The following is a 115343-nucleotide window of genomic DNA, read 5'->3' as shown; positions in this document are numbered from 1 at the left end:
GGAATAGGTGATGTGAATGCCCTGGGCTTTGAGTGTGTCTATGGTTAAAGGTAATTGCAGCTTGTCCAGCAGCTGGTTCGGGAAGCCGCCATATTTATCTCCCGGCGGATAGGGAAGGTTCCGGTTCCGGTAAGCGTGCAGCTCGCCGCCGTCTATACTGGCTTTTTTGATGAAAAAGGCCTGCTGTAACAGGTCTTCCAGCCTGATGCCTTCTCCTTTTATATGATTGAGCGTCAGCTCGAAGCGGTCATTCTGTGTTACGATCTTTTTGTCAAAATCCGCTTTGTTATAACGGGGCTCCAGCTCCAGGCTTTCCACTTCCAGTGCCCTTTCCACGGCATTGTAGCTGATATTCTTCACATGCAGCCAGTACAGGCTGTCCGGCGTGCGGTAATCCCATTTCTGGAGGGTAATGTCAAAGTTCTGCGCATAAAGCACGCGGTTAAGATCTTTTTCAGTGAGGGAGTCGATCTGCAGATCGCGCAGCTGTACGTCGAGGTTTTCCAGCTTCGTGATCTTCCGGCTGCTGTCCTCCCTGATCTGTATGTAGGACAGCCGGGTGTTGGACAGGTCTATCCGCCCGATGCTGAAGTTGTGTATCTGTTCGTTTATGGAGGCGTAGAAGCTCCGTTTGGGCGTGGTATCGCGGCTGCGGAGGTCCTGTACGATGGTGATCTCGGGGTCTGTAAGCGTAAACGCGCCTGCATCCACCTCCTTGCCGATGAAGTACCGCCAGATCTTAAGCCCGGAAACCCTTACCCGGCGCGCATTGGTGTTGTAGATCACCTGCGGCGCCCGCTGTTCCGCCACAAGACGGGCGTATACCACGCTGTCCGGCAGCAGGGCCACATTTTCTATGCCCACGCTGCCCGTGAGCAGGTTGAGGCTGATCTTGCCATAGGCCAGGGTGTAGAGGCTGTCTGAGCCTTCGCTCACGTACCGCCGCAGTTCCTTGTCCATTAAGCCTTTCCAGTGAATGCTCAGGTACCACCCGGTACCCAGTACCACCGCGGCGAGAATAGCCGCTACCGTTAGTATGATCTTCCAGAACTTCTTCATGTGTTGTTACTGTTGCTAAAGTTATACCAATTCCCCTGTACCGGCCGGGATTTGTAACAGCTTTGTCAAACTGTAAGAATTATAACTACGATTCGTTAATTTTGTGTCGCAACATATGAAGGAAGTACAGGAAATACTAGCACTCGCCATCCCGCAGCCCGCCATGGGCGACCAACTGCAGCTTGCTGAGGCCGATAACGTATCGGTTCCTGACTGTCTGGATTATTCCCTTCAACGTTTCGTTTACGAGCGCCCGTTACCTGTGGAAGATGTGGCAATGGTGGTGTACCAGCCCGCAAAACGGGGAAAAAGTGCGGCTATCGAGCTACGGTACTGTGTAGCGGGAAACAAATACTGTCAGAAAACCAATTGTACGGACAAGGTGTGTATGGAAGGCCATAAACATGAGGATTGCAACACCAAGCTGCCTTCCGTGGATATGATCACCGTACGTTTCCAGCCTGCCTTTATACAATCCCTCCAGAAAGGGAACACTTCTTTTTCTCTTTTCGAGCTTCAATCCAAAAAACCTTTTGTAAAGACCATCCAGCCCTGCACCAAAAGCAAAGCGGTACTGGAGCAGATGGTACACCATAATTACGAAGGGATACTGAAAAATATCTTCCTGCAAAGCAAAGCCCTGGAGCTTTTGCTGTTCAGCTCGGACCAGTTCATCCAGAATGACACGGACGAGCGCTACGGTTGCCGCTTCCTGACGCACCTGGAAGACCGCGAGAAGATCGAAAAGGCGCGCAGCATCCTGCTGGAGCAGCTGGACGCGCCCATCACGATCCGCGACCTGGCGAGAAGGGTGGCCATGAACGAATGTTACCTCAAAAAAGGCTTCAAAGCCGTATTCGGTACCACCATTTACGATTATTTCCAGAAAGAAAGAATGGAAAAGGCCAAAGGCCTGTTGTATGAAAGAGGCTTGTCCGTTTCGGAGGTAGCCATCATGATGGGATACTCCTGCATTTCCCATTTCTCCACCGCATTCAAAAAACATACGGGCCTGAAACCGTGTGAGTTACTGCTGCGTTAAGCGGTTTTTCCTTTTACGATCATTACTTTTCCCGATTTGATAACGCGCTCACCGCGGATTGTACTTTCTTTGTGTTACGATCTTTGGATGTCTATCCGGCGGTCCTCATAAGCTTCCTTATCAGATTTGACCTAAGAGGAAAGCTTGCAGACGATAGTAAAGCCATTATAAAAAGCAGTGCAATATCAAACACCACAAGACCTAAGAATTTGCATCGCCAGTCCGTAAGTTTTTCCACCGTAATTTGCATAAAGCCGTTACTTTTCTGTGACGGCTTTTTTTATTTTTCTAATCGTCATTGCGGGGAGTAGCGGGGCTAAAGCGGGTGGGGCAACGAAGCAATCATTTAAGACAAAAGAAAAACCCCGCCCAAAAGAGCAGGGTCTGTCCTATTTATCCCTATACCTATGAAATACTTAATGAATGTCTTTGTTGGCAAATATCTTAATCAACAATAGTGCCAGCATCGTTTAACAGTACGGTTTTGGCAGTCCCGTTATCGTCGATATTTACTTTAAAATATGGTGCCACATCCGCTCTTTCAATTTTCCACCCTTCTTTAACAACTGCGGAGGGATATTTGTTCTTTAATGTTCCCAAAACAGTTTCGGGCAGATTGCCTGTCTCGAAAGTGCTGCGGGTAGCTACCCAGGTGCCTTCTGCATTGTATTCAACAGCGGTCTTCACGTTTTCCCTGTTGAATGAAGCGATCCAGTTGCCACCGGAGGTTTTAGCCCACTGTGCATCTGCTGCTCCTGCAAATTCGGCATTTTGTGTAAATGCGTCTTTAACAGGTGCCGGTGCTTCCACCTTTTTAGCTACTGTTTTGGTTTTTTTAGATGATTTCTGCTGTGAAAACGCTATGCCGGATGTGAAGATGGCAGCGCATATTAATAACGTTACTTTTTTCATAAAAGATATGGTTTATAATCGCGTTAGACTCTTCAGAATCCTAACCAAAACAATGCCAAAAACGCATTGTTTGCATAGTTTATTGCAAATTACTCAATTTTGCCGGCATTTTTTTCATAATTCTGTTATTTTTTATCACCGCCTGCCTTACTCTGAAACCTGCCCGTATTTTCGTAACTTCGCAGAATTTTAAATACCAAACTTAAGCACCCGGGTGGGAAATTGTTTATGTCCAGCAAATATCAGGAATACAATCAACTGAATTTACCGCAAATAGAACAGGATATACTGCAAGCGTGGGAAAAGCACCAGATTTTTGAAAAAAGCATCGCCAACCGCGATGGTGCGGCACCCTACGTATTTTACGAAGGCCCTCCCAGCGCCAACGGCCTCCCCGGTATCCACCACGTGATATCCCGCGCTTTGAAAGATCTCGTTTGCCGGTACAAAACCATGCAGGGCTTCCAGGTAAAAAGGAAGAGCGGCTGGGATACCCATGGCCTCCCTGTGGAGCTGGGTGTTGAAAAAGCCCTCGGTATCACCAAGGAAGATATCGGCAAAAAGATCTCCATCGCTGAATATAACGACACCTGCCGCAAAGAAGTATTGAAGTATAAAGATAAATGGGAAGACCTGACCCGTAAAATGGGCTATTGGGTTGATCTTGAACATCCTTATATCACTTTCGACAATTCTTATATCGAAAGCCTCTGGTGGTGCCTGCAACAACTGTATAAAAAAGGACTGTTATATAAAAGTGTCAGCATCCAGCCGTATTCTCCGGCTGCCGGCACCGGTCTCAGTTCCCATGAGCTGAACCAGCCGGGTACCTATAAGGATGTAAAAGACACGACCATTGTGGCCATGTTCAAGGCTGAAAAGTCTGAACGCTCACAATTCCTGTTCGACGCAGCCGGTTCCAATGAGGTGTTTTTCCTCGCCTGGACCACCACCCCCTGGACGCTGCCGAGCAACCTGGGCCTGACTGTTGGCGCCAATATCGATTACGTACTGGTAAAAACCTTCAACCCCTACACTCACCTGCCCGTCAATGTAATACTGGCGAAGGACCTGGCCGGCAAATATTTTAAGCCGGAAGGGGAGAACGCTGATTTTGAAGCATATAAGGCGGAGGATAAGATCCTCCCCTGGAAAATACTGGCCAATTTTAAAGGCGGCGAACTGGAGAACATCCGTTACGAACAGCTGCTGCCTTTTGCCAAACCCGAGGAAGGCGATCCTTTCCGCGTGCTGATCGGTGACTTCGTGACCACCGAAGATGGTACCGGCATCGTGCATACCGCTCCCGCCTTTGGCGCGGACGACAACCGCGTCGGTAAAAAGTACGGCATCGGCATCCTCACCCTGGTGGACCGCCAGGGTAAATTCACCGACAATGTGGGTGAATTCTCCGGCCGTTACGTAAAAGATTATAAGAACGACCCGGACTATAAGGACGTGGACGTGGATATAGCCGTTAAACTGAAAAAGGAGAACCGCGCCTTTAAAGTGGAAAAATACGAGCACACCTACCCGCATTGCTGGCGTACGGACAAACCCGTGCTGTATTACCCGCTGGATGCATGGTTCATCAAAACGACGGCCGTGAAGGACAGGATGGTGGAGCTGAACAAGACCATCAACTGGAAACCTGCCGTGACAGGCTCCGGCCGCTTCGGCAACTGGCTGGAGAACATGGTGGACTGGAACCTTTCCCGCAGCCGCTACTGGGGTACCCCGCTGCCCATCTGGCGCACGGAAGACGGCACCGAAGAGATCTGCATCGGCAGTATCGCTGAACTGAATGATGGCATCCGTCTTGCAAATGAAGTACTGGGCGGCGATGTGAACAAACATTACCTCCACGAAGGCATCCTGGACCTGCATAAACCTTACGTGGACGATATCATCCTGGTGAGCTCCACCGGCAAACCGATGCGCCGCGAGCCGGACCTGATAGACGTTTGGTTCGATTCAGGCGCCATGCCCGTGGCCCAATGGCATTATCCTTTTGAAAATAAAGAGATGCTGGAAAAAGGCCAGGCTTTCCCGGCGGACTTTATCGCGGAAGGTGTGGATCAGACCCGTGGATGGTTTTACACACTTCATGCCCTCGCCGTGATGCTTTTCGACAGCGTGGCGTATAAGACCGTCGTTTCCAACGGGCTGGTGCTGGATAAGAACGGCAACAAAATGAGTAAACGCGTGGGCAATGTGGTGGACCCGTTCACCACCATCCAGCAGTTTGGCGCCGATGCCACCCGCTGGTATATGATCACGAACGCCTCGCCCTGGGACAATATGAAATTTGACGTGGAGGGGATCAGGGAAGTACAGCGGAAACTGTTTGGTACATTATATAATACATATAACTTCTTCGCGATGTACGCGAACCTGGACAATTTCGGGTTCAAGGAAGCATACATCCCGCTGGAGCAGCGCCCGGAGATCGACCGCTGGATCATTTCCCTGCTGAACACCCTGGTGAAACAGGTGACCACCAGCCTGGAGGACTACGAGCCCACCCAGGCGGGCCGCGCGGTACAGGAATTTGTGGACGAGCACCTGAGCAACTGGTACGTTCGCCTCTGCCGCCGCCGGTTCTGGAAAGGGGAGTATGAGCATGATAAGATCAGCGCGTACCAGACGCTGTATGAATGCCTTGAGAAGATCGCGCAGCTGATGGCGCCGGTGAGCCCGTTCTTTACGGACTGGCTGTACCGCAACCTGAACAGCGTAAGCGGCCGTCAGCCGGAAGAAAGCGTACACCTCACGAGGTTCCCCGTTGCGGACGCCGCCGCGATAGACCCGGACCTGGAAGAAAGGATGCAGCTGGCGCAGGACGTTTCGTCGCTGGTGCTGAGCCTTAGGAAAAAGACAAATATCAGGGTAAGACAGCCTTTACAAAAGATACTGATCCCGGTTCTGAACCCTCATATGTTGGAGCAGTTGGAATTGATCGAACATTTGGTAAAAAGCGAAGTGAATGTAAAAAGTATTGAGTATCTTACGGAAACCGAAGGTTTTATCAAGAAAAAGATTAAGCCAAACTTTAAGACTCTGGGCAGCCGTATGGGAGCCAAAATGAAGGCAGTGGCGGGTGCGATCAGCGCATTTACGCAGCAGGAGATTTCCCAGTTGGAGAAGGACGGCAGTTTTGGCTTAATAATTGAGAATGAGCAAATTCCGATTCAGTTAACCGATGTTGAGATTATTTCGGAAGACATTCCCGGATGGACGGTGGCGAACAAAGGTTCGCTGACTGTAGCGCTTGATATCACCATCACCCCTGATTTATTGGACGAAGGCAATGCGCGTGAGCTGGTTAACCGGATTCAGAAGATACGGAAGGACAGTGATTTTGAATTGACTGACCGTATTGCTGTAAAAGTGGCTGACGTGGAAGCCCTGAAATCGGCGATAATTAACTTTAATGACTATATTTGCACGGAAATTTTGGCAGATAGTTTGGAAATAGTGCCGCAATTACAGGAGGGCATAGAAGTAGAAGTTAACGATCTTAAATTCAACGTATTAGTTAACAAAAAAAGCTAATCCCATGGCAACAAAGAAGAAGGTTGCTAGTAAAACTACCAAGAAGGCGGTTCCTGCCAAGAAGGCTGTAGCTAAGAAGGCTGCCGCTGCACCGAAAAAAGCGGCGTCCAAACCGGCGCCTGCTAAGAAGGTTGCGGCTGCGCCCAAAAAAGCTGCCGCAAAAAAGGCGGCGCCTAAAGCAGCGAAGCCCGCTCCAAAAAAAGCAGCGGTGAAGAAAGTAGCGGCAAAAGCAGCCCCTTCGAAAGCAGTTCCCGCCAAAAAGAAGGCGGAAGTAGCCAAAAAGCCCGTCAAAGCAGTGAAATCCGCGCCGGCGAAAGCACCGGCCGTTAAAGCTCCTGCGGCGAAAAAACCGGCTGTTGTTGTCAAAGCCCCTGTAAAGAAGGCGGCCCCGGCAGCTCCGGCGCCCAAGGCGAAGCCTGCTCCCGTAGTTGCCAGCAAACCAGCAGAAAGACAATCACCACCGCCCGAACCGTTTATTTCTAAACCCGTAGAAAAAGTAGATATAATGGCATCAAAGAGTAAACAGGATAAGTCAGACAAGGAACCAGTAAAAAAGACCAGGGTAGAAGAACCTGCCAGAAGGACTACTGAGAAACCGTCTTCCAGAACTCCTTCCAAAGCCTCCGGCAGCCGCCCGATGATGAAAACCGTGACTTACTCTCCGGAATTCACGAAATCAGTACTGGATCAGCCGGAAGCTCCTACCGGCCCGATATATCGTTACAGCGACCCCGAATTACAGGAATTCAGGGAGATCATCATGAAGAAGCTGGAAGCGGCCAAAAAAGAACTGGTATACCTCCAGGGCCTGATCACCCGCAAGGATGAAGCAGGTACAGACGATACTGAAAACAAATACATGAGCATGGAAGACGGCAGCGGCTCACAGGAACGTGAACAGCTGAACCAGATGGCCAGCCGCCAGATCCAGTTCATTGATCACCTGGAAAAAGCCCTGGTGCGTATCGAAAACAAAACTTACGGTATCTGCCGTGTAACCGGCAAGCTGATCGAAAAAGCCCGCCTGAAAGCGGTGCCGCATGCTACCCTCAGCATCGAAGCCAAACTCGCAAAAAGCAAATAATGCCCCGGCTCCGGTCAGGCATCTGCAAGAATAAAAATGAAGGGCTGTCCAAAAGGACGGCCCTTTTTCATACATCCATGTTAAATCCTGCATCAGTAAAAATGTTAATGCCGTAAAGCGCCTTATAGAACAGTTATGCTTATGAAGAACCAAATTCCCGAAATACGGCGCTGCATTAAATTCCTCCGGCAGGACTAACCCGATTAACCTCAAGAAATCAAGAGACCGGGAGAACCCGGTCTCCGTCATCGATCATGAATTGCAATCATCCACCGCGATTGCCATACGAAAGTAGGAGGAACGGACACCCGGGCACAGAAAAAAGGCCGGGACTTTCTCAAGCCCGGCCGATAATATCTCAGAAAAATGAAGGGAATTAAAAATTTGCAATAGGTCACGCAGGTTTTAATTGCGTATCCTCATCATGGTCCGGCTGAAACGCCTTACGCACCTGCCGCGCTGCCAGGTATATCAGTCCTGCCGTAGCCAGCGCCGCCAGGCTTCCCAGCCCGATGTTGCGCACCTGCTTTTTGGTCGGCCAGCGGATTATATTTTTTTCCTGGCTCGCCACTGCAATGTCCAGCAACGGCGCCATACAAACGTCTTCGATGATTTTATCCGCCACAGTTGCAGCCTCTACATATTGGGGATGGTACGCCACACCAATACCCGCTTCCTGCAACATCTTACTGTCGCTCTCGCCGTTGCCCACATATATCACGTTCTGCGGCTGGATGTGGTATTTCTCCGAAATGTATTTCAGGATATTGCTTTTGTCGTACACCGCCGCGGCGCCGCTCCCCCGCAGGAAATAATCGGGAATGCTCACTTCGCCGGTGGCTACGCTGTGCACCAGGTGAAGCCGGTTTGCAAACGCGAAATCCGCACCCAGCTTATTTTTCATATGATTAGCCACACACTCGAAACCGTCCGTGATAAAACCACAGATATATCCACGCCGCTTCAGTTCGCGGATCACATGCCGGATGTCCGGCGTTATGGGGATATCGTCCGCCACTTCCAGCAATTCCGCGAGGTTGCGCCCCTGGAACAGTGCGGCGGAGCGCCTGATGATGGACATCGGGTCCGGGTAATGCTGGAGCACCTGCACCAGCGATTCTTCCTGCTCAAAGGCCACTGCGGCCAGGTAGGTGTAATTCTGGGTGAACACGGTTTCGTCCAGGTTAAAGATCACCATCTTCTCCAGCTTGTCGATGGACTCGAGGATGGAATATTCCATCTGCTCGCGGATGATATTGATGTTACCCAGCGTTTCGAGGTTCTGTATAGGAATGCTCTCCGCTTTTTTGAGAATGGTGCGGGATACTTCGCGGCTCATTTTACTAAGCTGCTCCCAGGTCTGCATGGCATTTTCCAGCCTGCCGATGTTCACTTCCTTGATGCGCGCGCCGCTCAGGTGCATGTCTATCAGCAACCCGATGTCTACCCCATAATCATTTTCAAAATGAACTTTCTGTAAAAACGATTTACGCGCGGCGATCATGCCGCTCAACGGCTGGTTGAACCCGGCCAGATCCGGGAAAAGTATGCTCAGCAACGGTTTTGCGACAAGCTGCGTTACACGTCCGGCCTGTCTTTCAAAATATGATTTGACAAAATCCGCTTCCTCGTTTACGATCGCATCCGTCAGTAATTCCACGAGTTGATCGGGATAGGTAAGAATGTCGCCATCCACATACATGATAATGTCATGTTTCGCGGCCATCATGCCTTCCCGCATCGAAATGCCTTTGCCGCGCTGGCTGCTCGTGATCACGCGCACTTTTTCTTTAAGGGCTTCCTCAACCGTATGATCCGTTGAATTGTCATCTACCACAACAATTTCTATAGGCCTGGAGGTTTTCCTGATCGTCTTGATTACCTGGCGTATGGTAGCGCCTTCGTTGAGCACTGGTATAATTACGGAAATCATAGGTGTCAATTAGTTTGATGAACAAATAAGGTACCGTTTGGCACGCTCCTAAGCTCCAAAAATGATACCATAAAGTGCTGAGGCGGGAGATGCTGCGAACCGCTAAAATTGGTTATTTTTGAGCAATTCCCACAAGGGGAGGATTGAGAGTACAGCTTAATATAGAAAAAATGCAGGAAACAAAAAGGCAAAAACAGGTAGGGCAGCTGGTGCAAAAGGAACTCAGCGACATTTTTATGCGTATGGGATTCAATGTAACAGAAGGAGGGATGATCTCGATCTCTTCCGTTAAAATGACCCCCGACCTGCTGGAGGCGCGGGTTTATTTAAGTATGTTCCAGATCAAATCCCCCGAAGAGATGTTGGGCAGGATGAACGAGAAGATGAGCGAGATCCGCCGCGACCTCGGCAACCGCGTGGGCAAACAGCTCCGCCGCGTGCCCGAACTTACTTTCTTCCTGGACGATACGCTGGATCACGTGTTTAAGATGGAAGAGCTCTTTAAAAAGATCAATGAAGAGAAGAAATAAATGATCTGGCAATTCGCACTTCGTTACTTCCGCGCCCGTAAATCCACCAGTGCTATCAATATCATTGCGTGGGTAAGCGTTGGTGCTATTGCCGTAGGTACCGCCGCTCTCATCACGGTGCTGAGCGTATTCAATGGTTTTACCGGCCTGGTGAAATCGCTGTATTCTTCTTTTTACCCCACTTTAAAAGTTGTGCCCGTTACAGGCAAAACCATCCTTTTTACACCTGAACAGTTAAAAGCTGTGAGCCAGACCCGCGGCGTGGCAAACCTTTCCGCGAGCATCGAGGAAAAAGCGGTGCTGCGCAACGGGAACGAACAAACGATCGCGGTATTAAAAGGAGTGGACAGCGCTTTTTCGCATGTGGCCGGTGTGCAGGATAAGGTCATCCGCGGCGCGTATGATATTTCGCATGAGCAGGGCTACCAGGCGGTAGTGGGCCTGGGTATAGAAAGCGCGCTGGGTGTGGATGTGGAGCATAGCAGTGTACCCGTGAACGTTTATATGCCCAAAAGGGACGAAGCCGGTTTCAGCGCCGGTCTGCCTGAGCAGGCCGTCAATTCAGGCACCATCTATCCTGCCGGCACTTTCGCCATTCAGCAGGAATTCGACAGCAAATATGTGCTGGTGGATATCAGCTTCCTCCGTAACCTGCTGGATATGCAGCCCGGAGAAGTGACCTCCCTTGAAATATCCCTGCTGCCGGGCTTTTCGGAGAAAAAGACCAAACGCGCATTGCAGGAGCTGCTGGGCGAAAATGTAAAAGTGCAAACCCGCGTGGAGCAGAACGCAACCATTTACAACGTGATGCAGACGGAGAAGTGGGTGGTATACGTATTCCTCAGTTTTATACTGGTGATCGCGGCGTTTAATATGATCGGCTCCCTGTCTATGCTGGTGATCGAAAAACAAAAAGATATTACCATCCTCAAAGCCATGGGAGGGAGGAACAGCCTGATCCAGCGGATATTCCTCACGGAAGGCCTCATCATTGCGGGCGCGGGCAGCGTCATCGGGTTCAGCCTCGCCATTACCATCTGTTTATTGCAGCAGCATTTCGGGCTCATCAAGCTCGGGGGCGGCTCTTTCCTGATAGATGCTTTCCCGGTGGAAATGCATTATGAAGACTTCATCCTGGTAAGCGTAACCATCCTTGTGATCGGTATACTGGCCAGCTGGTACCCCGCCCAAAGGGCCGCCAGGCAAGAGATCACGCTCAAGGCTACCTGACAGCCCATCCATCCCTGCAGAATATTGCGGAACGCAAAGGCCTTCGCAGTTCTTTTTCATATAACCTGGCACGGCAGATACCCTGAAAGTGCCCATCGTCACTGCGCAGCGGGCGCAGCCATTAAAAAAGGGACCGCTTTTTCAACGGTATGCATAAAAAAAGCGTGCCTCACGGGCACGCTCTGTATTTTAATACGAATAAATGCGGATCAATAATCGCCCAGCGTTTCCGGCAACTGTGCCAGCGCTTTGGCCAGCTGTTCGTCGTTGGGGGCGATGCCGTGCCATTCGTGGGAACCTTCCATGAAGTCCACGCCTTTACCCATGGCTGTTTTCATGAGAATAACGATGGGCTGGCCTTTGCCGGTCAGGCTTTTTGCTTTTGCCAGGGTGGCAAGTACATCATCCATATCGTTACCATTCATCTGGAGCACTTTCCAGCCGAAGGAAAAGAACTTGGCATCCAGGTCGCCAAGGCTCATCACTTTGTCCGTGGGGCCGTCGATCTGCTGGCCGTTGTAGTCAACGGTGGAGATGAGGTTATCCACTTTGTGATGCGCGGCAAACATGATGGCTTCCCAGTTCTGGCCTTCCTGCAACTCGCCGTCGCCATGGAGTGAGTAGACGATCTTGGAATCTTTATTCAGCTTTTTGCTGAGGGCAGCGCCGAGAGCAACGCTCATACCCTGGCCCAGGGAGCCGCTTGCTACCCTTATACCGGGTAGGTGCTCATGGGTGGTGGGGTGGCCTTGCAGGCGGGAGTCAATTTTACGGAATGTAGCCAGTTCAGATATCGGGAAATAACCGGACCTGGCCAGGGCGCTGTAGAACACGGGGGAAATGTGTCCGTTTGACAGGAAAAACAGATCCTGGTCCTTACCATCCATATCGAAGGGTACGGGTGTGTGCTCCATCACCTTGAAATACAAGGCGGTAAAGAATTCCGTACAGCCCAGGGAACCACCGGGGTGCCCGCTTTGTACGGCATGTACCATCCGTACAATGTCCCGCCTGATCTGCGTGGCGATATCTTTCAGTTCTGGCATGATAATTGGCGTTTTATGAGCCGCAAAAGTAATAAGAAATTACCCAGATTCTCAGCGTATTGAGTGTTTTTTTCCGGGGATGGTATAATTCCTTGAGTTTTAAAATTTTTTGATACGCATTTCGCTGAAATTAATATCTTTGCACCACAACCCCCCGTATGGAGAATGTAATTATCGCGACTGTCCTGAGTTTCGTTATAACCTATTTTGCTATCCCGGTGCTGATCAGGGTGGCAGAGTTGAAACATCTTTATGACGAACCAGATGAGCGCAAATCGCATAAAATACGGATCCCCACTTTAGGTGGTCTAGGATTCTTTGCTGGTTTTGTGCTGGCCACCGCAGTTTGTGCCCCCGCGCAGCAAGCGTTTCCATTGCAATATCTTCTGGCGGCATTTTTCATCATTTTCATCGTTGGTATGAAAGATGATATCGTTGGCCTTTCTCCCGTTAAAAAATTGGTAGGCCAGCTGGTGGCAGCTTTCACCATCATCTACCTGGGCAACCTGCAGATACAGAACATGTACGGTGCATTCGGCATCGGGGAGCTGCCTTACCATTTCAGCCTGCTGCTGACCTACTTCACTTTCATCGTAGTGGTAAACGCATTCAATCTGATTGACGGTATAGATGGGCTGGCGGGTAGCGTCGGCCTCCTGGTTTCCGCCGTGCTGGGCGCTTACTTTTTGTATGTGAATGAAGTCCTCTACGCTGTAATGGGCTTTTCACTGGCTGCCGGCCTGGCGGCTTTCCTGATCTATAACATTACTCCCGCAAAGATATTCATGGGCGACACCGGCTCACTGCTCGTAGGATTGGTAAACGCCACCATGATCGTAAAATTTATTGAAGTGGCCGGCAATCCCGCCGGGACCTTACCGCTTCAGTCTGTGCCGGCTATCGCTTTCGCCATCCTTATCATTCCCCTGTTCGATACGCTCAGGGTGTTTGCCATCAGGATGAGCCGCGGGCGCTCTCCCTTTACAGCGGACCGCCACCACATTCATCACTACATGCTGGCGCTGGGCCTCAGCCACGGACAGGCTACCCTCATCGCTGTATTGTCAAATATCGGCTTTATTGTGATGGCGTGCAGCCTCCGGGACATAGGTACTACCAACCTGCTGCTGCTCACCGGCGGCCTGGCGTTTGGAGCCACTACCGTTCTGTTTTACCTGAAAAAACGGAAAGAAATGCCCAAGCCCGTTATGGTGCCTGCCACCGAAGCACTTGACAACAGGCCGAGTATCACGAAGCCTAAGATCCTGCGCGTCAACACCGAATCTGTACTGCAGGACAAATAAACCGCACCCGTACCGGCTATTCCAACTACGCTCATCCTTTGATGATTAAAAGATTTCATGTAGGTTTGCAAGCACTTTAAGTATTATTTCTTATGCAAGACGAACTTAATTTAATCCTGGATGACGCTAACGATTCCATGCAAAAGGCTATTTCGCACCTGGAAACCGAGCTGACCAAGATACGCGCCGGTAAAGCCAATGTCCAGATCCTGGACGGCATTTTCGTAGACTATTATGGTTCCCCCACCGCGCTGAACCAGGTGGCCAACGTGAGCGTGGCGGATGCCCGTACCCTCACCATACAGCCCTGGGAAAAAAACATGCTTCAGCCGATCGAAAGAGCCATTATTGCATCGAACATCGGGCTGAACCCGCAGAACGATGGTATCATCATCCGCTTATTCCTGCCCCCGCTTACAGAAGAACGCCGCAAAGAACTGGTGAAAAGAGTGAATGGTGAAGGAGAACACGCGAAAGTGGCCATCCGCAACATCCGCCGCGATGCTATTGAGGCCATCAAAAAATTACAGAAAGACGGATTAAGCGAAGATACCGCCAAAGATGCAGAAGCAGACGTACAGGTGCTGACGGACAAAAACATCGTCGGGATAGACAAACATTGCGCAGCAAAAGACAAAGAGATCATGGCTATCTAAAAAGCCAGGGTCTGGAAATATCCGGAAGAGACGGGCCGTACGCCCGTCTCTTCCTTATTTACGGTTTACAAGGTACACACCTCCCATGATCACCGCGAGGCAGATCACCTGCAGCGGATTGATATCTTCCCCCGCCAGCACCCCCCAGCCAATAGCCACCACGGGCAGGCCATAGGTGACCATAGACGCAAAGATGGCCCCCGCGGAACGGATCAGCTGGTAAAACAGGATAGACGCCACACCCGTGCCCATCAGCCCCAGCGTAACGCTTGCCGCAAGACTGGTATACGCACCCTCCGCCTGGCCGAACACCGTGAAGAAATCGCTGAAAAGCAATATAGGCAAGGCAAAAAGCGCCATAAAAAACAAAGAGATAGAAACCAGTTGCAATGAAGCGAACTCCTTGAGGTAATGATGTACCAGCGCAATATTAAGCCCGTAACAGGCCGTGGCCAATATCACAAAGAACCCGTAATACCAGTAAGCATTCGTACCGATCCCTTTTGCCAGGAACAGGCAGATGACCCCCACAAAACCGATAGCCAGCCCCGTTAGCTGCCTTTTGGCCACCGGTGCGTGAAAAAGAGATACCGTAAAGATCAGCGCGAACACCGGGGTGAAAGAATTGAGCATACCCGCCAGCGAACTGTCTATCCGCGTTTCGGCAATACAGAACAAATAAGCCGGAATTCCGTTACCTAATAAACCGGAGAGGATAATAACCGGGATCTTTTTGAGCGGCGTTTTGCCGATGTAGCTGAAAAATACAGGCAGCAACGCCAGACCTGCCGATATGAGCCGGATACTGGCCACCTGGTACGGGCTGAACGATTCCAGTCCCAGCTTCATTAAAATAAAAGAGCTGCCCCAGGTAAGCGACAGCAGCAGGAAGATCCCCCAGTTAAGCAAGCGTTGGTTCATAGGACCGTAAAGATACCGATTCCGTACATCCGGCAATTTGTTTAAATTTAAAAAACACTCGCTTATGCCTCAGATCAAACTCTCTGAAATTTCGACCACCGCACCTAAAAAAGCCGATAAGGAAAAGACCAAAGAAGCCCTTAAAGAGATACTGGACGAGCTGGATGACCTCCAAAATCTGCTGTATGCTGAACATAAACACAGTTTATTGGTTGTATTACAGGGAATGGATGCCAGTGGAAAAGATGGCGTGATCAGGGACGTGTTTGGCACCATGAACCCGATGGGTGTAATGGTACAGCCGTTCAAAGCTCCCACCACGCTGGAAATGGACCATGATTTCCTGTGGAGGATCCACCAGCATGCGCCCGCCAAAGGCATGATACAGGTCTTCAACCGTTCGCATTACGAAGACGTACTCGTGCAGCGCGTGCATAAATGGATAGACGATGACATGGCGAAGAAACGTTTCGCGGCGATTAACGGCTTTGAACAACTACTGCAAGAGCACAACAATACGCACATCCTGAAGTTTTACCTGCATGTATCCGCCGGCGCGCAACAGGCCCGCCTCGAAGAACGCACGCAGGACCCGCGAAAGATGTGGAAATACAATGAAAAGGATTTTACCGAAGCCAAACTGTTCAAGACCTATCAGAAGATGTATGAGGATGTATTCAGGAATTGCAATAAAGTGCCCTGGACCATCGTGCCAAGCGATCACAACTGGTACAAGGAATTCCTGATCGCGCAAACGGTGAGGGATACACTGAAATCACTGAAAATGAAGTTCCCGAAACTGCCGAAACCAAAAAATAATGCGGTTACAAAAGCATAAATTATTAATCTTGCAGGTGTTATACCACCATTTCTTAACCTTAAAACCTTAGCGTATGTCTTTTTTCAGTGAATTTAAAGCCTTTGCCATGAAGGGGAATGTGATCGACCTGGCGGTGGGTATCGTGATCGGTGCCGCTTTCGGGAAGATCGTGAATTCGCTCGTGGAAGCGATCATTATGCCGATTGTAGGCATCCTGATCGGTAAAGTGGATTTTAAAGGACTGCTGGTAAAAGTAGGAGATGCTGAAATAAAATACGGGCTGTTCATCCAGTCGGTTGTAGAGTTTATCATTGTTGCCTTTGCCATTTTCCTGGTGGTGAAAGCCATTAACAGGATGAAAAAAGAAGAACCCGCAGCACCCGCAGAACCCGTGCTCACTACGCAGGAAAAACTGCTCATGGAAATCCGCGACGAGCTCAAACAGAAATAATACATCGCTTTATTCATATGACGGTTGGCTGCTCAAACGGTCAACCGTTCACTATTTCAACTGTATAACCGAACGTATCATGAAGAAATTCAACTGGCTTTTGATGGTATGCTTGTCCGTAGGTTTCGCACTGAAGGCGCAGGACAACAGCATGAAAAAACTCCGCGAGGAGACCGCCGGAAAAATCAAAAATGCAGAAAAAGACACTACCGGCAGATTGTGGAAAAGAGGTGGCAACTTCGGCCTGATGTTCAACCAGGGATCGCTTACCAACTGGGCAGCGGGCGGTGACAAACTTTCCCTCTCCCTGCTCGCCACCTTCAACGGGTTCGCGAATTATAAAAAAGGACGACATAACTGGGATAACAATGTTGATCTCGCCTACGGCTATGTGAACACCACCAGCCTCGGTACCCGTAAGAGCGATGACCGTATAGACATGACTTCCAAATATGGTTACGAAATAGGCAAAAACTGGTATCTCAGCGGCCTGTTCAACCTTCGCACCCAATTCTCCGAAGGTTACCTATACCCGTCGGACACCACCCGGGAATTTGTATCCAAATTCTTCGCGCCGGCTTACATCATCCTGTCTCCCGGTATAGACTTCAAACCGAACGATGAATTCTCCCTGTTCATGTCTCCCTTCACCGGCCGCTGGGTGGTCGTGATGGACGATACCCTGTCTGCCAAAGGCTCCTACGGGGTAGATACCGGCAAACATGTGAAATCCGAGTTCGGCGCTTATATTTCCGCTACCTGGAACAAGGAGATCATGAAAAACGTGACCTACAAAACCAAGCTGGAACTGTTTTCCAACTATAAACACAACCCCGGCAATATTGACATTTTCTGGACGAATATCGTTGCTATGAAAGTCAATAAATGGCTTTCCGCCAATGTGAGCCTGGATATGATCTATGACGACGATGTGAGGGTGTTTGAGAACAAGGAAACGGGCGTCATGGGGCCACGGTTGCAGATCAAGGAGGTCATCGGCATCGGGCTGACGGCTAAATTCTGATTACCCCCGAAATTTCATTATTTTTGATAAACCTGTCGGCCTCTGCCGGCAGGTTTTATTGTTTAAAATATGAGTAATAACGATCCGGAAATATATAAAATAAAGCTCCCCCAGTTTGAAGGGCCCTTCGACCTGCTGCTGTTCTTCATCGAAAGGGACGAGCTGGATATTTACAATATACCCATCTTCAGCCTCACCAAGGACTTCCTCGATTACATCCACCACATGGAGCACCTGAACATCGAGCTGGCCAGCGAGTTTATCCTCTTCATTTCCACCCTTATGCGCATCAAGGCGAAAATGCTGTTGCCGCGCAAGGAGCTGGACGAAGCAGGGAACGAGATAGACCCCCGCCAGGAACTGGTGGACAAGATCCTGGAATACAAACGTTTCAAACAGGCAGCCGCCGAGCTGGCCGAGCAGGAAGCGGACCGTTTGCTGCAGGTGAAAAGAGGGAATATCGCGAAGGAACTGGCCGAGATAGGGGAAGCTACCAGCGAAGGCTCCGAAGTACAGACGCTGACGCTCTTCAAACTCACCAAAACCTTCGAAAAGGTGATGCAGCGTGTGAAAGAACGGTCGAACAAACCGCAGCACGTCGTGTACAAATACGATTATACCATGGAAGGCTCCAGGGAGTATATGATGGACCTTGCACGCTCAGAAAAGACCATGGCTTTCGAAAAGATCTTCGATCACTGTAAGGACCGCGTGCACGCTATCTTCCTGTTCCTCGGCATGCTGGAGCTGGTACAGGCGAAATACCTGAGCATTATGGTGGGCGAAGGCCGGAATAATTTCATCATCGACTACGTGGACCCTTCCGAAAGACCGGAAGATGTTCCCGTGGTATTTGAAGATTAAACATATGGCGGACAAAAAAGAACAGATAGAGATAGTTTCACTATCAGAATACGGCCACGTGGCCGATGAGCAGTATGAGTTCAGCGTGTCCACACTCTGCAACCTGGGCTGCGCTTTTTTTGAACATCAGAACGCCCCACACCGGCATAATTTCTATACTATTTACTGGATCAAAAAAGGGGAACTGACCCATACGATCGATATGGTCACCCATGTCGTGAAACGCAATACCCTCTTTTTCCTGGCGCCCGGCCAGGTGCACCAGCTGAAACTCTCCGAGAAAGTGGACGGTTATATGATCGCCTTTCACGACTCCCTGATGTGCCCCAGCGACCAGTCGGACATGGCAAGCGTGCGCAAAGGGCTCTTTGTGAACGACGCTTTCAGCTCCGTGATCGACCTGACCGAATCCGACGATGAAAAAGAGCTGGACTGGCTCGTGCAGCGCATGATGCGCGAGATTGAGAACAAAGCGCCCAATTACGGGGTGGCTTTCCAGAACCTGCTGCAGTATTTCCTCGTGGTGGCTTCCCGCAATACGACCATGCCGGTAGCAGTGATCCCGGAATACCAGGCAAAGCACAACAGTGCCCTTTTTATGAACTTTAAGACGCTGATAGAGCAAAAGTATAAGGAGCTGAAGAACGTGTCCGAATACGCCTCATTATTGCATATAAAGCCCGTTTTGCTGAACGAGATCAGCAAACAACTGTCCGGCATCACGGCGGGGGAGCATATCCGCAACCGCGTAATACTCGAGGCACAACGTTATCTCTACAATACGGACCTCACAGCCAAAGAGATCGCTTACAAGCTGGGTTTTGAAGACCCGCATTATTTTTCCCGCTTCTTTAAAAAGTACACCAGCCAATCCCCTTCAGAGTTCAAGGAACTGGCGAAGGTATAGAACGTATTGATTTTCAATTTAGTACAGGCTTCCATCGGGAGCCTGTACTTTTTAACCCCTGATCAAGTCCGCCTCATCTCCACCTCATGTCCGCCTTTCCTCCAGCTACGCTTCAACTTCCCTGTATCCTCCCGATAATGACCCTGGTGTTAATATACTACTACGGAGGTGTTTTCACTTTTGATTATCAGTCGTTTATAAAACCAGGCACGGCGAAATAAAAAAAGTACACCGTTTAACTCATTCTATCCATTTCTATTAGGTGTTGCAACATGTAATTTTGTGTTGTCTTTAAGGAGATACACAATATGAAACAAACCAAACAAGTAGCAAAAATTTATGAAGGCGCCCAGGAACATATGGTGGGCGACGGATTTAAGGTGCAGAACCTTTTCCCGAACGGCAACCGCATCGGCAACAGGCAGCTCAGCCCTTTTTTCCTTCTCGACTATGCTGCGCCTCATTATTTCCCCCCTTCAGACGCACCCCGTGGCGTGGACGAGCACCCGCACAGGGGCTTTGAAACAGTCACCATCGCCTACCAGGGCGCCCTGGAGCACAGGGATTCCGGCGGCAACTCCGGTAAAATAGGGCCTGGTGATGTACAATGGATGACGGCGGCTTCGGGCGTGGTACACGAAGAAAAACACGAAAGCGAATTCACCCGCAACGGCGGTACCCTGGAAATGGTGCAGCTGTGGGTAAACCTGCCCAAAGCCCATAAAATGGACCCTCCCCGCTACCAGGGCCTCGAAAAGAAAGACATTCCCGTTGCGGACCTGGGAGACGGAAGTTACCTCCGTGTCATTGCCGGGGAATTTGATGGACAAAAAGGGGCTGCAAAAACCTTTACACCGCTCAACTTGTTCGATGTACAACTTAAGGCAGGCAAAAACATAGAACTGCCGCTGCCCGACGGGTATAACACCGGCATCGTGGTGCTGAAAGGCGAAGCGCGTTTTAACGATACACATACCGCCAAAGGCGTGGAAATAGCAGTGTTTGAAACAAAAGGCGATGTGATCACCGTTACCGCCCTCACCGATGCCTCCCTGCTGGTGCTGAACGGCGAGCCGATCAACGAACCGGTATTCTCTTACGGTCCTTTTGTGATGAATACGAAAGAAGACATCATACAGGCCGTGGATGATTACAACAACGGCAAAATGGGACACCTGAATTAGATCCTGATAAACATTTCACAAAAAAAAATCAAAAAACTAAACACAATGGCAACCTGGAAAATTGATCCTTTACACAGCGAAATCGAATTTAAAGTGAAACACCTGATGATCACCAACGTGACAGGTCACTTTGCAGAATATGACGCCACCGTTGAAGCAGGCGCGGAAGATTTTTCCGATGCGAAAATTTCTTTCGAAGCCAACGTGGCAAGCGTGAGCACCAAAAACGCACAGAGAGACGAACACCTGAAAGGCGAAGACTTCTTTGACGCCGCCAATCACCCGAAAGTAACCTTCACCTCTACCGAAGTGAAGAAAAAAGATGCGGAGAACTTTGTGCTGAAAGGCGATCTCACCATCCGCGGCGTAACCAAACCCGTAGAGCTGAGCGTGGACTACAACGGCATCACCGTGGACCCCTGGGGCCAGACCAAAGCAGGCTTTGAGCTGACCGGCAAGATCAACCGTAAAGACTTCGGTCTTTCCTGGAGCGCCACCACAGAAGCGGGCGGCCTGGTAGTGAGCGATGAGGTACGTCTCATCCTCGGTGTGCAGATGGTAAAACAAGCTTAACAAAAAATTAAAACCCTTACCGCCAGCGCGGTGAAAGGAATTGACGTAAGCCCGGCAGAAAGGATTCAACGTGGCTGCTGATGAGAAAAATTATGAAGGCTAAAAGACAGGAGCCTGCGCACAGGGATGATTTGAGGCGGTTGATAACAGCGCGGACGGCAGCAAAACGCAGCAAACGGGGAAAAAGAAGAGAGGCCCCGGAAGAGTTTGTGAAATTAGTGTAGAAAGGTTGTCAGGGTTTTAGGTAAAACCGGGTGAAGCAATTCGCCCGGTTTTTTTGCTTTCAATTCATTAATTTTAAGACCTCTTATCGTTCACAATTCACCCAAATAAAAAATTTTGACTCATGAAAAGATCCGCAACCGCCAATTGGAAAGGCACCGGTAAAGAAGGGAATGGCACGGTTTCCACACAGACAGGCGTACTGAAAGATACCCAGTATTCTTTTTCCAGCCGTTTTGAAGACGGCATCGGCACCAATCCAGAAGAGCTGATCGCAGCTGCGCACGCGGGCTGTTTCAGCATGAAGCTCAGCTTCATCATTTCCGGCGCGGGCCTCACCCCCACCAGCATCGATACCAAAAGCATCGTTACTTTCGAAGCGGGCGCGATCCCGAACATTCACCTGGAAGTAACTGCCAGCGTACCCGGCCTGGATGCGGCCAAGTTTGCTGAAATGGCGGAAGACGCAAAGCTGAACTGCCCCATTTCCAAACTGCTCAACACCGAGATCACCATGGATGCGAAACTGGCGTAGACCATTTTCCGCATACAGCATACCAAAGGCCGGACAAGCGTAAAGCTGTATCCGGCCTTTGTTTTTTCCGCTCAGTCATGGCTGCCTGAAACCATTGACACCACTAGGTTTGAAAGGTTTTATAAAGCCCGCCCGGAACAACAATAATAGTCCACCTTTTTAACCGGAATGTCCATTGATCGGCGCCCGCATTATGCTGATCTTTGCAATAGAAAATACAGGAGGACATTATGAAAACAGTTATTCATCGCGGAAACACCCGCGGATTTGCAGATCACGGCTGGTTGCAGTCTTACCACACTTTCAGCTTCGCCGGTTATTACAACCCCGAACGCATTCACTTCGGCGCACTGCGCGTACTGAACGATGATGCGGTGAAAGGCGGCATGGGCTTTGGCGCGCACCCGCACGACAACATGGAGATCATCAGCATACCGCTGACGGGTGCGCTGGAACATAAGGACAATACCGGCCGCCACAAGATCATCAACCAGCACGATGTGCAGATCATGAGCGCAGGCACCGGCATTGAACACTCAGAGTTCAACGCGTCCAGGACTGAACCGGTGAAATTCCTGCAGATATGGCTTTTCCCCAAAAAACGCGACATCGCGCCCCGGTACGAACAAAAAACATTTGACCCCGCTGAGCGGCAGAACAAACTGCAGGTGGTCGTATCGCCTGAAGAGAACACCGATGCCCTCTGGATCAACCAGGATGCCTGGTTCAGCCTGGGCAAATTTGATAAAGACAAGAGCTTTGAATATTCACCGAAACTGGAAGGCAACGGCCTTTACCTGCTGGTACTTTCCGGCAGCCTGAAGGCGGGTAACGAAACGCTCCAGGCCCGGGATGCTATTGCCGTTTCCGGGCTCGAAAAATTGAATGTTACAACATTAGAGGATACCGAATTCCTGCTCATGGACTTGCCCATGGCCGTATAGAAACGCATCAGCCCGGTGGATAAATTCCACCGGGTTTCTTTTTCCCGTATTAAAAAGTGTCGTAAATTAGATTGAAGGGAATGGACATATTGACTTAAAAGAATGGATGTTATGATGCTACCGTTCGTCAACATTTAACTTAAATCAATATATCATGGAAGTACCAACACAGTCATCTGACCTGCAGGCACAGCTGAGCGCCTGGAAAGGCGAAGTAGATAATGTACGCGGCAGCCTGCGTACTATGCGCAGCAGGTTGGAAGAAATGGCCGGCTCCCGCCAGGCCAACCATGAAAGAATGGTGGAAATCGAGCACTTTCAAAACCAGTTCATCCGCCAGTTGGAAGTGGCCGATGAAATGTTCCACGATCTCAAACAATCCGCAAAGTTTATGGGTTACGGCCGCCCGGCAATTATCCATCACGACAGGCCTGTAGACGACTACGACCGGCTTAATGACCGGATGCAGGTATTTCACAAATTACACGAGGAGCTGAAAGGTGATTTTTCCCGGTTTGAATCATTCCGGTAGCCTGGCTTTTTTATTCTCTCATTTGCTGCAGTTTGTCCCGTATCCTGAAAAGGGTGGCATCCAGTTCTGCAGTGCTTTGCCGCAATAGCGCGCACAGCTGTGCGTTCAGGGCAGGTTCATTTTTTTCAAGGTCCAGCATAGCCATAATGCCGAGAATGTTGGACACAGGCCTGCGTATTTCATGTGAATTGATGCGGGCAATTTCCTTCAACATTTCATTCTGCTCCTGCAGCCGGCTGATGAACTGCCTGCGCTCTTTCTGGTGACGCATGGCGTCGTCCACATCCTGTATGGCGCCTATCACCCGCACGGCCTCGCCCTGCTCATTGTACAGGATATGCGCGCGGTCCAGCACGTATTTGTAACTCCCGTCCGCACAACGAAAACGGTATGCCGTATTCCAATGTATATCTTTGTTGCGCACCTTGTCTTCATAAGACGCCATCACTTCCGTGATATCTTCGGGATGAACATTTATTTTCCACCAATCCACATGTTCAATAATATCTTCTTCTTTAAACCCGAACATGGACATCGGCCCGTGGTTGCGCGTAACCCGACCTGAAGGCAGATCCTAGTAATAGATACAATCCTGCGTAACCTGCGCCAGCAGCTCATAACGCGTGCCGATGTCTTTCGCCCTGATGGTACTGCGTACTTCAGAATCAATGTCTATCGCCATCACGATACGCGCTTCTTTGCCATTGTAACGCGTGTAATGCGAATACAATTCCACGTAAAACAGTTCGCCGTTTTTCTTTTTATGCTGCCATATGCCGCGGTAGTCGATGTTTTTATTGGTCCTGTTCACATCCGCCAGCACAGCGGGAATGGAGGACGGGTCGCGGATGGAGAGGATGTCCATCTTTTCAAATTCTTTCCGGGTATAGCCGTATTTTTTTGCGGCGGCATCGTTCACCGCCAGGAATTTTAAAGTACCCCACTGGTAGATCCACATCGGGACGGGATGTTCATAAAACAAATGACGGTATTGGGAAAAGTAGGCATTGTTGCGTGAAAAATCATGACGGATCACCAGGTAGATCAGCACCGCGGAAACGGCAATAAATGCTGCGTTCATGAAGTACTGTAATAAACCCGGATGCGTGCGCGGGAAGAAAGTCGTAAGCCTCACCAGTAAGCGGTTGTAGCCGGCCAGCCATACAAGCCCGCAGATCAGGAAAAGACTGGCTGTTTTCAGCGCGGTATGGCTCATCTTTGTTGTTTGATTCACTGAATGTAGTGAAATTCGGAGAACTGGCCAAGTTCGCGTCTGGAAAGGGTTTCAGGACAAATTTGTTTGATGCCTGTTGCCGGGTAGATCACCATTCAAGCGTCACCTCATCGCTTTGCGCATACCCTGTGCAGGTGAGCACAAGCCCTTTGGCCAGCTCTTTTTCCGTAAGTACTTCGTTTACAGACATCCAGACCTTCCCGCCCGTGCAGGTGGCGATACAGGAGCCGCAAACGCCGCCCTTACAGCTGTACGGCAGTTGTACGTGTTGTCTTAAAGCGGCATGCAGGATACTTTCGTTGCCCGGTACGGCCAGTATCTGTATGTTCCCCTGGTGTTTTAAATGCACCTGTTTCAGCGTGGTATCCTGCGGGATCTGTACGCGCGCAATTTTTGCCTCGGTGTTCACGACGAAATTTTCTTTACGCAGCTGATCTTCGCGGAAGCCCATGAAAGTAAGTGTGAACTGTGCCATCCGCATATATTCCGCCGGCCCGCAGATGTAAAACCCGGCCAGCTCGCGTGGGTATTGCAGGTGTTTCGGCGCGATCATTTCCAGCAGGCTGTTGCTCATCCTGCGGTATACGCCCGTGGTATTCGCGGGGTCGCTGAACAGCCATACGATGGTGAAACGGTCCGGGAAGCGGGATTGCAGCGCAAGGATGCGCTCGCGGAAGATTGTGTTCTTTTCATCGCGGTTGCTGTAGATGAGCGTGATGTGGGCGGCTTTCTCCACATGTAATGCCTGCTGAAGGATGGAAAACAGTGGCGTGATGCCGCTGCCGGCGCCCAGCATCACGATGTCCCTTTGGGTATCCGGCGCACTGTCCAGCGTAAAACGGCCCGAGGGCAGGAGGGAAGTGATCTCGTCACCCACCATCCAGGTGCGGAGGATGTAGCGTGATATTTCCCCGTTGGCGATCCGTTTGACGGTCACCGCCAGGAAATCGTCTATCCCGGGTGTGGAGCTGAGGGAATAGGAGCGGCGGTATTCCGTGCCATGCAGCTGTACGAGAAAAGTGAGGAACTGCCCGGCCTGGTATTTTACCGGTTTTCCATCGGCGCTTTCAAGATGGTACGTGAAGGTATCCGGTGTTTCCGGAATGATGCGGGTAATGCGTAGTTGTATGTAGAGGTCGCGCATGGTAGATAGCGTCCCGGAACGAAAGCCCCGGGACGTATACGGCCTTTATAAGCTGGAGTGAACGGTTATTTTACTGCCGAGCATTTCGCGCACGGCTGAAGCGATGGCAGTGGCGTCGTAACCTGCTTCGCGTTGCAGCTCGGTGGGTTTGCCATGTTCGATCAGGCGGTCCGGGATGCCGAGGCGTTTGATCTCCGCTTTGTAATCATTGTCTGCCATAAATTCCAGCACCGCGCTGCCGAAGCCGCCCTGGAGCGCACCGTCTTCAACGGTGATCACACGGTCATAACGCTGGAAGACATCATGCAGCATTTCTGTATCGAGCGGTTTCACGAACCGCATGTCGTAATGCGCGGGTTGCAGGCCGTCCGTCATCAGTTCTTTCATGGCCTCGGTCACAAAGTTGCCCGGGTGGCCGATGGAAAGAATAGCAACGTCCCTGCCGTCCTGGATCTTGCGGCCGGTGCCCACTTTTATCTGGGCGAATGGCCTGCGCCAGTCGGGCATTACGCCTTCGCCGCGCGGGTAACGTATTACAAAAGGAGATTTGTTAGAGGGAAGCTGCGCGGAGTACATCAGGTTGCGGAGCTCTTCTTCGTTCATGGGCGCGCTGATGACCATGTTCGGAATACAGCGCATGTAAGGGATATCGTAAGCGCCGTGGTGGGTGGCGCCGTCTTCCCCTACCAGGCCCGCACGGTCCAGGCAGAATATCACGGGCAGGTTCTGGATGGCCACATCGTGCACCACCTGGTCGTAAGCCCGTTGCATAAAAGAAGAGTAAATGTTGCAGAATACGGTCATGCCCTGCGTGGCAAGCCCCGCGGAGAGTGTAACGGCGTGCTGCTCGCAGATGCCGACATCTATCGCGCGGTCCGGCATTTTCTCCATCATCCATTTGAGGGAGGAGCCGGAAGGCATGGCGGGCGTGATGCCCATGATGGTTTTATTCAGTTCGGCCAGCTCAATGATGGTATGGCCGAAAACGTCCTGGTATTTAGGCGGCTGAGGCGTTTCGATAACCTTTTTGAAGATCTCGCCGGTGATCTTGTCGAACAGGCCGGGAGCGTGCCATTTGGTCTGGTCCTTTTCAGCCAGCGCATATCCTTTGCCTTTGGTGGTGTTGATATGCAGCAGTTTGGGCCCGGGAATGTCCCGAAGGTCCTGGAGGGTGTCCACCAGTTTGGTGATATTATGACCGTCGATCGCGCCAAAGTAGCGCAGGTTGAGGCTTTCGAACAGGTTACTGGATTTGGACACCATGCCTTTTACGCTGGCTTCGAGTTTGGAAGCCATGTCCCTGGTGAAGTTTTTACCGACGGGCAGCTTCCCCAGCAGGTTCCATACGTCGTCGCGGAACTTGTTGTAGGTATGGGAAGTGGTGATGTCTGTCAGGTATTCTTTCAGGGCGCCCACGTTCGGGTCTATGGACATGCAGTTGTCGTTCAGGATGATCAGCAGGTTGGCATTGGACACGCCGGCGTGATTGAGCGCTTCAAAAGCCATCCCGGCGGTCATGGCGCCGTCTCCGATCACGGCAATGTGCTGCCGGTCGTGCTCGCCTTTATTTTTGGAGGCAATGGCCATGCCCAGCGCCGCGCCGATGGAGGTGCTGGAGTGGCCTACCCCGAAAGTGTCATATTCGCTTTCGCCGCGGTTGGGGAAACCGCTGATGCCTTTATATTTCCGGTTCGTATGGAACACGTTTTTCCTGCCGGTGAGGATCTTATGCCCGTAAGCCTGGTGGCCTACGTCCCACACCAGCTGGTCGTAAGGCGTATTAAATGCATAATGCAGCGCTACGGTAAGCTCCACCACACCCAGGCTGGCCCCAAAGTGGCCGCCATGCACGCTCACTACGTCAATAATGAACTGGCGCAACTCATCGCACACCTGGTGCAGTTGTTCCTTGCTCAATTTTCGCAGATCAGACGGGTATTCGATCTGGCTCAGTAATTGACCGGCCGTAATTTCCATATCAGCATTAGGGTTTAATGCCCAAAAATACAAGTTTTTACGCTTATTCCGAGGCCTCCCATTTAAACGCCTGTACAACCATTGATAAAAATTGGGTTCCCCGCCTGTTGGGCAGTCGGTATTTTTGAACTGATGCGGAGTTTATCGCAAGACTTTGCTAACTTTTCATGAATGTTTAAACGCATATCAAAATATTGGTGGTGCCAGATACTCGGGTGGGGAGCTAATGCCTTTCTTTTCTTGTTCTTCGGCTTTTTTTTCTACCAGATCGACGGCACGCAGGTGCTGTACATCCTTTCCTATTCAATATTGGGCATACTCGTAACACATGCTTTCAGAGCAGTTATCGTCAAATACAAATGGATCGAGAAGCCCTTTGAAAACGTGGCGATCTACTTTTTCTTCGGTATTCTCGTATGTTCGATCCTTGATTCGTTCCTCCTGGCCTGCATTTCACACTTTATCCTGCCGGCCCCGCCGGAGGGCGACTTTAAGGACAGCTGGCTGAGGGCTTTCTTTTCCCAGACGATGTTCATGGCCCTTTGGGCCGGGATCTATTTCCTCTGGCATTATGTGGAAGAGAGCCGCAACTCCCAGGTGGGCCAGCTGAAACTGGAAGCCACCGTGCGCACGCTGGAGCTGAAAACGATCAAAAGCCAGCTGAACCCGCACTTCATTTTCAATGCGTTGAACAGCATCCGGGCGCTGGTGGACGAAAATCCCCGCCGCGCGCGCACCGCCATCACAGAGCTCAGCAATATCCTGCGGAACTCCATGCAGGCGGACAAAGCCGAGACGGTGAGCCTGGAAAACGAACTGAGCATCGTAAAAGATTATCTTGCATTAGAGAATATCCGGTTTGAAGAGCGGCTGAAAGTGCAGTACGACATAGATCCGGAAACGCTGGAGCTGCCCGTACCGCCGCTGATGTTGCAGACCCTGGTGGAAAACGCCATCAAACACGGCATTTCAAGGGAAGTGAACGGGGGGCTGATACTGATAGGCTCGCATGTGCACGATATGCGCCACGAGATCACGATCCGGAACACGGGGCAGATCGTCGAAGATCTGAACGGCAACGGATTTGGCCTGGCAAGTACCCGGCAGCGCCTGGGCATCCTGTTTGGCAAAAGAGCATCTTTCGAGATCTATAACCTGGATAATGCAATGGTGGAGGCCAAAGTGCTGATGCCTATACTCTAACCATCTGAATTTCAGTATATTTAAGGCGTCTTTTGGACGAAAAACTCATCATCAACCGAAAAAGACAGACTGTATCATGAAAAAAGCATTGATCATAGACGATGAACGACTGGCCAGGAGCGAGCTCAAGAAGCTGCTGGCGGACCACCCGGAGATAGTGGTGGTTGGGGAAGCGGTGAATGCGAAAGACGGCATGGAAAAGATAGAATCGCTGCGGCCGGACCTCCTGTTCCTGGATATCCAGATGCCGGACAAGACCGGTTTTGACCTGCTGGCCGAGCTGGAAAGAACGCCCCAGGTGATCTTTACCACCGCGTACGATGAATATGCCCTCAAAGCATTCGAATATAACGCGCTGGATTACCTGCTGAAGCCCATAGAGCCCAAACGCCTGGCGGACGCGATCCACAAGCTGCACCAGGTGGACGAAAAAGAACGCCTTGCAGCCGCATCCGGTATCCGCAACATTCTCGGTGAAAACGACCAGGTGTTTGTAAAAGACGGGGACCGCTGCTGGTTTGTAAAACTGCAGGAGATCCGCCTGTTTGAAAGCGTGGGCAACTATGCCCGGGTGTATTTCGAAACAAACAAACCCCTGATCCTGAAATCGCTGAATGCGCTGGAGGAAAGGCTGGACGAACGGGTGTTTTTCCGGGCAAACCGCAAGCATATTGTGAACCTCCGTATGATAGAAAGGATAGACACCTACTTCAACGGCGGGCTGCTGCTGGAGATGCGTGGCGGTGAAAAGATAGAGGTGAGCCGCAGGCAGGCGGTGAAATTCAAGGAAATGATGAGCCTCTGAGCAAAGAGGCTGGATATACCTGTAAACCGGATTGACGGATACGGGAAAAGAAATATAAACGTACCTGGAAAAGGGGGGAGGCGGTGGTCTTTCCCCTTTTTATTTTAGCGGCGGGCTATGCGAAGAAGCTTTGCTGTGGCGGGGTTTCAACAAAAAAGAAGGGCTATCCTGAAAAGAACAGCCCGTTAAATTATGCTTATGAAAAAAGGCCATAATGGCCATAAAGACACACATGCCTTTATTGCCACCTGGCGGCGGATATAGATTACTAGCCCGATTATAAGATTTACTGGAATATGGAAGGTTGTGTAAACAAAAGGATGAAAATGCTGCTATATACCTGGGTTTCCCGTCTCTATTCACGATGCTCACCGCACGTTAGGGGGTGCCGGTAAAAAATACTGGTTGGTTTAAATCATGCACAAGATATGCAACCTCTGCAATTATTTTAGCACTTTCTTGCAGCCTGGCAATAAATTTTTTTGACAGGTATAACAGGCAGGGATAAGAAGCGGGAGGAGGTTAACGCGAGGCCTTAACCGGCGCGCTGTGTACGGCTTCCGCGATCTCGCGGATCAGTGATATATCTTTTTCGATGGCGTTGCCAACCACAATGATGTCTGCGCCGGCTTTACAATTAAGATAGGCTTTTTCCGCATCGCGGATGCCGCCACCTACGATCACAGGTACTTCCACCTGGCTGGCCACGCGGTGTATCATGGATTCGGTGATGGGCTTGCGCGCTCCGCTGCCGGCGTCCATATAGATCACCTTCAGGCCGAGCATATCGCCCGCCATGGCGGTACACATGGCAATATCGTCTTTGTCCGCGGGGATGGGCGTTGCGTTGCTGATGTAGGAAACAGTGGTAGGAGCGCCGCCGTCTATCACCATATAACCCGTGGAAATCACTTCCAGGCCGCTCTTTTTAACAGCGGCGGCTGAAACCACGTGCTGGCCGATGAGCATATCCGCATTACGGCCGGAGATCATGGAGAGATACAGCAAAGCATCGGCATACCGCGATACCTGCGACGGGCTGCCGGGGAATAATATCACCGGAATTGAGCAGGTAGCCTTGATCTGCTGAACCACCTCATCGAGATGGTTGGTGATCACAAGACTTCCTCCCAAGAAAATATAATCAACCTTTGCTTCAGTGCATTTGGCAGTCAGATCAGCTATCCCGGTAGGCGTAACCTTGTCAGGGTCTATCAGAACTGCGAATGACTTTATACCTTTTGCCTTTCTCTCGATAAAGGAACTGTATATTTTTCTGTACATTAATTTTGCATTGTTCCGGTTGAGGCAAATGTATAAATTTTTTTCTAATAAGGCACAGGGTGAAATAAATATGCATGGTATTGATTTTGCAACTGATTTGAGGTTAAATGGACCCTTTTAAGGAGCCTAACAGCAGTAGTTTGTTAATACGCCCTTATGCACAGGCTGTGGATAAGACTAATTGGCATAAAAAACATTTAAAATTATTTTAGTAATCCCACTCCAAAGTGATACTCGGAATCAATTTTGTTTAATCCTGTTAAAATCTCCAGGGCATGAAAAATCAAGTTAATAAGGCTGGCGGTCTGGCGTTTTCCCGTCACTTTACCCGCGAAGGTGTTAGCCCATACGATCAGTTTGAATATGACATGCGCACGTCCATCATCCGCAACCCGGGCGGGGATGTTGTGTTTGAAATGAACAATGTTGAAGTGCCGAAGGCATGGTCCCAGATAGCCACGGACATCCTGGCTCAGAAATACTTCCGGAAAGCCGGCGTACCGCAGCCGGATGGCTCCTCAGGCCGTGAAACCTCCGTGAAACAGGTGGTTCACCGCATGGCGAACTGCTGGCGGGTCTGGGGCGAAAAATATGGTTATTTCGCATCCTCCTCCGATGCGCAGGTGTTTTACGAAGAGCTTGCTTATTGTATGCTGAACCAGGCCTGTGTGCCCAATTCCCCCCAGTGGTTCAATACGGGCCTTCATGAAAGTTATGGCATCAAAGGAAAGCCCCAGGGGCATTATTACGTGGAACAGAAGACCGGCAAACTCGAAAAATCCACCTCCGCATACGAAAGACCGCAGCCCCACGCCTGTTTTATCCTCAGCGTGAGCGACGACCTGGTGAACGATGGCGGTATCATGGACCTCTGGGTACGCGAGGCCCGCATCTTTAAATACGGCTCCGGGGTGGGCACGAACTTCTCCCACATCCGCGGGGAGGGCGAAAAGCTCAGCGGCGGCGGTACCTCCAGCGGCCTGATGAGTTTCCTCAAAATAGGCGACAGGGCAGCCGGCGCCATCAAATCCGGCGGCACTACCCGCAGGGCGGCCAAAATGGTCTGCCTGGACCTGGATCACCCCGAAATACTGGACTTTATCAACTGGAAGGTGGAAGAGGAAAAAAAGGTGGGCGCCCTGATCGCCGCCGGTTATTCCTCCGATTACGAAGGCGATGCCTACCGCACCGTTTCCGGCCAGAATTCCAACAATTCCGTGCGTATCCCGAACAGTTTCTTCCATGCCCTGGAAGCAGACACGGACTGGGAGCTGAAAGCCCGTATGAACGGGAAAGTGATGAAAACCGTGAAAGCCGCGGACCTCTGGAACCAGATCGCCTATGCGGCCTGGCGCTGCGCGGACCCCGGCACGCAATACGATACCACCATCAACGAATGGCATACCTGCCCCCAGGGCGGCCGCATCAACGCGTCCAACCCCTGCTCCGAATACATGTTCCTGGACAATACGGCCTGTAACCTGGCTTCCGTAAACCTTCGCCGCTTCTTCGACGACGAAAAAAGCCTGTTCGACGTTCCGGGATTTGAATACACCGTAAGACTGTGGACCACCGTGCTGGAGATCTCCGTGCTCATGGCCCAGTTCCCCTCCAAAGAAGTGGCGCAGCTCAGCTACGAATACCGTACGCTGGGCCTGGGATATGCAAACCTTGGCTCCATGCTCATGGTAAGCGGTATTGCTTACGACAGCGAAGAGGCCAGGGGCATTGCAGGCGCCATCACGGCCATTATGACCGGCGTGTCCTATAAAACCTCGGCCGAAATAGCCGCGCACCTCGGCGCTTTCCCGAAATACGAGGAGAATAAGGAAGACATGCTGCGCGTAATGCGCAACCACCGTGCGGCTGCTTATGATGCCGCCGAAGCCTACGAAGGGATCGAAATAAAGCCCCAGGGCATCAACGCGAGATATTGCCCCGATTACCTGCTGAAAGCGGCTACAAAAGCCTGGGACGACGCTGTAAAGCTGGGAGAAAAACACGGCTACCGCAACGCGCAGGCCACCGTGATAGCCCCCACCGGCACTATCGGGCTGGTGATGGACTGCGATACCACCGGCGTAGAGCCCGATTTTGCCCTGGTGAAGTTCAAAAAACTCTCCGGCGGCGGTTATTTCAAGATCATCAATCAATCCATTCCTTCCGCGCTGAAGCACCTGGGATATAAAGAAAATGAAGTCAGGGCGATCGTGGATTATGCTAAAGGCACGGGCAGCTTTGCCGGCGCGCCTTACATCAACCCGCAGAGCCTGAGCGAAAAAGGATTTATCGCGGAAGAGATCAAAAAGCTGGACACAGCTGTGGCATCTTCTTTCGATATCGCCTTTGTGTTCAACGTATACACCCTGGGCGAGGAATGCCTCCAAAGGCTCGGATTTAAGCCCGAACAGTATTTCAGCCTGGAATTCAGCCTGCTGCACGAACTGGGCTTTACAGACGAGCAGATGGATGCCGCAAACGACTACGTATGCGGCACCATGACCGTGGAAGGCGCTCCTTACCTCAAAGATGCCCACCTTTCCGTGTTCGACTGTGCTAATAAATGCGGCAAAAAAGGAGAAAGGTACATTCATGCCCACGGCCACATCCGCATGATGGGAGCCGCGCAGCCGTTCATTTCCGGTGCCATCTCCAAAACCATCAACCTGCCGAATGAAGCGGTGGTGGAAGAAATAGCAGACGCATACAAGCTGAGCTGGGAACTGGGCCTCAAAGCCTGCGCGCTTTACCGCGACGGCTCCAAGCTGAGCCAGCCGCTGAGCAACAAAAGCGACAAAAAGAAAAAATCCGCCGACACCACAGAGCCCGTGGCAGAAGCTGCCGGCCAGATCATCGAGATGAACAAACTCACGATCGATGAGCTGCTGGAAGAGCTGAATAAACGTATGATCGCCAGTTCGGATACCTCGCTGAAACGCGCGCTGTCCCGCATTGTGGAAAGAAAAACACTGCCCGGGAAACGCCGCGGATTCACGCAGAAAGCGAAAGTGGGCGGCCAACCGATATTCCTGCGCACCGGCGAATACAACGACGGAACACTCGGGGAGATCTTTATAGACCTGGCCAAGGAAGGCTCCACGCTGCGCAGCCTGATGAACTGCTTCGCGATAGCGGTGTCCGTAGGTTTACAGTACGGCGTGCCGCTGGAAGAGTTCGTGGACAAGTTCGTATTCACGCGTTTTGAGCCCGCCGGTATGGTGGATCACCCGAATATCAAGTCGTCCACATCGCTGATCGATTACATTTTCAGGGTGCTGGGTTATGAATACCTGGGAAGGACGGATCTCGTGCACATCCTTGATGCACCGGGCAATACGGGAGAAGAAGAGTGGGACGAACCGGTGGTGAAACCCGAATTATCCAATGTGCGTGTGATGGGAAACACTTCCGGAGCAACCGGGCCGAAGCCTGTAAAACCTCAACCCGTAGCGGCTTCCAGCGGGGAGAGCAGCACACAGGATTATATGCGCAGCATGCAAAGCGATGCACCTGCCTGTAACACCTGCGGGCACATCACCGTGCGTTCAGGAACCTGTTACAAATGCCTGAATTGCGGTAACAGCATGGGTTGCAGCTGATCGGGCAGGATGGAAAAAAGAAGGTTCTTTAAAAGCAGTTAACAAGTTTTGTGAAAAAAGCGGAAACGGACGGTCCGCTGAAATCTGCGGTGGTATTGGGTTTGTAGCGATCGGAAAGACAAGAAACTTTGTTAATTATTTGTTATTCAGGTTTAAAAATTTCAAATAAAGTTAACATAGATATACCTTTGTATACAAATAGGGTTTTCATAGGATAGTAACAAATTGAGGGCGCTTTTCTAAGTGCCCTTTTTCTTTTTAACCCTTTCCCACAAAGGGTTTCAGCAAAACCTTCATTTCCATTCATTTTAACTGGAACAAATGCCGTGCAAAATAATTGCAACGCTTTTTCTTTCTTCCTTTAAAATTTCTCAGAACAGGTTGACAGGCAGGATTACGTAAAAATACGTATGCGTTTTTTCCGCATCGCCGGGATACTTTGCGCATATTTTTCGCGCCGTCAAGAAAATATCGATTTGGGAGAGGATAGTATCTTTTGCCTTTATTTGTTTTCAGATAGGGCGTTAACAATTGTTTCAAAGCAAATATTTCTGAAACCAGGGAGGCCCGCAGTGTCATAAGAAATGTAAACAACGGATTTGCAGCGGTTTAATTTTTTCAAACATAAGAAGATTGCTGTCAATGGCAGTCCGGATGCACTCAAAAGTTAACCGCAATCACCCTCACCCGATAAGTTTAGTGCCCTGATCCTTCGTTAATTAACAAAAAGCCGTGTTTTCATTAACAAATCACCGGCCTATGGCAAAACCGATTTAGCCCGACACATACTTTTTTATTCGAATTCGTTTAAAAAATGGTCTTTCATTTTTAAATTATTCATTTATGAGGGCAAATTTTGCGGTTTTTGAATATTAAAATGAAACCGATTGTAGTTATTTAATTTATTTTATATTTGTTAAAGTATTAATTTTTTATATGGTTACTGTCCTATGAAAAACCAAATATTCCTACACCGCGAGAATCTTCTTGCACAGTAAATGACTCTCGAAAGCAATGGATTATTCCATTGCTTTTGTTCTTTTATAGAGATTTTGTGCCGAAAATGCGGATTTAAGCCCCGAAAGGGCGGTCTTAGCATAAATGCATTCCTGATTAACCCTGCTAAGCCGGCAAAAGGTCGCAGAAATAAAAACGGGTATCCCAGTGGCCGGTTTCTTCCTCCTTCAAATCGTTATCACCATCATCTTTATAACAATTGCCGCCCTGGTTCGCCGCTGGGGAATAAACCCGCTCCACCGTTTCGCCGATGGTAAAAGGTACGGGCGAGGCAAACAAAGGGCCGTCAAACACAAAACTGTGGAATTCGCCGTTCTCTCCGCAGGGGTCCACTCCCGGGGGCAGATCGGCGAGGAAGGTTTCATCTATTACCCGCCCGGCAAAGGAAGCCGGCAAATATTTCGCATTTACGCATACGATCACCGCTTTGAAGCCCGCAGCAATAAAATCCCGTACAAGGGTGGCGCTATCCCGCTTCCAGAGTGGAAATACACCTTCCATACCCGCCTGGGCCAGCTGGGTTTCCCGGTAGGCGCGGAGGTCTTCCAGGAAAATGTCGCCGAACACGGCGTACCGTATCCCTGAAGCATGGAATCCTTCCAGCGCTTCGTGCATGATGTGGTTGTAATCTTCCATGGAAGCATGTTCCGGCAAATAGGCCTTTTTGACGGGCAGTCCTGTGAGCCTTGCCTGCTCGTCCAGCAGCTCTTCCCGCACTCCATGCATGGACACCCGCCGGAAAGGCCCGCTCAGGGTGGTGAACAGGTGCCGTACCCGGTAACCGGGCGCCTGTTGAAGCTGCCAGAGGGCAAATGCGGCGTCTTTACCGCCGCTCCAGTTGATATATGCATCCATTTGCGGTAAAATTACGCAATGCCCTGCTCATCAGGCCGGTCTTTTTATGTCGTTTTTAATCCAATAGCTGGCATAAATGCCATCGTAACCCTATCTTTCTGCCAACTAACCTTCTTCTCAACGTTATCTTAAAGCTATGACCAGGCTATGTATCCGCCCGGATAAAGTAATTATAAGTCAGTTATAAAGCATAGTTAAGGCATAGATAAGGCATATCTTATAGATATGCCTTATCTATGGGATATATATGGGATATCTATGGGACATATATGCCTTATCCCTACTCTGAGATAGTACCAGTAAGGCTTTACGGCAATTGTTAGATAAAGGTATCTCTGCAGGGCGCCTGAAATGAGCCATGTTTATTTAATCATTGTATTGATTATCATTGTTTTATCCCAACTTTTGGTCAAGCGGAGGATTGGTTTAGGGGGAGCAGCAGAGCCAGGGGAAAATAATTTTGTGGAAACCTGCAACTTTTGAATCTAATGGTCGTCTTTTTAAGGTAGGCCATACGATTTGTACCTGGATATGTGCAGTTTGTACCGCAGAAGTACCTATTCGTCAATTCGGCGTAAAATATCTCAGTTATTTTGTATTTTTAGGTCATTAAATCTTACCCGTATGAAAAAGCTGTTGTTCATGTTGCTACTGGGTACAGTCACAACCGCTGCAGCGTTCGCCCATAATGGCGATAAAGGCGACAAAACAAATAACAACGGTGATAAGCCGGACAAGGGCGCCAAAGCCAAAACCACTACGAGGGTAGAGGATTTTATTTGGGGGCTGCCACAGTCGTCTTCCAAGGTTGAAAAAGTAGAAGAGGCCGATATGCAAAAGGCTATAGTTGATCTCTATAAATGGTATTTACAGAACGAAACCCGCGTAAACAGCAATACTCCCATGAAAGGGGACGATGGCCAGGATGTGGTGGCTCCGTTTAAAGTAGATCCCAAGGTCCTTCAGCAATACCTGAAATTCATCAAAAAGAACTTCCCCGGTCTCAACGAGGACGATCTCAATGATAAACGCAACGTAACATCTTCCGTACGTAAAAACAATGCGCCCGTATCCACCTGTGATGACCTGGATACACCAATGTCTTTGACCGCTTCAAAATAATTTCGTAAGTTCGTTGAATGCATTTACTACAGTTCACCTACAATAAGGAAGAGGTTATTAATGCATTACGATTTCACTTTCTCCGCCGGGGCGAAATCAAAGTATTTCGCAATACCCTCATCATCTTACTGATCGCCACCATTACGGGTTTCCTGTTCAGGGTAGTGAATTTTAATGCCCTGCTCGGCATCTGCGCCATGATGGTGGTCGTAGGCTGGGCTTTCTGGTATTTATTACCCGTTTCAACCTACAACAAAGCCGCTACTTTTAAGGATAATATCCGCCTCCGTTACAATGAAGAAGGCATGGCCATTTCTACCGGCCAGGGAGAACGCAGTATGCCCTGGAAAATCTTTTCCCAGATCATCGAAACGAGGAATTTCTTTTTTATTTACCGCGATAAAAGGACTTTTTTCCTGATTCCCACCAGCGCTTTTGAAAATGAAGAAGCGCGCAACGGTTTCAGCGCGCTGATGCAATCCACTTTTAAGGATTACAGCCGTTTGAACATTTCATAATGCGGGATATTCACTTCTGTAAATTCTTCCCCGCGTACTTCGTATCCATTTTTTACATAAAACGGCACCGCTTCCCTGCGGGCATGCATCATTAATTCGGAGAATCCGCCGGCGCGGGCCTGTTCTTCAGCAAAGGCGAGTATCCGGCTGCCTGCACCGGTTTTCTGGAGGGTATTATCTACCGCCATCTGCCTGAGCTGCACAGTTTGTTCATCCACCGGGCTGAGTATGCAGCAGCCGACGATCTTCGTTTCTTCAAACCCGCCAATCAGCACATCTGTTATTTCCTGTTGCAGGTATTCGGGGGAAAACGTGAGCCCCAGCGGGCGGCGTAATATTTTATCCCGCAGCTCCACCATATCGTGGTAATCGCAGCTGCCGTATTCTATGGTTCGTATCGTAAGCATGCCGTAAAATTAACTCACATCGGGATGTTCTGGAAATAATCGAGTATCAGCGGGGCTACGGACTTCACTTCCAGGAAAGGGTCGTTGATCCCCAGGGCATTGGGATGCGTGTCCGTACACACCAGTTTTTCCACGATGCCGCTGTCCCTGATCTTCTCAAACCCGTTGCCCGCAAAGATGCCATGGGTGGTGATGACAGCAATGCTGCCGGCGCCGGCTTCCCGGTAGGCCGCGGCCGCCTGGAGCAGCGAGCCGCCGGTGCGGATCATATCGTCGTAAATGATTACCAGCTGGTCCTGCACATTGGCGCTGATGGCGGTAATATCCGTTTCCTCGCCGGAAAGGCGTTTTTTGAATACAAAAGCGGCGGATACATGGAGGTCGTTCGCCAGGGATTCCACCCATTTGGCGCGCCCCGCGTCCGTACTGGCCATTACAAACGGCCGCCCCTGCGCGATTTCGAGGGCCGCATCCTGCACGAAGGTTTTCCCGTAAAGATGCACCGGGCGCACATTGCTTTCAAAATAATATGAAATCCCGTCCACATGCAGGTCTATGAGTATCACCCTGGTGCCCATGGAAGTGGTGGGGAGGGCGGAGAAAAGGAGCGCACGGTTCTTGGCTTTCACGATTTCGCCGTATTTTACAGCCCTTTCCATGGTAGAGTAGCCAAAATAGGGGATTACAAGGCTGATGCCGGCCGCCCCGTTCTGGATACAGCCATTGGCAATGTCGAAGAGCTCGAGTGTTTCCTTATCGTCTATTGTGCCGCCGATGAGCACCGCTTCTTTTCCGCTAACGTTGCTGGTTATACGATGGTAATGTTCCCCGTCCGGGAAGTCCCGGATGGTCATTGCCCCGTCTTCCCAATCCGCCGGCGCGATGCTGAGAATGCGTTCTTTCAGGTACAGGTAACGTTGGGTGCAGAAAAGTATCTTTCGGGCCATGGCGCAGTATTTGGGTGATATTTACCGAATTTAGGCAAATCCATGGATTGGGTAGCTTGTGTGATAAATATTTTTAACGTTTCTTTTGAATCGGGAACGCTAATTTTGATTGAATAGTATGAAGCATGTTCTGATTAGATACGCAGTAGCACTGGCCTTGTTGATAATACCAGGTTTGCAGAAAGCCGCCGCCCAGGTACGCCTGATGGGGATGGTGACCGATGCGGACACCCGTACGGGCCTGCCGTCTGTCAGTATCTGGAATAAACGCACCAGTATGGGGACCGTAAGCAACGAGTCTGGCCGTTATTACATCGAAGGCCTGCCCGGAGATACCATCGAATTTACCATGATCAGTTACATCCGTACGCAGGTCGTTGTCCCGGGTATTTCCAGCACCAAAAATGTGGAGATGAAACGGCAGATCTTCGGGCTGCAGGGGGTGAATATCCGCGGCCGCATCTATAAATCGGATTCGCTGGCCATGCGTGATGAATATGAAAAATACTTCGGCTACAAACGCCCCGGCGCGCTGGATGTGCTCAAAACGCTGCCCTCCAACCCGATAACGGCATTAAGTTACCTCATCCCCAGCAAAGCCCGCAGGCGCAAGGAAGCATTCGGGGAACAGCTGAAATACTGGGAAGAGGAAAAACATATCGATCACCGCTATAATCCCGAGCTGGTGCAACGTATGACCAAACTGGAAAGCCCCGAGCTGGACTCTTTTATGTTGCGTTACCGGCCTTCTTATAATTTCCTGCTCAGCGCGTCGGAATACGACCTGATGTTATTTATCAAACAGGCGTTTGAGAAATACCAGAAGCAGCATGGGATATTACCGAAAGACACCACTCCTTCACAATGATAATATCATTTCTTTTATTGGTCCCAGCCGTTAGTTAAAACTATGCACTTTAGTGCAAGGGCTTTAGTCATGCGGGAAAATCTACCACAGAACTGACCTTGTTTGGGGCGTCATTGTGAAAAGGTCGTCATTGCGAGGAGCCGCGGGGATCTGTGCAGGAGCCGCGACGAAGCAATCTCCAGATATTAGAGTACATCCATTCGATGAAGGAGATGGCTTCGTCGCCCCACCCGCTTTGGCGCTGCTGCTCCTCAATGACGGCTTTGCGCCAGCTTGGGGCACTCATGTTGAGGATCAGCATCGAAGCAGGACCTTATCCGGATTCCAAACCTCTGCACTGAAAATGCAGAGTATTTTATTTCAGCAACGATCCTTTTAACCGGTGCAATTCCGTTTCCGCTACTTTGGTATTGTACCTTGCCTGGATGAGCCTGTAGGAAGCCAGTTCAAGGCTTTGCTGGGCTTCTTTCACTTCCAGTGTGGTGGACACGCCCTGCCTGAAACGCTCCAGCGCCACCATGGTATTTTCACGCGCAAGGTCCACACTTTCCTGTTCCAGCGTCAAAGCCATTTTATAATATTCATAATCCTTGAACGCATTCGTCAGCAGCAGGTTCACCTGCGACTGTGTATTGTCAACGGACAGCTGCTGATAGGCAATATCGAGTTTGGCCTGTTTCAGCGCGCGGTGCGCGTTGAGCCCGTTGAAGATGGGCACGGTAGCGGAGAAGCCGTAGTTGAAGCCCCTGTTCTGGTTAAAGATGGGGCTGAACTGGTTGATGGCCGCGCTGGCATTGGATTGTGAGAAGTTGTATGCCGAGTTGAATGCGATCACGGGATAAAATTCACCTTTTCTTTCTTTCAGCACCAGCCTTGATATCTCAAGGTTCTGGCGGGCTACCTGCATTTGCGGGTTGGTATTCGGCAGGTTCTCCAGGATCTCGCCGTAAGAAATAGCGAGGTTCACGGGAATGCTGTCGTTCACGTCATAATTGAGATTACCGTCCGCAATGCCCAGCAATTGGTTCAGCGAGGCCTTGCTCTGTTCGATGGCGGTTTGCTGCCGGAGCCAGTTGGCGCGCTGTGCGTTGTAATCCACTTTGGCCTGCAGCCAGTCCGTTTTGGGCGCGAGGCCGGTCTGGAACTTGGCGTCCGAGAGTTTCACCCTTTCGTCCGAAATGCTCATCTGCTCAGCGAGGGCGCGCAGCTGTTGTTTTTGCTGGGAGATGTTGTAATAACTGTTGATGATATTCGCGATGGAATTTTCCACCTGGTTTTTTACACTCAGCTCACCCAGTATTTCGATGGCCTGGAAACGCTGGCGTGTGGCGAACATCTTCAAACCGTCAAACAACGTCCAGTTGAGGTTTACAGCGGCCTGCAACTGCCTGTTTTTGATACCGCTGGTATCTCTTTTGGTGCCGTTGCCAAACTCCTGTTTGGTAGCGGTGTTCGTCCAGATGTTGGAAGCGGTGCCGTTCAGGCGTGGTGCAAAAGCGAAGATCGCATATGCGTTGTCGTTGGCTGCCACTTCCGCGTCGTTGCGGGCCAGCCGTATATCGAAGTTATTCTTTAAACCCAGGTCTATCGCCTGCTCCAGCGTAAGCACCTGCTGTGCTTTGGCGCTTACGGCCAGCTGAAGAAAGAATATCCCCGTCAATAATTTTCTGTTCAATTTCATTTTATTCAATTTACCGTTTCCCGTTTCGGGGAGCGATTGATTCTTATGCGTGAGATGCAGCGGCTGCTGCTTCCGGTGATTCCTGCTCCTGCGTTTCTTCATCAGACCCGCTGTTTTTTCCCCTGCGGCTCAGGTAGGTATAGATCGCGGGGATCACATACAGCGTGAGCACGAGCGAGAACATGATGCCGCCCACGATTACGATACCCAGTGGTATACGGCTGGTAGACGCCGCGCCAAGGCTCATCGCAATGGGCAATGCGCCCAGTGCCATTGCCAGGCTCGTCATGAGGATCGGGCGGAGACGCATGACGGAACCGTCCACCGCAGCCTGTGTTTTGTGTTTGCCCGCATCGCGCATATGGTTGGCGAACTCCACGATCAGGATACCGTTCTTTGTTACAAGACCTATCAACATGATCACCCCGATCTGGGAGAAGATGTTCCAGGTTTGCCCGAACAGTTTCAGTGAAAGGAAGGCGCCCGCAAACGCCATAGGCACGGTAAGCATGATGATGAAGGGATCCACCCAGCTTTCGAACTGCGCGGCCAGTACGAGATAGATCAGCACCAGCGCCAGCAACAGCGCGAACATGGTATTGGAGCCGCTCTCCGCATAGTCGCGGCTGGAGCCGCTGAGCGCGGTGGCGAACGATTCGTCTATTACGCCTTCTTTCTGAAGTTTCTGGTAAATGCCGTTCATGGCATCGATGCCGTCGCCGATGGTTTTGCCGGGGGCAAGACCCGCGGAGATAGTGGCCGATTTCATACGGTTATAGTGGTAAATAACCGGCGGGCTGGTTTCTTCCTGCATGGTCACAAGGTTGTCCAGCTGGATGGCCTCGCCGCGGGTATTACGTACATAGATGCTTTGCAGGTCAATAGGATCATCCCTGTCCGAGCGGAACACCTGGCCCATTACCTGGTATTGTTTACCGTTCCTGATGAAATACCCGAAGCGGCGGTTGCTCAGCGCCAATTGCAGGGTAGAAGAAATATCCGCTACAGAAACGCCCAGCTCGCTTGCTTTTGCGCGGTTGATGGAGATGCGCAGCTCCGGTTTATTAAATTTCAGGTCGATGTCCACACCCTGGAATACAGGGTTGGAGCTTGCTTCTTCCAGGAATTTAGGCACGGCGGCAGAGAGTTTTTCAAAGTTTACGTTTTGCAGCACAAATGCTACGGGGAGACCGCCACGGCGGCCTACCTGGATGGTTTGTTGTTCGATGGCGAATACCTTGCCCGCGGGGAAGCGGTACATATTTCGGTTCACCATGTTCACGATATCCTTTTGCGAACGGGTCCTGTCGTGCGGCTCGGGGAGTGTCACAAAAGAGAAGGCGGTATTCACGGAGCCCGCACCGGAGAAGCCCGGGGCAGTTACGGAAAGTATTACTTTCTTTTCAGGGATGGAATCGATCAGGAAGTCTACCAGGCCGGTCACATACTTGTCCATGGCATCGTAAGCGGTGCCTTCAGGTGTGGTGACGGACAGGCGGAATGTGCTGCGGTCTTCCACCGGCGCCAATTCTGATTGCAGGTTGCTGAACAGGAAATAGATCATGGCCAGACAGCCGGCGATCACTACAAATGCCATCCAGCGGGCTTTCATGAAAGCTTCCAGCGAACGTTTGTAGCCGTTTTCCATGCCGCTGAAGAAAGGCTCTGTCTTTTCGTAGAACCAGGAATGTTTATGCGTTTTGCGCGCAAGTTTTACGTTCAGTACCGGCGTAAGCGTAAGTGATACAAATGCGGAGATCAATACGGCGCCAGCCACCACTATCCCGAATTCCCGGAACAGGCTTCCCACGAAGCCCTGTAAGAAGATGATGGGAAGGAATACGAAAGCCAGCGTAATGGATGTGGCGATCACCGCAAAAAATATCTCTTCCGATCCTTCTTTGGCGGCGCGCATCTTGGGCATGCCCGCTTCGATCTTTTTATAGATGTTCTCCGTTACCACGATGCCGTCATCCACCACAAGCCCGGTGGCGAGTACGATCGCCAGCAGCGTGAGGATGTTGATGGTAAAGCCGCAGACGTACATGATGAAGAACGCTCCGATCAGCGACACGGGAATGTCCACGATAGGGCGGAGCGCCATCAGCCAGTCGCGGAAGAAGAGGTAAACGATCAGGATCACCAGCGTGAGGGCGATAATGAGCGTTTCCTGTACTTCAAGGATACTTTTTTTGATGAAGGCGGTATTGTCCATCGCGATGTTCAGCGTGTAGTCGTCCGGTATTTCCTTCTTCAGGTCTTCATATCTTTTATAGAACTCCTCGGAGATCGCAACGTAGTTGGAGCCTGGCTGCGGGATCAATGCCAGCGCGATCTGCGGGATGTTGGATTCTTTCAGCTGCGTTTCCTCATTCTCAGGCCCCAGCACTGCCTGGCCAACGTCGCGGAGGTGGATCTCGGCTCCGTTCACGTTTTTGATAATGAGGCCGTTGAATTCCTCTTCCGTATCGAGGCGGCCGAAGGTGCGCACGGTGAGTTCAGTGGCGTTGCCGGCGATCTTACCGGAAGGAAGCTCCACGTTCTCCCGCGCCAGTGCATCCTGCACGTCGCCGGGAGTAAGGCTGTAGGCGGAAAGGCGGGAAGGATCCAGCCAGATACGCATGGCGTATTTTTTTTCACCCCATATCTGGATGGCGCTCACGCCGGGAATGGTCTGTAATTTTTCCAGCAGTACGTTGGTGGCGTATTCCGTGATCTCCAGCTGGTTGTGCGTGTTGCTCTGCACGGTCATGGAGATGATCGCATCGGAGTTGGCGTCCGCCTTGGATACCACGGGCGGTGCTTCCAGGTCCTGCGGGAGGTTCCGCTGGGCCTGGCTCACTTTATCGCGCACGTCGTTTGTGGCGGCTTCGAGGTCTTCGCCCAGTTCAAACTCCACGGTGATATTGCTGCTGCCCTGGCTGCTGAGGGAAGAGATGTTTTTGATACCGGCTACACCGTTGATGGCCTTTTCGAGCACCTCGGTGATCTGGGTTTCGATAATGTCAGAGTTGGCGCCCGGGTAGGAGGTGCGCACGTTCACAACGGGAGGGTCGATGGCGGGAAAGTCGCGCACACCCAGGAAGGTGAAACCCACGAGGCCGAAGATCACTATGATGATGTTCATCACAATGGCTAATACAGGCCGTTTGAGGGATATGGAAGGTAAACTCATGATAATGTCTGTTAGCGTTAATCAATGATCGTTGCACAAAGTCAACGCACTACTGCACCTTATTATATTTAAACGGCATACCGGGCTTGAGCTGCAATATACCGGTAGTGATAACGGTGTCGCCCACCTGCAATCCGTCCGTGATCTGCACGCTGCTTTCGTTCCGGATGCCGGTTTCCACGTTTACGAATCTTGCTTTCCCGCTGTCCGCCACGATCACCTGTTTGAAACGGGTGCCGGGGATCACTGCCTGAGAGGGTATCATGATGGCATTCGGATTATCTTTCAGCTGTATGGTCGTTTTGGCGAAAGACCCGGGGAACAGCCGGCCTGTAGGGTTGGGCACGAGGGCGCGGATCTTCACGCTGCGGGTGGCCAGGTCTATCTTGGGATCTATTGCATAAATGCTGCCACGGTATTTAACAGTATCGCCGGCCACGGTAAAGGTAACAGGGTCACCTTTATGGATAGCGTTCTTATATTTCTCCGGGGATGCAAAATCGATTTTCAGGGGGTCCAGCTGTTGCAGGGTGGTCATGATGGTGGTAGGGCCCACAATGGCGCCTTCACTCACATTACGCAGGCCGAGGGTACCGCTGAAGGGCGCCCTGATCTCTGTTTTCTGCAACTGGGCACGGTTGTATTCAATATCGGCAGAGTAGGCGCTCACCTGGTTGCTGGTTACGTCCACATCCTGCTGGCTGATACCGTTGATCTTCAGCAGCTGTTGCTGGCGGGAGAGGGTGGTTTTGGCCAGTTGCTGCTGCAGCTCCAGTTTACGAATCTGTGCAAGGATGTCCCCGTCATATAGCTTGATCAGCAGGGTGCCTTTGCCCACTTTTACGCCTTCTTTAAAATAAATATTGGTGATGCGCCCGGTGATTTCGGGTTTCAGTTCCACCTCTTCGTTGCTCTGGAGGGTACCGCTGGCTTCGATGTTTTCATCAAGTTTGATAGGGTTCACTACATAGGCATCAACGAGTATAGGTCTTCCGGCACCACCCCTGGCGGCTCCGGCTCCGCCCGCGCCAACTGTTGCTGCTGCTGCGGGTTCTTTAGGATTGTTGCTTTTTGCTGCCAGCTTATATATAAAAAAGCCGGCGACTGCCAGTACGAGGAATAACAGAACGAGTCTAGTGGTCTTATTTCGCATGTTTCAAATGAGTATAATATGTTTAACTATTGCCGGTTTGCCGTGTCAGAAGCCAATATCTGCCCGGGTTAGTGTTCTGGTGGGCCTGCTTAATGCAAGTTACGTGATTTCATAACCGGACAAATATAATAGTTGGACGTTAAGCCGTTCCCGTTCCGGTTTTAAATGTGGTTAAGTGGTGGTATAAAAGGTTGAATGGTCAACTTGTATGTCATAACACTTAAATGGTATATAACGGGTAATTGGAGTGCGTTGCGGCTGTTGTACATCATATATAATGGTATAAGGGAGTATAAAAGGAGGTATAAAACGTAAAAAGACATGAGCGATTTCATGTATATGGAATCGGCTGGAACCTGCCAAGGGCGTGTTAAATGCAGGAATTACAAGGGTGTCGGAGATGTTAGTAAATTGGAAATTCTGGGTTAAAATTGACTGATATCCTTGGCAATTGAATAAAAATTATATTTTTGCAGTCAAGTTTTAAACCAAAAACACTTAAAATTATGTCAGACATTGCATCAAGAGTTAAAAAGATCATTATTGACAAATTAGGCGTTGACGAGGCCGAGGTAACTCCTGAAGCCAGCTTCACCAACGACTTAGGCGCTGACTCTTTGGATACGGTAGAACTGATCATGGAATTCGAAAAAGAATTCAACATCTCCATTCCTGACGAACAAGCAGAAACTATCACCACTGTTGGCCAGGCAGTAGCTTACCTGGAAGAACACGTAAAATAATCCAACAATCAGAACTGTTTTAATGCAACCAAGACGAGTAGTCGTTACAGGTTTAGGCGCGCTGACACCGCTCGGCAATTCCGTTGATGCCTTCTGGCAGGGATTGGCGAACGGTGTATCCGGCGCTGATTATATCAAGCAGTTTGATGCTTCCAAATTCAAAACCCGTTTTGCCTGCGAGCTGAAAGACTTTGATCCTGCACAGTACATGGACAGGAAGGATGCGCGCAAGATGGACCCTTTCACACAAACAGCCGTCATTGCAGCCGACCAGGCTGTGGCAGATGCCAAAATTGACCGGAATTCTGTGGATGTGGACCGGGTGGGTGTTATTTGGGGCACAGGTGTTGGAGGGATGATCAACTTCACAAATGAGTTAAAGGAATTTCACGCCGGGGACGGTACCCCGCGTTTCAGTCCTTTCCTGATCACCCGCCTGATCCTGGATATAGCCGCGGGGCATATATCCATGCGTCATGGTTTCAGAGGCCCTAACTTTTCGGTAGTATCGGCATGTGCCTCCGCTACCAACGCCATAATAGAAGCCATGTACACCATCCGCTACGGTAAGGCGGACATGATCATTACCGGCGGATCGGAAAACATCATCAATGAACCCTGTGTTGGCGGGTTTAACGCCATGAAGGCATTGAGCGAGCGTAATGACGATCCGAAAACAGCTTCCAGGCCCTTTGACCTGGACCGCGACGGGTTTGTAATGGGAGAGGGCGCCGGCGCTTTGGTGCTGGAAAGCTACGAACATGCAATGGCCCGCGGTGCAAAGATCTATGTTGAGCTCGCCGGCGGCGGCGCCACAGCAGATGCACATCACATCACCGCCCCCCACCCCGAAGGGCTGGGAGCGCTGAATGTCATGAAAGCGGCCTTAAAAGACGCCAACCTGCAAGCGGAAGATATAGATTACATCAACGTTCACGGAACCTCCACCCCGCTTGGTGATATCGCGGAGGTGAAGGCCATTCAGCAAGTATTCGGTGAAGCTGCATACAAACTGAATATCAGCTCCACCAAATCCATGACCGGGCATCTGCTCGGAGCAGCCGGTGCTGTGGAGAGCATTACCATCATCAAGAGCATATTGGAAGGCCTTGTGCCCCCCACTATCAACCACTTCACGGACGATCCCCAACTGGATGCCAGGTTGAACTTTACCTTTAACGTAGCACAAAAAAGACAAGTAAGAGCAGCCCTGAGTAATACCTTCGGGTTCGGCGGGCATAATGCTTCTGTTATTTTCAAAACATTTGTTCCTTGACTGTGTGAAAATATTTCCAGGATTCTTATATAAGATCATCTACGGGAAAAGGCGCTTGTACAAAGACCTTTACAATTTACTCGGATTTCATCCGGGTAACTTGTCGTTGTATGAAGTAGCCCTTAGCCACCGCTCCAGCAAAGAGAAATTCCTTGAAAGCAACGAGCGCCTGGAATACCTCGGCGATGCCATCCTGGGCGCCATCATCGGCGACTATCTCTTCAAAAAGTACCCCTACAAAACGGAAGGTTATCTCACAGAAATGCGTTCTAAGATCGTGAACCGCCAGCAGCTCAATGATATCGCCATCAAAATGGGCCTGCGCAAACTCACCATCTACGACAAATACAACTCCTTTCTCAAGATCAGCCAGATATTCGGTAATACCCTCGAAGCCCTCGTGGGCGCCGTGTACCTGGACCGCGGGTATAACCAGACCAAACAGTTTGTACACAAACGTATCCTCGTACCCTACATAGACCTGGAGGCGCTGGAAACCGTGGAAATGAACCACAAGAACAAACTCTATGGCTGGGCTAACAAAAACGGCAAAACGCTGGAGTTTGAACTGATCGAAGAGCAAATGGACAACGGCCGCCGCATCTTCACCGTGGGCGCCATGCTCAACGGGGAGCTGATCTGCACCGGCAAGGCCTTTAATAAAAAGGACGCCAGCCAGATCGCCGCCTCCCAGGCGATAGAACTGCTGGGCATCGGCGCAGATGACAAATAACCCATCACTTTTTATTGCGCTTTACAAAGTACTTCCACTACCCGACACCTGGCGGCCAGCGCAGTCTCAGCTTCTCTTCAAAATTGAATGCCTGTTATGCTGAAACGATTCCCTTAAATGCTTTGCAGTATTATGTTTCAGCAGATCATTCCAGCTTCAGGATTACTTCAAATTTAGCGTCATTCAATCCCTCAAAGATTTCACATCCAATCTTAAGATCGTTTTTAATTTCCCTGGCGCGGTTTTTCCGGGATCGCTGAGATAAATTTCGTGATGCGCCCCCGTCACTTCAAGATGATGTTGCTGAATGTATTCATCCAGCTTTTGCAGGGTGGGTGTTTCTTCGCTGTAAGGGCCTATATGCAGGATCTGCGCGGCAAGGGCGGCGGGCTGGGATTCCCATTGCAGCTCACCAAGATGCGGCAGATTTTTGTTGCCGGCGAGCGCGGCGCCCTGTTTGAAATCGTTCCTGGTTACGAAAGACGGCATCTGGATCTGGAGCTTCCAATGCCATTCCTCCTTCGGGCGGTCGCCTACAGGCTCGCCGCACTCCGTCCACCAGAGGCCTTCCAGCGAGGCTACTTTAAAATCCTTGTCTTGTAGTTTGTTGATCTTTTTGACGTTGTAAGCGGTCGCATACAGCGCTTTGATCTTTGCCTTAAAATCGCTGGTATCCGGATCACCGGCGCCTTCCACGACAATGTAATTGCCGGCGGCGATGGTGACCAGTTCGGGCGCGGCTTTAGCGCGGTAGTATTGTTTCTGTTCTTTGGAAAGGTCAGTCTTTTGCATAAGTTGTCAGTTTATGCAAAGAAAACCATGGGGTGTGACAGCCTTATGTCAGGAGTGGTGTTTATCCAGTTCATCAATTTGTTTGCGGACCAGCTGTTTCAGGTCCTGGGGTTCAACGATGGTGGCGCCTTTGCCCATCATCATCAGCCAGCGGGCAAAGTAGCTGAGATGATTATACATAAAATGCATCTCCACATACTGTTCTTCACTTTTCTCGTGCACCACGCCGTAATAATATTTCTGTTCCCGGAGATAACGGGCCACATCGTGCGAGAACCGGATCTTTACCAGGGTAGGCTGCTCGGATTCCGCCTGGAATTCTTTGCTGATATACTCCTGGAGGCCCATCCGCTTGCTTTTGTCGAAGTTCTTATCGGTAAGATGGAGAGATTTGATACGGTCCGCCCTGAAATCGCGGTAATCTTTCCTGAGCAGGCAATACCCGATGAGGTGCCAGCTGCTGTTCATATGAAAAATGCCGATGGGCTCAATCTCCCGGCGGCTGACGGAATCGCTGTGAAAGGAATAATACTCCATGGACAGCACGCGCTGGCGGGCCACAGCTTCCTGGATGTCCGTCAGGAAGCGGTTGGGAAACTGCTCGTCCGTGGATACCCTTGGGCTGCGCAGCACGGCGATATTGTCGTCCAGTGATTCGAGGAAGTCTTTGTCGTTGCCGCGCAGTACGGCCCTGATCTTTTGCATGGCATTGCTGAACTGCTGATGGTTGGACCGGTCGCTGTGTTTTTCCATGAGTTTTTCGCCGGTGAGCAGCGCGGCGGCTTCGGTACGGTTAAACATAATGGGGGGCAGATGGTAACCATCCACGATATAATAACCGGTGCCGGCTTCGGAACCAATAGGCACGCCGGCTTCCATCAGGGCTTTTACGTCCCGGTACACGGTGCGGAGGCTCAGGTTATACCGGTCGGCTATTTCCTGGGCTTTCACAATTTTTTTCCCTTGAAGCTGTATAAGTATAGCAGTTAGGCGGTCGATGCGGTTCATAAGCCAAATTTACATTTTCCCCGGCGCCAAGGAAACCCCGGAAATCTTTTTGACGTATTTAAACCAAAGTCTTTTTAAATAGTCAAATGGTATGACGACAGAAAAAAACATGTTTCAACGCACATGTTTTAGGAAATAAGGACGTCTAACCAATCATAAAGACACAACTAATAAGATATTTATAATACTAGTTGCTGTTACAGCATATAGTTAGGTTAAATGGTAAAGCCCTGATAATTCCTTATCGGGGCTTCTTTTTTGCTTCTTAACCGGCATTTTAACCTAATAACTCATTTCGTTCAGCTTCACTTTACCCCTGAAGGTCCAGAAAACAAATATTGTATAAGAAATCACCAGCGGCGTACCGATGGCGGCCATCAACAGCATGATCCTCAGTGATTTGGGAGAAGAGGCAGCATCATAGATACTGATGCTGAAGGCAGGGTCCAGCGTGGAAATAACGATATTGGGATACAGCCCGATGGCGAACAGGATAAGCAGGATCGCCGTAATGCAGCTTGAGAAGACAAATGCGGTGAAGTATTTGCGGGCGTCGATATTCCTTTTGATGTTCAGCACCGTGAGCACAGCGAGCAGCGGAAGGGCAAACAACCAGGGGTTTTGTTTGAACTCCTCACTCATATGGGGGATATAGATCAGTGTAGACATGCTGGAGAGTATAAAACAAAGGATAAAGAACTTGCTGCAATTGTTCACCAGCACGGTAAGTTTGGCGTACAGCCTGTTTTCCGTTTTCATCACAAGGTAAATTGCGCCATGCAGCATAAACAGGGAAAGGGTGGTGAAGGCGATCAGGACGGCGTAAGGGTTAAAAAAAGTAAAAAGATCGCCGGTGAACGCATGTGTTGCGTCGATGGGGATGCCCTGGATAAGATTGCCCAATATCAGCCCAAGCAGCAGGGTAATGAGCGTGCTGCTGGCCATGTAGCTGATATCCCACATTTTCCGCCACCAGGCCATCGGCTCTTTGCTCCTGAACTCTATCGAGATGGCCCTGAAGATCAATGCCACCAGGAAAAGCATAAAAGGAATATAAAATGTTGACAGGATCGTGCCGTATACCAGCGGGAACCCGGCGAACAATGCGCCCCCGGCAATCACCAGCCAAACTTCATTCCCGTCCCACACCGGCCCGATAGCATTCAGCGCGATGCGCCTGCTTTCTTCTTTGTTAAAAAAGAGGTGAAGACTTCCCGCGCCCAGGTCAAAACCGTCCAGCACGCCATAGCCGGTAATGAGGCCGCCAATGACGAGGAACCATAAAGTAGGGAGATCTAATCCGAGAATTGTTTCCATAAATTGTTCGTTTTATCAGGGATGTTCAGGAGCCTGGAGTTGTTTGATATTACGTTTTGAGAATTCGTCGCTTTCTTCTTCTTCATTGAGCGTCATAGCCGGCCCATGCTGGATCTTTTTGTTCAGCAGGTAAAGGAACAGGATAAAAAGAAGGGTGTAGACCAATGTAAAAAGCACCAGGGAAAATATTACCTGGTTTGCCTTTACGTCTTTGCTCAAAGCATCCGAAGTGCGGAGGAGGCCGTACACCACCCAGGGCTGGCGGCCCACTTCGGCCGCGTACCAGCCCGCCTGGTTGGCGATCTGGGGCAACAATACCGCCCAAACGAAAATGGTCATCAGCCATTTCCGGTTAAAGAGTTTTTTCTTCCAGAGCAGGTACAAAGCCAGCAGGGTAAGCCCTATCAAAGTCACGCCGATGGCCACCATCAGGTGATACGTCTGGAATACGAAGTTCACCGCGCCGGGCCGTTCGTTTTCAGGGAAAGCTTTCAGGCCGGTAACGGGGGCGGAGAAGCTACCGTGCGTGAGGAACGAAAGCCCGCCGGGGATGCGGATGCCGGCTGTGTGCCCGGACTGTTTATCCACCCATCCCACAATGTACATATCCGCCACGCCTGAGCTGTCGAAGTGCCCTTCCATGGCCGCGAGTTTGGCGGGTTGGTATTCGCTCACATATTCCGCGGAGCGGTGCCCGGTGAAAAGCTGGGCCAGTGCGCTGATAGCGGCTACGGTAAGTCCTATTTTGAACATCGCTTTTGCCGGGGTTACAAACCGGTCCTTTACAATATACCAGGCGGCCACGCTCATCACCAGGAACGAACCGGCGAGGAAAGCGCCGATGAGCACATGCGACAAACGGTCTACGGATGAGGGATTAAACACCATTTCCCAGAAGTCTGTAATGATCGCCCTCGCTTCCAGCCCTTCGCCTTCAATCACGTAGCCGGTGGGCGTTTGCTGCCAGCTATTGGCCACCACGATCCAGATGGCGGAGAAGATGGAGCCCAGCGCCACCATGATCGTGGAAAAGAAATGAACGCCTTTGCCCACCCGGTTCCAGCCGAAGATCAGGATGCCGAGAAAACCCGATTCCAACGCAAAGGCAAAGATGCCTTCCGCCGCCAGCGCACTGCCGAACACATCGCCCACGTACCGGGAATAGGTAGCCCAGTTAGTCCCGAACTCAAACTCCATTACAATGCCCGTAGCCACGCCGATGCCGAATATCAGCGCGAAGATCTTGATCCAGAAGCGGGTAATGTCTTCATACATCTTATTGCCCGTGCGCAGGTACATACCTTCCATGATCACGAGGCACACGCCCAGCCCGATGCTCAAAGGCGGATAGATGTAATGGAAAGCGATGGTAAAAGCAAACTGTATGCGCGAGAGGATTTCTACAGAGGGCATGATGCTGGAGTTTATTTCGCAAAAGTAGCCTGCCTGCCGGTGGTATATCCTGATGGCCGTCATAACAGGGACCTGACGTTGATCAATTTAAGAAACAACCCCGGTAAAGGAAAGGTTTTCGAAAAAAGACCGTTAAATACCCGTTAACTCGCTGAAAAATAACGCATTCCTTTAATAACAAGCTTTTAACACTTATGCCACGGCCAGGATTTTACCTTTGGTTTGTCATTGAGGCTGATTTACAATTGTAAAAGGCTTTCAGTGAGTTAAATTGGAGCGTATTTAACAGGTCTGGGGTTCTCCCCGGACCTGTTCTTTTATGGTAGTTCGGAGTCCTATTAACCACCAATTAACAATTCTTACCATTTTGTGTGATTAATTTCGGCCGGAGCCAAAATTTGTATTACCAGTAAGTTCAAATATAAATTGGAGAGTAAATTTCCCTGGCCCGATCTTCATCGGGCCAGTTTTTAAACGAACCGGGTTTTGTTAATCGTTTGTTGCTGATGTGTGCGGATAAATACCTTTGAGAATTTTAATTTATTGATAATCAAAATAATATCAACCAAATCTGTTGCAGAAGAAGTGTTGAGGAACTGTGAAAAAAGGCGTAACTTCTGACAGGCAATTGTTTGTAATAATGATCAGCCAATGGTTTAATATCATTAAGAAAACAGGTCTATCCTCGGATATGAAAGACGGCGATGGCAGAAAGATCATGGTCGTTAATTCATTTAGCTTCCTGACTGCCTTGTTGTGTACCTTTTGCGGGGTATCGCTCGCCCTTATGTCCGGCGATTATTCCATCTTTTTTACCGCCATGGGTTTTGTAAGCGGCTTCCTCTCCATCCTGCTCCTCAACCGCAACAAAAAATATTCAGCCGCCAAGTTCGGGCTGATGTTCGTTTTCTGTATGGTCATGTTGTATTATGGCGTCACTTTCGGGGAAAGCACGCAGGTACATTTCCTGGGGCTGTTCCTCATTGGCGTGCCATTGCTGATCTGCTCACCGGCGGAAAAAGAACTGAAGTTCATGTGCCTGGTGCTGATCCTGACCAGCCTTATATTGCTGGAGACGAATTATTATTTTATGGTGATAGAGCCGATGGAAATGAGCCGCGACCTCACCTTTATGTTCCGCTGGCTGATCATGTCCATCGTATTGCTGCTGAACGGTATCGTGATCAGTTTTTACCAGATCAATATCAGCGGCCTGGTAAAAAGGCTGAATAAAAGGAACGATTCACTGAAAAAGAAAAACGAGCTCGTGGTAAGCAAAGAGGCAGAACTCGTCTCCGCCTACACGAAGCTGGAAGATTATAATGCCAAGCTCGAAACAGAAGTGCGCAATCGTACCATGCAGTTGCGTAAAAGTAATATGGCGCTGGAAGCCATGCTGGTGAACCTGAAGGATAACAATGCCCAGCTCCGCGACCAGGACCAGCAGTTGAAAGGGTATGTGGCCGAACTGGAATCCCTTAAGCAGGACCTGATGCAGGCCCGCGACGAAGCGCAGCACGCCAATGCCGCTAAGTCCGCTTTCCTCCGGGAGATCAGCCACGAAATACGCAACCCGCTCAACGCGATCATCGGTATCAGTTTCCTGTTGCTGAACGAACAGGCTAACCGGAACAAGATCCCCCGCAGCATCGTGCACCTGGTGGATAATATTCATAACAGCAGCCGCAACCTGCTGGAGATCATCAACAATGTGCTGGAGCTGGCGAGGATAGAAGCCGGCAAAACGGATGAACTGCATCCGGAACCATTTGTGCTGCGTGAATGGATCCGCAGCGTGGTGAATATTTACCAGGATGCGTCGAAAGTAAAAGGCGTCACGCTGCAATTGCAGGTGGATCATAAACTGCCCGGCGAAGTAGTGGGGGACAGGTTGCATCTCACGCAGATCGTGAACAACCTGCTGGGCAACGCGCTTAAATTCACGCCATCGGGTAAAAAAGTAACCCTGCATATCTACCTGCAGGAACCGGCGCAATGGTGCCTCCGCGTAGCGGACGAGGGTGTGGGTATCGCGAAGGAAAAACAAAAACTCATCTTCCAGCCATACGAACAGGCGGATGAATCCATTCACCAGAACTTTGGCGGCACAGGGCTGGGGCTTACCATTTCCCGCCGCATCACAGAGCTGATGGGCGGCACAATAGAAGTGTGGAGCGAACAGGGGCAGGGCGCCGCATTTACCGTAACGCTGCCGCTGGAAGTGGAAGCGGTATCATTGCCGGCAGAGCAGCAGGACGAGCGCAGGGAATACGCCGCTTTCCCCTCGGACAAAACGGTGTTGCTGATGGAAGACAGCGAGATCAACCAGATGATCATGGAGCGTTTCTTCTCGCACCTGGGTATTCATTTGCTGATTGCCGGCAACGGCGAGGAAGGCCTGGCGATGGCGCACAACTGCCACCCGCACCTGATCATTATGGATATGCATATGCCAAAACTCACCGGCAATGAAGTGATCCGTTTTATCCGCGAAGATCCGGAACTACAGCACATTCCCGTGATCGCTATTTCCGCCGACGCTTTCCGCGAGCAGCAGAAAGAAGCATTGGATGCGGGCGTGAACGAATACCTGATCAAACCCGTGGAATTTGACCGGTTGTATTCCGTAATGGATAAATATCTCAGTAAAGAAGCGCCTTATCCGCTGAGGATCATCAAAGCATCATAGCGCGGGAAGGTCCGCGTACGCCACTTTTTCTATCACTCCTTCATCATCGGGCTTTGCTTTGCGCACAGAATTCACCGTCCAGTATTCCATTTCATCTGAAGGGAGGGAATAATTGAGGATGCGTTGGATATCCGTGTCGGGGAGGTCTGGCCGCAGCCATTCTTTTTCCAGCTCTGCCGGCAGTATCAGCGGCATACGCCCGGCATTGTCACCGCCGTTGTGAATGCGGCTCATGATATCGTTCGCATCCCTGGTGAGCACGGTGAAGGTGCCCGGCAGCTCTCCTGTTTCTGGATTGGGGAGATGAGAGTAGGTATAAAGCCCGGCGATAAAAAACATATCGCGGTTTTTGAGGCGGATGTAATAAGGTACTTTATTTTTCCAGCCGGGGATCTCACGATGTTCAAAAAATCCTGTGGCCGCTACCAGGCAGCGGTTCTTGCGTATGCGGCTCCAGTATGCTTTTGTATCCAGCACTTTTTCAGAGCGGGCGTTCACCATCCACTTGCGGCCTTTTTTGATCTCTTCCGGCGTTTTCATATAATTCGGTATCACGCCCCATTCAAATTTCATGAGTTTCAGGGTGCCTTTATCATTTAACACTACCGGCCATTTGGGGTATGCCTGCGCCACTTTGTGAAAGGTCGGTTCAAAGTACATATCCAGCGGGCCTATGTTATTCAGCTCGGGGACATAATCAAATATGGATTCAACGCTGGCGGAAAATGAAAGATCGTAACACATTGACGTTATGTTTTTTCTATTTCGGAAAGGGGGATGTTTTGTTCTTCTTGTTTGTGCTGCTTTAAAGTAAGGAAAAGTTCACCAAACCTGATAAAAAGCCTGATGGAAACGTCTGTTCTTCCCTCCTGGCTCCGGCTGGCGTGTACCCTCACAAACCTCCTGACGGCCGCGGTGAGCATAGGGCCGGGTTTCCATTTTTTATCTTTCAGCAAAGCGATATACACGGCATATCCTTCGGGTTGCGTTGCGGCATGATATAACTTTTCTTTATCCGCCGCATTGCTGATATCATAAATATACCTGCGTTGATCCGTAAGGATGGCATCATAATGCGCCGTGGCTTCGGCGGCGGAGCGGTAGTGCGATATCAGCAACGATTCTTTGGCGCCCGGTTTCATTCCGCGGAAATAACTTTGCCGCACAAAATATACGTGCCCCGCCTGGATAAGACCATCCAGCACTGTTACCTGTAATATGGAAAGCGGGTTGTGCATTCATTATATTTTAGCGCGCAGGATCTCCAGCAGCCGCGTGGTGAACCGTTTGGACAATTTCTCCTGCTTCAGTTGTCCTTTAGAGCCTTTACCCTGCACTGCAAATTTAACAACCTGTTTGCCATGAAAGTGTTGGTGAATTCCATCCAGCGCTTTCATCAGTTTTGATTCGCGTGTTTTGTCTTCTTCCGAAAACAGGTTCTGCTGCACGGAAGTTTCCGGTACGAGATCAAAGGTAAGAATGCCGACCTTTTTATAATTATAACCTGGCCTGAAGATACGGTCCAGCGCATCCATGGCGTGCTGCAAAAGGGTGGGCGTACTGTTGGATGGCGTGGGCAGGCGCATGGTAATGGATTTGTGGTATTGTTTATCCTGGTTCCTGAAATAGTTGGTGGAAAGGAATACCTGTATGGCGGCGGTGCAACTTTGTTGTTTGCGGAGCCTTTGTGCGCAGATCGCTGTGTAATTGGCCAGCACTTCGCGGATATCGTTTTTTTCGGTGAGCAGCTGCCCGAAGGAGCGGGCTACGCAGATGCCTTTTTTGGGGGAGGCTTCTTCCTGGAAAGGAATACTGGGGATGCCGCGCAATTCATGCACCAGCCGCAGGCCCACCACCGTGAATTCTTTTCTTACCCAGTCATCGGGTGCTTTGGAAAGGTCCAGGGCGGTCTGGAACCCTTTTTGGCGAAGCTTTGCCGCATATTGTGCGCCGATGCCCCATATATCCTCAACTGCGGTGACCGCCATCACATCCCTGATCTTTTCTTCGGAATCCAGTACCCATACGCCGGCCCGGCGGTGATGTTTTTTGGCAAAACGGTTGGCCATTTTGGCCAGCGTCTTGGTAGGCGCTACGCCCACGGATACGGGCAGGCCCACTTCATCGAAGATATTTTTGCGGATGCCGGCGGCGATGGCGGGCAGGTCTTTCATCCCGGAAAGGTCAAGAAATGCTTCGTCTATGCTGTATACCTCCATATCTGGCGAGTAGCGGGAAAGGACGCGCATCACCCGGTTGCTGAGGCTGCCGTATAACGTGTAATTAGAGGAAAACATGACACCGTTATGCTCCGTCAGTATCTTTTCAATCTTAAAGGCAGGGTCGCCCATGACGATACCGAGGGCTTTGGCTTCTTCCGAGCGGGCTACCACGCAGCCGTCGTTATTGCTGAGTACCACCACGGGGCGGTGGAGAACGTCCATGTTGAAGTTGAAGAGCCGTTCGCAGCTGACATAGAAATTATTACAATCAACCAGGGCAATCATAATGCTATTATTATTAGCAAATCTAGCTAAAAATATTGGCATTTCAGGCAAAGTGCTGTACAATTGCAGCGGCGAGCTGCTCCACCAGGGCCGCGTCCACGGGCTCGCCGGAGGTAATGGCGCGGAGATTGTCTTCCTCGTCCAGCTCAAATGAGATGCGGCTTCCGGGAGTGTCTACATGAAAAGAAATACCATAACCCTTTACATAGGGCGTAACCTCATAAAGTTGATCACTGATGGTAACGGAGAAAGGGGACATACCGCAAATATCGCCAATCCGGTTAATATGCTATCAGGCAAAAAACGCAGGTCCGGAAAACCGGACCTGCTAAAGATCAACGCCCCAAAAGACGGTTGATCGTGCCGGTTAACTCGAATGGGCAGAAAGGCCGGATAACAGTTTCGTCCGCGTCGATGCCGAACCAGCTGCTGACGCTGCCGGTTAGGAATGCCGCGGGAATAATAACGAGAATGGGGAATGGCCTGAGCTGCTTTTTGCGCTCAAGCACGGTAGCCAGTTCCCGGAGATGCGGGAATGGCAGCTTCAGGTCCGCTATCACAAGATCATAATCATGCGTATGAAGCAACAGCGTAGCTTCTTTTCCATTATAGGCCAGGTCTGCGTCGTATCCCTCTTTATGTATAATCAGTTCTATCACATGAATCATCAGCAGATCATCCACAATTACCAATATCCTTTTCATATACAAAACATGGTTGCTCCACGCAGCATAAATGGCATAGCTCTTCCAGCCGGGTTCTCCGGCGCTCTCTTATGCTGCTAAAATGGATTCTTGATTAATTAGAGACGTGTATACAGGTATACTTCTGTTTCTTTCATGGCCAGGCCACAGGTTCAGGGTGTATACGGTTAAACGGTTAAAATGACTTTTGCATATACTGTGCCAAAATCGTTTTTGGTTAATGCGTATTAACGTTCATCTGTTTGTGTTAGCGGGAAACAGAACCGGGCCTGATCATACCACAAAGGTCAATCAGGCCCGGTTCCGACAACAGGGGGTAATACTTATGTTTTAGGCAGGGATGCCTATTTCTTCTCCAGTACGCGCCACACAAGGGCTGCCGCAATGCCACCCACGATGGGGGCTACGACAAAAAGCCAGAGCTGGGACATGGCCTTGCCGCCGGCGAAAAGTGCGGGGCCGAAGCTCCTGGCCGGGTTCACGGATGTGCCTGTAATAGGAATGGCCACCATGTGAATGAGCGTAAGCGTTAACCCGATGGCCATACCAGCCATGGCGCCATTGCCCCATTTGCCGGTGCTGCCGAAGATCACGAAGAGGAAAAGGAAGGTGAGCACCGCTTCGGCGATAAAGGCAGAGGAGGTGTTGTATCCCGCCCCGTAACCCTCGCCCCATCCATTCGAGCCTAAGGCCCATTCGCCGGGTATCCAGCCGGTCAAACCTTTTTGTATGCAATACAATACGGCCGCACCGATCACGGCGCCGATCAGTTGCGAGATGATGTATCCCGCGGCATCTTTGCCGTTGATCTTACCGGCTACCAGCATGGCAATGGTGATCGCGGGATTGATGTGGCAACCTGATATGCCGCCGATGGCGTAACACATCACCAATACCGCCAGCCCGAAGGCGAACGCGATACCCAGGATGCCGATACCGGCCGGACCTGTAAGAGAAACACCCGATACGACCGCTGCGCCGCAGCCGAATAATACGAGGGCGAAAGTGCCGACCAGTTCTGCAAAATACTTCGTGGATGACTTTATTTCCATAAGGTTCAGGTTTTGAGCTATAAACAAATGAGCGGGACTGATTGTTGTCAGGCGCGCAAAAAGTGCCATTGGGCGGGGCGGTTTGGAAATACATGCAAACGTTTGCAAATCCGGGGGCGGCATCGTAATTTGTTGGAATGAAAGCCATACTTATCGCTCTTTTCATGCCGCTTTCAATGGCGGCTTCCGCACAAAAAATGCTGCTGGATAGTTATTTCAACAACGAACAGAAAAAAGACGCCGGCGGCCAGATGCGCTCCTGGCATTATAAGTGGGAAGAAACCGCGATGTCCGGCTTCTCCATCCTGGGCCAGGAATTCCTGCGCAACGGAGCGGACACCGCTACGCTGTACGCCGCGCCCACCGCCGGAAATCTCCAGGGCGCCGCGGTATATATCATCGTGGATGCGGACAATGAAAAAGAAAACCCTTCACCAAACTTCATCTCCCCCGCCGATATCTCCGCCATTGAACAATGGGTGAAAAAAGGCGGTGTGCTGGTACTGATGGGCAACGACAGCGCTAATGCCGAGCTGACCCGTTTCAGCGCGCTGGCGGAACGTTTTGGGATCTCTTTCACCAAACGCAGCAGGAATATGGTAAAGGGAAAAGAATTCGCTACCGGCGCGGTACATATTCCGGCGGGCAACGAAGTGTTCCCTTCCATCAAAAAGGTATATCTCAAAGAAGTGAGCATCCTGGAAGTGAAGAGCCCGGCAAAGGCGCTTATTACTGAGGGCGCCGATGTGATCATGGCTGTGGCCGGCGTTGGCAAAGGCACTGTGTTTGCCGTGGGTGATCCCTGGCTGTACAATGAATATACCGATGGCACACGCATCCCTGCGGAATATGAAAATGCGGGCGCTGTAAAGGACCTTGTGAAGTGGCTGCTGAAGCAGGTACACAGATAAGCTGCATGTTGTTCAGCCGCCTCGTGTACATGGCAGGCGTGGAAAAAGGCTGACTTATTCAAACACTTGTTTTTCCAAGGTGGGCCAGATCTCTTTGAGTTTTATTTTCGGCTTGCGGCAGAGGTACACCGGTATGTTGTTTTCTTCTTCGATGGCATAAGGATGTTTGATGATCCTGATAAGCTGGTGTTCTTCATAAACCCTGTCCACCACATCAGGCTCGTTGCCGATGCTGATCGCGATTTCGCCGGAAAGCGGTCCGGGCCCCCAGGTCCAGAAGCTGCCGTGGCGGCATACGGGCTCCCTGTTGCCGATGATGCGGATGGCGCCCGCTTCTCCGTAGTTCTCCGCCCAGAAGATACACTTCTGCTGATCTTCCGGTGACAGCGTGTTATAAATGCTGTCCGCCAGCGCTACCTGTTCCTTCCAGCCGAACATGTCCGCATAATCGCTGGTGAACTTATAATGCCCTTCTGCATCTGGTTTTTCATGACTGTATTGGATAAATTTTTCAACGGGAAGAATAGGGATGAGATAAGGCATCCAGGGAATGACCATAGCCAGCAAAAGCAAAGCTGGCGCCAGATTCCAGTAAGGCCGTTTTTGAAAAATCCTTTCCAGCCAAACGGCGCCCGCGGCAAACATGGGCGGATATGCGGCAAAAAAATAGTATGATTTTGAACGCAGCACCCACATCAAAAAGAACATGGTCACGAAAGCAATTCCCAGGAAACGCCAGCGGGGCTGCCGCATCACGAAATACAGGCCGCCGAGGCTCATCAGCAGCGTAACCGGGGAAAACGCCTGCTCTATTGCAAATTCAAACACGTCTTTTTTGTCCAGCTGCGTTTTGGCCAGTTGTTTCATATGCAGCAGGAATGGAATGTCGTGCTGGTATTGCCAGATCATATTCGGCAGAAAGATCAGGAATGCCGCGGCGCCGGCGATATACAACCATTTGTTGCGGTACATGCGGGCTTTTTCGTGAAAGAGTAAAGCGAATAGTATCCCCGCGATCCATACCATGAAAGTATATTTGTTCATCAGCCCGAAACCGGCCGTGATACCCGTACACAGGAGATAAACATTTCGCTGCGTATTCACAAAACGAAGTATAAAATAAAACCCCAGCGCCCAGAACATCTGGTCGAATGCAACAGGCTGAAACAAAAAATGATTCCGGTAATAAGGCAGGAATGACAATGCGCAAACGCCTGCCAGGAACACGGCCCACTTTTTCCCGCCCAGCTCCACGGCCATCATGCAGCAGAGCACTACAATAACAACCCCGGCCAGCGTGGCGAAAAGCCGCATGCCGGTGAGCGAATGATCGAAGAACAGGATGGATACCCTGGCCACCCAGCCGATGAACGGGGGGAATTCAAAATATCCCCAGGCGGGATGATGGCCGGCGCTGAGATGCAACAGCTCGTCCCGCATGAAATCGTAATTATGATTCCCGGCCATATGTACGGCGAGTTTCACCAGGCATAGCGCTAAAATGAGGGGCAGGTAATTTTTCATGATCTTCCAGACTGTTACAGCGATGTTAAATTGAAGAACGAACGCTAATAAATATATGAAAAATAGCAGGTTATACGTTGCATCGTGGAGCGCCCGGAAATTTCCGGAACGAATTTGGCAGGCATGAACTTGTCGAGATAACTGTTACAACCGGATATGAAGATAAAAAATTTCCGGGATGACCTGCAAACTGCTTACACCGAAAACAGGTGGCTGGTATGGTCTGCCTTGTTCATCCTGCTGTTGAGACTGGCTTTTATTGGTTTGATGGGATTGATGCCCCAGGATGCGTACTACATGTTTTATACGGAGCATCCTGCCGCGTCTTACTTTGATCATCCGCCGGGTATTGCCTGGGTACTGAAGATGTTTACGGCTGTATTGGGGAAAAAAGTATACGCTGTAAAGCTGGCGGATACGGTGATCACTTTGCTGACATTAGCCTTTTTTTACCGGCTTTCGCTCCGTTTCCTCAGCCGTCGCCGGGCGTCGAACGCTTTGCTTTTATTCAGCTCCACCCTCATGGTCACGATACTCTCGCTGGTGTCCACACCGGACGTGCCGCTGATGCTCTGCTGGACGCTGAGCCTGCTTTGCCTTTACAAGGCGTTATTCCTCGAAAAGAAAGTTTATTGGCTGCTGGCGGGCATTATGATGGGGCTTGCATTTGACAGCAAATACACCGCGGTGTTCCTGCCGGCAGGCCTGTTGTTATACCTGGTGTTGTCCGGCTCACATGGCAAATGGCTGGGGACGGTATGGCCCTGGCTTTCATTTGTACTGATGATGTTGGTTTTCAGCCCGGTGCTCTGGTGGAATGTTCAGCATGATTTTGTTTCGTTCAGGTTTCAGTCCACGGGCAGGGCTGAAGGGATCGAATTCAGCATCAAGGACTTCCTGGGCGTACTGGCCCATCAGTCCGCCATCCTGGCGCCGGTCCTGTTTTTCAGCCTGTTATGGATGCTGTACAAAGTGACCCGGAAATACAAAGGCAAACTCTGGGCGGTGCCGGATCATACGTTGTTCCTTTTATGTTTTTTCCTGCCCGTATTCTTTTCTTTTCTCGCCATTTCATTTATCTATTGGGTGAAGCTGAACTGGATGATGCCCGCTTACATCACCGGTATGATCTGGGTAAGCAGGTATTTTTCGCGCAAAATGATCAAATGGCAGCAGGTAGTGGCAGTGGTGATACATGTGGCGCTGGCGATCGAGCTGCGCTGGTATCCTGTGCCGGTGCGCTCGGACGATGTGTGGGTGGGCTGGGGCAGGATGGCGAGGGCGGTGCAGCAACTGAAACGCAATTATCCCGCTGATTTTGTTTTTTCAGCGGATGATTATAAAACAAGCGCCGTATTGAATTTTTATATGGACGAAATGGTCTATAGCTATAACATTCTCCGTAAGCCCGCCCTGCAATTCGATTATGTGGGTACGAACCTGGCGTTGCTGAAAGGGAAAAACGCATTGTTCATCAACTCCATCAAAGGCGATGAAAAAGATGAGCGGCAGTTTGCCGATTCCCTGCGCAGGTATTTCCATTACGTGTACCCGCTTCGGCCCATCGAAGTAAAAAGAGGGCCGAGGATGGTCCGGAAGTTCCTCGTGTACCGTTGCGAATATTACGTTCCGGGCAGGCCCGAATTATCCGGGCGCTGACTCACAACAGTCCTTCGAGTATTTTCCAGTAATGCGGATTGAGTTTCTGTTTCAGCAGGGAAAGTTCATCCACGGACAGCATCAGGCTCATGAGGCCCACTTTGCATTCCTTTTCCCTTTTGAGTTCTTTCCGTTCACGGGCAAGGTCCAGGCGCATCAGCAGGGCTTCCGCGATATCCGTTTTGGCTTCATTGCCGTCGCGTTTCAGCGCAACGTCCAGCGTTTTGGCGGCGGCGGTGTAATCGTTTTTGTAATCACTGAAGCGGATGGCGATGACCATTGATTTCTGAAGCGGGGTAAGATGAGGGTCATCCGCTTTTTCGTATACTTCCTGGTCTTTTTCGCCGTAGCTGATGAAGATGATGGAATTGCCGGATACGTCCGTAAGGGTGAATCTTGTTTGCCCGGGCTTCATCCGAGAGATCCGTGGTGTGCCGGCATTGGGGATCTTGCCGTAACCTTTTTTGAATTGCCGGGTGAATTCGCGGTGCACCTTTTCCGCGTCCGAGACCATTACCAGGCAGCCGGAGTAATTATTGGCGGGGCCTATGCCTTTCACCCGCACGAAATGCAGTTCATAGCCGTTTCTTGCCACGGCGCCATACTGGTAAGGCCTGAGTTGTTTGTAAGTAGTGGTGAAACCCAGCAGTTCCCAGAAGGTTAAAGTATCCTCTAATTCAATGCAGGGTAAAACGGGGACGGTCATCCATTCTTTCGGGGACATAATTGGCAGATTTTGTGAGGCGCAAATCTATGTTTTGAATTGATTCACCGGGCTTTATATACTTTTTTGTCGATAAAGGAAATGTGTTTAACAGGATGATTTCCAATTGATTAAATTTGCATCATGAAGGATTTTATCTATCGCAGCCGGGTCTATTACAGCCCGGTGGAATTTGCCATGGCATTTATCGGCGGCACCTGGAAAATGCCGGTGTTATTAAGTCTTCGCAACGGCCCCGTAAGGTATGGCGACCTGAAAAATGCGATACCCCACATTTCCCACAAAATGCTGAATACGCAACTGAGAGAGCTGGAAGAAAAAGGAATGCTCACGCGGCACATCTATGTGGAGAAACCCCCGCGCGTGGAATACCGGCTCACAGAGAGGGCGGAACGCGCGCTGCCGGTGATCGATGCGATCGGGCGGTATGGAATGGAATTGATGGGAGAGGAGGGGATTGAATTGTAAAAAGGGACTGATCATCTTTTTTGACAATCAGCCCCTTTTGCGGTATTACTTTTCATTCTCTTTTTTCCTGAATTCAATGATCTTTTTTATCAGGTCCAAAGGCAGCGGTTCATTGCCGGGGAACTGGATAGCGGACTTGGAGACCTTATACTTTTTTAAGTCTTTCTCAAACGCTTTCAGCAGTTCGGCGCTAAACGGATGCGAAAGCGAAATATGTTTGGCGTAAGCCGAATAATAGACTAGGTAACCCTTGTATTTAAAACAGGGTATCTGGTAACTGATCGTTTCTTCCACCCCGGGCGCTACTTTGTGCACCACATCCCGGATGGCCTGCATTCTTTCCTGCACTTCCTCCGGGAAAACATTGTGGTATTCGTCGATCGTTTTATAATCTGTTTTTGCCATTGGTATAAATTTTTAAGCAAGGATTAAGCCTGTTGAATTTACCCTGGCATCTGGGTTTCGTCCATATAGGCCAGTTCCCACTGGTGGCCGTCCAGGTCGGCAAAACTGTGCTGGTACATCCAGCCATGGTCCTGCGGTTCATTATAAATTGTTGCGCCCAGTTCTTTCGCTTTTGCGATGGTATTCACTACCTCTTCCTTCGAACTTGCATCCAAAGCGATCAGTACTTCGGTTTGTTTGGTGGCGTCCGATATTCCCTTTTTGGTAAAGGTTTGGAAATAAGGTTCGATGAGGAGCATTACGTATATGGTATCGCTGATCACCATACAGGCTGCGTTCTCATCAGTAAATTGCGGGTTGAAGCTGTAGCCAAGCCCTTCAAAAAAAGCCTTTGACCTGTTGAGGTCTTTTACGGGGAGATTGATAAAAACCTTTGTTGCCATGATGTTTGGATTTTATTGTTGATCAATATCGGTTTGATACTACAAAATAAGATATTCCGGCGAAGGATCATTGGTCGAAAACATGTGTACGCCGATAAATTTACGGATCGTTTGCCGATATAACGGCTGTTCACCGGTTTTTTGGGGGCTACACTATAGTGTAAATTATGCAAGGCATGGGGTTTCAATGAAAGAACGCTGGGAAACATTACATACATTCGCTTTGCCTAACGATAAAATCATGAAAAAAAGAAGCCTGATATTAGCTCTGCTAACAATTGCAGTTCCATTTTATGTATGTAATGGACAAAGTAAAAAAGAACTTAAACCTGAAAATGTTCCGGTAAAAATTGATACGCTTATAACAACTGAAATTGGCGGAATAAAACAAGTCATAGGAATTAAAACGGATGATTCCAATAAACCAATACTTCTCTTTTTATCGGGTGGTCCCGGAAGCTCGATGATGAATAGTGCGGGTTCTTTTACCCATCTTTTAAAAGATAAGTTTACCATTGTTCAATGGGATCAAAGAGATGCGGGGAAAACATTAAAATTAAATGCTTCGCCTGTCCAGCCGTCAGTTGGGCAAATGGAAGAGGACACCTACCAGGTGATTGTTTTCCTGACAAAGACATTAAAGCAGGAGAAAATATATTTATTAGGCAGTTCCTGGGGGAATGTTTTAGGCTTTTACATCGTTCAAAAACATCCTGAACTATTACATGCCTATTTTGCTTCAAATCCTGTTATCAGTCAAATGGCGAGTGAGAAGAATCTGCTCGAAACTCTGAAAGTTTATTTTAAGGACAATCCTCTTGCCAGCAAAGAATTGGCGGACGTAAATATTCCTTTTAAAAATGACGAAGACTTGTTTTATTTAAGGAAGTGGCTCTTTTACAAAGAGGGTAAGGAATATGTATTAAGTGATAATTTCAAAAACGGGTTTCTTCAGTGGTCAAAAACCTGGTCGCCTGCGTGGAATGAAGTCATGAATATTGATTTGCCAAAGACTTTAAAGAAAGTTGACTGCCCCGTTTATTTTTTCGTCGGCAAAAACGATATTCAGACATCGACTAAAATCACAGAAGGATATTTCGGGGAATTAAAAGCGCCAAAGAAGGATCTGTTTTTATTTGAAAATTCCGGGCATCAGATTCATCAGGATGAACCGGAAAAGTTTCAGCAGGCAATTATCAGCATATTGGATACGGTTAAATCTGAAAAGTAAAAGTGTCAAAGTATCTTCCAGGATCAGACAAATAGAAAAAGCCTTCAAATCTTACGACTTGAAGGCTTTTAAATTTTTTAGCGGGGATGATTGCAAAAATTTGAAATCATTAGAGCTTTATCTTACAAATAACTTATCAAAAAATGGATTGTGCCGTGTTACGGAAAAGTCGAGCAGTTTTCTAAATGTCATAACTTCAATGTGAAGGTTAATTTCTGGCTCGATCTTAAAGTAAGTACCAAACGGCGTTTTCTTCCATCCTTTATCTTCATTATAGCTGGCCAGTTGAGTAGGAATTACATCTAAGATAACAAAACCAAACTTGGGCGTTGTCTTGTGAATAACGACTTGGTTTCCTTTATAGTTTTTCTTGTTAGGTTGGTAGAGAAACTCATCGAAATACGGTTCAACCAGCTCTGAAAACTGCCACCGATAATCCTTTTTATTTTTCTGATGTGCTGTATCGCCGGGCCTTTTGAATTCAAAAACGACCATAGAGTTAACCTCTCCACCGCTACGGTCCCCAAAACTTATAGGATTATCAAACATAGGTGGCTCATCAAGTAAGATCAGGTCCAATTCTTTGCGGCTTTTTTTCTGTGAGTAGGAAGTAATAGCTTTGTCTGAGGCAATAAATTTATAGGTAATAAAACGTTCATCAAGCAACCATAGGTTATGGTTCTCATAGTCCAATTCATTATTGGTGAGGCCAAGTGGGAATACTAACTTATGTACGTCCTGCTCTAACTTATAATTTCCACTCTCATCAGCATCTAGAAATTTGTCAAACAATTCCAAGATCGCTTTCCTGCGGGTCATATAATCTGCAAGACTATCTACGTCATAGGCCGTTTTCTCTTTAATATCATTAATGATGTTTGAAATAGCCTCCTCGTTAATGGATTTATCGTCGATGAATTTCTGGATATTTTTTTCGACGTTTTTCCTGGCGTTATAGGAAATCCGGTAGAGGTGCTCTTCTAATTTATCCTCCGGCAGATTCGGCGGAATACTTTGCAGTATTTCCGGATTTTTAATGAAGCTGTTATAACGAGGGGCTTTTGTCTGGATATAGGTTGCGATTTGTTGAACGCTTTTATCCTTGGCTCCTTTTACAAAACTGTCGTACTCCTTTTCCAGTAACTTAGAAACTTCCTCTTCAATGTCTTGGAAAGAAACAATATCAGAAGATTTGAATAATAAATTCTCCTTTTCCTTTGGAATATTAAACCCATTACGGGCTTTATAAACTTTGCTATCCAGGAATTTTGAAACTAAATAAATATCAAAGAAGTAATAACTGCTATCAACCAGAATGGGAAAGGTAAAGATGCTATTTATATTCTTTAAGTTTCTTGGATTACCCACAGATCGGTCATTGGCACAATAATATAGATAGTTGTTGCGCCGGTTACCCGTTTTAGGTGTTTTAGTAATGTATATTTTAAATTTATGTCCGTTCAATGGAAACTCTCGCTCTTTCTCACGCGAAACCTTTTCGAACAAATCATTAATTACTGCACCGCTTTTATCTTCCATGTCAATGAGCTCTATGACTGGAAGGTTACCGCTGAGATAGTAAATGAAGCAATGCTGCATAATTGCTTCCGCAATCTGCTCTACAGTCAGAGCTGACCGCTCTCGGACTAATTCGTTGTAGCAGTTTTTGATATAAACGGTGGTCCTCCATTTACTTTGATCACTTTCTGCAAAAGTTTGAGATTCTATTTCTTTGTCAGTCGTGAATTTAAATGTCCTGTTCCACCACTGGCCATTTTCATTGTAATTACTGTCTACAAGAAATTCCTGATAGGCAGCAAGGATAGTAAAACGACCTATCCCCTTACAGCCGTGATCTTTATTTACCTGAGAAAAAGGCGTCTCGAAGGATTCAAAGTTTCTCTTATTAAACCCAACACCATTATCAATTACTTTGAAGGAAGCAATTGTCTTGACATTATCAAAGTTTAACGCTTGGGACAGATCACCACGTTCTACTTGTATCTGGATCTTCTGTTGGGATTTCGGAAGAGCTGATTGTTGCAAACTAATAATTGAATTAACAACACATTCCAAGAGGGGTAAAAGGACATCCTCTGATGTTAGATCCACTGTTTCAACTAGGTTCTTTACGGGGACTTCCATTGGGTATATATTGACTGTAAAATAATGAAATTATTGTTTGGTGTCAGGTAGATATTCTGTTCTAAGTGTGCCGGCCCATTGTTTCGTTTCGTATAACATCATCCATTTGTAACAGTCACAATTTCTGCGACAGGGCCTTTAATTCCCTGTGGACCTCTTCTATCTTCTGCAGCAGGTGGCCACTCGTTGTTACGGGTTCCAACTCCTCGTCTGTCCAGTAGCTATGATACTTCCAAAGCTCAAGTACTTCATTGACGGAGAGCTCATAGGGTTTATAAGCAGGGTTCAGGGAGATCATCAACAAGGTTCCTTCCGCCTCGATTTTGTTCTCCACCACCTTAAAGACTATGCCATCATTTTTAGTGATCACCACGCAGGGCGTGCCACATTTAACCACTGTCCAGTCCTGCATATATTCCACAATTACATAGGAGCCATTCCTGACCGGTAGCATTGAATCTCCGCTTACCGGAAACATTCTGAACTTACGGTCCTTCGGCAACTGCGGCATATGAAAGACTGGCAGCTGCGCTATATAATCAGGGTCGCCATAACCAGCACTATAACCAGCCTTGGCCTTCAGGGTAACCATCTCTACGTGTTCTTTATTGTCCGGTGTTATGGTGGTGGCTAGGATGCGCAGCTTAGTACCTCTCGGATAGATATCACCTCCTCTTTGCAACTCCTGCAATTGTAGCTCCCCCAGCCGAGGAAGGTCCACGCTTAGCAAGGTATCAATGGTTAGGCGGTAAAAATCCGAAAAGCGCATAAGGTCCTCAACTATAGGGTTGCGAGTCTGCCCGGTCTCCAAAGCCGATAATTTTTTGCGTGTAATGTTCAATTTGCACGCCAAGTCTTGCTGACTGATTTTCATTCTATTACGCAGAAACCCCAAGTTGTTAGCAAAGAAATTATTTTGAGTCCTCATCTTTTCTGCTATTTTTAAAGGCGTTAGGATGCCACTATTGATGGCAAATATAAAGATATCCTTGAAATAAAATCAAGAATATGGGGAGAAATGAAAGCAAAAAAGTTTCCTTTCTGAAAAGAAGGAGACCTGAAAAATCTTTGACTTCACGTTTCGGCGTATAAAACTTCAGTCTCTCTTTCGAATTAACCATGCTGGATAGCGATCAATGCAAACTTCAGCCCCTCTAGCTCTCCCCTCATTTTTATCCTATCACCGGATGTATCTGTATCTAGTTCTATTAATCGCTGTTCAATAGCAGTAATACGGTTTTTGATTTTATCGATAGCTATGCTGTTGCCCGGATTCCAGGAAGTAGAGGCTACTACTGTTATTTCAGGTACTTGCGTGAGATTGCTTCTTTTTTACCAGGTAGAATTCACCATCATTGAGGTCAACATGATGGATATTCTGTAGACATCTATTGTATGCCTCGTAAAAAACATCTTTAGCCGCAGGCTTTATGATTTTATACTCGTCGCTTTTGTGAGATGACTCATAAGCACTACGGTTGCCGTTTTTAGGTATATAGACGCGTAAGTGCATCTTGTGGGGAGGTAGGGAAACCAGCGCCATCAGATCTTTAGCATTCCTTGTGATATTGGAAGTATTATGTCTTCTGCTTGTTTCAAGAAAGAATTTTTCCATAGACCTGGTACTATTTATCGAACCTTGCTTTCAGTGTTATCATTTAGTGGCTTTTTCCAATGGTACATGCTTATATATGTTCGTTTTGTGCCGATAAGCTTCCCATGAATTAACGACAGCTTTTTCTGTTTAACTTTGACCGTACTTGGGTATTCAGTTGCATAATAGTATCCGCCTGGTCAAAGTTCCTCGGGAGGACCGTATTTTCCTGCATATAGTACACTAAATTCAATACACCTTCCAATGCTCGCAGTTTCTCTTGGTTAGCATCAATTATCCGGCACCATGCTGCAGCGACAGGATGCAATGTTTTAAAACTGGTAGCATCAATAATCTTCCCTTGGGTGAAATTCTCTTGATAGTGCGGATGAATAAAATAATTGATCGTCATAAATGATATTGTGTTGATTCAAAGCTAATAATTTATGCTTTTGGTCAGAAATTATGGGGAGTGATATTAAGGGAAACATTTTACCAGCAAAATTCTCTCTCCTTCCTGGTTGACTAATTACTAATAGAATAAAAACTACCGTCATGAAGTCAGCCTATTTATACGTTCGGGTCAGCATCGACGAACAAAAAAGAAAAGGCTATTCTCTTGTAGCGTTGTCACTAAACAGATCAGTGACCACGTATTCCCCAGCAAAGTTCGAACACCATTTTGGACACCTCAAGCCGACGGCATGTATTGTTAGCCAATCTCTTACCTGCATAAAAAAAGGAAACAATCAGTATTGATTGTTTCCTTTAGCGGAGGAGAAGGGATTCGAACCCTTGATAGGCTTTCACCTATACACACTTTCCAGGCGTGCCAGTTCAACCACTCCTGCACTCCTCCGTGCGGTTGAATTATTCGTTCAGGGCTGCAAAGATAACGCTTTGACTAAAAAATCCAAGAAATTCCGGGTTTTATTTGCCCTTGTATTCCATATTCATGTATTTGCCGCCTTTCTTCAGCTCGTCCAGCATCTGCAGCAGCCGCTTCTGCCGCGTCTCCTCCCGCTTTGCACTGCTGATCCAGTGGATGTAATCATTCTGCTGATAAGCAGGACGGCTCTCATATTTCTCATATAACTTATGTTTCGCCAGGGCCTCATCTATAAACTCCGGCATCGGGTATTTAGGCCGTTTCAGGCTGCTGAAGTCTTTTTTCATAAGATTAAATTTAATATTTTGTTTGAAACCCAATATCATGCCATACGATCGTCGCTCTTTCCTGCAAACCCTCGCCATGGCGGGCGCAGCCATTCCCCTCCGTTCATTGGCTTTCCCGGCGGACAGCCGGGAGATTCACGGCTTCTCCAAACCCTTCCAGTTCCCATGGATGGATTATGCCATGCTTTGTGAAACTTTTGCCGCGGCAGGGCTGAACGGTGTTGATTATACGGTACGGCCCGAAGGGCACGTCACCCCGGACAAGGTGGCGCAGGACCTTCCCAAAGCCGTTGCGGCGGCGCGTAAGGCAGGGATCTCCGCCAAACTGATGACCACCGCCATCCTGTATGCCGATGACCCCGCTACGGCGCCTGTATTGCAGGCCGCGGCGGCCGAAGGCATCCAGTATTACCGGATGGGCTGGTATGACTATGAAAAAGGGAAACCTTTGCTGGAAAGCCTTCACAACCGGGGTAACCAAATGAAAGCCCTGGCGGCGCTGAATAAAAAATATAACATCAAAGCAGCTTACCAGAACCACGCCGGTCTGAAGATCGGGGCAGGCGTCTGGGACCTGTATGAAATGATCAAAGAGGTGGACCCGGCCTGGGCCGGTGTGCAGTACGATATCCGCCACGCCACCGTGGAAGGGGCGAACAGCTGGCCGGTAGGGCTTCAGCTGATCAGCCCGCACATCAATACCATCGTGATCAAAGACGTGCGGTGGATACAGCAGAAAGGAAAATATGTGCTGGAAAACGTTCCCCTGGGCGAAGGAATGGTGGATTTCACGGGTTATTTCAAAAAGATAAAAGAACTGAACATCAAAGCGCCCATCTCCCTTCATCTCGAATACCCCTTACTCACCAAAGAAGATGAATCCCTTCCTGTTTCGCAGAAACAAAAGATCGTGCAGGCCAAACTGAAAAAGGATGTGGATACCCTAAAAGGATGGCTGGCGGCCATGTAATGCCGCAATGACTGTTTTGTGAAAAATGAAGGGTAAGCTGGAAAGGCTTGTTGTCATTGGCATGGCAGGCCCGGTTGTTACTCCGGGTCCGGTGCTGTAGGGGTCAGTTCCCCGCGCATCGGCGCTTCTATCAGCCGTTTGATCTCGGCGGGCTCCAGGTTCTGCCCCAGCAGGAACATCAGCTTGGTGGTGGCGGCTTCAAAGGTCATGTCATGACCGCTCACCACACCGACCTTTTGCAACTGCTGGCTCGTTTCATATTTGCCCAACTCCACGGAGCCGCCGTCGCACTGCGTAATGTCCACCATGATGATCCCTTTGTCCGCGGCCTTTTGCAGGCACTCGGTGAACCAGGATTGGGTAGTGGCATTGCCGCTGCCGAAGGTTTCCAGCAGCAGGCCGCGCATACCGGGCGTATTTACGATGGCTTCCACCGCTTTGCGGGTAATGCCAGGGAATATCTTCAGCACGCCGATATTGGCGTCCATGTTCTTATGCACCACCAGGCCTTTTTCAGGCGCGGGCAGCATGTAGTTGTTTTTGTATTTGATGTCGATGCCGGCTTCGGCCAGCGCGGGATAGTTCATGGAGTAGAATGCCTCAAACTTCTCCGCGTTATATTTTTTGGCGCGGTTGCCGCGGAACAGCATGAAGTCGAAATAAATACACACCTCGGGCACCATACAATGGCCGTTGCTTTTGGTGGAAGCGATCTCCATGGCGGTGATGATGTTTTCTTTCGCGTCCGTCCTGATCTTGCCGATAGGCAGCTGGCTGCCGGTGAGGATCACGGGCTTGGAAAGATTTTCCAGCATAAAGCTGAGCGCTGATGCGGTGAAAGCCATGGTGTCCGAGCCATGCAGGATCACAAACCCGTCGTACCGGTCGTACCGGTCTTCGATGATGCCGGCCAGTTCGGACCAGATCTCAGGGTGCATGTCGGAGGAATCCATGGGAGGATTAAAGGCGTAAACGTAGAAATCGATTCCCATCCGGTAAAGCTCGGGCAGATTGTTCCTGATCTCGTTGAAGCCAATGGGCCGCAGTGCAGTCGTCTTTTCGTCGTAAATCATCCCCACGGTACCACCGGTATAGATGATAAGAATCTTCGTCATTTATCTCAGATAGAATTGCATGCAAATGTATTCACTTATCAGTTAGAGCATTTTGAATAATTTCCGGGCATTGCCCGTCGTAATCTCAGCTACTTCTTCAATTTTTAGATTTTTTACATCTGCGATCCGTTGGGCGATCAGCGGTATGTAAGCGCTTTCGTTCCTTTTGCCCCTGTACGGCACCGGCGCCAGGTAAGGCGCATCCGTCTCCAGCACAACGTGTTGCAGGTCAATATCAGCCAGCAATACATCCAGTCCCGCCTTTTTGAAAGTAACCACGCCGCCTATACCGAGGTAAAACCCCAGGTCTATCACTTCCTGTGCTTCTTCCATGGTACCGGAAAAACAATGGAACACCCCGCTCAGCCTGCCCGCCGGGAACTCCTTCACCACGTCTATACATGCCCGTGTGGCCTCCCGGCTGTGGATGGACACAGGCAGGCCATGCTCCGCGGACAGCTCCAGCTGCCGCCTGAAGGCAGTGTATTGCTGCTCCCGCAGCTCCGTGGGCCAGTAAAAATCAAGCCCTATCTCACCTACTCCCCAGAATTTCCGTTTTTCCAGCCATTGCTGTACAATAGCCAGCTGGGCTTCTACGTTTTCTTTCACGTAAACGGGATGAATACCCATCATGGGCAGGCATTCTTCCGGGTATTGCGCCTCCAGGGCCAGCATCCCGGCAATGGAGTCCTCGTCTATATTAGGTAACAACAGCATGTTCACGCCCTGCCGGATGGCCTTGTTTATCATTTCCGTCCTATCAGACTCAAATTCAGCGGAATACAAATGGGCATGCGTGTCAATCCAGTTCATTACATATTGTTTTTTTCAATTAATTGTTTATCTTTAATTCCTTATTATTTGTAAAACCTTATTTAAACCTTTCCGCAAAGGTACAGTCTCAATAAGCCAATACCTATAAAAACCATTATGATGAAACACTATTTTAACACTAACAAAGTCCTCACTGTTACCGCGTTGGCCATCGGCGCTATCACTATTTTCTTTGCCTGTAAAAAAGATGATAAAACCGGTGTGGATGAAAAACAGGATGTTCTTACCATATCCGCCGCTGAAAAAGAAACTGAAATCAATGCTATATACGAGGATGCTTTCACCGAAGTGTCTGACGTGAACTCCACCGAAAAAGGGCTGAACGGCGAAACCCGCCAGGCAGCTCCCATAGAAGGCTTGAGCCGTTGCGCAGGCATGACGATCTCTTTTACCCCCTTCGACCTGATCTCTTTTCCCAAAACACTGGTGATCGATTACGGCGCCGGCTGTACGGATAGCAGGGGCCGTTCCCGCAAAGGAAAGATCAATGTGGTGATCAGCAAAATGTTCTGGCAGACAGGTGCTACCGCTACCATTACTTTTACTAACTATTTTGTGAATAATATTAAAGTGGAAGGCACGCAAACGGTGACCAACCTGTCTTCAAACGGAGGCTTCGGTTATTCCTACACCATCGAAGGCGGTAAACTCACTTATCCTGACGCCAGCGTGGTACGTTACAGCGGCACCCGCACCCTCCAGCAGAAAGAAGGCGGCGGCACCCTTTCCATCCTGGATGACGCTTATGAGCTAACAGGCAACGCCAAGCTGGAAGACAGCACCAGCAGCGCAAACATCCTGATCAAGACGCCCCTGCACAGGAAAATTTCCTGCCAGTGGATCGATAAAGGTGAACTGTCTGTAACCGTGAATGCACACACCGCATCTATCAAATACGGTGAAGGCACCTGCGACAACAAAGCCATCCTGACCGTAGGCGATAAAACAAAAGAAATTACAATGAAGCCCTAATACGGCAGAAAGCTATATCTTTTTGAGAGCGTCCCGGCATTCACCGGGACGTTTTTATTTCCGGGGATGGAATATCAACTCATGGGTATCGCTTCACAACGCCAGCCCTGGCGTTTGCAATGCTCCAGCACTCTCGGCAGCGTATAACTCATCCGGTCCCAGGCCTTTTCGCTGTCGTGGAACACCACGATGGAGCCGGGTTGCAGCTTAAACACTACGTTCTGCACACACTGTTCGCCGGTGATCTCCTTATCGAAATCCGCACTGAGGATATCCCACATGATGATCTTGTAATCCTGCTTCAGCTCCCTGATCTGGAAGGGCGAGATACGGCCGTACGGCGGCCTGAAAAGATTGGAACGGATATATTTCGCGGCCTCGCGGATATTTGCGAGGTACTTGTCCGTGGGGCTTTTCCAGCCGTTGAGGTGATTGTGCGTGTGATTCCCAACGGCATGGCCTTGCAATAAGATCTGCTGGTAAATGTCCGGGTGGTCCACCACGTTTTTTCCAATGCAGAAAAAGGTGCCTTTGGCTTCGTATTTTTTCAGCGTTTCGAGGACAAAAGGCGTGGCTTTGGGATGGGGGCCATCGTCGAAAGTGAGGTATACAACCGGGGCAGCGGGAGAGAAGTTCCAGATGCAGCTTTTGTACAGTGTTTTGAGGAAAGCGGGTGTTTTCGTAAAATAGAACATGTTGCCGGGATTTGAATCATGATTCCCAAGCCCGAAATTATTATTTTTGCGCCGTATGGAACCTAAAAAAGTACGGGTGCGCTTTGCACCCAGCCCAACCGGCGGTTTACACCTCGGCGGCGTGCGCACGGTATTGTTCAACTACCTTTTTGCCCGCCACCATGGCGGCGAGTTTGTGCTGAGAATAGAAGATACGGACCAGACCCGTTATGTTGCGGGCGCTGAGGAATATATCATTGAATGCCTCCGCTGGTGCGGACTTGAGGCGGACGAAGGTCCTCACAAAGGCGGCCCCTTTGCCCCTTACCGCCAAAGCGAACGTAAAGCCCTCTACCGCCAGTATGCGGAGCAGCTCGTGCATTCCGGCCACGCCTATTACGCTTTCGATACCCCGGAAGAACTGGAAGCCATGCGCGAAGTGGAAAAGGCCCGCGGCAACCACTCTCCTCAATATAACCATGTGATCCGCCAGCACATGCGCAACTCCCTCGTGCTGGACGCGGAGGAGGTAAAGGCCCTGCTGGACAAAGGCGCTCCCCACGTGATCCGCATCAGAATGCCGGAGAACGAAGAACTGCATTTCACGGACATGATCCGCGGCACGGTGAGTTTCCAGACCAATACCGTGGACGATAAAGTATTGCTGAAAGCAGACGGTATGCCTACTTATCACCTCGCGGTGGTGGTAGACGATTACCTGATGAAGATATCCCACGCTTTCCGTGGCGAAGAATGGCTGCCTTCCGCGCCGGTGCACATCCTGCTGTGGAAATACCTGGGCTGGGAAGCGCATATGCCGCAATGGGCGCATCTCCCCCTCATCCTGAAACCGGATGGCAATGGCAAACTCAGCAAACGCGACGGTGACCGTTTAGGCTTCCCCGTATATGCTATGAACTGGACCGATCCCAATACAAACGAACTGACCAAAGGCTTCCGTGAAAACGGTTTCCTGCCCGAGGCTTTCGTGAATATGCTGGCCGTCCTGGGCTGGAACGACGGATCCGAGCAGGAGATATTCTCCATGGAAGAGCTGATCGAAAAGTTTTCCATCGAGCGTGTACACAAGGGCGGCGCCAAGTTTGACTACGATAAAGCCAAATGGTTCAACCATCAATATATCCTCAAAACGGACAATGCCCGCCTGGCGGAGCTGCTCCAGCCTGTATTACAGGAAAAAGGCGTAGCGCCTGAACCCGCTTATGTGGCCACCGTGGCCGGTCTTGTGAAAGAACGCTGCCACTTTGTGAACGAGATCTGGGATCATGGATTTTTCTTTTTCATCCGCCCGGACAAATACGACCTGGATGCCGTAAAACCCAAGTGGAATACGGATAAACAGGCATTTTTCGAAGAGTGGACCGGTGTGCTGAACGGGTTGGAAGATTTTACGTTTGCACCGATCGAAGAGAGTTTTAAACAACTGGCAACAGCCAAAGGCATCAAGCCGGGTGAGTTGCAACTGCCTTTCAGGATTATGCTGTGCGGCGGCAAGTTTGGCCCCCCGGTGTTCACTATTGCCGAAACGATCGGGAAAGATGAAACCGTGGAACGCATGAAGCTGGCTTTAGCGGCATTTTTGTAAACCTTTTTTGATCCTATCAGGCTGACTGGAGAAGCGGTAATCATTGCTTTTTTAGTCAGCTTTTCTTTTTATAGACAGTACATTTTTGTGCAATCTGATATTTAGGTTAGGACATCTATCCGGTTGCTGCTCTTTTACTACTTGTTTACTACTTCTGTACTGCTTAGGAACAGCTTCGCCACTACTCTGTTACTACTATCACACTACTGTTAGACTACTCTACTACTACACTGTTACTACTTTTACACTACTCTTAGAGGCCAATTGTCATGCTTATGACAAAAGTACCCCATCCATACACTCCCCATACACTATCCTAGGCGTATCCCAGAAGTATCCTAGGAGTATCTATACTTCAGCGGTAAGGATCAACGCTTTTTTTCCCGAAAAACACAAAGGTTACATAAAGGTTAGACAAAGGTTACACCGGCTTTTATAAAGGTTACAGTGAGTTAGACAAAGGTTAGCGGGGTGTTTTTCCCGGCAAAAGATCCAATTGTCATGTTCGTGACAAAGAATTGTACGAAAAAAAGGCGACGTAGGTTCAAGGCCGGTTAGACGTAGGTTAGAGGCCGGTTAGACCGGGTTTTTACCTAGGTTAGACGTAGGTTAGAGGCCGGTTAGCCGGTTACACAGCACCGGGGATTATACGGTAGATGTCAACTGATCCCAGGATTTGCGATTTAACGGGTAAACTTTTTTTTAGATAGTGGCCAGGGCTGTTAAAGGGCTGTTTGAGGCCATTTTTAGGCTATTGTGAGGCTATTTTCACGTTTTATGCGCCCAGGCCCCGAAAGAATGTTACGGCGCTTAAATGGGGGTTTTCCAGGCCAATTTACCCGGCTTCGTGATCACGGTGCCGGTCCTGGAATCAAAACAACATACTTGTTTGTGGAAATGTGGCAGGTAAAATAAAGCCGCTCCTGGTTAAGAAGCGGCTTTTGTAAATAAAAATATTGATAAAAATTACCCTTTTTTGGCCTCTTTCGCCCAGGTATCTTTCAGCGTCACGGTACGGTTGAACACCGGTTTGCCAGGCGTTGAATCCGTATCCACGCAGAAATAACCCATGCGCAGGAACTGGAAACGGTCGCCGGGCTTTGCATCCAGCAGTACAGGCTCGATATATGCCTCCCGGATCACTTCCAGGGAATCCGGGTTAATGAAAGATTTAAAATCGCCTTCCTCTGATGCCGGGTTCTCCACGGAAAACAGGCGGTCGTACAGGCGCACTTCCGCTTTGGCGGCATGCGCGGCGCTCACCCAGTGAATGGTGCCTTTTACCTTCAGGCCGCTGGTGTCGCCACCGCTAAGGCTTTCTGGAATATAAGAGCAGTAGATCGTAGTTACGTTGCCGTCCGCATCTTTCTCAAAGCTGTCGCATTTGATGATATACGCATATTTCAAACGCACGGCCAGTCCAGGCCCCAGGCGGAAAAATTTCTTGGGAGGCTCTTCCATAAAATCTTCCCGCTCAATGTACAGAGTGTTGCTGAACGTTACCGTGCGGGCGCCTGCAGATTCGTCCTCAGGGTTGTTTTCCGCGGGCAACTCTGCTGCCTGGTTTTCCGGGTAATTCGTGATCACCAGTTTGATGGGATCCAGCACGGCCATGACGCGGTTGGCTGTTTTGTTCAGCTCCTCGCGGATGCAGAACTCCAGCAGGCCAACGTCTATCAGGTTGTCGCGCTTCGCCACGCCCACCCTTTCCGCGAACTGGCGGATGCTGGAAGGCGTATAACCACGGCGGCGGTAACCGCTGAGGGTAGGCATGCGCGGATCGTCCCAGCCGGTTACATGGCCTTCGTTCACCAGTTGCAGCAGCTTGCGTTTGCTCATGACGGTATAAGTCAGGTTCAGCCGCGCAAACTCATACTGGTGCGAGGGGAAGATGTTCAGTTTTTCGATGAACCAGTCGTACAGCGGGCGGTGCGGTATAAATTCCAGCGTGCAGATGGAATGGGTGATATTTTCGATACTGTCGCTCTGCCCGTGCGCGAAATCGTACATGGGATAGATGCTCCAGGCGTCTCCCGTGCGGTGGTGATGCGCGTGTTTGATGCGGTACATCAGCGGGTCGCGCAGGTGCATGTTCGGGGAGGCCATATCTACTTTCGCGCGCAGCACCTTGGAGCCGTCGGGGTGAATGCCTTCGCGCATTTCGGCGAAAAGGCGGAGGTTTTCCTCCACGCTGCGGTCGCGGTAGGGGCTGTTTTTGCCCGGTTCCGTGGGCGTGCCTTTGAGGGCGGCTATTTCAGCGGCGCTGGAATCGTCCACATACGCCAGTCCTTTTTTGATCAGTTCTACGGCAAACTGGTACAGCTGTTCGAAGTAATCGGAGGCATACAATTCATTGGCCCATTCAAAGCCCAGCCACTGGATGTCTGCCTTGATGGAATCCACATATTCAGTATCCTCGGTGATGGGATTGGTATCATCAAACCGGAGGTTGGTTTGCCCGTTGTATTTTTTAGCCAGTCCGAAGTTGAGGCAGATGCTTTTAGCATGGCCGATGTGCAGGTATCCGTTTGGCTCGGGAGGGAAACGGGTAAGCACCCGCCCGCCGTTCGCGCCTTTGGCGATATCTTCTTCTACGATCTGTTCTAAAAAATTCAGTGATCTTTCTTCGCTCATAAAAAATGGTAGCTTTTGCCGAATTGCAAATGTAATATAAAGTGATTACACCCCGTAAACCCCACTTTCGGGGAAAATACTACATTTACAATCCAATAAAGTAATATGGTCAACCCGAATCAACGCCCCATCCGCGTGCTGGTAGCTAAAGTAGGTCTCGACGGTCACGACCGGGGGGCCAAGGTGATAGCTTCCGCCCTGCGGGACGCGGGCATGGAAGTAATCTATACCGGTCTCCGGCAAACGCCGGAAATGGTAGTGAATGCGGCTTTGCAGGAAGATGTGGACGCTATCGGCGTCAGCATTCTCTCGGGCGCCCACATGACCGTATTTCCGAAGATCATCACCCTTATGAAAGAAAAGGGGATGAATGACGTGCTGCTCACCGGCGGCGGCATCATCCCGGACGCAGATATGCAGGAACTTTACGCCCTTGGGGTGGGCAAACTCTTCCCCCCGGGCACCCATACCCAGGAAATTGCCAGCTACATCACAGGCTGGACAAAGGAACACCGGGAATTTTAACATTTTTTGTAACTTTTGGAAAACCCGGTCGTCTTCCCATTAGAACGGCAGCATGCAACGGTCTTCCTCCGGCAGGGAAAGGAAGGCCAGAGGGGATATACTGACGTTGCTGAATCCAATAACCACGAAAAAGTTGAACTTATGAATTTTATCCGCTACACTATGCTGGTCCTGGGTCTTACAGCTACCACAGGCCTTTTTGCGCAAGAAGAAGATTCCACGAAAGTCATCAGCGAATCCTCCAGGAAGGTTTCTTATCACTTTCATATTTACGCCCCACCCAAGCCCCGCCACGGCTACGTAACGGCGGGCGGCAACGGCGCGCTGCTGTCTTTCGCCAATGTGACGAACAACGGGGAACATGTGCGCAACATCCCGCGTTTTACCCTGTTCTTTAACGTCGGCACCAATTACAACTACGATTTTTCCAACCACTTCGGCATCTTTACTGGGTTGAATATCAAGAATATAGGTCTCATCACCAAACCGAATGACTCCGTAAAACTGAAACAAAGGGTATACACGCTAGGCGTGCCCCTGGGCTTCAAAGTGGGCAACCTTCGCAGCGGCTTTTTCTTCTTCGCCGGCGGTGAATACGACCTGGCCTTCAATTATAAAGAGAAGTACTTCCTGGATGGCGACAAAAAGAGCAAATTCAATGAATGGTTCTCCGACCGTACAGACCTGATGATGCCCTCCGTGTTCGCCGGGTTCCGCTTCCCGCCAGGGTTTGGGGTAAAAGTGCAGTATTACCTGAACGACTTCTTCAACAAAGACTACAGCGAAACCATCAATGGCGTAAAAACCACGCCCTACAAGGATATCAAGGCAAATATGGTATTCGTGACGCTGGGGTACAACTTCGGCGGCGGCTTCAACTGCAAACGCCACGACTACCACCAGACCAAAACCAAATACCGCAAAGGCACCAAAGTGATCATCGAAAAAAGAACGGTGATCGACAAATAAAGTTATCGATAGCTATGACCAACGAAAGGGGGCTGCACGCAGGTGCGGCCCTTTTTTTGATGCATCCATGCCGGATATTAGGCTTAAATTTAAACGCCAAAACAAATAAAAACGAACCCGATATGTACAATACACTGAGCACACAACTGAAAGACGGTATCCTGGAGATCACGATCAACCGGCCGGACAAAATGAACGCCCTGAACCAGGAAGTGATGCGGGAACTGGCGCTGGTGATAGACGATATTTATACAAACCCCGGGGTGGACAGCGCCCTGATCACGGGCAGCGGCCCGAAAGCTTTTATAGCGGGGGCGGACATTTCCGAGTTCCTGTCGCTTTCGCCGGAGCAGGGGGAGGAACTGTCTAAAAAAGGACATACCATCTTCCAGCGGATAGAAGAATGTACCAAGCCGGTAGTAGCCGCGGTGAACGGTTTTGCCCTCGGCGGCGGTTGTGAGCTGGCTATGGCCTGTCATTTCAGGGTGGCGAGCGACAACGCGAAGTTTGGCCAGCCGGAAGTGAACCTGGGCATCATACCCGGTTACGGCGGCACCCAGAGACTGGTGCAGCTGGTCGGGAAAGGGAAAGCGCTGGAGCTGATGATGACGGCGGACATGATCGGGGCGGAAGAAGCCCGGCAGCTGGGCCTGGTGAACCATGTGACCACCCCGGACGCCCTGCTGGACAAAACCCGCGAACTGCTCAAAAAGATCCAGGGCAAAGCGCCCCTGGCCATTGCCCGGGTGATCAAATGCGTGAATGCGCATTTTAAGCACGAAGAAGACGGGATGGACGGGTTTGAAACCGAAATCGTTGAATTTGCGGCCTGTTTTGCCACAAAGGACCTGCAGGAAGGGGCGGAAGCCTTTATCCAGAAACGCCAGCCCCAATTTAAAGGGGAATAGGGGGCGGATTTGCCGTTCCTAATTGTATTTTTGTGGTCCAAAATTATAGCATATGGATTTCAGGATAGAGAAAGACACGATGGGCGAGGTGAAAGTGCCGGCTAATGCGTATTACGGCGCTCAGACCCAACGCTCCATCGACAACTTCAGGATTGCACAGGACACGAACAGGATGCCCAGAGAGATCATCCGCGCCTTCGCCTACCTGAAAAAAGCCGCCGCGCTCACCAACCAGGAAGCAGGCGTATTGCCGAAAGAAAAATCAGACCTGATCGGGAAAGTGTGCGACGAAATACTCGAAGGCAAACTGGACGCGGAATTTCCGCTGGTAGTATGGCAGACGGGCTCCGGCACACAGTCCAACATGAATGTGAACGAAGTGGTGGCCTACCGCGCGCATGTGATCAACGGCGGCCAGCTCACGGACAAGGACAAAGTGGTGCATCCGAACGATGATGTGAACAAATCCCAGTCCTCGAACGATACCTTCCCCACGGCCATGCACATCGCGGCTTACAAAATGCTGCTGGAAGTGACCATCCCCGGTATCAAAAAACTCCGCGACACCCTCGCGAAAAAATCAAAAGAATTCATGCACGTCGTGAAGATCGGCCGCACCCACTTTATGGATGCGACACCGCTCACACTTGGCCAGGAGATCAGCGGGTACGTTTCCCAGCTGGATCACGGCCTGCGTGCTATCAATAACACACTGGCGCACCTCAGCGAACTGGCCCTGGGCGGCACCGCGGTAGGCACGGGCATCAACACGCCCGATGGTTACGCGGAAAACGTAGCGAAGAAGATCGCAGAGCTCACCGGCCTGCCTTTCGTGACCGCCGAAAACAAATTCGAATCGCTGGCGGCGCATGACGCCATCGTGGAAGCACACGGCGCTTTAAAAACAGTAGCCGTGAGCCTCATGAAGATCGCGAACGATATCCGTATGCTCAGCTCCGGCCCGCGCTCCGGTATCGGCGAACTGTTCATCCCGGACAACGAGCCCGGCTCTTCCATCATGCCCGGCAAAGTGAACCCCACACAGTGCGAAGCGCTCACCATGATCGCCGCGCAGGTACTGGGCAACGACGTAGCTATCAACATTGGCGGCGCTACCGGCCACTTTGAGCTGAACGTGTTCAAACCGATGATGATCTACAACTTCCTGCACTCCGCCCGCCTCATCGGCGACGGCTGCGTGAGCTTCAACGACAAGTGCGCGGAAGGCATCGCACCCATTGAAGAGAACATCAAAAAACACGTAGACAATTCCCTGATGCTGGTAACCGCACTCAACACAAAGATCGGGTACTACAAGGCTGCTGAAATTGCGCAGAAAGCGCATAAAGAAGGCACTACGCTGAAGGAAATGGCGGTGAAGCTGGGTTATGTCACCCCTGAGGAATTTGACGCCTGGGTGATCCCCGGTAACATGGTGGGTAAGATCTAAAACATACCAGGTAATACATAAAAAAAGAGGTCCGTTATGGGCCTCTTTTTTTTATCGTTCACTGTGATGAATATCATTTCCAGAACACCATGATGATCGTGCGGAGGCTCATGGCTATTACCAGCACGCCTACCATGATCATCAGCGGTTTCCTTTTCATTTTCTTTACCAGCACCGCCGCAAAGGGAGATGCGATCACGCCCCCCAGTATCAGCCCGATGATCACCTGCCAGCTGTCAATACCATTGAACAACAGGAAGGTGCCCGCGCTTGACACGGATATAAAAAACTCAGCAGCATTTACCGAACCGATAGTATAATTCACCGTGCGGCCTTTGCTGAGCAGGGTGGATGTTACGATCGGGCCCCAGCCGCCGCCGCCGATGGCATCCATAAAACCGCCGAAGAAAGCCAGCGGGCCCAGCCTGCGGGTTTTACTTTTAGGTTTGTTGCGTTGTAATGCTTTGCGGAGGATAAGTATGCCGAGGATCATGAGGTATGCGCTCATGAAAGGTTTGATGATGTCGCCGTCTATTTTATCGGAGAGGAGGTAAGCGCCGGTTACCGCGCCTATCATGCCGGGGATGAGCAGGTGGAGGAACAGTTTTTTGTTGACGTTGCCCAGTTTGAAGTGTGCAATGCCCGAGGCCCCTGTGGTGAACACTTCAGCAACGTGTACGCTGGTGCTGGTCATAGCAGGCGAAACGCCCAGCCCCAGCAATAACGACGACGAAGTAGCCCCGTACGCCATGCCCAGCGCGCCGTCTATCATTTGTGCGGTAAGGCCCACGCCCATAAAAAACAGCAGCTTGTCGGTAAATATGTTCCGGGTGAATTGCGCGATGCGGGTTTGCTGGTCGAGGGAGATGCCGTAGTTGTAGGTGAACCAGAGGCCGGCTACAACCGCGAGGATGGAAATACCGATGGTGACCCATATCCAGCGCTGTTTTTTATTGTCCTCGTTCACGAGGTCAATCAGCACCTTTTGTGTTTCAACGGTAGCTACGCGTTGCTCTGCCTTATCTATCACCTCATTATGCGACATAAATTATAATACTAATATAGTCTACAGGAATTGTGGACTAAAAATATATCTAATCCCTGGTATATCCAAATATTTGTGCCTGCCTTTTAAAAAATGACGGAGGCAAGGATAATTGCCTCCGTCTGGTAGCAGGGTTGGTTTTTGTAGTAAGGGGTTTCCAAAGAAGATCGTGTTGCAAAGGGGCTGCGGTCTATGCGGTCCCCTTGCGATTTATTGGTTCGCAGCGTGCAGGCTGCGGTATTGTTTCTGTCGATCGTGCGCTTTCCGCCCGGTTATTTCGTCAGCAAACCTTCCACCGCGATGGTCGCATAATACAGCGCACCAATGGTAGGACCGGCCGCGTATTGGATGTACCGGTGGTTCAGCAGGTTGGAGCCGCCCACTTTGATGGTGGTTTTCAGCTTGGGCAGGCGGTAGTTTGCCTGTGCGTCCACGGTGCTGAAGGCGGGCACATCGCCATTGGCCAGCGGGCTTTCCCAGTAGAAGGTGTTCTGCCATCTCCACACTACGTTGAACCCGAAGTTTTTGAACAGCTCGCGGTTCCCGAAGGAAAGGTTAGACACCCAGTCCGGGGTGTTGAAGCCTGTTGCAAATACATCGCTCTTTTTGTTATCCACGATGTCGTTGTAGTTCAGGTTGCCGGCAACGGTCCATTTTTTATGGAAGTTGTAGGTCACGCCAAGGGATGCACCGTAGTTGTCGTAGGTGTTTTTGGCGTTGGTATATACGCGGTAGCGGGTCTGTTTGGTACGGTTGGCGGCCAGCATGTCCAGCACGGAAGCGTCTGTGCCGACTTTATCCGTTGCGGGCACGGCTACTTCCACCTGGCCGAGGAAACCATCGTAACGGTTGTAATAAGCGTCCGCATCCACCACGATCTTGTTGCCCAGCAGTACGCTGCGGTAGCCTACTTCAAAGGAATTGATCCTTTCGGGGCGGGTGGGGCTGAGGGCGGTGATATCCAGCAGGGCTTTGTTTTTCAGCGCCGCATCGTTTGCGGTCATACCCTCAGACACGTCTTTGTTCACGGCATTGTTAAAAGTATTCACGGAAGCGAGGGTGTAGGAATTTTCGAGGTAACCCAGGCCATCGTTGATGTAGGAGAGGCCGCCTACACGCCTTACGTTCCCGTTGTTCACGAACGAAAGCGCTTCAAAAAGGGCGGGGAAGCGGAAGCCGTTCTGCCAGGAAGCCCTGAAGTTGTGCTTCTCCGCCAGCGTATACACCGCCGCGATGCGGGGGTTGATCTTGGGATCGAACTCGGGGTTGTAATCCACGCGGAGAGAGCCCACCAGCTTCAGTTTATCTTCGAAGAAGGTTTTGCTCACCTGTGCAAAGCCGCCGAACTTTTTGTAATAAACATTATTCCCGCCGGGTGTGGTACGGTCTTTAACGGGTTTGCTGAAATCCACGAAGTTGTTGCCGTCAGGGATCACTTCATAGATACGGCCGTCTCCGCCGATGAGCAGGTTAAACAGTTTTACTTTTTTGCTGAGGTCCCATTGCGCGTCCATGTGGTATACACGGCTGTGCTGATCCAGCCAGGCGCCGCCGGTGGCGGGCGCGCCGGCTACAGCGGCGGCATGGTCCCAGTTATTGATACCAATGATGGTATTTTTCAGATCGTTGAACGCGGCGGTGCCGGGCTCTACGCGGCCACGGTCCGCTTCCACGCGGGCAAGGCGCATGGCCTCCGCCAGTGCGGTACCGGCGTTGATCTCGGTCTGGAGTTTAGTTTTAAAAGCATCGCGCCAGGCGTTGTTGGATTTATTGGTCAGGTCCAGGTTGTCCGACAGCGGTTTCAGGTTGTAAGAATCGCCGGTGTTTTCCAGCATTACGTACCCACGGATAAAGTAGTCGTTGCCTTTCAGTTCCAGTTTGTGGTTCTTTACCACCACATCATTTAGCTGGATCTTGTTGCCACGCTGGAAAAGGCCGTCCATCAGGCCGCGGCGGTAAGTATAGGAAAGTTCAGCCTTTGGCGTGATACGGAAGTAGATACCCGCATCCACTTTGAAGTTCTCTACCCTGGGGTTTACCAGGTCCCTTTCCCAGTAGCCGGTGCGGCGTACGTTGAAGGTTTCGTTTTTGCCGTTCAGCAATACGCCAACGGATACGTTGTTGTTATTTTCATCGCCGTATTTGTTCCAGGCATCGTAAGCGGGATTGTTCCCGGCGCCGCTAAGCTGCGGGAAGCGGCTGTTGGCGGCGGTATTCTGATCGGTGGCGGTGCTGGCGCGCCAGTCCGTACCGCGCATATAACTCGCATTCACCTTGAAGGCGATACGGTCTTTAAACGCTACCGCGTAACGGATGGCGGTTTCCGTCAGGATGCTGGGATCGTAATCCACTCCATCCACATGATTGACGCCTATTTTCTGGTATACGCTGAGCCCTTTGTAAAGGAAGGGGCTTTTGGTCTGAAGGTTGGCCATCCCGTTGATGGCGTTCATGCCATACAGCGCAGAAGCCGCGCCGGGAGTGATCTCCACGCTGGCAATGTCCAGCTCGGTGGGACCGATGGCATTACCGAGGGGTACGCCCAGGGTAGCGGCCTGCATGTCCACCCCGTCTACCAGCTGCATGAACCGGAAGTTGTTCGGGATGTTGAAGCCGCGGGTGTTGGGCACTTTAAAAGTTAGGCTGGAGGTGGTCATCTGCACGCCTTTTACGTTTTCCAGCGCGTCATAGAAGCTGGGAGCGGGCGATTCCTTGATGGCCCTGATATCCAGTTTTTCGATGGCTACGGGGGATTTGAGGGCCTCTTCCTCCACGCGGGAGGCGGTTACCACTACTTCTTTACCGAGGAGGGTCTGTGTGGCAAGACCGATATCCAGTGCGGAGCCGGTGCCTGTTACGACAAATTCCTGCGACTGGAAGCCGAGGCTGGAGAAAATGAGGGTGAAGGGGAACTTCAGCCTTGTTTTCAGTACAAAACGCCCGTCTTTATCCGTGGTGGTGCCGGATACCGTGCCTTTTACCTGGATGCTTACACCGGGGATGGATTCTCCGCTGGTCTGGTCTTTCACCCTTCCGGAGATCTGTACGATGTTGCTTTCCTGTGCAAACGTGACAGCGGATGCCAGCAGGAGGAGCAGAAGAATAAAGGCACTACGGGTATGTAATACTAGTTTCATGGAACTGTTTTATTTACTATATCCTAATAGTCTATAGGATTTGTGGACAAATGTAGAATGGAAATACCATTTTTGCAAGAGGGAAGGCGAGAAAATATATAAAATGGCTGTGGTGGCTGGTTTTGAAGGGCGATTTCCTGCCGGGAGGGTGCAGTGGCGGTTGGGGGAGGGGGCAAAATAAAAAGAGGCGCTTGTACGGCGCCTCTTTTTTATGATAAAATGATCTGTGATAAAGTTGTCATGACTACATGGCCTTTTGCGTATCATCCAGCCTTGCGGTGCTTACCGGTTCGGTGGCTCCTGTCTTTTTGTGCAGGAACCGCTTCTGGAACAGCAGGATCGTGATCACGCCGACGGAAATGGCGGCGTCCGCGATGTTAAACACCGGACGGAAGAAAATAAAATGTTCCCCGCCCCAGATCGGCACCCAGTTGGGCAAGGTACCGTCAAACAGGGGGAAATAAAGCATATCCACTACATTGCCGTGCAGGAAAGTACCGTAACCGCCGCCGGCAGGCATGAATTGCGCCAGCTCGTAACGGGTGCTTTCGGAGAAGATCAGGCCGTAGAACATGCTGTCTATCAGGTTGCCCGCTGCGCCCGCCAGTATCAGCGCGCCACATATGAGCAGGCCGTTGTGATATTTTTCTTTTACCAGTTTATTCATATAAAAGAAACCGATCACCACCGCAATCAGGCGGAACAGGGTCAGGGCGATCTTTCCGAATTCGCCGCCGAATTTCAGGCCGTACGCCATGCCTTCATTTTCAATGAAATGAATGTAAAACCAGTCGGAGATCACGGGGAATTGTTCCGCAATGGTCATGTGGGTCTTGATCCAAAACTTCAAAATCTGGTCCACCAGCAAGATCAGCACTACTATTAAAACAATGTGTCGATATTTCAAAACTTCAAATTTTTTCAAAAATAATGTATTATTTCAAAGATGGTAACCTGGTTACCGACTTGTTTTATTCCTGGTAATATACGCGTTTTACTCTTTGTGAAATGCCTGTCAATATTTCATAAGGAATGGTTCCCGCCCACTGCGCCAGCTGCTGCACGGACAGGTCTTCCCCGAAAACGATCACTTCATCGCCCTCGGCTACATCGGGGATATGCGTCACATCCAGCATAAGCATGTCCATGGCGATCACGCCCGCTACCGGCGCGAGTTTGTTGCGCACTTTCATCTGCCCTTTCCCGTTACCCAGGATGCGTTTGTACCCGTCCGCATACCCGATGCGCACGGTGGCGATGATGGAGGGCTCCCCGGCTTTCCAGGTGGCGCCGTAGCCCACGGTGTCCCCGGCGGGGATGCGCTTTACCTGCGCCACCGTGGTTTTTAAAACGCTGACGTTCCGCAGTTTGTCCTGGAAAGCGCCCACACTGTCCACCCCGTACATTCCAATGCCGAGGCGTACCATATCCAGCTGGAGGTCAGGATGGCGGTGGATGGCGGCGCTGTTGGCAATATGCCGGATCACGGCGTAACCAAGCTGCTGCTGTAATGCCGCACTCATTTTGGCAAAACGGTCCGCCTGCGTTTTTGTGAAGGCATCCATGGCGGGATCTTCGCTGGCTGCGAGATGGCTGAAAATGGACTGAACTTTGAATAATCCTTCCGCATTCAGCCGCAGCGCCAGCTCACTGATGTCCTGCTGCTCAAAACCAAGGCGGTGCATGCCTGTGTCCAGCTTGATGTGTACAGGGTAATTGGTTTTATTGGCGTACCGGACGGATTCTTCGAACTGTTCGAGGATGTTCATGGAATACAGCTCCGGCTCCAGGTTCCATTGCAGGATCGCGTCAAAGCTGCTGGGCTCCGGGTTCATCACCATCACGGGCGTGGTAATGCCAGCCCGGCGAAGCTCCACACCTTCGTCCGCATACGCCACCGCGAGATAATCAACGCCGTGGAATTGCAGCAGGCTGGCTATTTCGTAAGTGCCGCTTCCATATGCGAAGGCTTTCACCATCGCCATGAGTTTGGTGCCCGGTTTCAGGATGGCCTGGTAGGCTTTTACGTTATGCGCGATCGCGCTGAGATTGATCTCCAGGATGGTCTGGTGCGCTTTCTGTTCCAGCAGTTTGCCGATGCGCTCGAACTGGAACACGCGTGCGCCTTTTACCAGGATGGATTCATTCTGGAAATCGGCGGTATTCACTTTTTGTAAAAATTCTTCGGTGCTCGCGTAAAACGTGCTTTGTACTTTCTGGAAGCTCTGTTTTTCGCGGGAAATATGTTTGCCGATACCGATCAGCTTCTGTATCCCTTTCTTTTCCAGCATGCCGGCCACTTCTTCGTAAAGGGAACCTTCGCTTTTACCGGATTGCAGGATATCGCTGAGGATCACCGTGCGGGTGGGGTGCTGGCGCTGGTGCTGGAGAAAGTCCAGTGCAATGGCCAGCGAGCCGAGATCGGAATTGTAACTGTCGTTGATGATGCTGGAATTGTTGATGCCCTGCTTCATTTCCAGGCGCATGGCGATATTGCCCAGGTGGTCCATACGTTCCTGGATCAGGTCCTGCGGCTTGCCGAGGTACAGCATGAGCGCCCAGCAATGGATCGCGTTTTCGATGGAGCCTTCGTCCGTAAAAGGGATGCGGATAAAGAGCGGCTCCTGTTTGTGCAGCGCGTCTATGCGGGTATGATTATCGTTTTTGTCCACGCCGATGATGCGCAGGTCCGCATCGGTCTTGCGGCTCCAGGTAAGCAATTGCAGATCGTTGTCGATCTCGCGTTTGCCCACGAGGTTATGGAAGTTGTTCACGCATTCGTTCAGCGCGAGATAATCTTTGCAATAGATCAATACATCGCTGCGGGTGAACAGTACGAGCTTTTCATTCACCTTCTGCCGGATGTTGAGGAACCCTTCGTTGTGGGCTTCGCCGATATTGGTGAAAATGCCGATGGTGGGGCGGATGATCTTTTCGAGGTTCACCATTTCGCCGGGCTGTGAAATGCCGGCTTCAAAAATGGCGAGCTGGTTCTCGGGTTTCATCTGCCAGACGGACAAAGGCACGCCGATCTGCGAGTTGTAACTCTTGGGGCTGCGCACGATGTTGTAGTCTTTTTCCAGCAATTGATACAACCATTCTTTTACGATGGTTTTCCCATTGCTGCCGGTAATGCCTATCACGGGCACCTGGAACTGCTGGCGGTGGTATGCCACCAGCGCGTGCAGCGCCTGCAGGGTGTTTTTGACGAGAATGATGTTTGCCTTCGGATAAAGACCGGCGGCAACGGGTTCGCTGACAATAAAGTTACTCACGCCTTTTTTGTACAGCTCATCGATGTACTGATGGGCGTTGCGGCGTTCGCTGACGAGGGGGATGAACAAGGATGTTTCGGCAACAAGTAATTTGCGGCTGTCCAGCAAAATATGTTCGATCTCCGGATACCCGGTCTGTTGCATCAATTCGCCCTTCAGGATCTTGCTGATACTTTCTGCTGTATACAATTTAATATGGTTTTAATAAAAAAGCGCCCGGGGACTCTCTTTCCCGGGCGCTTTTCGGACTAACTAACTTTCTATCTTTTCCTCAACCGGCTTCACCGGGAGCTTCTTGTCGAACAGAATGGAATAAACAATAGAACCCGCCAGGCACGCTACGATCACCACGAGGCTCACCCATACCGGGATATGGAATTCCCATATCTCCGCGAGCATCTTGAGACCGATGAACACCAGTACGATGGCGATACCCTGCTGCAGGTAGTCGAACTTGTCCACTGCGCCTCTCAGGAGGAAAAACAGGGAACGCAGGCCGAGCACCGCGAAGATATTGGAGGTATACACCACCAGCGGTTCTTTCGAAATGGCAAATACGGCCGGGATGGAATCCAGTGCGAACACGATATCCGTAACGGCGAGCATTACCACTACCACGGCGAGGGATGTGAAATACACCTTGCCATTGTGTTTGATCGTAAAATGACCATGCGGGTCCGCATGCGAAATGCGCATGTATTTCTGCATGAAACGGTATGCGAAATTTTCTTCAGGTTTAAATTCTTCATGCTGGTCCACCATGAACATTTTGATACCCGTGTATACAAGGAACGCGCCGAAAATGTAAAGTATCCAGCCGAACTGTGCGATAAGCGCCACACCAACGGTGATAAAAATCGCGCGGAACACGATGGCCATGAGAATGCCGATCAGGAGCACCCGCGCATAGGCGGTCTCTTTGATCTTAAAGAACCCGAAAATGAGAATGAATACAAAAATGTTGTCGATGGACAGGGACCATTCCATGAGGTAGGCGCTGAGATATTCGATCGCCATTTTGGAACCGTCCTCATGCCAGATAAACGCAAAAAAGCCGAATGACAGGGCAACCCAGAAGCAGGTTTGAACCAGCGCTTTTTTAATGGAAATAACCTCACCTTTTTTACTTAAAAGCCCAAGGTCGAAAATCAGGGCCAAGACGATAACAATACCAAATACGGTGTACGTCCATTGTTGCGGTGTCATGCAAAGCGGAAAATTTAATGAACAGCAAAGATAATGGATTCCCTGACGTTTTACCCGGCATACTTGCGCTGCCTGATGAACTGGAACACCATGGCAAACAACAGGATAACGCCGATGGGGGCTACAAACGCGATCACCTGCCATTTGGTGCGCTCGTTTTTCACTTTTTCACCATCCAGCAGCCTGAGCGTCAGTTCTTTATTACGCGTGTCCATAATGGGGGTTTTGCTGGTGAGATATTCTATGCTGTTGAGGAAAAACTCTTTATTAGCCCAAACATATTGCGGATCAAACTCATTTACGCCCATCTGAAGGGGACCATTCTTTTGGGAAACAGCATTAGAAACGATATCAGCATCCCCCACCACGATCATTTTGTTAATGGTATCCGCGATGGCTTTGAATGGCCCTCCGGAGGCAATTTCCCATGCTTTTTGCTCTTCCACGCTTAAACGGTGGTTAAACAGGGAGGGGAAGCGCCCTTCCAGCAATACGGCCACAGGTACGGCACGCTGGCGGTAATCTCTGGGATTGGGCTGCTGCTGCACGCTTTCCAGCGTGATCTGCACCGGGCCGCGGAGGGTACGGCTGTGGTCGGAGCTGGCGAGCAGTACGGTTTTACGAATATCCCCGCCTTTGATAGTATCCACCGAATTGGCAAAGCGGCTCATCACGCGGTCCATGTTTTTTACAATGGGATGCGCATTGGTAGGGCTAAAGAGCGGAAAATAAGGGAATGGGATACGCTGTATCTGCGGTTTGTCCCCGATGTTGCCCACTACCAGCGGGATCACGTCGCTTTGCAGATCCTGCACCAGGTCCAGGTTCACACGGGCGCCGTATTTGAAAAGGATGTCTTCCAGTTGCAGCCCGCGGTCGAAGGCTACGAAGTCGCGGCCACGCAGGCTGTCCACGGAAGCAGTGAGGTTGTCTATGAACCAGATCACCTTTCCGCCGTTCATTACGTACTGGTCTATTTTCAGTTTATCCTGGTCGGTGAACGTTTCGATGGGCCGTACGAACATGATGGCGTCAAACTCGCGCGGGATATGGGAATCGGAGCGGAGGTTGATGGTATCCACCTGGTATTGTTCGTGCAGGGTTTTGAGGGCGTCGTAAATGTTGGCGCCTTCGGGCTCGCCATGGCCGAGCATATAACCTACCAGCGGGCGTTCGCTCTGCTGCAGCTGGTAAATGGCATTGGCGAATTTATATTCCAGCAGTGCTTCGGAATTGTTGAGCGCTTCCATGGGGTCCATGCCGCCCTGGCTTTTCAGCAGGTTCACGGCGTTTTCACGGCCTTTGTACTGAATTACTGCTCCGGGGAAAATGAGCCTTTCCGCGAATGCGTCTTTCCCGTCTTCCTGCACCTGTAAATTAAACGGAAGGATGCCGCGTACCATCAGCGAATCCTGGAAACTGGCGCGCATAGAGTCCGGCAGATCGGTACCGGGATTAAGGAATTCGAAACGGATATTGTTGCCGCCATATTGCTGGAATTCTTCCAGCAGCTCGCGCGTGGCATCCGCCAGCTGACGGAAACCCGCGGGGTATTTGCCTTTCAGGTACACTTCTATGGTCACCGGCGCATCCAGGTTGCGGAGCAGGCTGCGGGTGGAAGGGGCGAGGGTATATCTTTTTTCGGCGGTAAGGTCCCAGCGGCCGTGCAGGTAAGCCGCGGCCACGTTCAGGGCGATGATCACGGCAAGTATGCCCAGCGTGCGCTGGAGGTATTTTTTTCGTTTGTCCTTTCTCGTTACTTCCATTATCCCTGCCAGATTTTACGTTCGAGTGAAATTTTTGTGAGGTAAAGCATCAGGCCGGTAAGACTGAGAAAGTAGATGATATCCCGGCTGTCCACCACGCCGCGGCTGATGCTGTCGTAATGGTAGCGGATGCCCGCCATTTTGAGGTAATAGTCCGCCCCGCCTGAAAACACCGCCACCCTGCTGAGCGCATCAAAGCCATTGTACAGGATAAAACAGGTGAAAATGGCGACCAGGAAAGCCACCACGGCATTGCCTGTGAGCGAAGACGCCCAGATGCCGGTGGCGGTGAAAACGCCGCCCAGCAGCAGCAGGCCGATATAAGAACCGAGGATGCTGCCCCCGTCCAGGGCGTTGTTCGTAGCGGCCAGCTGGCTCATGGCGATGTAATACACTACGGTGGGGATGAGCGCGATCACGACGATCAGCAGGCAGGCCCAGTATTTCCCCCAGACGATCTGCCACCAGGTGAGCGGTTTGGTGCTGAGCAGTTCCATAGTGCCGCTCCTGAACTCGTCCGCCAGGCTGCGCATGGTGATGGCCGGTATCAGGAGCAGGAATATCATGGGCGCCAGCTCAAAAAGACCGTCCAGGTTCGCATACCCGGCGTCCAGCAGATTGGTTTCCGGGAAAACGAAGAGGAAGAGCCCGTTGGCAAGCAGGAACAGGATAATGGCTACATAGCCTGTAATACTGCTGAAAAACTGGTGAATGTCTTTTTTGAATATCGCGTACATAGACGGTGACAAATATAGAATATTTGAAATTTTAGTTATCCGTTAATTCTTTTTAAACAAGAAAAAAGCCGTCGGGAACAAGTTCCAAACGGCTTTTATTGTTAAAATCGTATGTAATGGCGGTGGTTATACAGCAAAGCTGTCTCCGCAGGCGCAGGTGCGGGCCGCGTTCGGGTTGTTGAAGTAGAACCCTTTACCGTTGAGGCCTTCGGAGAACTCAAGGGTGGTATTGCAGAGGTAGAGGAAACTTTTCAGGTCCGTTACCACTTTAATGCCTTTGTCTTCAAACACCTGGTCTTTCGGTTTGGTCTCTGTGTCAAAATCCAGCTTATAGCTCAGGCCTGAGCAGCCGCCGCCCACTACGGATACCCGCAGGAATGCGTCTTCGCCCAGGGTGCCTTCGGCCCTCAGTGCGTCTACTTTTTGTTTGGCTTTATCGCTTATATAAATCATGATCGGTCCTTTTATTTTAAAATTTCATTGAATTCACGGATCGTATTCTCCACGGCCGAAATGGCAAAATCTATCTCTGCGTCCGTAGTGAACCTTCCTACGGCAAACCGTAGCGAAGAATGTGCCAGTTCCTCTTCCAGTCCCATGGCCCGCAGCACATGGCTGGGCTCCGGGTTGGCTGAAGTGCAGGCTGAGCCCGAAGATACGGCAATTTGCCGGCTTATGGCCCTCAGCAGGGCGTCTCCCTGTATGCCATAAAAGGCGATATTGGTGACATGCGGCAGCCTGGGAGCGCCCAAACCGTTTACAGTAGCGTGTTCCCTGGCCAGGATCGTCGTTTCCAGCCGGTCCCGCATGGCAGATAACCGGCCGGTGGCCGCTGCCATTTCGGCGCCCGCCAGTTCACAGGCTTTACCAAATCCGGCAATGCCCGGAACGTTCAGCGTACCGGAACGCATCCCGCGCTCATGGCCGCCCCCGTCCATCTGGGCGATGATCTTTACCCTGGGCCCGCGGCGCCTTACATACAGGGCGCCCACTCCTTTAGGCCCGTACAGCTTGTGCGCGCTGAAAGCCATCATGCCGATGCCTTCCTGCCGCACGTTCAGCGGTATTTTACCAACGGCCTGTGTGCCGTCCGTAAAGAGGATCACGTCCCTTTCCCGCGCGATCCGGCTGATCTCCGCCATGGGCTGGATCACGCCGGTCTCGTTATTGGCGTACATGATGGCCACCAGGACGGTCTGCTCTGTGATGGCGGCTTCCAGTTCGGCAGGGTCTACCAAACCGGCGGCATTCACTTTCAGCCGGGTAACGGAGGCACCCTGTTTTTCAAGATGGCTCACCGTATCCAGCACGGCTTTATGCTCCGTTTCGGCGGTAATGATGTGGTTGCCTTTGCCGGCATATGCTTCAAAGAGCCCTTTGATACCGAGGTTCACGGCTTCGGTAGCACCGGAAGTGAATATAACTTCCTGCGTTTCAGCGCCAATGAGCGTGGCCACCTGCTGCCTTGCATGATCCACCGCTTCTTCCGCCGCCCAGCCATAAGCATGATTGCGTGACGCGGCATTTCCAAAATGCCGGGTGAAGAAGGGCAGCATGGTTTCCACCACCCGCGGATCGCAGGGTGTGGTGGCATTATAATCGAGATATACAGGCGGCTGCTGCATCCCACAAAATTACGATATAAGTTCTATTTTTACCCGGTCCGGCCATAGTAAGGCCCGATGGGGCAATAGCTTCCGTCTATATTTCAAAAGTTGTAAGGATATGTTAAAAGTGGAACACATCGGTATTGCCGTAAAGTCATTGTCGGCGTCAGTGCCTTTATTTGAAAAGTTGCTGAACACGGCCTGTTACAAAACGGAGGAGATAGCCTCCGAAGGCGTTTCCACGGCCTTTTTCAGGCAGGGGGATACCAAGATCGAACTGCTGGAAGCGGCGGAGGAAAGCAGCCCGATTGCTAAATTCCTGGCGAAAAGAGGGGAAGGGGTACACCATATCGCTTTTGAGGTAACGGATATCAAAGCGGAAATGGCCAGGTTGCAGGCCGAAGGTTTTGAATTGTTAAATTCCGAGCCGAAACCGGGCGCGGATAACAAGCTCGTTTGTTTTCTACACCCCAAAGGCACGAGCGGCATCCTGGTAGAATTGACGCAGGAGAAGCTGTAAATCAGTCACTTGAAGTTTTGTCAAAAAAAATGTCACGACTATTTAAACCTTTTATTTAATCGTGCGTTGATAATATAGTAAGTAAGGAACACTTACTTATTTGAGAAGCAATTACAAGCCCCGTGGGCTTTTATACATAACTCTAAAGTTGGCATAGGTTATGAAAACCTGTGAGTTTTTTAACTCGCAGGTTTATTTTTTTTAGCCAATCCTGGCAGGAAAGTCTTTATGGGCGCATTTTCTGGCCGATTGTGCTACAATAATATGCCCGTTATATTATCCGGTCACCTTTTCCATCCCTACGCTGCGACTGCCTTTCACCAATATATAGGTGTCTTCGTACCGCTGTTGCCTTAGCCATTTTTTGGCTTCTTCCGCCGTTTCCAGGTAGATGTAAGGATGGTTCACCTTGGCGAATTCTTTCCCTACCAGCACCACCGCTTTCCAATGGGTTTGCTGTAAAAGATCGGCGAGCGCCTGGTGTTCTTTCGGGCTGTCTTCTCCCAGTTCCTTCATGGCGCCGAGCAACAGCACTTTCTGCGGAGCCGTAAGCGTAGCGAAGTTCTCCACCGCCGCTTTCATGCTGGAAGGATTGGCGTTGTACGCATCCATGATAAAAGTATTGCTGCCCCGCTGCATGATCTGCGAACGGTTGTTTGACGGTACATATCCTTCAATGGCTTTCCTGATCGTTTCTCCAGGTACTTTAAAATGTAACCCGATGGCGATGGCCGCCATTACATTGGGGAAGTTGTATTCACCCACCAGCTGCGTATGCACATGCCCCGCTTCCACTGCCTTCAGCTCCAGCAATGCCGTGCCCGGAAAAGGCGCGCCCGCGAAATCCGCTTCAGCGCGGCCGTAGGTGATGATATTGCCGATGCCTTTGCTCATGTCCACGAGGTAAGGATAGTCTTTGCAGACAAATACCGTCCCGCCGTTTTCCCGCAGGTGATCGTACAGTTCTCCTTTGGCGAGGCGTACGCCTTCTTCGCTGCCAAACCCTTCCAGGTGGGCCTTCCCGATATTGGTGATAAGGCCGTGGGTGGGTAAAGCCACTGTACAGTAACCGGCTATTTCCCCGCGGTGGTTCGCGCCCATTTCTATCACGGCCATTTCTGCATCCATGGGGATGCTGAGAATGGTGAGCGGCACGCCGATATGATTATTCAGGTTCCCTTCCGTGGCGTGCGTGCGGAACGCGGCACCCAAAACGGTGCGGATCATTTCTTTCGTAGTGGTTTTGCCGTTAGTGCCGGTGATGGCGATAAACGGGATCTGTAATTGCCGGCGGTGGTGAAGCGCCAGGTCCTGCAAGGCTTTGAGCGCATCGGGGAACAACATCATTTTATCCGGCAGGGTGTGGTAAGCGGGATCGTCCACCACGGCCAGGCTGGCCCCTGCATCCAGGGCGGCCGCGGCATATTCATTGCCGTTAAAGTTCGGGCCGCGGAGGGCAAAGAAAATATCTCCCGCGCGCAGCTTGCGGGTATCCGTTTGTACGGACGGGTGCTGAAGGTAATGCCGGTAAAGCTGTTCGATGTTCAAAGCACAAAGATTTGCTGCAAAAATAAGGAATGGATTCCCTCATTTTCTTTATTATCTTTCGAAAATAAGGCAACCTATCCCTGTTACGCACCGTATAAAAACCTATGCAAGCCCATACAACACCAACTCACAAGAGTATGAAACGATTATTGATCAACCTGATTTTACTGACCGGCTGCGGACTGGCGGCCTGTACTTCAGAGCAGGCACCCGAACCGGTGACACCATCAAGCTGCGCCTCCGTAGACATCAAAAGCGCCCGCGTGTACACTATCGTACAGGAAAACTGCACGAACAGGAGCTGCCACCCGGGAACAGGCTCCCCGCTGATCGCCGATTTCTCCACGCTGGCCAGGTTAAAAAGCTACATCACCACCAACGGCGCCACCTGGACGCTGCGCGTCACAGGCCAGAATGCGGACATGCCGCAAAGCCAGTCTTTCCCGCCGCTCTCCAGGGCCACGCGCGACTCTATCGCCTGCTGGGTGAGCAACGGCATGCCGGATTGATCCACTTCTCAAACTCAATTATGAAAAAGTTACTCATCATAGGTTGCCTTCTCTGTAGCTGTTTCGCCGGATTTGCACAGGATATACAATCCTGCCGCAATGTGATGTTCCGCTTTTATTCCAGCGCGCCGATGGAAGACATAGAAGCCAAAACCACGCAGGGCGTTTCAGCCATCAACACCGCCACCAAAGCCGTTTATTTCAAAGTGCCCATCAATACTTTCCAGTTTAAGAAAAAGCTGATGCAGGAACACTTCAACGAAAACTACCTGGAAAGCGACAAATATCCACACGCCGAATTCAAAGGCAAAGTGCTGGAAAACCCGGACCTGACAAAGGACGGCGTGTATCCCGTAACCGTGGAGGGCAATATGCTGATCCACGGGGTGAATAAAACATATAAAGAAAAAGGAACGCTCACTGTGCAGAACGGGAAGCTGTCCGCCAAAGCCGTATTTAATGTGCGCGTGGCCGACCACAAGATCAAGATTCCCAGCCTGGTGATAAAAAATATCGCCGAGGTGGTGGAAGTGACTGTGGAGGCCACGTATCTGCCAACAAACCAACAAAAATAACAACCAACGATATGTTGAAACTTCGCATGTTATCTGTCCTGCTGCTGGCAGCGCCCGCTGTGATGGCGCAGGACAACCTGGGCGAAATGTTCGGGAAGGATTCCGTACGCCGCGACCCTGTGATCGCCACTTTTAAAAGCACCCGCATTATCAACGGCCAGTCCAATGAAACGCTCAGCAAAGGAGACCTCGACTTCCGCGTGGCGCACCGCTTCGGCGATATTGGCGGCTCTGGCGGGGGCAGCAGCACCTTTTTCGGGCTGGACAATTCTACGGACATCCGCATCGCATTCGAATACGGCATTACGGACCGCCTCACCGCCGGTATCAGTCGTACCAAGGGCAGCGGCAACTTTTCACAGATGTACGAAATACTTGGCAAGTTCAAAGTGCTGCAGCAGACCATGGACAACCGTATACCCGTAGGTGTTACCGTATTCGGCAATGCCGTGGTGACGGGCATGAAAAGCAGCCCCGAAAAGTCCGACGTGAATTATTTCGACAGCTTCAGCAGCCGCATGAGCTACACCGCGCAGGCTATTATCTCCCGCAAGTTCGGCGATATCATTTCCCTCGCGGTGCTGCCTACCTACGTTCACCGGAACAGGGTGGGGTATAAGGATATGAATAATATGTTCGCGCTCGGAATGGGCGGCCGTTTGCGGTTTTCCAAAAGAGTGGCGCTGGTGGTGGATTATTTCGTGCCTTTCCGCGACGAGGAAAGCAAGGATTATTACGAAACCCGCGGCATCAAATTCTACAATTCGCTGGGTGTGGGCGTGGAGATCGAAACGGGCGGCCACGTGTTTCATATGAATTTCACAAACTCCACGGCGGTGCTGGAAAACCAGTTTATCCCCGAAACCGTTACAACCTGGACGCAGGGCCAGTTCAGGTGGGGTTTTAATATCTCCAGGAGGTTCTCGCTGGGGAAATAACCTATGCCGGTTTCTCTTCAGACAATAGCTGGGGCTGACCCAAAAGGTAAATGAAGGCGCTGAGAATCGCATAAACGCTATTTCCTCTCCATCACCTCCCCGAGAGGGGGTACCCTTTTTAGTCAGCCCCTATTTAGTACGCATGTTTCCGGCCGGCGCTGCCTGCGATCCGCTCAGCAAAGGGCGCTTCCACCTGGAAAAATATCACGGTGAAAGCACCACTGGCGCCAGCATCCTTTCTTTCCCGCCGCCCTGGCGGGTTGTAAACTTTTCTCCCTTTCCACTGCAGCCGTGCAAGATCATTTCCATTAAATTGCGGCAATGGAAACGCTTCATTGCCGGATCAGGGAAAATTCGTGGGTAGCCAGGCTGGCAGCCCGGAAAATGGGTAGCCGCAGTATCGCGATCGTATTCGGGCGGGTGATATACCTGCATGGGGTAAGCCGGGAGGCTTTCCTGGCCAATGTCCGCTGGGTAAGGCACGAAGTACGGCATGTACGCCAGTACCGGGAACATGGTTTCTTGCCCTTTCTCTGGCGGTATGTGATAGACTGGCTGCGGTTCGGTTACTACGACATTCCCTTCGAAAAGGCCGCCAGGCTTGCAGAACAGGACCCCCGGGAACTGGATGGTGTGGAAATAACCTAAAGAATCGTTAAAACCCCCGGGGCAGGAGAAAAAAATGTTGCAACGTGGGTATTTTCCTTATTTTTACGTCAAAGGTTGATTCATATGGTCAAGAAGGTCACAGAAGGAATCACAATCAGCGTGGAAACGTTTTATCAGCCGGATTACTCTAATCCGATAGGAAGTGAGTTCATGTTTGCTTACCGCATCACCATTGAAAATAACAACACATTTCCGATAAAATTGCTCCGCCGTCACTGGTATATCATCGATTCCAACGGCTCTCACCGCGAAGTAGAAGGAGAAGGAGTAGTTGGCGTGCAGCCTTTGCTTGCTCCCAACGAAAGTTATCAGTATGTATCCGGCTCCAATCTCCGCACGGAGATCGGTAAAATGTACGGTACTTACCAGATGGAGAACCAGCTGAACAAAAAGCTGTTCGACGTGAAGATCCCGGAATTCCAGATGGTGGTTCCGTTCAAAATGAACTAATACACCCGCGCATGGCGCTTATACCGGCTCCGAACCGGTTTATTTCCCTGTACTGCATCTTCCGGCTCAAGGCATTTCCCTTTTTCTTTCTTTACAATATTTTCCGCAGCATGATGCCACTACCCGGCAGTGATCGCAGCTGTATGTTTCCCGCATTTGAATGTCATACACAACGGCGCCTCTTGCCAGGAAAGTATTCATTTTGCTGAAGACAGCCGCCGGTTACGGCCTGTACTTCGCTTTGCTGAAGATCGTCATCGGGTCTTTGGTAGCCAGCAATTGTTCCAGCGTGATATCCGGGTTCTTTTTCATGTAGGCCTGCACGATCCTGTAACCTACATAAGCGCCTATCTGCCCGGGAGCGCCCGCGGGCAGGCCCTGTGTGGACGGGCTTTCGCCCGTATACCGCATAATGTCCTGCCAGTCTGAGGTATAAAGCAGTTTGTTCTGTACAAAATACTGCCATACCATTTCTTCATTTTCATCACAAAAAACAAGTTGTTCTTTGGTATACCCCAGCCTGATTTCTTCCGGCGTTCCAGGGAGCACCTTTTCGAGGAAATACTGCTGCCTGCCGAGGTCTATGAGCTTCACCACCAGCTGCGCGCCTTCGCCCTGCGGCGGGTAAAGGTCTTCCTGCACCACCTTCATCACGTTCACGGGTATATATTCGGGGGTGAACTTCCTTACCACGTAATCCGGATAATCAGGTATCAGGCGGTAAACCGGGAAATCCGCTCCCATGTGCATATCCAGCCCGATGCCCACGGTAGAGTCCATCACTACCGCGCCAAAGTTGCCGATGGCGGATATAAAGCTCACCACCTGCGGGGCCTGGAATTTTGGGAGGTAATATTTCGTGAGCCTGAAAGCCTGCGTAAGAGCGGCTTCCACCGGTTTGATATCTTTGAAATGTATTTCCACCGAATCCTGCAATGCCCTGAAATCCTTATTGGTCAGGAAGCTGCGTACCTGCGGCGACAGCAGCTGCGGGGAATCTGTGGACGGCCCGAAGCTGAGTATCTGTGAAAAATAAACGGGGGCAAAGTGAGGATATGCCTGGCCCAGCAATTTTAGCCTTTCAGGCACGTTATTGGTATCGATATGGAAAAATTCTTCGTCGAACCGCTGGATCTTAACATCGATAGGTATGTGGCTTACATCAGGGATATTTTTCCTTCCCCCGCATCCTGAAATTATCCAGCCCGTCAGGAATAAGGCAGCCAGGAAATATTTATTCTTATAATTTTGCATCGCCTATTAAAACTTTAGAAATGGTAAAAATATTGCATAACAAGCTATTCCCGAAATCTTTGCTCGTCGTTTGTTCTTTACTGGTCTTTTCACTGGCGGCGCAGGCCCAGACCCTCAGCGGCAGGTTATCTGAAAGATCAGGCCGTAAAATGCGCCTCGGCTTCAAGCTGGACCCCGGCGTCTCTACCCTCAAGGCACAAGATAACGGCGTGGAGCGCAACAGCGCCCGCTTTTATTTCAGTTACGGCATCCTGGCGGACTTTTACCTGGACCAGACCGGTAACTACGCCATCGGCTCCGGCATACAGATCAGCCATATGGGCAGTGTAATGCAATACCAGACGGGCCTGGGACTGGATGACTACAACGCGGCCGCTTCCGAATACGATATCCGCCTCCAGTACATCGAAGTGCCCGTTACCCTGAAGCTGCGTGCGGACACAGAGCATGACATTGGCATCTGGGGCCAGTTCGGCGGCTTTATGGGCGTTCCCATCAGGGCCAGGGGCAACGTGATCAGCACGCCGGAGTTTTATGAGACAAAGGTGAACATCTTCAAAAATATCAATCCCCTTGCAGCAGGCCTGATCATCGGCGGCGGCATAGATTACCCCCTCACCGAAACCCTCACCGGCACCGTGGGCGTCATTTACCAGAACAACTTCATAGACGTGACGCGCAACAGCAAATGGGACGACGGCCGCATCAATACCAACAACTTCGTTTTACGCCTCGGGGTTTATTTTTAACCCCTGAGAAGGCGTACCTTTGCAGCAGAAAAAAAAGAACGGATGAATATCTTTTTAGCCCAGCAGAACTACCACATCGGGAACTTTGAAGCAAACACGGCCAAGATCATCAATGCCATCCGGGAAGCGGAACAACAGGGGGCGGACCTCATTGTTTTCCCGGAGCTCTGCGTGTGCGGCTACCCCCCGAGAGATTTCCTGGAGTTTGAAGATTTCATTGCCCGCAGTTACGCCGCGATAGACGAAATTAAAACGCATACCAGCCGCATTGCGGTACTGGTGGGCGCTCCCCACAGGAATCCCAATCCCGAAGGCAAAGACCTTTTTAACGCGGCCTGGTTCCTGCACGAAGGCGAAGTGAAGCAGGTGATCCATAAAACGCTGCTGCCTACCTACGATGTGTTTGACGAGCACCGTTATTTTGAGCCGGGCTTCGAATGGCGGGTGATCCCCTTCAAAGGCAAAAAACTGGCGGTAACTATTTGCGAAGATATCTGGAACCTGGGAGACAATCCTTTGTACCGCATCTGCCCCATGGACCAGCTGATGGCCCAGGAGCCCGATGTAATGATCAATCTTTCCGCTTCCCCTTTCGACTATAACCACGACGAAAGCCGCCGCGAGATCATCCGCGCGAATGTGCTGAAATACCGCCTGCCGATGTATTACTGCAATACGGTAGGGTCACAGACGGAGATCGTGTTCGACGGCGGCTCCATGGTATTTGACGCGGACGGGAACATCGCGCTGCAGATGCCTTATTTCACGGAGGCCACCGGCAGCTTTGATCTCGGCAAACTGCCGAAAGCAACCGCCACCGGCGGCAATCCCATTCCTAAAGCCACTACGCTCGAAGAACTGTCATTCGATCATAATATTGACCGGATATATGAAGCCATTGTGCTGGGCATCCGCGATTATTTCGGGAAGATGGGCTTCAAACAGGCCATCCTCGGCTCTTCCGGCGGCATAGACAGCGCGGTGACCCTGGCCCTGGCCGTGGATGCGCTCGGCAAAGAGAACGTACGCGCCATCCTGATGCCAAGCCCATACTCCACAGAACACTCCGTGGACGATGCTATCGCGCTTTCCCGCAACCTGGAGAATCCCTATGACGTGATCCGCATCAATAACATTTACGAATGTTTCCTTGATACACTGGACCCTTTCTTCCACGGCCTGCCTTTTAACGTGGCTGAAGAAAATACCCAGAGCCGCATCCGCGGGAACCTGCTGATGGCGCTGAGCAACAAGTTCGGCTACATCCTGCTGAACACTTCAAACAAAAGTGAACTGAGCACCGGCTACGGCACGCTGTACGGCGATATGGCCGGCGGCCTTTCCGTACTGGGAGACGTGTACAAGATGCAGGTATACGCCCTGGCCCGGTACATCAACCGCAACAGGGAGATCATCCCCGGCAATATCATCGAAAAAGCCCCTTCGGCGGAGCTGCGGCCCAATCAGAAGGACAGCGACAGCCTGCCCGATTACGCCGTGCTGGACAGGATACTGTACCAGTACATCGAGCGTACCCAGGGGCCGCGCGAGATCATCGCCCGCGGTTATGACGCAGCGCTGGTAGCCCGCACGCTGAAGATGGTGAATACCAATGAATACAAGCGGAACCAGTTCTGCCCCATCATCCGCGTATCGTCCAAAGCCTTTGGCGTAGGGCGCAGGGTGCCAATTGTAGGTAAATATTTGAGTTAAGGGAGAACCCCGTTATCTTTGTCCAAATTCAAGAGCAATACATGTTACAGGTACAATTTATTCGTCAGAACAAGGAACTGGTACTGGAAAGGCTGGCTGTAAAGCATTTCAAAGAGCCCGGTATCGTGGAGGAAGTGCTGGCGCTGGACGATCAGCGGAAGAAGCTGACATTGGAGTATGATGAAACACAAGCGAAGATAAATTCGGCCTCAAAAGAGATCGGGAAGCTGATGGCATCGGGCGACAAAGCAGGCGCTGAAGCCCGCAAGCAGGATGTAGCGGCTTTTAAACAGGCCCTCGGCCCGATCGATGAATCGCTCAGGGAAACGGAAAAGAACCTGCACGACACGCTCGTGAAGCTGCCGAACCTGCCCGGCGCAAACGTGCCTCCCGGCAAAACCCCGGAAGACAACGTGGAAGTGCGCGGCGGCGGTGTGAAACCCACACTGGCGGAAGGCTCCGTGCCTCACTGGGACCTCGCAAAAAAATACAATCTCATCGATTTTGAGCTGGGCAATAAGATCACCGGCAGCGGATTCCCCGTGTATATCAACAAGGGTGCACGCCTGCAACGCGCGCTGATCAGCTATTTCCTGGACTACAATACCGCAAACGGCTATACGGAAGTGCTGCCTCCCTATATGGTAAATGAAGCCTCCGCCTACGGCACCGGCCAGCTGCCGGACAAAGAAGGGCAGATGTACTTTGTGACGGAAGACAACTTCTACCTGATCCCCACCGCGGAAGTACCCGTTACCAACATTTACCGCGACGAGATACTGAAGGAAGCCGCACTGCCCGTGCGCATGACGGCCTACACTCCCTGCTTCCGCCGCGAAGCCGGTTCTTACGGTAAAGACGTAAGAGGTCTGAACCGCCTTCACCAGTTCGAGAAAGTAGAGCTGGTACAGCTGGTACAGCCGGAGAAATCATACGGCGTATTGCAGGAAATGGTGGAGCATGTGGAAAAACTGCTGATCTCCCTGAACCTGCCTTACCGCATTCTGAACCTTTGCGGCGGCGATATGAGCTTTACCTCCGCGCAGACCTTCGACTTTGAAGTATGGTCCGCCGCGCAGGAAAAATGGCTGGAAGTAAGCTCCGTGAGCAATTTCGAAAGTTACCAGACGAACAGGATGAAGATCCGCTATAAAGACGAGAACGGTAAAAATCAGCTGTTGCATTCGCTGAACGGCAGTTCCCTCGCCCTGCCCAGGATCGTGGCCTGCCTGCTGGAAAACAACCAGACGCCCGAAGGCATCATACTGCCGGAGGTGCTGCGTTCCTATTTCGGCAGCGACCGGATCGCGTAAGCAACTGCGCTTAAGCAACGAAACGAACGTTAACAACGTATAAATTATAAAAAGCGTACAGCCATAACTGTACGCTTTTGCTTTTTTTACGTTAATTTGTTGTCAGGTCTTAAAATGCAAATTATGAAAACACTAATCCAGTTATGTCTGATCGCTGTGGTGCTTTACGGATGTGCCGGTGGCATAAATCCTAAAGATACAGCAGCGGTGGAAGCAGCTTTCTCGAAGTACGAGGAATCCGACGGCAAGGCCATCTTCAAGGAAAAATGCGCCCGCTGCCACGGTTACCGTCTCCCCGAAACCCGCACCACCGAAAAATGGCCGAAGATCATAGACAGAATGGCCCCCAAAGCAAAACTCACAGACGACCAGAAGTCCGCTGTACTCGCTTTTGTGACCAAACACGGAAAAACATCCTGAGTATTTGTTCAAAACGAATTAAAAATCAAAGGCGGCTCACGGGCCGCTTTTTTTATATTTGTAATCATGCACCACTTTCTGCCAAATGGTAAACAGCTCGTTATCCGCCAGCCCGGCATTGCCGATGCGGCGGGTTGCCTGGCCTGTTTCCAGCAGTTCACCGGCGAAACGGATTTCCTGCTTTTCACGCACGAAGAAGCCATGAAAATGGACCTGAAAGAAGAAGAAGGATTTATCCGCTCTTACCTGGAACGCCCTGAAAACCTGCTGCTGGTAGCCGATGTGGAAGGAGAGATCGTGGGCATTTTCAGCCTGAACCGCAGCCGTTTCAAAAAACAATACCATATGGCGCTGATGGGCCTGGCCGTGCTGCATAAGTATTGGAACATGGGCATCGGGCGGCGGCTGCTCACCGCCGGCATACGCTGGGCGGAAAAACACCCGCAGCTCACCACCATTCATTTTGAAGTGCTGGCTACAAACGAAAGGGCCATCCAGCTATACCGCAACTTTAATTTCATTGAACATGGCCGCATCCCCAAAGGCATCCGCCAGCCGAACGGCGACTGGGTGGACCTGGTGGTGATGTCCAAAAACCTTAAATCCGCGTAACCTATGATCCTTTACCAGGGCTTTTATACCTACGATTCCCCGGATAATGTGCAGCCGGCGGCGATAAGCCTGAAAAAAGACAAAATAGAGATACACCTGAAAGACGAACATGGCAACCCGCGCGTGGTGCACTGGTACTGGTACAACATTGCGCTGGGCAAACAGACCGCGGCGGGTATGGAATTACATCATATGGGCCTCCCGCAGCAGACGCTCCGTGTGTCCTCCAATGAGTTTGCGGACATCGCCGAAAAACGGCTGCGGAATAAAGGCCGTACCTTCCCCACGGCGGCGGCCGTATTCCTCAGCACGGGCGCTATCATCATCGGCCTGCTGGCCCTTGCGTATTTCTGGTTCATCCCTTTCCTGGCGGGCCGTGTGGCGAAGACCATGCCTGTAGAATACGAAGTGAAGATGGGGGAAGAAGCGTATAATTCCCTGATCAGGCAATACAAAATATTACCGGAGAAGACGGAGCTGGTGAACCGCTTCTTCAGGGAGCTGGACATCAAAACCCAATACCCGGTGAAGATCACCGTGGTGGAGGAAAAACAGACCAATGCATTTGCCGTTCCCGGCGGGCACATCGTGGTATTCAGCGGCCTGCTGGACAAGATGCGGCGGCCGGAAGAGCTGGCAGCCCTTTTAGCCCACGAATTTTCGCATGTGGAGCTGCGGCATACCACGCGCTCGCTGATGCAGACTTTGGCCACCTATATGACCGTAAGCCTCATTTTTGGCGATATCACGGGTGTGGGGGCGGTGCTGGTAGAAAATGCCAATACCCTTAAAAACCTGGAGTATTCCCGCAGCCTGGAAAAAGAAGCAGACCTGAACGGGCTGCAACTGCTGGAAGCCCGGCACATCAACCCGGAAGGTTTCGTCTGGCTGTTTGGCACCCTCCGGCAGGAAAACGGCGGCGCCACGCCCTCCGAATGGCTGAGCAGCCACCCGGATATGGACAACCGCATCGGGTATGTAAAAAAGGAAATGAAACCGGGGCTGAGCACGGCCCTGCCGGCGAACTTACAGGCCACCTGGAAACAAATCAAAGCGGACTATTGATCCGCGAGTAAAAAATTCCGAAATTTAAAGCGGGGGAACACATCTTATGAACCGATACGACCGCCAGATCAGGCTTACAGGATTTGGCAACGAGAAACAGGAATTACTGCGCAATGCCGCCATACTGGTGGTGGGAGCCGGAGGGCTGGGCGTACCGGTACTGCAATATCTCACCGCCATGGGCGCCGGACGTATCGGGATAGCGGAAGAAGATACCGTGTCCATCACCAACCTGCAACGCCAGGTGCTGTACAGCACGGCGGATGAAGGAAGGCCCAAGCTGGCCGCCGCCGTCGAAAAGCTGCAACAGCTGAACCCCGAAGTACAATTTATTCCCCACAACACTTTTCTCAATACATCCAACGCCCTCGCCATCATTGCGCAATACGATGTGGTGATCGATTGTTCGGACAACTTCGGCACGAGATACCTCATCAACGATGCCTGCGTGATTCTGGGCAAACCTTTCGTATCCGGTTCCATTTACCAGTACGAGGGACAGGTGAGCGTATTTAATTACAACGGCAGCGCTACGTACCGCTGCCTGTTCCCCGAGCCCGGCGATGCGCCGGACTGCAACGCCATCGGCGTACTGGGCGTGCTGCCCGGCATCGTCGGCAGCTACCAGGCCAGCGAAGCCGTGAAAGTGATCTGCGGAATAGGAGAGCCGCTTGCCAATCAACTGCTCACCATCAACATCCTTGACAACACGCACCAGGTATTCTCTTTTCAGACGGACCCCAATAATCAACACATCACCCAATTGCAGGAAACCTACGGTGACCAGGCCTGCGACCCGGTGCTGATGCAGTTCCTCACCGTAAAAGAGCTGAGCCGCTGGCTGGAAGAAGGCGAAGATTTCCAGCTGATAGACGTCAGGGAAAAAGAAGAATGGGACATCTGCCGGATAGACGGCGCGCTGCATATCCCCATGCGGCGGATAGACGCTTCCATCCCCGGCCTGTCCAAAGAAACACCCGTGGCCGTGATCTGCCACCACGGAATGAGGAGCAAAGCCGTGGCGGAGCACCTGCTCAAATCAGGTTTCCAGCAGGTATACAATGTAACGGGCGGCATACACGCCTGGGCGGTGGAAATTGACGATACAATGAACGTTTATTAGTCCCGGCGGATGAATTCATGCAACCGTTCCCGTAAAAAGATCACATGATGATGAATGTATATTAACCCCTGCCGCGAAGATTTAACATTCCCCTGCATGAATATTACCAGCTATTTCCGCCATGGAATGAATTTTGCGGAATTTATTTGAAAAGGCGCAAGCAACGTTAAACTATGCCTTTAAATAGCCGTCTTATTTACTCAAAATTTTTAGCATATGGCTGTTGTTCCCGAACAAATTCAATTACAACACCTGGGCTGGAGGGCGGGTTTCGGAGAGAACCCTGAAGTGATCCGGTCCTGGGCGAAGAAGCGGAGAAAAGAAGTGGTGCGCAAAGTGATCCTTGGCCCCAACGCAGCCCCTGAATCCATTAAGGTAATGGACGAAACCGACCTGCCGGACTTCCGCCGCCAGCGGAACATGGGTGCTGAAGAACGTAAAGCCGTGCAGAAAATGAATACCGATGGTATCAAAGACCTGAACGTGATGTGGACGCACGCAATGATCAACAGCGGCCATCCGCTGCAGGAAAAGATGGCGCTCTTCTGGCACGGGCATTTCGCCTGCCGCACGCAGAACGTATTGTTCAACCAGCAATTGCTCCAGGTCATCAGGCAGCACGGCCTGGGCAACTTCGGCACACTGCTCACCGAAGTGTCCAAAACCCCCGCCATGCTGGCTTTCCTCAATAACCAGCAGAACAGGAAACAACGCCCCAACGAAAACTTTGCCCGCGAAGTGATGGAGCTTTTCACACTCGGCCGCGGCAACTATACCGAAAAAGATATCAAAGAAGCCGCCCGCGCCTTTACCGGCTGGGGTTATAATGAAATAGGCCAGTTCCAGTTCCGTAAGAACCTGCACGACGAAGGCAATAAAACGGTGCTTGGTAAAACCGGTATGTTCGACGGCGATGATGTGATCAAAATATTACTCGAACAAAAACAAACCGCGCGGTACATCACCGCGAAGATCTACCGCTATTTCGTGAACGAAACGGAAGACGATGCCCGTATCGATCAGCTGGCCGCGAAGTTTTACCAATCCAATTATGACCTGCGCGGACTGATGCAGGAAATATTCATGGCGGACTGGTTCTACGAAGAAAAACACATTGGCAGCAGGATCAAAAGCCCGGTGGAACTGATCGTGGGCCTGCGCCGCTCTATTCCTATGCAGTTTGAGCAGGAAGAAGCGATGCTGGTATTCCAGCGCGTGATGGGGCAGACCCTGTTTTATCCGCCGAACGTGGCGGGATGGCCGGGTGGCCGCAGCTGGATAGACAGCTCCAGCCTGATGTTCCGCATGCGTGTGCCGCAGATCATTTTGTATTCACAGGAGTTCAACATCCGACCGAAAGAGATCACGCCTGAAATGGGCGAAGGGCAGAACTACAAAATGACGATGCAGGTGAACGAGTTCCTGAAAAAACAATATGCCCGCAGGGTGAATGCAAATGTGGACTGGGCGCCGTTCCTGGAAAGTTTTAAAGACACGCCCCGCGAAAAGCTGGCGGACCAGATAGCCGGTTCGCTGCTGTTGAAAAACAGCGGCATCGACAAACAATTATTGGAAAAATATTCAGATAACTCTTCCCGTGAGAATTACATCAAGACCGTAACGATCGATGTAATGAGCACACCGGAGTATCAATTGTGTTAATCATAATCCAACGAATTATGCAGATCAACAGACGCCGGTTCTTACAGGTAGGTTCACTCGCTTCGGCCAGCGTGATGCTGCCGAAATTCCTGAAAGCCATGGAGCAGGGGCAACTGGTGCCGCCGGGCAATAAAGTACTGGTGGTAGTGCAGCTCTCCGGCGGCAACGACGGCCTGAACACCATCATCCCTTACCGCAACGATATTTATTACAAAATGCGCCCGCAGCTGGGTATCAAAAGGGAAGCCGCGCTGTCGCTGAACGATGAGCTGGGCATACATCCCGCACTGAAAAGTTTTAAGTCCCTGTACGACGATGGTTCGCTGGGCGTGCTGAACAGCGTGGGTTATCCGAACCCGGACCGTTCCCACTTCCGCTCGATGGACATCTGGCAGAGCGCCAGCGACTCCCGCGACTACTGGGGCACCGGTTGGCTCGGCCGTTACCTGGATGCGCAATGCAAAGGCTGTGACAAACCTACGCAAGCCCTCGAAATAGACGATACCCTCAGCCTTGCGCTGAAAGGCGATGCCGTGAAAGGCCTTGCCCTCACCGATCCGCAACGTCTCTTCGGCGCCAGCAACGACAAATATTTCAAAGAACTGCTGGCCAAACAGAAACACGATGATGAACATCATAACGTGGACTATCTGTACAAAACGATGGCGGAAACGATCTCTTCCGCATCGTATATCCAGCAGCAGTTCCGTACTTTCAAAAGCAAGGAACAATACCCGAATACCGAACTGGGCCGCAATATGAAAACCATTGCGGAGCTGATCATGACGGACATCAATACCAGTGTGTATTATGTAAGCCACGGCAGCTTTGATACCCACGTAGGCCAGCAGGGCCAGCAGCAGCGCCTGTTCGAGCAACTGAGCGATGCGGTGGGCACCTTCACCACAGACCTGAAAAAGAACAACCGTTTCCAGGACGTGGTGGTAATGACCTTCTCTGAATTCGGGCGCCGGGTGGGCCAGAACGCCAGCGGCGGTACGGACCATGGCACGGCGAACAACATGTTCCTGATCGGCGGCGGATTGCAGCAGAAAGGCATCCTGAACGAAGGCCCGGACCTGGTGAACCTGAACGAAGGCGATCTCCAGTACAAGGTGGACTTTAAAAACGTTTATGCCACCCTGCTGAAAAAATGGCTTGGCGCGGACGATCAGGCGATCCTTCAGAAACAATATGAGCACCTGAATTTCATCTAGGTATTGAAAAACCTCAGAATATCTTAACCCACCCCGGAAGCGGGGTGGGTTTTTAGTTTTTACGGCCCTTTTTCCGGGAAGTTTCGGTTTTCCCTCACACAATCCCGCTCAATGGAGATAATGGTCTTCTAATGGTCTTGTAATGGCCATAATCCGCCTTTGTGCCTTTTGCCGGCAGACAGCTCGCTGGCCGGGTCTACACCGGGTCTACACCGGGTCTACACCGGGTCTACACCGGGTCGTGATATTATTTTACCATTTCTTCTCCTATAACGATCCTATATCGATCGTATATCTATCCTATAAGCTTCTTATAAGTTGGGATTTGGGGAATATGGCATCATTATATACCAATAAACTCCTCCACATTTTCAGGGGAGATCACATGAGTGGTCGCTTCGGGGTAGTTGGTCGTGAAAGTCTGCGGGAAACGTACCTTTTCGTTTTTTGAAAGGTTCTTTTTATCATATTCATGGATTGTAATCCATGAATATGATAGTTATATCGGATTGCAATCCAGAAATAGCATAATAAATGTCGCCATCCTTGCAATCACCGCCGGGGTAAAATGTTAATACCAGCACTTAACGCATGATCGTACCTAGACTTGCGCCAGCTTAGGTGCGTTTGTCATGAGTATGACAATTGGCTTCTAATAGTAGTAGTGAAGTAGTAGCGAAGCTGTTCCTAAGCAGTACTGAAGTAGCAGATAAGTAGTAAACGCATAAAAAAACCGGCAGTATGC

The 115343-nt window shown here is 50.5% G+C and carries 104 protein-coding genes and 1 tRNA gene (1 of these 105 running past the window's edge); 53 read left to right on the top strand and 52 right to left on the bottom strand.

The window, feature by feature from the left end; translation table 11 throughout:
* On the bottom strand, positions 1 to 1059 hold the 5' portion of the coding sequence (locus tag EG028_RS15640; RefSeq protein WP_120517496.1) for an AsmA family protein. The gene continues 612 nt to the left of window position 1, outside the view; only the first 1059 of its 1671 coding nucleotides appear in the window; the start codon lies at positions 1057 to 1059; its stop codon lies beyond the left edge, outside the window.
* A 115-nt stretch (positions 1060 to 1174) separates the two neighbouring features.
* Between EG028_RS15640 and EG028_RS15635 the strand changes: the two genes are divergently transcribed.
* Positions 1175 to 2101 carry a helix-turn-helix domain-containing protein gene (locus tag EG028_RS15635; RefSeq protein WP_120517495.1) on the top strand — a complete coding sequence of 309 codons (927 nt, stop codon included), beginning with the start codon at positions 1175 to 1177 and terminating at the stop codon, positions 2099 to 2101.
* A gap of 444 nt (positions 2102 to 2545) precedes the next feature.
* Here the strand turns inward: EG028_RS15635 and EG028_RS15630 are convergent, their stop codons facing one another.
* A complete protein-coding gene (locus EG028_RS15630; protein WP_120517494.1) occupies positions 2546 to 3013 on the bottom strand; it encodes a PepSY-like domain-containing protein in 468 nt (155 codons plus the stop codon).
* A gap of 228 nt (positions 3014 to 3241) precedes the next feature.
* On the opposite strand from EG028_RS15630, the gene ileS reads away from it, so the two are divergent.
* Positions 3242 to 6568: an isoleucine--tRNA ligase gene (ileS, locus tag EG028_RS15625; protein WP_120517493.1), complete on the top strand. Its 3327-nt coding sequence runs from the start codon at positions 3242 to 3244 to the stop codon at positions 6566 to 6568.
* Here ileS and EG028_RS27905 read toward each other — a convergent pair.
* The gene (locus EG028_RS27905) at positions 6548 to 7108 is read right to left on the bottom strand and encodes a hypothetical protein (RefSeq protein WP_241559145.1); all 561 of its coding nucleotides are present in this window, start codon (positions 7106 to 7108) and stop codon (positions 6548 to 6550) included. The two genes, ileS and EG028_RS27905, sit on opposite strands and share 21 nt — an antisense overlap.
* Between EG028_RS27905 and EG028_RS27900 the strand changes: the two genes are divergently transcribed.
* On the top strand, positions 7074 to 7652 hold the full coding sequence (locus EG028_RS27900) for a TraR/DksA family transcriptional regulator (protein ID WP_241559144.1): 579 nt from the start codon (positions 7074 to 7076) through the stop codon (positions 7650 to 7652). The genes EG028_RS27905 and EG028_RS27900 overlap by 35 nt on opposite strands.
* 394 nt (positions 7653 to 8046) lie before the next feature.
* Here the strand turns inward: EG028_RS27900 and EG028_RS15615 are convergent, their stop codons facing one another.
* Complete coding sequence (locus tag EG028_RS15615) at positions 8047 to 9585, bottom strand: glycosyltransferase (RefSeq protein ID WP_120517491.1); 1539 nt, start codon at positions 9583 to 9585, stop codon at positions 8047 to 8049.
* Positions 9586 to 9755: 170 nt separating this feature from the next.
* Here EG028_RS15615 and rbfA point away from each other — a divergent pair, with 170 nt between their 5' ends.
* Together rbfA and EG028_RS15605 are read left to right on the top strand one after the other, a co-directional pair.
* Entirely contained in the window at positions 9756 to 10115 is a 360-nt protein-coding gene (gene rbfA, locus EG028_RS15610; RefSeq protein WP_120517689.1) for a 30S ribosome-binding factor RbfA, read from the top strand.
* Positions 10116 to 11345, top strand: a complete 1230-nt coding sequence (locus EG028_RS15605; RefSeq protein ID WP_120517490.1) for an FtsX-like permease family protein — start codon at positions 10116 to 10118, stop codon at positions 11343 to 11345.
* A gap of 209 nt (positions 11346 to 11554) precedes the next feature.
* Here EG028_RS15605 and EG028_RS15600 read toward each other — a convergent pair whose 3' ends face one another.
* Positions 11555 to 12391: a transketolase gene (locus EG028_RS15600; RefSeq protein ID WP_120517489.1), complete on the bottom strand. Its 837-nt coding sequence runs from the start codon at positions 12389 to 12391 to the stop codon at positions 11555 to 11557.
* Between the two features lie 158 nt (positions 12392 to 12549).
* Here EG028_RS15600 and EG028_RS15595 point away from each other — a divergent pair, with 158 nt between their 5' ends.
* Positions 12550 to 13695, top strand: coding sequence for a glycosyltransferase family 4 protein (locus EG028_RS15595; protein WP_120517488.1), 1146 nt, complete (start codon positions 12550 to 12552; stop codon positions 13693 to 13695).
* Positions 13696 to 13787: 92 nt separating this feature from the next.
* Positions 13788 to 14351 carry a ribosome recycling factor gene (gene frr / locus EG028_RS15590; protein ID WP_120517487.1) on the top strand — a complete coding sequence of 188 codons (564 nt, stop codon included), beginning with the start codon at positions 13788 to 13790 and terminating at the stop codon, positions 14349 to 14351.
* 54 nt (positions 14352 to 14405) lie between these two features.
* On the opposite strand, the gene EG028_RS15585 is transcribed toward frr, so the two are convergent.
* Positions 14406 to 15272 (bottom strand): DMT family transporter, encoded by an 867-nt coding sequence (locus EG028_RS15585; RefSeq protein ID WP_120517486.1) that lies wholly within the window; start codon positions 15270 to 15272, stop codon positions 14406 to 14408.
* Between the two features lie 64 nt (positions 15273 to 15336).
* Between EG028_RS15585 and EG028_RS15580 the strand changes: the two genes are divergently transcribed.
* The 10 genes from EG028_RS15580 to EG028_RS15535 all read left to right on the top strand — a co-directional run bounded on the left by EG028_RS15580 (position 15337) and on the right by EG028_RS15535 (position 23328).
* Positions 15337 to 16110 (top strand): PPK2 family polyphosphate kinase, encoded by a 774-nt coding sequence (locus tag EG028_RS15580; RefSeq protein WP_120517485.1) that lies wholly within the window; start codon positions 15337 to 15339, stop codon positions 16108 to 16110.
* Between the two features lie 55 nt (positions 16111 to 16165).
* A complete protein-coding gene (mscL, locus tag EG028_RS15575) occupies positions 16166 to 16543 on the top strand; it encodes a large-conductance mechanosensitive channel protein MscL (protein ID WP_120517484.1) in 378 nt (125 codons plus the stop codon).
* A 79-nt stretch (positions 16544 to 16622) separates the two neighbouring features.
* A complete protein-coding gene (locus EG028_RS15570; protein WP_120517483.1) occupies positions 16623 to 17567 on the top strand; it encodes a DUF3078 domain-containing protein in 945 nt (314 codons plus the stop codon).
* A gap of 69 nt (positions 17568 to 17636) precedes the next feature.
* On the top strand, positions 17637 to 18431 hold the full coding sequence (locus EG028_RS15565) for a segregation and condensation protein A (RefSeq protein WP_120517482.1): 795 nt from the start codon (positions 17637 to 17639) through the stop codon (positions 18429 to 18431).
* A 4-nt stretch (positions 18432 to 18435) separates the two neighbouring features.
* On the top strand, positions 18436 to 19338 hold the full coding sequence (locus EG028_RS15560; RefSeq protein WP_162946540.1) for a helix-turn-helix domain-containing protein: 903 nt from the start codon (positions 18436 to 18438) through the stop codon (positions 19336 to 19338).
* Between the two features lie 308 nt (positions 19339 to 19646).
* Entirely contained in the window at positions 19647 to 20522 is an 876-nt protein-coding gene (locus tag EG028_RS15555) for a pirin family protein (protein WP_120517480.1), read from the top strand.
* Between the two features lie 45 nt (positions 20523 to 20567).
* Positions 20568 to 21095 carry a YceI family protein gene (locus tag EG028_RS15550; RefSeq protein ID WP_120517479.1) on the top strand — a complete coding sequence of 176 codons (528 nt, stop codon included), beginning with the start codon at positions 20568 to 20570 and terminating at the stop codon, positions 21093 to 21095.
* A gap of 346 nt (positions 21096 to 21441) precedes the next feature.
* A complete protein-coding gene (locus EG028_RS15545; protein WP_120517478.1) occupies positions 21442 to 21852 on the top strand; it encodes an OsmC family protein in 411 nt (136 codons plus the stop codon).
* A gap of 230 nt (positions 21853 to 22082) precedes the next feature.
* Positions 22083 to 22796, top strand: a complete 714-nt coding sequence (locus EG028_RS15540; RefSeq protein WP_120517477.1) for a pirin family protein — start codon at positions 22083 to 22085, stop codon at positions 22794 to 22796.
* A gap of 154 nt (positions 22797 to 22950) precedes the next feature.
* Positions 22951 to 23328, top strand: coding sequence for a hypothetical protein (locus tag EG028_RS15535; protein ID WP_120517476.1), 378 nt, complete (start codon positions 22951 to 22953; stop codon positions 23326 to 23328).
* 10 nt (positions 23329 to 23338) lie between these two features.
* On the opposite strand, the gene EG028_RS15530 is transcribed toward EG028_RS15535, so the two are convergent.
* From EG028_RS15530 to dxs, 4 genes are all read right to left on the bottom strand, one after another.
* Complete coding sequence (locus EG028_RS15530) at positions 23339 to 23863, bottom strand: PAS domain-containing protein (protein WP_120517475.1); 525 nt, start codon at positions 23861 to 23863, stop codon at positions 23339 to 23341.
* Positions 23864 to 23902: 39 nt separating this feature from the next.
* Positions 23903 to 24544, bottom strand: a complete 642-nt coding sequence (locus tag EG028_RS15525) for a PAS domain-containing protein (RefSeq protein ID WP_120517474.1) — start codon at positions 24542 to 24544, stop codon at positions 23903 to 23905.
* A 106-nt stretch (positions 24545 to 24650) separates the two neighbouring features.
* Positions 24651 to 25706 (bottom strand): ferredoxin--NADP reductase, encoded by a 1056-nt coding sequence (locus EG028_RS15520; protein WP_120517473.1) that lies wholly within the window; start codon positions 25704 to 25706, stop codon positions 24651 to 24653.
* Between the two features lie 45 nt (positions 25707 to 25751).
* The gene (gene dxs, locus EG028_RS15515) at positions 25752 to 27683 is read right to left on the bottom strand and encodes a 1-deoxy-D-xylulose-5-phosphate synthase (protein ID WP_120517472.1); all 1932 of its coding nucleotides are present in this window, start codon (positions 27681 to 27683) and stop codon (positions 25752 to 25754) included.
* 171 nt (positions 27684 to 27854) lie between these two features.
* Between dxs and EG028_RS15510 the strand changes: the two genes are divergently transcribed.
* Both EG028_RS15510 and EG028_RS15505 read left to right on the top strand, forming a co-directional pair.
* Positions 27855 to 28886, top strand: coding sequence for a sensor histidine kinase (locus tag EG028_RS15510; RefSeq protein WP_120517471.1), 1032 nt, complete (start codon positions 27855 to 27857; stop codon positions 28884 to 28886).
* 76 nt (positions 28887 to 28962) lie between these two features.
* The gene (locus EG028_RS15505) at positions 28963 to 29691 is read left to right on the top strand and encodes a LytR/AlgR family response regulator transcription factor (protein ID WP_120517470.1); all 729 of its coding nucleotides are present in this window, start codon (positions 28963 to 28965) and stop codon (positions 29689 to 29691) included.
* Positions 29692 to 30213: 522 nt separating this feature from the next.
* Here EG028_RS15505 and EG028_RS15500 read toward each other — a convergent pair.
* Entirely contained in the window at positions 30214 to 30975 is a 762-nt protein-coding gene (locus EG028_RS15500; protein WP_120517469.1) for a phosphoglycerol geranylgeranyltransferase, read from the bottom strand.
* Positions 30976 to 31250: 275 nt separating this feature from the next.
* On the opposite strand from EG028_RS15500, the gene EG028_RS15495 reads away from it, so the two are divergent.
* Entirely contained in the window at positions 31251 to 34574 is a 3324-nt protein-coding gene (locus tag EG028_RS15495) for a vitamin B12-dependent ribonucleotide reductase (protein ID WP_120517468.1), read from the top strand.
* Between the two features lie 1122 nt (positions 34575 to 35696).
* On the opposite strand, the gene EG028_RS15490 is transcribed toward EG028_RS15495, so the two are convergent.
* The gene (locus EG028_RS15490; protein WP_120517467.1) at positions 35697 to 36446 is read right to left on the bottom strand and encodes an adenine nucleotide alpha hydrolase; all 750 of its coding nucleotides are present in this window, start codon (positions 36444 to 36446) and stop codon (positions 35697 to 35699) included.
* A 624-nt stretch (positions 36447 to 37070) separates the two neighbouring features.
* Here EG028_RS15490 and EG028_RS15485 point away from each other — a divergent pair.
* Together EG028_RS15485 and EG028_RS15480 are read left to right on the top strand one after the other, a co-directional pair.
* Positions 37071 to 37568 carry a hypothetical protein gene (locus tag EG028_RS15485; protein WP_120517466.1) on the top strand — a complete coding sequence of 166 codons (498 nt, stop codon included), beginning with the start codon at positions 37071 to 37073 and terminating at the stop codon, positions 37566 to 37568.
* Between the two features lie 17 nt (positions 37569 to 37585).
* On the top strand, positions 37586 to 38086 hold the full coding sequence (locus EG028_RS15480) for a YcxB family protein (protein WP_120517465.1): 501 nt from the start codon (positions 37586 to 37588) through the stop codon (positions 38084 to 38086).
* Here EG028_RS15480 and EG028_RS15475 read toward each other — a convergent pair.
* Together EG028_RS15475 and prs are read right to left on the bottom strand one after the other, a co-directional pair.
* Positions 38062 to 38493 carry a GNAT family N-acetyltransferase gene (locus tag EG028_RS15475; protein WP_120517464.1) on the bottom strand — a complete coding sequence of 144 codons (432 nt, stop codon included), beginning with the start codon at positions 38491 to 38493 and terminating at the stop codon, positions 38062 to 38064. The genes EG028_RS15480 and EG028_RS15475 overlap by 25 nt on opposite strands.
* 14 nt (positions 38494 to 38507) lie before the next feature.
* A complete protein-coding gene (gene prs, locus EG028_RS15470; RefSeq protein WP_120517463.1) occupies positions 38508 to 39440 on the bottom strand; it encodes a ribose-phosphate diphosphokinase in 933 nt (310 codons plus the stop codon).
* Positions 39441 to 39558: 118 nt separating this feature from the next.
* On the opposite strand from prs, the gene EG028_RS15465 reads away from it, so the two are divergent.
* A complete protein-coding gene (locus EG028_RS15465) occupies positions 39559 to 40308 on the top strand; it encodes a carboxypeptidase-like regulatory domain-containing protein (protein WP_120517462.1) in 750 nt (249 codons plus the stop codon).
* Between the two features lie 127 nt (positions 40309 to 40435).
* On the opposite strand, the gene EG028_RS27715 is transcribed toward EG028_RS15465, so the two are convergent.
* The 4 genes from EG028_RS27715 to EG028_RS15450 form a co-directional block, all read right to left on the bottom strand.
* Positions 40436 to 40594 carry a hypothetical protein gene (locus EG028_RS27715; protein WP_162946539.1) on the bottom strand — a complete coding sequence of 53 codons (159 nt, stop codon included), beginning with the start codon at positions 40592 to 40594 and terminating at the stop codon, positions 40436 to 40438.
* A 69-nt stretch (positions 40595 to 40663) separates the two neighbouring features.
* Positions 40664 to 41989: a TolC family protein gene (locus EG028_RS15460; RefSeq protein WP_162946538.1), complete on the bottom strand. Its 1326-nt coding sequence runs from the start codon at positions 41987 to 41989 to the stop codon at positions 40664 to 40666.
* A gap of 43 nt (positions 41990 to 42032) precedes the next feature.
* Positions 42033 to 45164 (bottom strand): efflux RND transporter permease subunit, encoded by a 3132-nt coding sequence (locus tag EG028_RS15455; protein ID WP_120517460.1) that lies wholly within the window; start codon positions 45162 to 45164, stop codon positions 42033 to 42035.
* A gap of 49 nt (positions 45165 to 45213) precedes the next feature.
* Positions 45214 to 46317: an efflux RND transporter periplasmic adaptor subunit gene (locus tag EG028_RS15450; RefSeq protein ID WP_120517459.1), complete on the bottom strand. Its 1104-nt coding sequence runs from the start codon at positions 46315 to 46317 to the stop codon at positions 45214 to 45216.
* Positions 46318 to 46823: 506 nt separating this feature from the next.
* On the opposite strand from EG028_RS15450, the gene EG028_RS15445 reads away from it, so the two are divergent.
* Genes EG028_RS15445 through rnc form a run of 3 tightly spaced genes read left to right on the top strand, consistent with a single transcriptional unit; the run spans position 46824 to position 49069 of the window.
* Positions 46824 to 47060, top strand: coding sequence for an acyl carrier protein (locus EG028_RS15445; protein ID WP_012788038.1), 237 nt, complete (start codon positions 46824 to 46826; stop codon positions 47058 to 47060).
* 22 nt (positions 47061 to 47082) lie between these two features.
* Positions 47083 to 48336, top strand: a complete 1254-nt coding sequence (fabF, locus tag EG028_RS15440) for a beta-ketoacyl-ACP synthase II (RefSeq protein ID WP_120517458.1) — start codon at positions 47083 to 47085, stop codon at positions 48334 to 48336.
* Positions 48302 to 49069 carry a ribonuclease III gene (gene rnc / locus EG028_RS15435; RefSeq protein ID WP_120517457.1) on the top strand — a complete coding sequence of 256 codons (768 nt, stop codon included), beginning with the start codon at positions 48302 to 48304 and terminating at the stop codon, positions 49067 to 49069. Before fabF ends, rnc begins: the two co-directional genes overlap by 35 nt.
* A gap of 183 nt (positions 49070 to 49252) precedes the next feature.
* Here rnc and EG028_RS15430 read toward each other — a convergent pair whose 3' ends face one another.
* From EG028_RS15430 to EG028_RS15415, 4 genes are all read right to left on the bottom strand, one after another.
* A complete protein-coding gene (locus EG028_RS15430; RefSeq protein ID WP_120517456.1) occupies positions 49253 to 49861 on the bottom strand; it encodes a GyrI-like domain-containing protein in 609 nt (202 codons plus the stop codon).
* A 48-nt stretch (positions 49862 to 49909) separates the two neighbouring features.
* Positions 49910 to 50869, bottom strand: coding sequence for a helix-turn-helix transcriptional regulator (locus tag EG028_RS15425; RefSeq protein ID WP_120517455.1), 960 nt, complete (start codon positions 50867 to 50869; stop codon positions 49910 to 49912).
* Positions 50870 to 51151: 282 nt separating this feature from the next.
* Positions 51152 to 52186 (bottom strand): cytochrome d ubiquinol oxidase subunit II, encoded by a 1035-nt coding sequence (gene cydB, locus EG028_RS15420; protein WP_120517454.1) that lies wholly within the window; start codon positions 52184 to 52186, stop codon positions 51152 to 51154.
* A gap of 15 nt (positions 52187 to 52201) precedes the next feature.
* Complete coding sequence (locus EG028_RS15415) at positions 52202 to 53599, bottom strand: cytochrome ubiquinol oxidase subunit I (protein WP_120517688.1); 1398 nt, start codon at positions 53597 to 53599, stop codon at positions 52202 to 52204.
* A 691-nt stretch (positions 53600 to 54290) separates the two neighbouring features.
* On the opposite strand from EG028_RS15415, the gene EG028_RS15410 reads away from it, so the two are divergent.
* The gene (locus EG028_RS15410; protein ID WP_162946536.1) at positions 54291 to 56288 is read left to right on the top strand and encodes an ATP-binding protein; all 1998 of its coding nucleotides are present in this window, start codon (positions 54291 to 54293) and stop codon (positions 56286 to 56288) included.
* On the opposite strand, the gene EG028_RS15405 is transcribed toward EG028_RS15410, so the two are convergent.
* The 6 genes from EG028_RS15405 to aqpZ all read right to left on the bottom strand — a co-directional run bounded on the left by EG028_RS15405 (position 56283) and on the right by aqpZ (position 60551).
* Entirely contained in the window at positions 56283 to 57032 is a 750-nt protein-coding gene (locus tag EG028_RS15405) for an SOS response-associated peptidase (RefSeq protein WP_120517452.1), read from the bottom strand. The two genes, EG028_RS15410 and EG028_RS15405, sit on opposite strands and share 6 nt — an antisense overlap.
* 5 nt (positions 57033 to 57037) lie before the next feature.
* Positions 57038 to 57526 carry a hypothetical protein gene (locus tag EG028_RS15400; protein ID WP_120517451.1) on the bottom strand — a complete coding sequence of 163 codons (489 nt, stop codon included), beginning with the start codon at positions 57524 to 57526 and terminating at the stop codon, positions 57038 to 57040.
* Between the two features lie 3 nt (positions 57527 to 57529).
* Entirely contained in the window at positions 57530 to 58795 is a 1266-nt protein-coding gene (locus EG028_RS15395) for a Y-family DNA polymerase (RefSeq protein WP_120517450.1), read from the bottom strand.
* 43 nt (positions 58796 to 58838) lie between these two features.
* On the bottom strand, positions 58839 to 59054 hold the full coding sequence (locus EG028_RS15390) for a hypothetical protein (protein WP_120517449.1): 216 nt from the start codon (positions 59052 to 59054) through the stop codon (positions 58839 to 58841).
* Positions 59055 to 59130: 76 nt separating this feature from the next.
* The gene (locus EG028_RS15385) at positions 59131 to 59499 is read right to left on the bottom strand and encodes a response regulator (protein ID WP_120517448.1); all 369 of its coding nucleotides are present in this window, start codon (positions 59497 to 59499) and stop codon (positions 59131 to 59133) included.
* Positions 59500 to 59843: 344 nt separating this feature from the next.
* Positions 59844 to 60551 (bottom strand): aquaporin Z, encoded by a 708-nt coding sequence (gene aqpZ, locus EG028_RS15380; protein ID WP_120517687.1) that lies wholly within the window; start codon positions 60549 to 60551, stop codon positions 59844 to 59846.
* A 137-nt stretch (positions 60552 to 60688) separates the two neighbouring features.
* Between aqpZ and EG028_RS15375 the strand changes: the two genes are divergently transcribed.
* Positions 60689 to 61462 (top strand): DUF4350 domain-containing protein, encoded by a 774-nt coding sequence (locus tag EG028_RS15375; protein ID WP_120517447.1) that lies wholly within the window; start codon positions 60689 to 60691, stop codon positions 61460 to 61462.
* Between the two features lie 54 nt (positions 61463 to 61516).
* Here the strand turns inward: EG028_RS15375 and EG028_RS15370 are convergent, their stop codons facing one another.
* Positions 61517 to 62986, bottom strand: coding sequence for a glycosyltransferase family 39 protein (locus tag EG028_RS15370; protein WP_120517446.1), 1470 nt, complete (start codon positions 62984 to 62986; stop codon positions 61517 to 61519).
* A 156-nt stretch (positions 62987 to 63142) separates the two neighbouring features.
* On the opposite strand from EG028_RS15370, the gene EG028_RS15365 reads away from it, so the two are divergent.
* Positions 63143 to 64645 carry a glycosyltransferase family 39 protein gene (locus EG028_RS15365; protein WP_120517445.1) on the top strand — a complete coding sequence of 501 codons (1503 nt, stop codon included), beginning with the start codon at positions 63143 to 63145 and terminating at the stop codon, positions 64643 to 64645.
* A 1-nt stretch (position 64646) separates the two neighbouring features.
* Here the strand turns inward: EG028_RS15365 and EG028_RS15360 are convergent, their stop codons facing one another.
* On the bottom strand, positions 64647 to 65369 hold the full coding sequence (locus EG028_RS15360) for a VOC family protein (RefSeq protein WP_120517444.1): 723 nt from the start codon (positions 65367 to 65369) through the stop codon (positions 64647 to 64649).
* A gap of 123 nt (positions 65370 to 65492) precedes the next feature.
* On the opposite strand from EG028_RS15360, the gene EG028_RS15355 reads away from it, so the two are divergent.
* A complete protein-coding gene (locus tag EG028_RS15355; protein ID WP_120517443.1) occupies positions 65493 to 65837 on the top strand; it encodes a winged helix-turn-helix transcriptional regulator in 345 nt (114 codons plus the stop codon).
* A 45-nt stretch (positions 65838 to 65882) separates the two neighbouring features.
* On the opposite strand, the gene EG028_RS15350 is transcribed toward EG028_RS15355, so the two are convergent.
* Both EG028_RS15350 and EG028_RS15345 read right to left on the bottom strand, forming a co-directional pair.
* The gene (locus tag EG028_RS15350; RefSeq protein ID WP_120517442.1) at positions 65883 to 66242 is read right to left on the bottom strand and encodes an iron chaperone; all 360 of its coding nucleotides are present in this window, start codon (positions 66240 to 66242) and stop codon (positions 65883 to 65885) included.
* A 38-nt stretch (positions 66243 to 66280) separates the two neighbouring features.
* The gene (locus tag EG028_RS15345; protein WP_120517441.1) at positions 66281 to 66685 is read right to left on the bottom strand and encodes a VOC family protein; all 405 of its coding nucleotides are present in this window, start codon (positions 66683 to 66685) and stop codon (positions 66281 to 66283) included.
* Positions 66686 to 66926: 241 nt separating this feature from the next.
* On the opposite strand from EG028_RS15345, the gene EG028_RS15340 reads away from it, so the two are divergent.
* A complete protein-coding gene (locus EG028_RS15340) occupies positions 66927 to 67916 on the top strand; it encodes an alpha/beta fold hydrolase (RefSeq protein WP_120517686.1) in 990 nt (329 codons plus the stop codon).
* A gap of 117 nt (positions 67917 to 68033) precedes the next feature.
* Here EG028_RS15340 and EG028_RS15335 read toward each other — a convergent pair whose 3' ends face one another.
* The 5 genes from EG028_RS15335 to EG028_RS15315 all read right to left on the bottom strand — a co-directional run bounded on the left by EG028_RS15335 (position 68034) and on the right by EG028_RS15315 (position 72831).
* Entirely contained in the window at positions 68034 to 70061 is a 2028-nt protein-coding gene (locus EG028_RS15335; RefSeq protein WP_120517440.1) for a hypothetical protein, read from the bottom strand.
* A 115-nt stretch (positions 70062 to 70176) separates the two neighbouring features.
* Entirely contained in the window at positions 70177 to 70989 is an 813-nt protein-coding gene (locus EG028_RS15330) for an XRE family transcriptional regulator (RefSeq protein ID WP_120517439.1), read from the bottom strand.
* Between the two features lie 796 nt (positions 70990 to 71785).
* Entirely contained in the window at positions 71786 to 72067 is a 282-nt protein-coding gene (locus EG028_RS27845) for a hypothetical protein (RefSeq protein ID WP_120517438.1), read from the bottom strand.
* A gap of 360 nt (positions 72068 to 72427) precedes the next feature.
* Positions 72428 to 72514, bottom strand: a tRNA-Ser gene (locus EG028_RS15320).
* Positions 72515 to 72585: 71 nt separating this feature from the next.
* On the bottom strand, positions 72586 to 72831 hold the full coding sequence (locus tag EG028_RS15315; RefSeq protein WP_120517685.1) for a YdeI/OmpD-associated family protein: 246 nt from the start codon (positions 72829 to 72831) through the stop codon (positions 72586 to 72588).
* A gap of 37 nt (positions 72832 to 72868) precedes the next feature.
* On the opposite strand from EG028_RS15315, the gene EG028_RS15310 reads away from it, so the two are divergent.
* Positions 72869 to 73801: a sugar phosphate isomerase/epimerase family protein gene (locus EG028_RS15310; protein WP_120517437.1), complete on the top strand. Its 933-nt coding sequence runs from the start codon at positions 72869 to 72871 to the stop codon at positions 73799 to 73801.
* Positions 73802 to 73878: 77 nt separating this feature from the next.
* Here EG028_RS15310 and EG028_RS15305 read toward each other — a convergent pair whose 3' ends face one another.
* Together EG028_RS15305 and EG028_RS15300 are read right to left on the bottom strand one after the other, a co-directional pair.
* A complete protein-coding gene (locus tag EG028_RS15305) occupies positions 73879 to 74916 on the bottom strand; it encodes an asparaginase (RefSeq protein ID WP_120517436.1) in 1038 nt (345 codons plus the stop codon).
* Positions 74917 to 74958: 42 nt separating this feature from the next.
* Positions 74959 to 75729 carry a TatD family hydrolase gene (locus tag EG028_RS15300; protein ID WP_120517435.1) on the bottom strand — a complete coding sequence of 257 codons (771 nt, stop codon included), beginning with the start codon at positions 75727 to 75729 and terminating at the stop codon, positions 74959 to 74961.
* A gap of 117 nt (positions 75730 to 75846) precedes the next feature.
* On the opposite strand from EG028_RS15300, the gene EG028_RS15295 reads away from it, so the two are divergent.
* The gene (locus tag EG028_RS15295; protein ID WP_123864686.1) at positions 75847 to 76722 is read left to right on the top strand and encodes a hypothetical protein; all 876 of its coding nucleotides are present in this window, start codon (positions 75847 to 75849) and stop codon (positions 76720 to 76722) included.
* Positions 76723 to 76796: 74 nt separating this feature from the next.
* On the opposite strand, the gene EG028_RS15290 is transcribed toward EG028_RS15295, so the two are convergent.
* Entirely contained in the window at positions 76797 to 77417 is a 621-nt protein-coding gene (locus EG028_RS15290) for a polysaccharide deacetylase family protein (RefSeq protein WP_120517433.1), read from the bottom strand.
* Between the two features lie 55 nt (positions 77418 to 77472).
* Between EG028_RS15290 and gltX the strand changes: the two genes are divergently transcribed.
* A complete protein-coding gene (gene gltX, locus EG028_RS15285) occupies positions 77473 to 79002 on the top strand; it encodes a glutamate--tRNA ligase (RefSeq protein WP_120517431.1) in 1530 nt (509 codons plus the stop codon).
* Between the two features lie 966 nt (positions 79003 to 79968).
* Here the strand turns inward: gltX and EG028_RS15280 are convergent.
* Positions 79969 to 81636 (bottom strand): glutamine--tRNA ligase/YqeY domain fusion protein, encoded by a 1668-nt coding sequence (locus EG028_RS15280; protein ID WP_120517429.1) that lies wholly within the window; start codon positions 81634 to 81636, stop codon positions 79969 to 79971.
* 105 nt (positions 81637 to 81741) lie between these two features.
* Between EG028_RS15280 and EG028_RS15275 the strand changes: the two genes are divergently transcribed.
* The 4 genes from EG028_RS15275 (at position 81742) to fumC (ending at position 85488) form a co-directional block, all read left to right on the top strand.
* Positions 81742 to 82161: a cobalamin B12-binding domain-containing protein gene (locus EG028_RS15275; protein WP_120517427.1), complete on the top strand. Its 420-nt coding sequence runs from the start codon at positions 81742 to 81744 to the stop codon at positions 82159 to 82161.
* 141 nt (positions 82162 to 82302) lie between these two features.
* Positions 82303 to 83130 carry an outer membrane beta-barrel protein gene (locus EG028_RS15270; protein ID WP_120517684.1) on the top strand — a complete coding sequence of 276 codons (828 nt, stop codon included), beginning with the start codon at positions 82303 to 82305 and terminating at the stop codon, positions 83128 to 83130.
* A gap of 122 nt (positions 83131 to 83252) precedes the next feature.
* A complete protein-coding gene (locus EG028_RS15265; protein ID WP_120517683.1) occupies positions 83253 to 84038 on the top strand; it encodes an enoyl-CoA hydratase/isomerase family protein in 786 nt (261 codons plus the stop codon).
* Between the two features lie 52 nt (positions 84039 to 84090).
* Complete coding sequence (gene fumC, locus EG028_RS15260) at positions 84091 to 85488, top strand: class II fumarate hydratase (RefSeq protein WP_120517425.1); 1398 nt, start codon at positions 84091 to 84093, stop codon at positions 85486 to 85488.
* A gap of 73 nt (positions 85489 to 85561) precedes the next feature.
* Here the strand turns inward: fumC and EG028_RS15255 are convergent, their stop codons facing one another.
* From EG028_RS15255 to EG028_RS15215, 9 genes are all read right to left on the bottom strand, one after another.
* On the bottom strand, positions 85562 to 86533 hold the full coding sequence (locus EG028_RS15255; protein ID WP_120517424.1) for a sulfite exporter TauE/SafE family protein: 972 nt from the start codon (positions 86531 to 86533) through the stop codon (positions 85562 to 85564).
* A 272-nt stretch (positions 86534 to 86805) separates the two neighbouring features.
* Positions 86806 to 89670: a TonB-dependent receptor gene (locus EG028_RS15250; RefSeq protein WP_120517422.1), complete on the bottom strand. Its 2865-nt coding sequence runs from the start codon at positions 89668 to 89670 to the stop codon at positions 86806 to 86808.
* A 244-nt stretch (positions 89671 to 89914) separates the two neighbouring features.
* On the bottom strand, positions 89915 to 90577 hold the full coding sequence (locus EG028_RS15245; RefSeq protein ID WP_120517682.1) for a lipoprotein signal peptidase: 663 nt from the start codon (positions 90575 to 90577) through the stop codon (positions 89915 to 89917).
* 64 nt (positions 90578 to 90641) lie between these two features.
* On the bottom strand, positions 90642 to 93134 hold the full coding sequence (locus tag EG028_RS15240; RefSeq protein WP_120517420.1) for a bifunctional UDP-N-acetylmuramoyl-tripeptide:D-alanyl-D-alanine ligase/alanine racemase: 2493 nt from the start codon (positions 93132 to 93134) through the stop codon (positions 90642 to 90644).
* Positions 93135 to 93197: 63 nt separating this feature from the next.
* Positions 93198 to 94151, bottom strand: a complete 954-nt coding sequence (locus EG028_RS15235; RefSeq protein ID WP_120517418.1) for a TerC/Alx family metal homeostasis membrane protein — start codon at positions 94149 to 94151, stop codon at positions 93198 to 93200.
* A gap of 50 nt (positions 94152 to 94201) precedes the next feature.
* Positions 94202 to 95917: a gliding motility-associated ABC transporter substrate-binding protein GldG gene (gene gldG, locus EG028_RS15230; protein ID WP_120517416.1), complete on the bottom strand. Its 1716-nt coding sequence runs from the start codon at positions 95915 to 95917 to the stop codon at positions 94202 to 94204.
* Complete coding sequence (gene gldF, locus EG028_RS15225; RefSeq protein WP_120517414.1) at positions 95917 to 96654, bottom strand: gliding motility-associated ABC transporter permease subunit GldF; 738 nt, start codon at positions 96652 to 96654, stop codon at positions 95917 to 95919. Before gldF ends, gldG begins: the two co-directional genes overlap by 1 nt.
* A 126-nt stretch (positions 96655 to 96780) precedes the next feature.
* On the bottom strand, positions 96781 to 97107 hold the full coding sequence (locus tag EG028_RS15220; protein WP_120517413.1) for a HesB/IscA family protein: 327 nt from the start codon (positions 97105 to 97107) through the stop codon (positions 96781 to 96783).
* Between the two features lie 11 nt (positions 97108 to 97118).
* Positions 97119 to 98279: a cysteine desulfurase family protein gene (locus EG028_RS15215; RefSeq protein ID WP_120517411.1), complete on the bottom strand. Its 1161-nt coding sequence runs from the start codon at positions 98277 to 98279 to the stop codon at positions 97119 to 97121.
* 100 nt (positions 98280 to 98379) lie between these two features.
* Here EG028_RS15215 and mce point away from each other — a divergent pair, with 100 nt between their 5' ends.
* Positions 98380 to 98781, top strand: coding sequence for a methylmalonyl-CoA epimerase (gene mce / locus EG028_RS15210; protein WP_120517409.1), 402 nt, complete (start codon positions 98380 to 98382; stop codon positions 98779 to 98781).
* 276 nt (positions 98782 to 99057) lie between these two features.
* Here the strand turns inward: mce and EG028_RS15205 are convergent, their stop codons facing one another.
* Entirely contained in the window at positions 99058 to 100329 is a 1272-nt protein-coding gene (locus EG028_RS15205; protein WP_120517407.1) for a UDP-N-acetylmuramoyl-tripeptide--D-alanyl-D-alanine ligase, read from the bottom strand.
* Positions 100330 to 100466: 137 nt separating this feature from the next.
* On the opposite strand from EG028_RS15205, the gene EG028_RS15200 reads away from it, so the two are divergent.
* From EG028_RS15200 to apaG, 5 genes are all read left to right on the top strand, one after another.
* Positions 100467 to 100838 carry a hypothetical protein gene (locus EG028_RS15200; RefSeq protein ID WP_120517405.1) on the top strand — a complete coding sequence of 124 codons (372 nt, stop codon included), beginning with the start codon at positions 100467 to 100469 and terminating at the stop codon, positions 100836 to 100838.
* 20 nt (positions 100839 to 100858) lie between these two features.
* Positions 100859 to 101413: a YceI family protein gene (locus tag EG028_RS15195; protein WP_120517404.1), complete on the top strand. Its 555-nt coding sequence runs from the start codon at positions 100859 to 100861 to the stop codon at positions 101411 to 101413.
* Positions 101414 to 101424: 11 nt separating this feature from the next.
* Positions 101425 to 102351, top strand: a complete 927-nt coding sequence (locus EG028_RS15190) for a DUF5777 family beta-barrel protein (RefSeq protein WP_120517403.1) — start codon at positions 101425 to 101427, stop codon at positions 102349 to 102351.
* Between the two features lie 321 nt (positions 102352 to 102672).
* Positions 102673 to 102999, top strand: a complete 327-nt coding sequence (locus tag EG028_RS15185; protein ID WP_120517401.1) for a DUF4157 domain-containing protein — start codon at positions 102673 to 102675, stop codon at positions 102997 to 102999.
* An 84-nt stretch (positions 103000 to 103083) separates the two neighbouring features.
* Positions 103084 to 103470 (top strand): Co2+/Mg2+ efflux protein ApaG, encoded by a 387-nt coding sequence (gene apaG / locus EG028_RS15180; protein ID WP_120517400.1) that lies wholly within the window; start codon positions 103084 to 103086, stop codon positions 103468 to 103470.
* A gap of 222 nt (positions 103471 to 103692) precedes the next feature.
* Here apaG and gldB read toward each other — a convergent pair whose 3' ends face one another.
* Positions 103693 to 104724 (bottom strand): gliding motility lipoprotein GldB, encoded by a 1032-nt coding sequence (gene gldB, locus EG028_RS15175; protein WP_120517399.1) that lies wholly within the window; start codon positions 104722 to 104724, stop codon positions 103693 to 103695.
* A 20-nt stretch (positions 104725 to 104744) separates the two neighbouring features.
* Here gldB and EG028_RS15170 point away from each other — a divergent pair, with 20 nt between their 5' ends.
* The 9 genes from EG028_RS15170 (at position 104745) to EG028_RS15130 (ending at position 114598) form a co-directional block, all read left to right on the top strand.
* Entirely contained in the window at positions 104745 to 105473 is a 729-nt protein-coding gene (locus EG028_RS15170) for a porin family protein (protein ID WP_120517397.1), read from the top strand.
* Between the two features lie 42 nt (positions 105474 to 105515).
* Positions 105516 to 107186 (top strand): NAD+ synthase, encoded by a 1671-nt coding sequence (locus tag EG028_RS15165; protein ID WP_120517395.1) that lies wholly within the window; start codon positions 105516 to 105518, stop codon positions 107184 to 107186.
* A 41-nt stretch (positions 107187 to 107227) separates the two neighbouring features.
* Positions 107228 to 108499, top strand: coding sequence for a serine--tRNA ligase (gene serS / locus EG028_RS15160; RefSeq protein WP_120517393.1), 1272 nt, complete (start codon positions 107228 to 107230; stop codon positions 108497 to 108499).
* A gap of 123 nt (positions 108500 to 108622) precedes the next feature.
* A complete protein-coding gene (locus EG028_RS15155; RefSeq protein WP_120517391.1) occupies positions 108623 to 108919 on the top strand; it encodes a c-type cytochrome in 297 nt (98 codons plus the stop codon).
* A gap of 66 nt (positions 108920 to 108985) precedes the next feature.
* Complete coding sequence (locus tag EG028_RS15150; protein ID WP_120517389.1) at positions 108986 to 109531, top strand: GNAT family N-acetyltransferase; 546 nt, start codon at positions 108986 to 108988, stop codon at positions 109529 to 109531.
* A gap of 3 nt (positions 109532 to 109534) precedes the next feature.
* Positions 109535 to 110596 carry a M48 family metallopeptidase gene (locus tag EG028_RS15145; RefSeq protein WP_120517387.1) on the top strand — a complete coding sequence of 354 codons (1062 nt, stop codon included), beginning with the start codon at positions 109535 to 109537 and terminating at the stop codon, positions 110594 to 110596.
* Between the two features lie 46 nt (positions 110597 to 110642).
* Positions 110643 to 111719, top strand: a complete 1077-nt coding sequence (locus tag EG028_RS15140; protein WP_120517386.1) for a HesA/MoeB/ThiF family protein — start codon at positions 110643 to 110645, stop codon at positions 111717 to 111719.
* Positions 111720 to 111935: 216 nt separating this feature from the next.
* Positions 111936 to 113381 carry a DUF1800 domain-containing protein gene (locus EG028_RS15135; RefSeq protein WP_120517384.1) on the top strand — a complete coding sequence of 482 codons (1446 nt, stop codon included), beginning with the start codon at positions 111936 to 111938 and terminating at the stop codon, positions 113379 to 113381.
* 17 nt (positions 113382 to 113398) lie between these two features.
* Positions 113399 to 114598, top strand: a complete 1200-nt coding sequence (locus EG028_RS15130; protein ID WP_120517382.1) for a DUF1501 domain-containing protein — start codon at positions 113399 to 113401, stop codon at positions 114596 to 114598.
* Positions 114599 to 115343: the final 745 nt, after the last annotated feature.

The sequence above is a fragment of the Chitinophaga barathri genome, assembly GCF_003807585.1.
Classification (GTDB): domain Bacteria; phylum Bacteroidota; class Bacteroidia; order Chitinophagales; family Chitinophagaceae; genus Chitinophaga; species Chitinophaga barathri.
This window is presented reverse-complemented; position numbering and strand designations above follow the sequence as displayed.

Excerpts from the sequence above, each read along its gene's own strand:
- EG028_RS15635 (WP_120517495.1), top strand. The coding sequence starts at position 1,175 with ATGAAGGAAGTACAGGAAATACTAGCACTCGCCATCCCGCAGCCCGCC.
- EG028_RS15630 (WP_120517494.1), bottom strand. The coding sequence starts at position 3,013 with ATGAAAAAAGTAACGTTATTAATATGCGCTGCCATCTTCACATCCGGC.
- ileS (WP_120517493.1), top strand. The coding sequence starts at position 3,242 with ATGTCCAGCAAATATCAGGAATACAATCAACTGAATTTACCGCAAATA.
- EG028_RS27900 (WP_241559144.1), top strand. The coding sequence starts at position 7,074 with ATGGCATCAAAGAGTAAACAGGATAAGTCAGACAAGGAACCAGTAAAA.
- EG028_RS15615 (WP_120517491.1), bottom strand. The coding sequence starts at position 9,585 with ATGATTTCCGTAATTATACCAGTGCTCAACGAAGGCGCTACCATACGC.
- rbfA (WP_120517689.1), top strand. The coding sequence starts at position 9,756 with ATGCAGGAAACAAAAAGGCAAAAACAGGTAGGGCAGCTGGTGCAAAAG.
- EG028_RS15605 (WP_120517490.1), top strand. The coding sequence starts at position 10,116 with ATGATCTGGCAATTCGCACTTCGTTACTTCCGCGCCCGTAAATCCACC.
- EG028_RS15600 (WP_120517489.1), bottom strand. The coding sequence starts at position 12,391 with ATGCCAGAACTGAAAGATATCGCCACGCAGATCAGGCGGGACATTGTA.
- EG028_RS15595 (WP_120517488.1), top strand. The coding sequence starts at position 12,550 with ATGGAGAATGTAATTATCGCGACTGTCCTGAGTTTCGTTATAACCTAT.
- frr (WP_120517487.1), top strand. The coding sequence starts at position 13,788 with ATGCAAGACGAACTTAATTTAATCCTGGATGACGCTAACGATTCCATG.
- EG028_RS15585 (WP_120517486.1), bottom strand. The coding sequence starts at position 15,272 with ATGAACCAACGCTTGCTTAACTGGGGGATCTTCCTGCTGCTGTCGCTT.
- EG028_RS15580 (WP_120517485.1), top strand. The coding sequence starts at position 15,337 with ATGCCTCAGATCAAACTCTCTGAAATTTCGACCACCGCACCTAAAAAA.
- mscL (WP_120517484.1), top strand. The coding sequence starts at position 16,166 with ATGTCTTTTTTCAGTGAATTTAAAGCCTTTGCCATGAAGGGGAATGTG.
- EG028_RS15570 (WP_120517483.1), top strand. The coding sequence starts at position 16,623 with ATGAAGAAATTCAACTGGCTTTTGATGGTATGCTTGTCCGTAGGTTTC.
- EG028_RS15565 (WP_120517482.1), top strand. The coding sequence starts at position 17,637 with ATGAGTAATAACGATCCGGAAATATATAAAATAAAGCTCCCCCAGTTT.
- EG028_RS15560 (WP_162946540.1), top strand. The coding sequence starts at position 18,436 with ATGGCGGACAAAAAAGAACAGATAGAGATAGTTTCACTATCAGAATAC.
- EG028_RS15555 (WP_120517480.1), top strand. The coding sequence starts at position 19,647 with ATGAAACAAACCAAACAAGTAGCAAAAATTTATGAAGGCGCCCAGGAA.
- EG028_RS15550 (WP_120517479.1), top strand. The coding sequence starts at position 20,568 with ATGGCAACCTGGAAAATTGATCCTTTACACAGCGAAATCGAATTTAAA.
- EG028_RS15545 (WP_120517478.1), top strand. The coding sequence starts at position 21,442 with ATGAAAAGATCCGCAACCGCCAATTGGAAAGGCACCGGTAAAGAAGGG.
- EG028_RS15540 (WP_120517477.1), top strand. The coding sequence starts at position 22,083 with ATGAAAACAGTTATTCATCGCGGAAACACCCGCGGATTTGCAGATCAC.
- EG028_RS15535 (WP_120517476.1), top strand. The coding sequence starts at position 22,951 with ATGGAAGTACCAACACAGTCATCTGACCTGCAGGCACAGCTGAGCGCC.
- EG028_RS15530 (WP_120517475.1), bottom strand. The coding sequence starts at position 23,863 with ATGTCCATGTTCGGGTTTAAAGAAGAAGATATTATTGAACATGTGGAT.
- EG028_RS15525 (WP_120517474.1), bottom strand. The coding sequence starts at position 24,544 with ATGAGCCATACCGCGCTGAAAACAGCCAGTCTTTTCCTGATCTGCGGG.
- EG028_RS15520 (WP_120517473.1), bottom strand. The coding sequence starts at position 25,706 with ATGCGCGACCTCTACATACAACTACGCATTACCCGCATCATTCCGGAA.
- dxs (WP_120517472.1), bottom strand. The coding sequence starts at position 27,683 with ATGGAAATTACGGCCGGTCAATTACTGAGCCAGATCGAATACCCGTCT.
- EG028_RS15510 (WP_120517471.1), top strand. The coding sequence starts at position 27,855 with ATGTTTAAACGCATATCAAAATATTGGTGGTGCCAGATACTCGGGTGG.
- EG028_RS15505 (WP_120517470.1), top strand. The coding sequence starts at position 28,963 with ATGAAAAAAGCATTGATCATAGACGATGAACGACTGGCCAGGAGCGAG.
- EG028_RS15500 (WP_120517469.1), bottom strand. The coding sequence starts at position 30,975 with ATGTACAGAAAAATATACAGTTCCTTTATCGAGAGAAAGGCAAAAGGT.
- EG028_RS15495 (WP_120517468.1), top strand. The coding sequence starts at position 31,251 with ATGAAAAATCAAGTTAATAAGGCTGGCGGTCTGGCGTTTTCCCGTCAC.
- EG028_RS15490 (WP_120517467.1), bottom strand. The coding sequence starts at position 36,446 with ATGGATGCATATATCAACTGGAGCGGCGGTAAAGACGCCGCATTTGCC.
- EG028_RS15485 (WP_120517466.1), top strand. The coding sequence starts at position 37,071 with ATGAAAAAGCTGTTGTTCATGTTGCTACTGGGTACAGTCACAACCGCT.
- EG028_RS15480 (WP_120517465.1), top strand. The coding sequence starts at position 37,586 with ATGCATTTACTACAGTTCACCTACAATAAGGAAGAGGTTATTAATGCA.
- EG028_RS15475 (WP_120517464.1), bottom strand. The coding sequence starts at position 38,493 with ATGCTTACGATACGAACCATAGAATACGGCAGCTGCGATTACCACGAT.
- prs (WP_120517463.1), bottom strand. The coding sequence starts at position 39,440 with ATGGCCCGAAAGATACTTTTCTGCACCCAACGTTACCTGTACCTGAAA.
- EG028_RS15465 (WP_120517462.1), top strand. The coding sequence starts at position 39,559 with ATGAAGCATGTTCTGATTAGATACGCAGTAGCACTGGCCTTGTTGATA.
- EG028_RS27715 (WP_162946539.1), bottom strand. The coding sequence starts at position 40,594 with ATGAGTGCCCCAAGCTGGCGCAAAGCCGTCATTGAGGAGCAGCAGCGC.
- EG028_RS15460 (WP_162946538.1), bottom strand. The coding sequence starts at position 41,989 with ATGAAATTGAACAGAAAATTATTGACGGGGATATTCTTTCTTCAGCTG.
- EG028_RS15455 (WP_120517460.1), bottom strand. The coding sequence starts at position 45,164 with ATGAGTTTACCTTCCATATCCCTCAAACGGCCTGTATTAGCCATTGTG.
- EG028_RS15450 (WP_120517459.1), bottom strand. The coding sequence starts at position 46,317 with ATGCGAAATAAGACCACTAGACTCGTTCTGTTATTCCTCGTACTGGCA.
- EG028_RS15445 (WP_012788038.1), top strand. The coding sequence starts at position 46,824 with ATGTCAGACATTGCATCAAGAGTTAAAAAGATCATTATTGACAAATTA.
- fabF (WP_120517458.1), top strand. The coding sequence starts at position 47,083 with ATGCAACCAAGACGAGTAGTCGTTACAGGTTTAGGCGCGCTGACACCG.
- rnc (WP_120517457.1), top strand. The coding sequence starts at position 48,302 with ATGCTTCTGTTATTTTCAAAACATTTGTTCCTTGACTGTGTGAAAATA.
- EG028_RS15430 (WP_120517456.1), bottom strand. The coding sequence starts at position 49,861 with ATGCAAAAGACTGACCTTTCCAAAGAACAGAAACAATACTACCGCGCT.
- EG028_RS15425 (WP_120517455.1), bottom strand. The coding sequence starts at position 50,869 with ATGAACCGCATCGACCGCCTAACTGCTATACTTATACAGCTTCAAGGG.
- cydB (WP_120517454.1), bottom strand. The coding sequence starts at position 52,186 with ATGGAAACAATTCTCGGATTAGATCTCCCTACTTTATGGTTCCTCGTC.
- EG028_RS15415 (WP_120517688.1), bottom strand. The coding sequence starts at position 53,599 with ATGCCCTCTGTAGAAATCCTCTCGCGCATACAGTTTGCTTTTACCATC.
- EG028_RS15410 (WP_162946536.1), top strand. The coding sequence starts at position 54,291 with ATGAAAGACGGCGATGGCAGAAAGATCATGGTCGTTAATTCATTTAGC.
- EG028_RS15405 (WP_120517452.1), bottom strand. The coding sequence starts at position 57,032 with ATGTGTTACGATCTTTCATTTTCCGCCAGCGTTGAATCCATATTTGAT.
- EG028_RS15400 (WP_120517451.1), bottom strand. The coding sequence starts at position 57,526 with ATGCACAACCCGCTTTCCATATTACAGGTAACAGTGCTGGATGGTCTT.
- EG028_RS15395 (WP_120517450.1), bottom strand. The coding sequence starts at position 58,795 with ATGATTGCCCTGGTTGATTGTAATAATTTCTATGTCAGCTGCGAACGG.
- EG028_RS15390 (WP_120517449.1), bottom strand. The coding sequence starts at position 59,054 with ATGTCCCCTTTCTCCGTTACCATCAGTGATCAACTTTATGAGGTTACG.
- EG028_RS15385 (WP_120517448.1), bottom strand. The coding sequence starts at position 59,499 with ATGAAAAGGATATTGGTAATTGTGGATGATCTGCTGATGATTCATGTG.
- aqpZ (WP_120517687.1), bottom strand. The coding sequence starts at position 60,551 with ATGGAAATAAAGTCATCCACGAAGTATTTTGCAGAACTGGTCGGCACT.
- EG028_RS15375 (WP_120517447.1), top strand. The coding sequence starts at position 60,689 with ATGAAAGCCATACTTATCGCTCTTTTCATGCCGCTTTCAATGGCGGCT.
- EG028_RS15370 (WP_120517446.1), bottom strand. The coding sequence starts at position 62,986 with ATGAAAAATTACCTGCCCCTCATTTTAGCGCTATGCCTGGTGAAACTC.
- EG028_RS15365 (WP_120517445.1), top strand. The coding sequence starts at position 63,143 with ATGAAGATAAAAAATTTCCGGGATGACCTGCAAACTGCTTACACCGAA.
- EG028_RS15360 (WP_120517444.1), bottom strand. The coding sequence starts at position 65,369 with ATGTCCCCGAAAGAATGGATGACCGTCCCCGTTTTACCCTGCATTGAA.
- EG028_RS15355 (WP_120517443.1), top strand. The coding sequence starts at position 65,493 with ATGAAGGATTTTATCTATCGCAGCCGGGTCTATTACAGCCCGGTGGAA.
- EG028_RS15350 (WP_120517442.1), bottom strand. The coding sequence starts at position 66,242 with ATGGCAAAAACAGATTATAAAACGATCGACGAATACCACAATGTTTTC.
- EG028_RS15345 (WP_120517441.1), bottom strand. The coding sequence starts at position 66,685 with ATGGCAACAAAGGTTTTTATCAATCTCCCCGTAAAAGACCTCAACAGG.
- EG028_RS15340 (WP_120517686.1), top strand. The coding sequence starts at position 66,927 with ATGAAAAAAAGAAGCCTGATATTAGCTCTGCTAACAATTGCAGTTCCA.
- EG028_RS15335 (WP_120517440.1), bottom strand. The coding sequence starts at position 70,061 with ATGGAAGTCCCCGTAAAGAACCTAGTTGAAACAGTGGATCTAACATCA.
- EG028_RS15330 (WP_120517439.1), bottom strand. The coding sequence starts at position 70,989 with ATGAGGACTCAAAATAATTTCTTTGCTAACAACTTGGGGTTTCTGCGT.
- EG028_RS27845 (WP_120517438.1), bottom strand. The coding sequence starts at position 72,067 with ATGACGATCAATTATTTTATTCATCCGCACTATCAAGAGAATTTCACC.
- EG028_RS15315 (WP_120517685.1), bottom strand. The coding sequence starts at position 72,831 with ATGAAAAAAGACTTCAGCAGCCTGAAACGGCCTAAATACCCGATGCCG.
- EG028_RS15310 (WP_120517437.1), top strand. The coding sequence starts at position 72,869 with ATGCCATACGATCGTCGCTCTTTCCTGCAAACCCTCGCCATGGCGGGC.
- EG028_RS15305 (WP_120517436.1), bottom strand. The coding sequence starts at position 74,916 with ATGACGAAGATTCTTATCATCTATACCGGTGGTACCGTGGGGATGATT.
- EG028_RS15300 (WP_120517435.1), bottom strand. The coding sequence starts at position 75,729 with ATGAACTGGATTGACACGCATGCCCATTTGTATTCCGCTGAATTTGAG.
- EG028_RS15295 (WP_123864686.1), top strand. The coding sequence starts at position 75,847 with ATGATGAAACACTATTTTAACACTAACAAAGTCCTCACTGTTACCGCG.
- EG028_RS15290 (WP_120517433.1), bottom strand. The coding sequence starts at position 77,417 with ATGTTCTATTTTACGAAAACACCCGCTTTCCTCAAAACACTGTACAAA.
- gltX (WP_120517431.1), top strand. The coding sequence starts at position 77,473 with ATGGAACCTAAAAAAGTACGGGTGCGCTTTGCACCCAGCCCAACCGGC.
- EG028_RS15280 (WP_120517429.1), bottom strand. The coding sequence starts at position 81,636 with ATGAGCGAAGAAAGATCACTGAATTTTTTAGAACAGATCGTAGAAGAA.
- EG028_RS15275 (WP_120517427.1), top strand. The coding sequence starts at position 81,742 with ATGGTCAACCCGAATCAACGCCCCATCCGCGTGCTGGTAGCTAAAGTA.
- EG028_RS15270 (WP_120517684.1), top strand. The coding sequence starts at position 82,303 with ATGAATTTTATCCGCTACACTATGCTGGTCCTGGGTCTTACAGCTACC.
- EG028_RS15265 (WP_120517683.1), top strand. The coding sequence starts at position 83,253 with ATGTACAATACACTGAGCACACAACTGAAAGACGGTATCCTGGAGATC.
- fumC (WP_120517425.1), top strand. The coding sequence starts at position 84,091 with ATGGATTTCAGGATAGAGAAAGACACGATGGGCGAGGTGAAAGTGCCG.
- EG028_RS15255 (WP_120517424.1), bottom strand. The coding sequence starts at position 86,533 with ATGTCGCATAATGAGGTGATAGATAAGGCAGAGCAACGCGTAGCTACC.
- EG028_RS15250 (WP_120517422.1), bottom strand. The coding sequence starts at position 89,670 with ATGAAACTAGTATTACATACCCGTAGTGCCTTTATTCTTCTGCTCCTC.
- EG028_RS15235 (WP_120517418.1), bottom strand. The coding sequence starts at position 94,151 with ATGACACCGCAACAATGGACGTACACCGTATTTGGTATTGTTATCGTC.
- gldG (WP_120517416.1), bottom strand. The coding sequence starts at position 95,917 with ATGGAAGTAACGAGAAAGGACAAACGAAAAAAATACCTCCAGCGCACG.
- gldF (WP_120517414.1), bottom strand. The coding sequence starts at position 96,654 with ATGTACGCGATATTCAAAAAAGACATTCACCAGTTTTTCAGCAGTATT.
- EG028_RS15220 (WP_120517413.1), bottom strand. The coding sequence starts at position 97,107 with ATGATTTATATAAGCGATAAAGCCAAACAAAAAGTAGACGCACTGAGG.
- EG028_RS15215 (WP_120517411.1), bottom strand. The coding sequence starts at position 98,279 with ATGCAGCAGCCGCCTGTATATCTCGATTATAATGCCACCACACCCTGC.
- mce (WP_120517409.1), top strand. The coding sequence starts at position 98,380 with ATGTTAAAAGTGGAACACATCGGTATTGCCGTAAAGTCATTGTCGGCG.
- EG028_RS15200 (WP_120517405.1), top strand. The coding sequence starts at position 100,467 with ATGAAACGATTATTGATCAACCTGATTTTACTGACCGGCTGCGGACTG.
- EG028_RS15195 (WP_120517404.1), top strand. The coding sequence starts at position 100,859 with ATGAAAAAGTTACTCATCATAGGTTGCCTTCTCTGTAGCTGTTTCGCC.
- EG028_RS15190 (WP_120517403.1), top strand. The coding sequence starts at position 101,425 with ATGTTGAAACTTCGCATGTTATCTGTCCTGCTGCTGGCAGCGCCCGCT.
- EG028_RS15185 (WP_120517401.1), top strand. The coding sequence starts at position 102,673 with ATGGAAACGCTTCATTGCCGGATCAGGGAAAATTCGTGGGTAGCCAGG.
- apaG (WP_120517400.1), top strand. The coding sequence starts at position 103,084 with ATGGTCAAGAAGGTCACAGAAGGAATCACAATCAGCGTGGAAACGTTT.
- gldB (WP_120517399.1), bottom strand. The coding sequence starts at position 104,724 with ATGCAAAATTATAAGAATAAATATTTCCTGGCTGCCTTATTCCTGACG.
- EG028_RS15170 (WP_120517397.1), top strand. The coding sequence starts at position 104,745 with ATGGTAAAAATATTGCATAACAAGCTATTCCCGAAATCTTTGCTCGTC.
- EG028_RS15165 (WP_120517395.1), top strand. The coding sequence starts at position 105,516 with ATGAATATCTTTTTAGCCCAGCAGAACTACCACATCGGGAACTTTGAA.
- serS (WP_120517393.1), top strand. The coding sequence starts at position 107,228 with ATGTTACAGGTACAATTTATTCGTCAGAACAAGGAACTGGTACTGGAA.
- EG028_RS15155 (WP_120517391.1), top strand. The coding sequence starts at position 108,623 with ATGAAAACACTAATCCAGTTATGTCTGATCGCTGTGGTGCTTTACGGA.
- EG028_RS15150 (WP_120517389.1), top strand. The coding sequence starts at position 108,986 with ATGCACCACTTTCTGCCAAATGGTAAACAGCTCGTTATCCGCCAGCCC.
- EG028_RS15145 (WP_120517387.1), top strand. The coding sequence starts at position 109,535 with ATGATCCTTTACCAGGGCTTTTATACCTACGATTCCCCGGATAATGTG.
- EG028_RS15140 (WP_120517386.1), top strand. The coding sequence starts at position 110,643 with ATGAACCGATACGACCGCCAGATCAGGCTTACAGGATTTGGCAACGAG.
- EG028_RS15135 (WP_120517384.1), top strand. The coding sequence starts at position 111,936 with ATGGCTGTTGTTCCCGAACAAATTCAATTACAACACCTGGGCTGGAGG.
- EG028_RS15130 (WP_120517382.1), top strand. The coding sequence starts at position 113,399 with ATGCAGATCAACAGACGCCGGTTCTTACAGGTAGGTTCACTCGCTTCG.